Consider the following 115,343-nt stretch of genomic DNA (forward strand, 5'->3'; position numbering starts at 1 on the left):
TTAGACTTGATATTCGTAGGATAAAAACAATTACAGAAGGCGATAATTCTATTGGATCTCGAACACGTGTAAAAGTTGTAAAAAATAAGGTAGCGCCACCATTTAAAGTAGTAGAATTTGATATTATGTATGGATCTGGTATTTCAAAATCAGGTGTTATCCTAGATACAGCTGTAGAAATGGATATAGTAGAAAAAGCTGGATCATGGTTCTCATATGGTGGAGAAAAACTTGGCCAAGGACGTGAAAATGTAAAAACATACCTTGAAGAAAATAAAGATATTATGAATGAAATCGAAGGCAAAATCAGAGCATCGTTAAATAATAACGAAGAAGAAAATTTATTTGAAGATGAAGATACTCAAGAAAGCCTAGATGTTTAAATAAGAAAAAGTACTGATTAAATTCAGTACTTTTTTATTTTATAAGAATGTTAATTGGTTGCTATTGCGATTTGATAATTTTGAAAGAGAAATTCCGATTAATCTTACATATTCGTTTTCATAAACTTCATTTAATAATTCACTGGCAGAATTAAAAATATCTTCTTTTTTATAAATAGGTTCTTGGAGGGTTATGGCGCGGGTAATGGTTTTGAAATCACTATTTTTTATTTTGAGATTTATAGTTTTGCCCTGCAAGTCTTTTTTTTCTAAATCATCTTCAATTTTTTCGGATATTTCTTTTAGATACTGATTTAAAATATTTATGTCATTTGTATTTTCTCTAAAAGTTCGCTCTCGCCCCAAGGACTTCCTCTTGCGACTAGGATTTATTTCTCTTTTGTCCTCACCACGTATTACCCCATAAATATAAGATCCGTGCTTGCCAAAAAGTTCAATTAAAAAATCTTCATCAAGTCTTAATAAATCTTTTATGGTATAAATTCCAATATTTTTTAATTTTTCTACACCATGAATACCAAGGCCATGGACTTTTTTTATATCTAAATCCATTAAAATTTCTGGAACATCGCTTTTAGATATTTCATTTAATCCATGGGGTTTATTCCAGTCGCTGGCAAGTTTTGCCAAAAATTTATTATATGATATGCCTATTGAAACATTGATTTGAGTTTTTAAAAAAACTTCATCTTGGATCTTTCTAGCTAGGTCTAAGGGATTTTGACTTTCTATTTGTAAATATGCCTCATCTATGGAAACTTGTTCAAAATTACTGGCATATTTTTTGATAATAGTAAAAACCTCATCTGATTTTTTTCTATAATATGGGTGGTCAACCGGTATTAATATTAGATTGGGACAAAGTTCTTTTGCCATAAAAACAGGCATAGCAGAGTGAATGCCATATTTTCTCGCCTTGTAATTTGCAGTTGTAATTATTGATTTATTTGTAAGCCCACCAACAGCCAGTGGATAATTTTTAAGTCTTGGATTTCTAATTTCTTCACAAGATGCATAAAAAGCATCACAATCTGTATGCAAAATGTTATTCATATCATCACCATTTTCACTATACTTTTAATTTTGTGGGTATAAATTAATAAACTGCGAAAGGATGATTTTACATGGATAATATAAATTTGAATGACGAATATCTAGAAAAACTTAAAAATGGTGAGACTATTGTAATCCCCCTTCATGAAGAGAGGGTAAGGGTTAGAAAAGAGAAAAGGGTTGTTGAAGAGATAGTTATTAGACGTGAAAAATATATAGAAATGCAAAAAATCAGAGTCCCTATTAGAAAAGAAATTGTAACTGTAGATGATAGCAAACTAAATTATGAGGATATTGATTAATAAATATAAATTATTGTAAAGTTTAAAAAAAGTTTTATATTTATGTTTAATAAATTTTTGTGGGGGGTATATACCTACTAGAACGATATAGACGAGAGTCTAGGAAGTTAAAAATAAAAGGAGATATATAATGGCAAATTTTGAAACATTCAGAACAGAAGATGAATTACTAGCAAGAATCGACCAACTAAGAGCTCAAGGTTTTAGCGATAGTGAACTTGAAGTTATTTCTGCTAATGAATTTAATAATGAAAACCTTAGATATTACGGAATTTCAGATAGAGCAAACAGAGACACATTAGATCCAGAATATAACGGAATCTATGCATACTACACAGGTGAAGATTTAGATCCAGCTTACTTTGGTGATTTCGGATTCGATAGAGAAGTTTCTGATGAAGCACTAGGTGCAGTTGAAAGCGGAAACTACGTACTAGCAATCGAAAGAGATGATTACCTAGAAGATCCTGAATTTATCGACTCAACATACGAACAAAGAAAAGACTACATCGATGAAGATATTCTTGAAAGAGAAGACCTTTCAAAAAGAGATAAAATCAGACTTCACGAAGAAAGATTAAGAGTAAACAAAGAAAGAGTTCAAACTGGTGAAATTGGACTTAGAAAAGAAGTTGTAACTGAAACTCAAGAAATCGAAGTACCAGTAGAAAAAGAAAGAGTTACAGTTGAAAGACATGCTGTTGAAGGCGAAGCAGTTGATGGATACGCTTTTGATGAAGCATCTGATGAAATCAGAATTCCAATCCACGAAGAAAGAGTATCTGTAGATAAAGAAGCTTACGTAACAGAAGAAGTTGATGTAAATACAGAAACAGTTACAGAAAACGAAAGAGTTTCTGATACAGTAAGAAAAGAAAGATTAGACGTTGTTGAATCTGGAGATGTTAAAGAAGTAGATTAAGAAGACGATAACTTACTATAAGAATTAATTTTTAAGCCCAGGTCCGCCTGGGCTTTTATTTTTTTGCCTAGATATAAACACTTTCTTATAGTAAAATTAACCTATGAGAATAGATAAATTTTTAAAAAATTCAAGAATAATTAAACGTAGGCAAGTAGCAAAAGAAGCTTGTGAAAATGGTAGAGTTTTGATTAATGGTAGCACCGCAAAAGCTGGCTCAGTAGTAGAAGAAGGTGATATAATTGAAATTGCCTTTGGAAATAGCAAGTTGAAGGTAAAAGTTACAGGACTTATAGAAGGTGCCAAAAAATCTACTGCAGAAGAGATGTATGAGGTAATAGATGGCTAGGGCAAAATCTTATCAAAAAAAGAGAAAAGCTAAAAATAGAAGGTTTTTACTAAGTGTTTTATTTATTTTAATACTTAGTACAATTGCATATATATTTTTAAATAAAATGATGAATGCAGAAATAAATACTCTTAACTCAGAAATAAACTCTACAAAGAAAAAACTAGATTCTGTAAACGAAGAAATTACAAGTCTTGAAAGTGACTACGAAATCAGAAACACAGACCAATTTAAAGAAAAAATCGCCCAAGAAAGACTAGGTATGGTAAAGGGTGAAAATGAAACAGAAGAAGATGAAACTGATGATGTAGAGCAAGAAACAAATAATGACGATAACTAGCAGATTTTTATCAAATATAAAAAAATATAATTTAATAGATAAAAATGATACCATCATAGTGGGGGCTAGTGGCGGTCCAGATAGCCAATTTCTAATATATCTTCTAAATGAAATAAAAAATGAATATAATTTAACAATAATCCTAGCCCACCTTAACCACTTACATAGAAAAGAAGCTATCTTTGATGAAAACTTAGTGGTTGAAACAGGGAAAAAACTAAATCTTGAAGTTAAAGTCAAAAAATCCAGCATGGATGATTTTGCAAAAGAAAATAAATTATCCCCAGAAGATGCAGGTAGAAGGTTAAGATATGAGTTTTTCTATAGTTTAGCTAAAGAAAATAAAAGTGCAAAAATAGCTGTTGCCCATAATATGGATGATCAAGCAGAAACCATGCTTTTTAGGATGGCTCGCGGGACAGGCCTAGATGGTCTTTCTGGAATGGATTATAAGAATGGAAAAATAATTCGACCAATTTTATCATTTAAAAAATCAGAAATTTTAGCATATCTAAATGAAAAAAAAATTCCTTATGCCATTGATGCTACAAATTTAGAAAATGATTATAGTAGAAATTACATAAGAAATGAGATTTTTCCTAAAATAGCAGAATTAAATCCAAATGCAATTGAAAACTTCTATAATTTATCGGATTTAATAAAAAATGATTTGGAAATTATAGATGAACTTATAGACCAAAAATACGAGGTAGTTGCAGTTATTGAGGATAAAACCTTTGTAAAGTTTGATAAGCAAGAATTTGAAAATCTTTCATATTCCTTAAAAGCAAGGATTTTAAGAAAATCAATTTATAAGTTACAAGGAAATGTTAAAAACTTTTCAAAGGAAAATATTGATGATTTTTTAAATCTTTTGGACCTTGATACGGGCAAAAAAATTGTAAAAGGTAAATTAGAATTTATAAAAAATTACAATTCTTATGATTTAGTAATTTTAAATGAAGATAGTAATAAACAAGAGATTGTAAGATTAAATCTTGGTGAGGAAGTTAGATTTAAAGAAAAAAAAATAAAGGCTTCAAGGGTTTTAAAAACAGATAATAAATCAAAAAATATTGGATATTTTGATCTGGATAAAATTTCCTTTCCCCTTATAATTAGAAGTAGGGAAAATGGTGATAAATTTAAACCATTTGGTATGAATCATAGGAAAAAACTTAAAGATTTTTTTATTGATGAGAAAATAGATAAGAATATCAGAGACCAGATTCCAATAATTTTATCGGAAAATGATATAATTTGGGTTGGAGGCTATAGGATTTCTGATGATTATAAGCTTGATAGTGGTACAAATAATATTATAAAAATCGAGGTAGCAGATGATTAGCGATACAAATGAGATAATAGAAAAAGTTTTGATTGATGAAGACAGTTTGAATGTTAGAATTAAAAAACTTGCAGGTCAGATAAATGAACATTATAAAGACGAAGATACATTAATAATGGTGGCGATTTTAAAGGGATCTGTAATGTTTATGGCAGAACTTGCAAAACATATAAAACTAGACATAAATTTAGAATTTATGGCAGTTTCTTCATATGATAGCGGAACTATTTCTAGTGGAAATGTCAAGATCTTAAAAGACCTTGATACTGATATTAAGGATAAAAATGTATTGCTGGTTGAAGATATTATCGATACTGGACATACACTCTTAAAATTAAGAAATAATCTTGAGAAAAGGGATCCTAAGGATATTAGAATTGTAACCTTGCTTGATAAACCTGAAAGAAGAGAGGTAGACATAAAACCAGATTGGTATGGATTTAAGATACCTAACGAATTTGTTGTTGGTTTTGGTCTTGATTATGATCAAAAGTATAGAAACTTGCCTTATATCGGCATTTTAAAAAGATCAGTTTATGAAGGATAGGTCAGTAGGCCTATTTTTTATTAAGGAGTTATTATGTTTAATGGAAAAAATAATTTAGATAATTTTGTTTTGATAATGTATATTGCAATTATTGCATTTTTTATTTATAGAATTTATAAATCATTTACAAATAAAAAATTACTGGCAGGCGAAACTCACAAATTTGATAGACCCTCTACAACTTTTGAATGGGTCCTACTTCTATTTTTACTTGCAACAGCAATATTTAATCTTGTAGCTGGTATTAAACAAAATAATAGAAATGCAATCTATATGTCAGTAGTTATGGTTGTTTTAGCCTTTGTATTTGCCCTTGTTCAACAAAATAAACTTTATATTGCAGAAAATGGAGTACTTATTAATTCTAATTTTTATACTTATAAAGAACTTAAAAAATGGGGATTTGATAAGGAAAAAAATGACTTGGTAATGGTTGTAAAAAAAGACAGACAAGAAACAAACGAAGCAACAAAAGTAAAAAGCGAAGATATTAAGACTGTCAATAATTTAATAAGAAAATATAAACTAGGTAAATAGTTGAATATCACAAAAATTATCGTATCATATTAGAGTTAAATTTGATTATAAAACTCTAAGGGGAGATATGATGCTGCTAGTAGTAGATATTGGAAATACCAACACTGTGCTTGGTGTTTTTAATAATGAAAAATTAGAATTCAGATATAGAGTGGCTACAAATTTAAAACGCACCAGCGATGAATTAGTAGCTACCCTTTTTAATATGTTCACAATTCATGAGATAAAAAAAGATTGTATTGAAGATACCATAATTTCATCAGTTGTGCCAGATATTATGTATGCTTGGCAATCTTGCAATCGCAAAATGTTTGGCAAAGAACCAATAATTATTGACTATAAAACCGATACCGGAATTATAAATGATTATGAATCACCAAAAGATGTTGGAGCTGACAGGATTGTAAATGCAGTTGCAAGTTTTGATAAGTATGGTGGTCCGGCAATAATTGTTGATATGGGCACAGCAATAACTTTTGATGTAATCACAAAAGACGCTAGATACCTTGGTGGATCAATTGCACCGGGTATAAGAATTGCCCAAGATGGATTATTTGGTATGACTGCTCAATTACCAAAAATAGAGCTTAGAAATCCAACAACTGCAATTGCAAAAACAACTCCAGCAAGCATGAATGCAGGTATTGTTTATGGTTATATTTCGCTAATAGATGGTGTAATTGACCAAATCCAAAGAGAATTAAAAAATGATCTTGGAGTTAGCGAAAAAATAAATGTAATCGCAACTGGTGGATATTCAGAACTAATTGCTCATGAATCAAAATATATTGAATATATAGAACCTGATTTGATGCTTGATGGGCTAAAAATTATCTATGACAGAATTAAAAAATAAGGAAATAATGCTAGCTCCCCTAGCAGGAGTAACAGATGTAGCTTTCAGGATTGTTTGTGAAAAATATGGGGCAGACAAAACATTTACTGAAATGGCCAGTGTTAATGCCATGGTTTATGATAACAAGCAAACCGATGAAATTCTTTTTATATCAGAAAAAGAAGAACACGCAAATATCCAAATTTTTGGTAGTGATCCAGAAAAAATTGAAAGAGCTATAAAAGAAAAAATCAACCCACTTGAAAATATTACTGACCTAAGTTTTAATATGGGTTGTCCTGCTCCAAAAATCTTCAAAAATGGGGAAGGATCTGCTTTGATGAAAGATCCTGACCTTGTGGATAAGATAACAAAAACCTTGGTAAAATCTACTAACAAAAAAGTAAATGTAAAATTCCGATCAGGTGTTGATGATTCTTCAAAAAATTATATTGAAATTGGTAAGATTTGCGAGGATAATGGAGTAGATTATGTCATCCTCCACGGCAGAACCCGTGAGCAACATTATAGCGGAAATGCAAATTGGGATGATATTAAAAATTTAAAGGAAGCTCTTTCTATACCAGTAGTTGCAAATGGTGATGTCTTTACTGTTGATGATTTTAAAAATATTATTCAAAAGACAAATGCCGATGGTGTTATGCTAGCAAGAGGAGCCATGGGCAATCCATTTTTATTTAAGTATATCCAGGAATATTTAGAAACTGGTAGCTACACACCGGTTACCCCGAGTGAGATTATAGACCAAGTTAAAGAACAATACGATTTATCACTAGAATTTAAAGATGAAAGACTAGTTGTAAATCAGATGAGAAAACATGTGGGCTGGTATATCAAGGGATTACCAGACTCAAGCAAAGTTAGAGATGAAGTTAATAAATTAAAAACTAAAGAAGAAATTTTTGATTTATTAGATGAATATAAGAATGTTTTAGAGGGATGAAATGGCAGAAAATAAAGAAGTTATACTTTCTAAAGAATATTTAGAAAAATTAGAAGATGAATTAGAGTACCTAAAAACCAAAAGAAGACCAGAAATTGCAGAAAAAATAAAAATTGCAAGAAGTTTTGGTGACTTATCAGAAAATGCTGACTACGATGAGGCTAAAAATGAGCAAGGTGAAATCGAAAGTCGTATAGCAAAAGTCGAAGACATGATTAGAAATGCAAAAACTATCGAAGTAGATTTAAATTCTGATGAAGTTGGGGTAGGAAATACAGTGACAGTACACGATGAAGAATTTGATGAAACTTTGGATTACAAAATTGTTGGTACAGCAGAATCTGATCCTATAAAAGGTTTTATATCAAACGAATCACCAGTAGGTGCTGCACTTTTAGGAAAAAAAGTCGATGACAGAGTAGAAGTAGCTACTCCAAATGGCAAAATGTATTTTACTATTAAAGACATTAAATAAGGAGAAATGATGACTGATAACAATAAAGATTTAAATGAAATGCTTAAGATTAAAAGAGAAAAACTTGAAGAACTTAAGCAAGAAGGTAGAGATCCACACGAAATTGTAAACTTTAAAGACCGCACACCTGCAAGTGAAATTAAAGATAATTTTGAAGATTACGATGGTAAGTCTGTAAGAATTGCTGGTCGTATTAGAGCAAAACGTGGTCACGGAAACATGAGTTTTATGGATATCCAAGATGAATCTGGAACAATCCAAATTGTAAATCGTAAAAATGTTATCGGTGATGAATTCAAACAAGTAAAAAAATATGATATTGGTGATATAGTAGGTATTGAGGGAAATGTTTTTAAAACAAACCAAGGTGAAATCTCTATAGAAACACAAAATCCTCAACTACTAACAAAATCTTTACAAATATTGCCAGAAAAATGGCACGGACTAAAAGACCCAGACTTAAGATATAGACAAAGATACCTAGACCTTATTGTAAATCCAGAAGTAAAAGAAGTTTTCTATTTAAGAAGCAAAATTATTTCTGAAATTAGAAAATTCCTAGACGGCAGAGGATTTATCGAAGTTGAAACACCAATTTTAAATACAATCGCAGGTGGAGCCACAGCACGTCCATTTATAACCCACCACAACACATTAGATATAGATATGTATCTAAGAATTGCAAACGAACTTTACTTAAAAAGACTAATTGTCGGTGGATTCGATAAAGTTTATGAAATGGGCAGAATGTTTAGAAACGAAGGTATGGATGCTACCCACAATCCTGAGTACACCGCAATGGAACTATACCAAGCCTATGCTGATTATGAAGATATGATGGAAATTACAGAACATATGGTAGAAACAGTAGCTAAAAATGTTCTAGGAAAAACCACTATCGAATATGACGGCCAAGAAATAGAACTAAAAGCACCATGGGCTAGAATTCCAATGATTGATGCTATCAAAGATGAAACTGGTATTGACTTTAACCAAATCACATCTTATGAAGATGCAGTTGCAATTGCAAAAGAAAAAGGTGTTGAAGTAAAAGAAACACGTGGAGAAATCATTTCAGAATTCTTCGAAGAATTTGTAGAAGATAAGCTAATCCAACCTACATTTATAATCGATTACCCAGTAGAAATCTCACCTCTAGCTAAAAGAAAAAATGATGATAAGTCATTAACTTATAGATTTGAAGCCTTTATCAATGGAAAAGAAGTAGCAAATGCATTCTCAGAATTGAACGATGCTACAGATCAAAGAGAAAGATTTGAAGCGCAAGTTGCTAAACGTGAAAAAGGTGATGATGAAGCACAAATGATGGATCACGATTTTGTAAATGCTCTTGAAGTAGGACTTCCTCCAACAGGTGGTCTTGGTATAGGCATTGACAGAGTTATAATGTTACTTACTGGTCAACACTCAATTCGTGATGTCCTATTATTCCCAACAATGAAGCCAATAGGCTTAGAAAAGGCAGAAAATAGTAATTCGTCAAAAGAAACTTACGAAACTTACAACAAACTTACGACAGAAGAAATCGACTTTTCAAAGGTGAAAGTAGAGCCACTATTTGAAGATATGGTTGATTTTGATACATTCTCAAAATCTGATTTTAGAGTTGTAAAAGTTAAGAACTGCGAAGAAGTTCCAAAGTCAAAAAAACTTTTGAAATTTACATTAGATGATGGTTCTGAAAAAGAAAGAGTTATTTTATCTGGTATTAAGGAATATTACAGTGCAGAGAGCTTAATTGGAAAGACACTACTTGCGATTTGTAATCTTCCTCCACGTAAGATGATGGGAATCGACTCAGAAGGTATGATTATATCTGCAATTTGTGAGTACGACGGAGAAGAAAAACTTAACTTAATAATGTTGGATAATAATATTCCAGCAGGATCAAAATTATATTAAAAGAACACGCTAATTATTAAACTGGGGTTTGTTATAAATCCCAGTTTAATTTTTATATTAAGCAAGATACTACGGTATTAAACGTAATTTCTACTTTAGACCTATATAACACATCAGAAACAAGATCAAATCAAAAATCTTTTGGTCTAAATTATCAAAAAACTAGCAAGGAACTTATGAGCCAAGATGAAATAACTGTAATGGATGGTGGTAAGTGTATATACCAGCTAAGAGGAGTAAGACCTTTCTTGTCTGATAAATTCGATATTACAAAACATAAGAATTATAAGTTATTGGAAGACTATGATAAGAAGAATTTATTTGATGTGGAAGAGTTTTTGAAAAACAGAGATAAAATAAAAATAAACAGAAACAGTTTAATTACAAGATTATGAATTAAGCTTAGGATAAAGATATTTTTGGTATAATATCTATATATAAACCATGGAGGTAGGCATATGAGGTCTTATGAAAGTAAGGAAGAATTAAAGAATGAGATAAAGAAAACTTTTGAAAAATATATTTCAGAGTTTGACAATATACCAGAAGAACTAAAAGATAAAAGACTAGAAGAAGTTGATAGGACACCAGCAGAAAATATTGCCTATCAAGTAGGTTGGACAACTTTACTCTTAAAATGGGAAGAAGATGAGAAAAAAGGTATAGATGTTAAAACACCATCTGATAAATTTAAGTGGAATCAACTTGGAGAATTATATAAGTGGTTCACTGATACCTATGCTAATAAATCGTTAAAGGAACTAAAAGAACAACTCACAAAAAATATAGAAGATATTTATCTTTTGATAGATGAATTAACAGATGAAGAATTATTTAAACCACATATGAGAAAATGGGCAGATGAAGCAACCAAAACTGCTACTTGGGAAGTATATAAATTTATTCATGTAAATACAGTAGCGCCATTTGGAACATTTAGGACTAAGATTAGGAAATGGAAGAAATTAGTTCTATAGATAGAAAAGTATAAATAAGTTTACTTAGGAGGATTTTATGGCAGTTGCAAATATCAAAGTTACATTAAATTGCCCAATAGAAAAAGTATGGGATAAAGTTACTGACCTTCGTGATTTTGGTTGGAGAAGTGATACCAAAGATATCAAAATTATTGATGATAAGAATTTTGTAGAGATTACAAAAGATTGGATAGAAACAAATTTTAAAGTTATAGAATGTACGAAACATCAATGCTGGTCTTTTGAAATTGAAAACGCAAATATAAAAGGAACTTGGATAGGAAAATTTTATTCGAATGGAGATAAAACAACATTAGATTTTACAGAAAATATTATTTCTAAAAATTTATATTTAAACCTTTTGTAGGACTATATTTAAGAAACCAACAAAAACTGTATTTTAAAGATTTGAAGGAAGTACTTAATTGTGAAGAAGCAAGTCATGTTCAAGTGTTATGAAAATAATGAAATAGATAAATTGGAGTAGCCTATTCATATATTTAGATCTTTTCGAAAGGATAAAACAATGATAGAAAGTAGACTTAAGTTTGATAAAATCACATCGTTTGATGAGTTTAATAAATACTATTGGTATCGTGAAGAACTTTCACAGATATGCAAGTTATTAGGATTAGAATATAGAGGTACAAAACAAGAACTTACTTATATTATTGAGCAGTACTTTAAGGGGGATGTGATTAAAAAGTCATCAATAAAAAACATAAAGAAACAAGTTGATTATATTACTTTAGATATGCCTTTACTTGAGTGTGGATTTTCCTTTAATTCAAAATTCAGAGAATATTTTTCTGTTGTAACAGGTGTTTTGCCTTTTAAATTTACTGCAGATATGGCAACGGCTTGGAGAAAAGTAAAAAGACAAAATGATTTGAGTTTTACAATTCAAGATATGCTCAAAGTTTATTATGGAAAATCAGATTATGCTAAGTATGATAATTCTGTTTGTCAATGGAATCAATTTTTAAAGGATTTTTGTGCAGACGAAAATAGCTGTAACTACTCTAATAAAATACAAGTAGCTGCAATTCTTTGGAAAGAAGTCAGAGATTCAAAAAACAAAAAAGTTTATTCACGAAAACTTATAAAAAAATATGAGGATAAAATAGAAGACTATCACAAGTAAACAGAAACTATTTTTTTGAATGAAAAAAATTAATTCAGATAGATGTTAGGCGATAGAAATTAAAAACTCTATCGTCTTTTTTTATTACAAGAAAGGAGTTTTGCATGAAAAAATTAGAACAAATCAGAAAAGAATCAAAAGAAATAAAAAATAAAATTGACGATACAGAAGAAAGATTAAGGCAACTAAAAAATCAAGAAAAAAAGATATTAAAACAAGACATAGAAAAAAGAAGAAAAGAAAGAACACATAGGCTCATAACAAGAGGAGCAATCTTAGAAAGCCTTATAGAAAATGCAGAAGAACTAACAGATGAAGAAATAAAAATCCTACTAGAAGAAGCAATAAAGACAAAAGAATTTAAAGAAACACTAAAACTAATGAGAGAAAATTAAGAAAAATAAAATAACCAAATAGAACAGATGGGAGAATTTGAAAAAGCGATGAAATTTATATTTTAGAATTTACGACAGCTTACGACAAATTTACGACAATTTGCTAGAAATCTATAGGCACTTATAGAGAGTTAGCAAATTGTCGTAAATGGAGAAGTACCATAAAATAGACTTTTATAGAGGTTTAGACAATTATCTAAGGTAGAGGGGATTTTCCCAACAATGAAACCTACTGGTAAAAATGCTGTGGAAAATATTGAAATAGCACCTACAAAAACAGTTGAACAAACAAATGAAGTTGTAGACTTTACTGGTGTGGAAACTGAAGAATTTTATGATGATATAGACTTTGAAACATTTTCAAAATCAGACTTTAGAGTGGTAAAAGTAACAGACTGTGAAGAAGTACCAAAATCAAATAAATTACTTAAATTTACCTTAGATGACGGTACAGATACACCAAGAATAATCCTGTCTGGTATCAAAAAACATTACACAGCAGAAGAGTTAATCGGCAAAAATTTAGTAGCCATAGTTAACCTACCACCAAGAGCAATGATGGGTGAGGAATCACAAGGTATGATCTTATCAGCAGTTTATGAACAAAATGGTGAAGAAAAACTAAATGTCCTAATGGTAAGTAACAATATCCCAGCAGGGGCAAAATTATATTAATAGAAAATGTAGACTTCCTAAATCTCCTAGAGACTTAGGAAGTTTTTTGTTGAAATTACATAAATTGATTGATTTAATTGGATAGCTATATAGGTTGATTTTCTAACAAAATCTATTAATCCTTAATGTTGACTAGTTTACTAAGGTATGTTATACTTTTGCTAATGATAATCAGTATCATTAATAATATGTTTAAGGAGTATTTTATGAAAAATACAAAAATTATGTCAATAGCAATACTTGCATTGGCCCTCACAGCTTGTGCAAACAATATAGAAACAGAAAATAATATTGCAGATAGTCCTGCAAATAAAACTGAAGTAAGTCAAGATCTTGAAAAAGAAAATGCAAATCTTGATGAAACTTCTAAAGATACTGAATCAAGCAAGGAAAAAGCAGATACTCTTACAATCACAGATGCCCATGGTGAAGTCGAAGTTGCCCGCAATCCTAAAAAAGTAGTTGCCCTTGATAGCAGAAACTTTGAAGTTTTAGAAGCCATGGGAGTTGAACTGGTAGCTGCACCAAAAGATGTTATGCCAGAAACATCTTCCTATTTGAAAGATGAAAGTGTAGAAAACATTGGTAACCACAGAGAACCAAATCTAGAGTTACTAGCAGCAACTGATCCAGATCTTGTAATAATCGGCCAAAGATTTGCTGATTATTATGAGGATATTAAGGCTATTGTACCAAATGCTTCTGTAATTGATTTAGACACAGATGTCTCAGAAGATGCAAAATCTCCCGGAAACAATCTTATAGAAGGCTTTATAAATTCTACAATGATTTTAGGAGAAATCTTTGACAAAGAAGAAAAAGCAAATGAGCTAATAGCAAATCTTGAAGAATCAATTGAAAAAGCAAAAGCTGCTTATAAGGGTGGCAGTGTAATGGGAATTGTAGTTTCTGGTGGAGAAATCGGGTATTCAGCGCCAAAATATGGAAGAGTATGGGGGCCTGTATATGAAATACTAGAACTTGAACCAGCTCTAGAGGTGAAAAATGATTCGTCAGACCACAAGGGTGATGACATTTCTGTAGAAGCAATTGCAGAATCAAAACCAGACTACTTAATGGTCTTAGATCGTGATGCAGCAGTAAGAAGCGAAGAAAATTCTAAACCTGCTATGGAAGTAATAGAAGGATCAGAAGCCTTAAAAGATCTTGAGTCCATTAAAAACAATAAAATTTATTACGCTCCAAATGATACCTACACCAACGAATCAATTATTACTTATACAAAGATATTTGATGGTTTAGCAGAGTTGTTTAGCAAATAAGATGGAAAATACAAAAAGAATAATATTTTCAAAACCCTTTACAATTGCTCTAGGGATAGTAATAATTCTAGCTATAGCTTCTGTTTTTACAGGAGCTTATGACATTTTTAAAGAGGGGAATTCTTTTGAAATGGTATTTATAACAAGAATTCCAAGAACCTTAGCCCTAATGCTTTCAGCAGTAGCCATGAGCCTATCGGGTATTGTCATGCAGCTAATATCTCAAAATAAATTAGTAGAACCAACCACAACAGGAACTATTGAATGGGCGGGACTTGGCCTTGTTTTAGTTTATATTCTAATTCCAAAGCCTAGCCTGCTTCAAAGAATGACAGGGGCAATCATAGCTTCCTTTATTGGATCTATGGTTTTCTTTTATTTACTTAGAAATATAAAATTAAAATCATCCCTATTTGTGCCAATTGTTGGTATTATGCTAGGGGCAGTTGTTTCTGCAATTTCAACCTTTATTGGCTTAGAATTCAATATGACTCAGGTAATTGAAGTATGGTTTCAAGGATCATTTGCCCCGGTCCAACGAGGACGCTATGAATATTTATTTTTTATAATAATTATTACAATAGCTATTTATATGTATGCTGATAAGCTAACAATTGCAGGACTTGGAGAAGATATATCAACAAATCTTGGTCTTAATTATAATCAGATTATATTAAGGGCAAATATTTTAGTTGCCTTAGCTTGTGGGATAGTTTCTGCAGTAATTGGAAATATTCCATTTTTAGGGCTAATAGTACCAAATATTGTTTCCCTATATAGGGGAGACAACCTAAGGGAAAATATTCCTTGGGTTTGTTTAGTATCAATGATGGTGATGCTAGCAGCAGATATTATTTCAAGAACAATTATTGCACCATTTGAACTACCAGTATCACTTATTTTAGGAAGCGCAGGTTCAATTATATTTATAATTATTTTACTAAATATGAGGAGATTTAAGATATGAAAAGTAAATCTTCTTATATAAGTAGTTTTAGATCAGAAAAGGAAAAAAAATCATATATTATAAGTCTGGTAATTTTATCTTTGCTAGCTGTTTTAACAATATATGGACTCCTTGTTTATAAAAACCCAGTCCCTATTGATTCTCCATCTTTTTTGCCAATTGTAAGACGTAGGCAAATTGCAATAATTGCCATGGCAATAGCTGCTATCTGCCAATCAATTGGAAGCATACTTTTTCAAAGTGTAACAAATAACAGGATTATAACTCCATCAATTTTAGGTTTCGAGGCAATTTATTCGACAATAAATACAGCTATTATGTATTTTTTAGGAATAACTGGTTTTTTGGCCATAGGAGGCAAGGGATATTTTATATTTCAAATCATCCTTATGGTTGGCCTATGTCTACTGCTTTTTATGGGGATTTTTACAAAAAGAAATGGAAATATAGAGTTAATGCTTTTAATAGGAGTTATTTTAGGCCAAGGTCTGAGATCAATAGCAGCATTTATGCGTAGGCTCCTTTCCCCATCAGAATTTGATATTTTGCAGGCAAAACTTTTTGCTTCTGTTAATAATTCTGATGCAGAATATTTCCCCTTAGCCATTGGAATAATATTTTTTGTGATATTGGGAGTGTTTTTAAATGTGAGAAAGTTAAATGTCCTAAGTCTTGGCAAGGATGTAGCAACAAATTTAGGTCTAAATCACAAAAAAGCAACTTTTCTATCATTAATAGCAGTTGCAATTTTAATTAGTATTTCAACAGCCCTTGTTGGACCGATGACCTTTTATGGATTTTTGGTGGCTACACTGACTTATGAGTTAGCAAAAACTTATGACCACAAATATTTACTAATTATGGCAATAGTGCTAGCCTTTGATATTTTGGCCGGTTCATACTTTATTATGAATCACATATTTAACGCAAACGGAGTAGTTTCAGTCTTGATTGAATTAATAGGAGGGATTTCATTCCTTATTTTAATATTTAGGGAAGAAAAATTATGATAAGCTTAGATAATGTAGAAAAAAAATATAGCGATGATGTTAGTATAGGTCCTGTTAGTCTTGATATAAAAAATTGTGGTATAAACTCAATAATCGGACCAAATGGAGCTGGTAAGTCTACCTTGCTAATGATGATTGGTAGACTTTTGCCAAAAGATTCGGGGAAAATAAATGTGGGTGGACTAGATATTGATCATACAAATCCAAACCAAATGGCTAAGACGATTTCTATTTTAAAACAAGAAAATAATTTTATCAGCAAATTAACAGTGAAACAATTGGTAGGATTTGGGAGATTTCCTTATAGTCAAGGAAGATTTACTGATGAAGATGTCAGAATAATTGAAAAATATATAGATTTTTTTGAACTTAGAGAACTTGAAGATAGGTATTTGGATGAATTGTCTGGGGGACAAAGGCAAAGGGCCTATGTTGCTATGGTTCTAGCCCAAGAAACAGAATATGTTTTGCTAGATGAGCCTTTAAATAATTTGGATGTGGCAAGGTCAGTTTCAATGATGAAACACCTAAGACGTGCTTGTGATACTTTGAAAAAAACATTTGTATTGGTAATCCATGACATAAATGTAGCAGCCCAATATTCAGATAGGATATTTGCTATGAAAAATGGAAAATTAGTCCTAGAAGGGTCTGTAGACGAGGTTATGGATGGTAGTAAATTAACAAATATTTTTGATACAAATATAAATATTGTAAATGGCCCATATGGGAAAATTGCTGTTTATAATTAAGTTCTAAATTTCTTTTGGGTATAAATCCTTTAAGGAGATAAAAATGAACGATAATTTTCAATCAGAATATAAGGACACTGAATCAGTTAGAAAATACGTAAGTAAGCACAATATTTATTCGCTAATATTTGCCCTAGGTTTTTTCATTATTATTGTATCAATAATTCCATATTTGCTAATAATATCAGAAAAGATAGAAGATAGGATATTGCCATCTCTTATAGTTTTCTTAATAGGATTAATAATGGTGCTTACAGGTAATTTTTCAAAGAGAAAACTAAAAGAAAAACAAGCAAATAAGTACACTGTTGCAGCTAGTGAATTTATAGATTTAGAAAAAGAAAATATGAAAAGTGCATTTAGAAAAGATTTAATAATTGCAATTTTATTAATCGTTTTAGTTCCCATAATCTATTATATAATTTACAGCAATACTCATATGCTAGCGGAAAATTACAATAAGTATATAAAATCTGTATTAATTTTGATTTTGGCTCTTGCAGTCTTTATTCTTTTATATAGTAAGGGCAAAAAAGAAGCATATAGTAGTCTAATATAAAATTCACCTATCAAAGGGTGTTTTTTATTGCCTAATTTTAGGCTTTTGGGTTACAATAGACTTAGCAAATATTGGGAGGAACTATGATAAAAATAAAAAGAACATTTGCCTTATTTTTTTCACTTTTGCTTTTAACTGCTTGTAGCAAGGAAGAAGTGAAAGAAGAGAGCAAAGAGCCAGTAAGAACTGCTGATCTTATTGAAAACTTAGACACTAATGAGATTTCACCAGCAACCAATCAAAGTGAAGAAAGTGAAACAGAAGTTGTAGATGCAAATGGTACAGATGAACAAGAGGAAGTTGAAGAAAAAATTGAAACCATAACTCTAAAAACAGGTGGAGACCTTATGGCAAATATGGGACAAACCCAATACGCCTATAATAAGGGTGGGGGATTTTATGATTTTTCAGATTCATTTATGTATGTTTCAGATTTTATTAGTGATGCAGATATTGCAATAGCAAATTATGAAACAACTACTGATCCAAACGTCCCATACGCTGGTCACCCTAGATTCAATGCTCCACCAGAGTATCTGGAAGCAATAAAAGAAGCTGGATTTGATATTGTAACAACTGCTAACAATCACTCCCTAGACAATGACATTGAGGGAGTCAATACAACAATTGAAGCTATTAGGGATGCAGGACTTGATCATGTAGGTACCCGTGCTGAGGGTGATGACACTAGATTTATCATAAAAGAAGTTGGTAATATCAAACTTGCATTCTTATCCTATACCTATGGATGTAATGGGAAAGTAGATTTATTTCAAGTACGTGAAGAAGTACCAGAAGTAAACTACCTAAATGAAGATGAAATCAAAGATGACATCAAAAAAGCAAAGGCAAAGGGTGCTGATTTTGTAGTGGTATATCCTCATTGGGGGATAGAATTGCGCTCAAATGCAGATCCTAGCCAAATAGAATTAGGGCGTAAAATGATTGACTGGGGAGCAGACCTAGTAATAGGAAATCATCCACACGTAGTAGAGCCTTATGAAGAATACGAATCAGCTGATGGCAGAAAAGGATTTATAGCCTATGCCTGCGGAAATTTTATAAGTATTCAAAATTTAGAAACAGTAAATGACATCAGGACTGAGCAATCAGTAGCATATAGATTTGAATTATCCAAAAATCTAGCAGATGGCAAAACTTCAATCGATGAGATCGAAGCTTATCCTCTTTGGGTTGGTATGACTTATAACGATTATGGACGCAGTGTGAGAACTTACTTATGTGAAGATTTCCTAGATGGTGGGAAATATTATGATGAAGTTGACGAATACCAAAGAGATAGGATACAAAAAGCTTATGATGCAACCATGGCGACCATTACTAGTGAGGTAGATTATTAATGGGGTCGTGGACTAATTTTGAAATTGGAATCCTAGATGCAATTCAGAAATTATCGACACCTGGCCTTGATAAATTTATGGTAACAATTACAAGCCTTGGTAATTTGTCGATAATTTGGATTGCCTTTATAATAATTTTTTTATCTACAAAAGAATATAAGACCATGGGCAAGGTAATGGTCTTAGGATTTATTTTAAATCTGATAATAGTAAATTTATTATTAAAAAATATTTTTGCCAGAGTGAGACCCTTTAATATTGTAAACTACGCAAACTTATTAATTCCAGCCTTAAAAGATGGTTCATTTCCCTCAGGGCATACATCCTACGCTTTTACAATTTTTACTATAGTATTATTTATGGCTAAGAAAAAATCACTAAAAGTACTTACAGGTATATTGGCCGTTTTAATTGCCTTTAGCAGATTATATTTGTACGTTCATTTTCCCACAGATGTAATTGGAGGAGTCATAATAGGATTTATATTAGCAATTCTAGCTATGAAAATCTATTTTAGTAAGAATATAAGGGAGAAACTTGCCAATACCAATTTGCAAAGAAGGCAAAAAGTGTTATAATCATTAGGTAACCATTGAGCCGGTGTGTTGGAATTGGCAGACGAGACAGACTCAAACTCTGTTGTCCACCAGGGCGTGTGGGTTCGAGTCCCACCACCGGCACCAAAAAAGCTTATTCGCTTAAGAGAGACCAAGAGTCTATAAAAAATAATATAAAAACCTCGTAGTCGATTAGATTACGAGGTTTTTTTTATGATTTTTTAAAAGACTTTACTAACCTATAAATTCATATACTATTTTAATCAAATCTTTAAAATATCCACATTTTACGTTATACTATAACTAAGGAGTGACAAATGAGTAAAACACTTATGCTAATTGATGGTTCTAGTTTGATTTTTAGGGCTTTTTTTGCTCTTCCAAACCTTACAAACAACGATGGGGTAATGACCAACGGTGTGTATGGTTTTTTAACTATGTACCAAAATGCTTTTGATAAATATAATCCAGATTCTGTTCTTGTTGCCTTTGATAGGTCTGGTAAAACTTTCCGCCACGATGAGTTTAAAGATTATAAGGCAACCCGTGATAAGATGCCAAGTGAGCTTTCTTATCAATTTGGAATTTTAAAAGATATACTTGACTCTATGAAAGTAGCCTATACAGACCTTGATGGTTTTGAGGCTGATGATATAGTAGGAACTTATGCCGATATGGGCCAAGAAGCAGGTTATGAAGTTGTAATCATAACTGGAGACCGTGATTATTTACAGTTAGTTGATGAGCATATTACAGTTTATCTTACTAAAAAAGGCATTTCTGATATGGTTGAGTATAACTTATCAACTATAAAAGAAGAATATGGTTTGACACCCCAACAATTAATAGATGTTAAGGGTCTTGAGGGAGATAAATCTGATAATATCCCTGGTGTTGATGGTATAGGTCCTAAAAAAGCAATTGGATATATCCAAAAGTATGGTTCTATTGAGGGACTTTACGATCATATTGATGAAATCTCTGGTAAAAAAACCAAGCAAACTTTAATAGATAGCGAATCAATAGCCTATATGAGCAAAAAAATTGGGACAATAATTAAAAATGCCCCAGTAGAAATTGAATTGTCTGATCTAGAATTAACTGAGCCAGATTATCCAGCACTTAAAGAAAAGTTTTCAAAATATAACTTCAATAAGTTTTTAGAAAAAATCGAAGGTCAGGTTGATGTTGCTGATACGGATAGAGAATTTGAATATTTAGAAACTGATGATTACAAAGGACTAATAGATTCTATTAATAAAAATAAAGAATTTACTTTTAAATCTTTTTTTGATGGGCAAAATTACATTCATTCACAGATTTATAAGTTAGCTATAAAAACTATTGAAGGCACGACTTATATTATAAAGGCTGATGATGAATTTGTTTCAAAATTTAAAGATATTTTTGCAGATAAGAATATAATAAAAAATTCTTTTGATATAAAAGAAGATGTAGTTTTATTAAATAAATTAGGAATTGATGTGGCCTTGCCTTATGATGATGCTATGCTAATGCATTATCTAATAGATCCATCTAGGTCATCATATGATGTGAAAACTTTAAGTCAAATTTATTCGGATTTTGAACTTATAAGTGAGGTAGATTTAATTGGCAAAGGTGCAAAAACTAAAAAATACGAAGACATCGACCAAGACGAATTAAATTCATATATAGCATCAGTTCTTTACACTATTGAAAATTCCAAAGAAAAACTGGTAGATGAATTAAAATCCTACAAGATGTATGACCTCTACCAAGATATAGAAATTAAACTTTCCAAGGTTCTTGCAGATATGGAAATAGCTGGTTTTGTAACGGATATTAAAGTTTTGGAAAACCTTAAATCTGAAATAGATGAGGTTTTAGAAGGGTTGACTAGGGAGATTTATGAGCTAGCAGGTTCTGAATTTAACATCAATTCTACAAAACAATTAGGGGAGGTCTTATTTAAAGATTTAGACTTACCAGTTATAAAGAAAACTAAAACTGGATTTTCAACTGATGCATCAGTTCTAGAAAAATTACGCGATGAACATCAAATTATCCCTAAAATCGAACAATACAGGGAAATGTACAAATTGCGTTCAACTTATATCGAAGGCCTGGAAAGTGCAATCGATGAAGACGGAAGAATAAGATCGACCTTTAGGCAGAGCATTGCTTCCACAGGCAGACTTTCATCTACAGAACCAAATTTACAAAATTTGCCTATAAGAACTGAAGAAGGTCGCAAAATTAGAAAAGCCTTTAAGGCAAGTCCTGGCAAAATTTTAATAGATGCTGATTATTCTCAAATCGAGCTTAGAATATTAGCATCATTATCGGAAGATGAAAATATGATAGATGCCTTCATAAATGGGGTTGATATTCACACAAAAACAGCATCAGAAGTTTTTGACAGACCTTTAGAAGAAGTTACAAAAGTTGAAAGATACAATGCAAAGGCAGTAAATTTTGGTATAATTTATGGGATAAGTGATTATGGACTGTCCCAAAACTTAAATATACCAAGACCTCTAGCAAAAGATTATATAGAAGGATTTTTTGAAGGATATCCAAATGTAAAAAAATATATGGATAACATCATAAAAAAGGCCCGTGAAGACGGATTTACAGAGACCTTATTTAATCGCAGGAGATACATTCCAGAAATCACTTCAAAAAACTTTAATGTAAGAAGCTTTGGAGAAAGGGTTGCCCTAAATACTCCAATCCAAGGTACAGCAGCAGATATTATAAAAATTGCTATGATAAAAACAGATGAAAATCTTAAAAAAGCAGGTCTTGATGCACAGATTATCCTCCAAATCCACGATGAAATCATTCTGGAATCTTCTATAGAGGATAAGGAAAAGGCAATTGAGATTTTAAGACAATCCATGGAATCAGCTGCTAGCCTTAAGGTACCCTTACTAGTTGAAATTGATACAGGAGAAAGCATGTATGAGTCCAAGTAAGATTGTAATTACAGGGACAATAGCTTCTGGAAAATCAACCTTGTGCAAGCTATTAGAAGAAATGGGTTTTAAGCTTATATCTGCAGATGAAGTAAACAAAGAATTACTAATTCCTGGAGCAAAAAATTATGAGGCTATAAAAAAATCTGGGGATTTTAATCAAGCTTTTGAAAATGAATGCTTAAATAAAAAGAAACTTGCACAAATAATTTTTTCTGATAGAAAAAAACTAAAAAAACTAAATCAGCTTAGCCACAGAAATATCTTAGATGAGATTGAAAAACAAATCGAAATCTTAGATGAAAAAGTAGTTTTTATCGAAATCCCACTTTTCTTTCAAATGGAAGAGAAATTTAATGCAGATGAAGTATGGCTGGTGGTCGCTGACTATCAAATTCAAATCAAGAGATTGATGCAAAGAGATAAAATCAGTCTTGAATATGCTAAAGCAAAATTAGAAAGTCAAGAACAATTACTAAATATGAAAGAAAATAGTAATGTAGTTTTTGATAATAGCACAAGTGTAGAAAATCTTTCTACCCAACTTAAAAAAGTCTTAAAACAAAAGGATTTACTATGAAAGTTTTAAAATTTATAGGAAAATTTATAGGCTATATATTGCTTACAATATTGTTAGCAATAGCTATAAGCTACGGGATAATAGCCTACCAAACTTCACGCACACAAATCAATTATCAAGAGCAGATTACAGAAATATCTGAACAGGCAAATGTGGATCCACTATTTACTGCAGCTATTGTAAAAGTAGAGTCAGACTTTGATAACGATGCTCACAGCCACCAAGGCGCCCAAGGGCTAATGCAAATTCTAGATGAAACTGCAAAACATTCAGCAGAAGTAGTTGATATGGAATATTATCCAGAAAAATTAAATGACATTGACTACAACTTAAAACTTGGAGTAGGTTATTATGATTATTTGATGAGATATTATAACAATCGTCAATTAGCCCTAGCAGCCTACAATGGTGGAGTGGGAAATGTCGATAAATGGATCAAGGAAGGGATTTTAGATAAGGATAATCCAGATGTTTCAAAAATTCCATTTGAAGAAACCAGACAATATGTCACAAAGGTAGAATCCACCTACGATGTTTATAAAACATTTTATAAGGATGGTCTCCCATCCAATACAGAATTATCTGACCTAGGACAATTAAGTTACAATAATTTTATGACATTCATCAACGATCTTTTATATAATATCCTATAGTTGTTGATGAAAGTCACAAATTCATTTATAATATAAAAGAAGATAAATAATATTAAGGAGATGCATATGGCAGGAAATGCTTTGACATTTAGAAAAGGTGTTCACATAGATGAGTTCAAAGAACTTTCAGAAAATAGTGAACTGTACACCTTACCTACACCAAATGAGCTAGTGATTCCGCTTACTCAACATATTGGTGCACCAAGTAAATGTCTTGTAAATAAAAAAGACGAAGTACATATAGGAGATTTAATCGGCGAGGCTGTTGGTAACTTCTCAGCAAATATCCATTCATCAGTAAATGGAGTTGTAAAAGACATAATAGATATTCAAACAGCATCCGGTAAAAATTCTCAAGCAGTTGTTATTGATACAGAAGGCTACGATCAAGAAAAAGAGTACATATTAAACGAAAACGTTCAATTAAATAAAGAAGATATCGTAGAGAAAATTAAAGCGGCTGGAATAGTTGGTATGGGTGGGGCAGCCTTTCCAACTCACATAAAATATACACCAGCAAAAGAAGTTGACACAGTAATAGTAAACGGTGCAGAATGCGAACCATACGTTACTTGCGATGATTATATACTAAAAAATAGATCAGAAAATATTGTAAAGGGTCTAGAAATTTTAGTAGTAGGATCAGGGGCAAAACAAGGAATTATTGCGATTGAAGATAATAAACCAAAGGCCTCTGAAGCAGTATCAGCATATTTAGAAGAATATAAAAATCATGCTACAAATATGCCAGAGCTAAAAGTAGTTAAACTTGCTACAAAATATCCACAAGGGGATGAAAAAAGACTTATTGATGCTACTTTAAATAGAACTGTACCATCAGGTGGTCTACCAATGGATGCAGGAGTTATAGTATCAAATGTTTCTACTGTAAATGCAGTATATGAAGCAATCTATTATGATAAACCACTTTATGAAAGAGTTATGACAGTAACAGGTCATAATGTTAAAAATCCTCAAAATGTCCTAGTAAAAGTAGGTACATCTTTTGATTATGCAATTGATGCAGTTGGAGGATTAAATGGTGAAATTGGAAAACTAATTAGCGGTGGACCAATGATGGGTATTGCCCAACCAAATTCAGGAAATCCAGTAGAAAAAGCTACAAACTGTATTTTAGTACAAACAAAAGAAGAAGCAATCCCAGCAGAAATTGAACCATGCATTAGATGTTCTCGTTGTGTTGATGTTTGCCCAGTTAATTTACTGCCTCTTTATATCCACAAATTTGCCTTAAATGAAAAATTTGATAAGGCTGAAGATTATAGAATTATGGATTGTATAGAATGTGGATCTTGTTCTTATATTTGCCCATCTAAGAGACCGCTTGTGGAAGCAATTAGATTTGGTAAGCGTCAAATAAGACAAGCAGGAAAGGGTAAGTAGGAGTAGATATATGGAAAATAGAGAAAAATTATTAGTCACATCTTCTCCTCATGTGAGAAGTAAAAATACTGTACAAAGTGAGATGAGAGATGTAATAATCGCTTTAGTACCAGCGGGCATTGCTGCAGTATATTATTTTGGTTACAGAGCCTTAATTTTAATATTAGCATCAGTTTTAGCTTGCGTTTTATCAGAATTTTTATTTAACAAATTTACAAAAAGAAAACAAACTGTAAAAGATTTGTCAGCAGTAGTAACAGGTATATTATTAGCTTACAATGTGCCATTTACTCTACCTGTTTGGCAAATAGTTATAGGTGCGATTTTTGCAATTGTAGTTGTAAAAATGGCCTTTGGTGGTCTTGGACAAAATATAGTAAACCCAGCCTTGGCTGCAAGAGCATTTTTACTTGCTTCTTGGTCGGAAACAATGTCAACATTTGTACCACCTCAAAGAGTAGCAACTCTAAAATCAGTTAGCACAATTTCAGCACTTTCAGCTGCAACTCCACTTTCAGAGCCACAATCTTATTCTGTAATGGATTTATTTTTAGGAAATATTCCTGGATCTTTAGGTGAAGTTTCAGCCCTAGCCCTACTTTTAGGATGTGCTTACCTACTAATTAGAAGAGTTATTAATATCAAAATGCCACTTATTTACATAGCGACAGTTACAATTCTTTCAGGATTATTTACAGGTTTTGACAATATACTAAAAGATGTTTTATCAGGTGGTTTACTTCTTGGTGCAATATTTATGCTTACAGACTACACAACTAGCCCAGTAACTCCAAAGGGTCAAATTGTTTATGCAGTATTAGCAGGAATATTGACAGCAGTTATTAGAGCCTTTGGTGGTTATCCAGAAGGAGTAAGTTATTCTATCTTACTTGCAAACCTTGTAGTACCAATTATAGAAAAATATACAAGACCAAAAGTATTTGGGGTAGATTATAGCAAACAAAAAGGAGTAGCAAATGAATAATTTTAAATTAGGTTTAAGATTATTTGTTATAACAGCAGTAGTAGCATTAGCTCTTGCCTTTACAAATAGTCTGACAGCTCCAGTAGTTGCAGAAAATCAAGCACAAGAATTAAAAGAATCTCTATCTGTAGTTTATCCTGCAGATTCTTATGAAGAATTAGAAGTGGATAAACCAGAAACAATAAAAAATGTTTATAAGGCCGTTACAGCTGATGGGGAGGGATATGTATTCCAAATCAATTCTCCTGGTGGATATGGTGGAGATATTGAATACCTAATAGGTGTTGACAAAGACCATAACATAACAGGATTTGCTCCATTAAATCACTCAGAGTCACCAGGATTTGGTGCTGAAATGGAACAAGATTTCTTTAAAGAGGGAATGGTTGGAGTAAATATGGATAATGAAGTTGGCTATTCAGAAGCTGGTGGCGAAAATGAAATAGTCGGAATATCTGGAGCTACAATTTCTACTACAACTATTGTAAAAGGAATTAACGATGCTAGACAAGTACTAGCTAGTCTGGAATAGGAGTTACAATGGAACAACAATTAGATAGACCTTTTGTAGACGAAAATGCAAAAGTAGATAGTAAAAGAAAACAAAAAGTAAATCTTGGTAAGGTATTTTCTGATGGGATATTTAAAAATAACCCAGTCTTTGTACAATTAGTAGGAATGTGTTCAGTCCTAGGGGTTTCATCAACTATGCAAAATGCTATTGGTATGGGATTATCAGTTATATTTGTATTAGTGATGAGTAACCTAGTAGTATCTTTACTTAGAAATTTTATAAAAGATGAAATTAGAATCCCAGCTTTTATCGTAATTATTGCAGGATTTGTAACTATAGTTCAGTTAGTACTTAGGGCGTATGTACCTTCTTTATATAAATCTTTAGGTATATTTATCCCGCTAATTGTAGTAAACTGTGTAATTCTTGCTCGTGCAGAAGGATTTGCTTCAAAAAATGGTCCTATCGCATCTATTGTTGATGGATTTGGCCAAGGACTTGGTTATACTCTTGCTATCTCAGTTTTAGCTTTTGTAAGAGAATTATTAGGAGCAGGAACAGTATTTGGAAAAACTATTATTCCAGCAGAATACACAATTGGATTCTTACAACAACCAGCATCATCATTTATAGTTTTAGGTTTATTATTTGCAGCATATGCAGCTTATACTAACAAAAAAGAACGTAAAGCTGCTTTAGCTAAATAGGAGAGCATATGACAGATTTAATATCAATAATAATTGGTGCAATATTTGTATCAAACTATGTATTAGGACAATTCTTAGGAATTTGCCCTACTTTAGGGGTAACCAGTAAAGTTGAAACAGCTCGTGGTATGAGTTTCGCAGTTATATTTGTAATTACTTTATCGTCAATAGTAACCTGGTTTATTCAATACTACTTACTTGAGCCATTACATATAGAATATTTACAAACAGTTGTATTTATCTTAGTTATAGCATCTTTAGTACAATCAGTAGAGACTGTAATGAAGAAAAATATGCCTAGCTTATATGGAGCTTTGGGTGTGTTCTTACCGCTTATTACAACTAACTGTGTTGTACTAGGTGTAGCTATAAAAACAATTACAAACCAATATGATTTGCTTCAAACTATTGTTTATGCCCTAGCAGCATCATTAGGATTTATGCTAGCTATGATGATCCTATCATACATAAGAGAAAGAATTGCAGAAAATGATACTCCAGAAGCCTTTAAAGGTGCGCCAATGAGTCTTATTACCCTAGGACTTATGTCAATAGCATTTATGGGCTTTGCAGGATTATAGGAGTCATTTATGAATGAAATATTATTACCAGTTTTAGTTCTAGGGGCCTTAGGATTTTTATTTGCTATTGCTCTTGGACTAATAAGTTCAAAATTTAAAGTAGAAACATCAGTTACAGAAGAAGCAGTTAGAAATGCACTACCAGGTGCAAACTGTGGAGCTTGCGGTTATCCAGGATGTGATGGATGTGCTGCAGCAATTGCAAATGGAGAAGCTCCTGTAAGTGCCTGTGTAATTGGTGGACCAACTACAACAGAAGCAGTAGCAAAAGTTATGGGAGTTGAAGCAGTAGCAAGTGATAATAGACAAGTTGCAGTTGTAAAATGTAATGGAGATTGTGAAAGTGCAAAAGATTTATTTGAGTATTCAGGGCTTGAAGATTGTAGAGCACAAATAGCACTTTTCGGTGGTAAAAAAGAATGTAACTACGGATGCATAGGATGTGGAACTTGCGAAAAAGTTTGCCCTTTCGATGCTATCCACGTACATAATGGAGTAGCAAAAGTTGATCGTGATAAATGTGTAGCTTGTGGTAAATGTGTAGAAGCTTGTCCAAAAGATATTATCACACTTGTACCATACGCACAAAAAGCAGTTGTTTTATGTTCTAACCAAGAAAAAGGTAAAGATGCACGTAAAAAATGTGATAAGGCATGTATAGCATGTACACTATGTGCAAAAACTTATCCAGAAGGATTTGAGATGAAGAAAAACCTATCAGTAGAAAATATCAACCCAGACCTAGATGTTGAATTATTAAAACAAGCTGCTGATAAGTGTCCAAACAAATGTATAAAAGTATTTGAATAATAAGCAAAAGATAAGCCGGCCTAGCCGGTTTATTTTTTTTATAAACTCATATTTTGCCCTAAATTGACAAGAAAAACTATTAAACGTAAACTCATATAATGAGGTATTTTTTATGAAAATTAAAAAGGGTGATATAATTATTTCAATTAGCCTATTGCTTTTGAGTATGTTAATGGCCTTTGGAATTTCGAATATGAACACAAAATCGACCGGACAAATATTAAGGGTTGAAAAAGACTCTAAATTATATGGTGAATTTCCTTTAGATCAGGATAGGGAAATAGTTTTAGATGATAATGCACAATTTAATAAAATTGTGATAAAAGATGGTAAGGCATATATGGATGAGGCAAATTGTAGGGACCAGATTTGTACACATATGAAAGAAATAAGTATAAATGGCGAAACAATAATTTGCTTACCAAATAGAGTGTTTTTAGAAGTGGTTGATAATTCTGTCACAGACGATGGAATTGATAAGATAAATAGGTAGTTTATGAAAGATTTGAAAAAAGTAACAAATATTGCGCTTTTGACAGCCATGGCTCTTGCAATTTCTTTAATTGAACATATGATTCCAATACCAGTTCCAATTCCTGGGGCTAAACTTGGTTTTTCAAATATGATTATTTTGCTGACCCTATATTTTTATGGTATGAAGTCAGCACTTTTAGTAGGTGTTTTAAAATCATTTTTACTTATGCTAATTACAGGATCGGTAACAGCATTTTTCTATTCCTTTGCTGGTGCAATCTTAGCATCTCTTGCTATGGGTCTTTCACTAAAACTTTTAAATAGATTTTCATCATTTGTTGGTATTTCTGAAATAGGAGCATTTTTCCATAACCTAGGCCAAATACTAGTTGCAGCTATTTTTATGGGAAATATTAAAATGCTAATTTATTTTCCAGCCCTAGTTATGATGGGGGTATTTACAAGTTTTTTTGTAGGTCTTAGTGTAAACTATGTTGCAAGTCACATGGAAAAATTAAATATTGGAGACATCAAAAATGAGAAAATCAATTAAGGATTTTGACCTAGATGATAGGCCAAGGGAGAAATTAATTAGCAAGGGGGCAGATGGCTTAAGTGATGAGGAGCTTTTAGCAATTATAATCTCAACCGGAACTAAGGAAAAAAATGTAATTGAACTTTCTAGAGAAATTTTACAAACATTTTCTTATGAAAGTCTAGCTGATATTGAGGTAAGTGAACTTACAAAAATAAAGGGGATAAAGTCAGCTAAGGCAAGTTCTATTGTAGCTTCTTTGCGTTTTGGACAAAGAATTGCTCAAAAAACCATGGAAAAAAAGATTACAAAAATAAAAAATAGCGAAGATATTTACCAATATTTAAAAAATGAAGTCCAAGATAAGAAAAATGAATGCTTTTATGCTATCCTTTTAGATACGAAAAATGTTATAATATCTAAAGAAGTAATAAGTATAGGCACTTTGGATGCATCCATTGTCCATCCTAGAGAGGCCTTTAAACCTGCTATAAAAAAATCGGCAAAATCAATAGTTTTTGCCCACAATCATCCAAGTGGAGATTTTACTCCATCAAAAGATGATTTTAGAATAACCCAAAGACTAGTAGAAGCAGGTGAAATATTGGACATAGAAGTCCTAGACCACATAATTATCGGTAAAGACGGATATTATAGTTTTAAAAAAGAAAATTTTATTTAGGAGCAAATGTAGATGAATTTAAGAATGGTTGCCACAGATTTTGCCATAGATTTGGGCACGAGCAATATTTTAGTTTATAAAAAGAATGAGGGTGTCATAATCGATGAGCCTTCAATGATAGTTTTAGACCAAAATAATACTAAGGTTTTGGCCATTGGACAAGAAGCTAAGGATATGATTGGAAAAACTCCATCAAATATTCATGTTGTAAAACCAATTGAAAATGGAGTGATTACTGACTTTAACCTTACAGAGGCAATGTTAAAGCATTTTTTTAACCAAGTAAATCCCGGAACATCAATTTTTCAACCAAAGGTTGTAATTTGTGTACCAAGTGGAATAACCGACATTGAATCACGTGCCATAGAAGATGCAGCACTTCATGCTGGTAGCCGTGATATTATTTTAGTTGACGAATCGTTAGCCGCAGCCTTTGGTATGGGACTTACACCAGAAGATCCAAGGGGCATTTTGCTTTTAAACCTTGGTGCAGGTACTAGTGAAGTATCTGTAATTTCTTTAAATGGCATAGTTACAAGCAAAACCATAAATAAGGGTGGAGATTACATAGATGATGCCATCATTGATTTATTTAGAGAAAAAAAACGTCTTGATATTGGTAGACAAACAGCAGAGGATATAAAAATAAATCTATTAAGCCTAAGGGTAAAAGATGGTGAAAACTCCATGAGTGTTGATGGAAGAGATTTATTATCAGCAGCTCCAAAGACTGTAGATATCAAAAGCAAAGACCTTGTAGAATGTATAATGCCTTATGCAGATGAAATAGTAAGTATGATTTATGAAGTCCTTGAAAAAATCCCACCAGAACTAACAGCAGACATCAAGAAAGATGGCTTTGGTTTAACTGGTGGTATTAGTAAAGTGCGAGGTCTTCGTGAATATATAGAACATAAATTAAATCTATCTTCTTATATATCTGAAAATCCAGAAACAGATGCAATTTTAGGTACAGGTAAGATATTAGAAGATCCAGATAGATTTTTTAAATATCGTAAGTAGGTAAAAATGGCATATAGAAGAATTAAAAAATCCAACAAATCTTTTTTAATAACAGTTTTTGCACTTTTGATAGTAATGGGTGTTTCATCTCAAACTGATGCCCTTTCAGGTGCAGGATCAAATATTGCAAATACAATTTTTGAACCAATTGAGAGCATTACTTACTCAATCTCATCTGAAATAATGGGGCAAATTGAAAGAACAGTTGGATCAAAAGAAACCAGGGCAGAGGTAATGAGGCTAGAATCGGAAAATAGATCTTTAGTAATGGAAAATGCAAGACTCACTTCAGTAATAAATAAAGAAGATTTTCTAAAAAATGAAGCAAAAGCCATTGATGAGTCACAAAATGAATATATCAAAGCAAATGTAGTAAATTCTGATGTAAGTTCATTAACCAGCAATTTTACAATAGATAAGGGAAAAAAAGATGGTATCAAGCAAAACGATATTATCTTACAAGCTATTGGAGATAGTAATTACTACACAGGTCTAGTAGGTAAAGTTACTGAAGTATTTGAAACAACAGCACGTGTTGAAACAATAAACAATCAAGCAAACGATGTTTCATTTATAAATACCAGAAGTGGAGATTATGGGGTTATAGATAAATTTACATCAAGAACCATCCAAGGTTATATGCTTGATGTAGAAAGTGAAGCTAAAAATTCTGATGTTTTAATGACCAGTGGTCTAGGTGGAGTATATCCATATGGAATTTACATTGGACAGATTAGCAATGTTTCAATGAGTCAAGATACCCTTAGAAAAAATATTACAGTAGATTCACCAGTGGATTTTTCCCATATTTATAGGGTTTTAGTCCTAAAAGGAAACAATTCATATCAAATAGATGAAAAAAATAAAGAGTCAGAGGAGGAAAATATAAGTGAATAAATTTAAAACATTTTTAGTATTTTTAATATCATTTATCCTCCAAACCACAATTTTTTCTAAAATTGATATATTTGGTGCAAATATAAATATCATAATTCCTGCAATAGTAGCACTATCACAAGTATTGGGGGTTAAAATTGGGCCTTATGGGGCAATGATTACAGGAATTATTGAAGATTTTCTGTTTACAAATTTAATTGGGCCAAGGGCTCTATCATATTTTTTGATAGGGTCATTTGTTTCAAGTGATAGATTTAATTTTGCAAAAGATAGACCAACAGGTATTGTAATGACATTTTTTGCAAGTATCTTCAATTTCTTACTTTTAACATTAATTTATTTTATATTTACCAGACAAAACAATTTGATGAATTACTTGCTATTACCCTTACTTATTGAATCTATATTAAATACATTAATTTATTTTATTTACTATCATATAGTCAAAAAAATAATGTATATACCCACATATAGGATTTAGGAGTTTTTAAGTGAGAAAACAAAAGGAAAGACGATTAGTACTTATTCAGGCTCTTGTAATTCTCCTAATGGCCATAATAATCGGCAGACTTTTTACAGTTATGATAGGTCAAGGAGATTATTATAGAGATTTATCTGACAATAGAAAAGTAAAAGAAGTAGATGAAATTGCCAGTCGTGGTAATATTTACGATAGAAATGGGAAAATTCTTGCAACAAGTATCCCATCTTTTGCTGTGCAGATTTATAAGGACCAACTTCAAGAACTAGAAGCAGAAGATAGGATAAAAAATCTTGGTAAACTAGTTAATATCTTAGAAGAAGATGGAGTAAATTATACAGATGAATTTGCTCTAAAATTAAATTCCTTCGTGTATAAAAGAAAAGAAGATTATTTTATCCTAGGTCAGATGCCAACAGAGGTTGTAGTTTCAACAATCATTGACAACGACTTAGTTAGAGAATTTTTAACTACTGTTTATAAAGACGAAAATATTGAATATGAAACAATGAATACCGCCTTGCTTGCCCTCAAAAAAAGGGGGATTGATATACCAGCAAATGTTAGTCAAGATGGAGGTCAAGTAAAAGTATCCTACAGGGATAACTCAAAGAAAAAATTGGAAGCTGTTGGATATAGCGAAGATGAAGATCCAATTGATGTTGTAATTGATGCGGTTGGCAACGACAGATCAGTTTTACTTTCTATTTTGCAAAACTCAAATGCAAGGAAATTGGCCTATGAGCTTCTAAAAAATGCAAATTTACTTGGAAGCATTGAAATGGAACCTTATGTTGTAAAAGCAAATGAGGATATGATTGAAAAAAAGGCTAAATTATCAAAAGTTTACCCAGAAGTTAGCCTAAAAAGTGAACCAAGTAATGATTTTTACGAAATAGTAAAAACTTCAACTATAAATGAAGTCTTAAGCCAGGCTAGTGTGAAGGATGATGGTTCTTATGTAATTCCAGCAGATATTTTAATCCAACAACTTGAAAATCTTGGAATTTATGCAAACTTCGAAACAGAAGTTATAACTGAAACCAAGGATGAGAGAAATACTTATAAGGTTAATATCAACTTCAAAAACCCTCAAGCAGGATCTCCAGTAGATGAGCTTGCAAGGATAGCAGATGAAAATGATTTGCTAAAACCACTTATATTATCAGAAGATATTAAGTATATGGCTCAAAATGCAAACACTAGAAATAATATCTATCCATCCATAGATATATCTGAAGATGATCCAGAAGATTGGGATTACACATTTAATATCGAAAAAAGTAATTTTTACACTTATTATGCAGGCAAAGATAAGATAAATGACCGCGACAAGGTGGTTTCAATCCTTGAAAATGAACAAGATGCAAAAGAAATATTAAACTACCTAAAGAAAATAAATGATTTGGAACAATACTCAGACCTAGAGGCAGTAGGTATTCTTACAATTGATAATAAAATCAATCGTCAAGGCAGTTTCGGATATCGTCCTATAAACTTAGTATATAATATAGATGAATCTACAGTTTTAAAAATCGAAGAAAATATCGATGCAACAGCTGGCATTCAGGTAGATACTATACCTATTAGATCATATCCAAATAGATACTTGGCAAGTCATATACTGGGTTATATGGGTCCAATTGCAACAGCAGAAGAAGTAGATAAATATGTTAATGAACGCGATTATTTGCGTGATGAAATTATAGGGAAAACTGGTATTGAAGAATCTTACCAGGACAATTTAAAGGGAAAAAATGGTAAGTCATTAGTAACTGTAGACTCAGCAGGAAATAGAAAACAAACTATTTCACAAACTCCATCTGAACCAGGTGATGATTTGTATTTATCAATTGATGCTGATCTTCAAGAACAAGCTGAAAAATCATTAGAAGGTGTTCTTGATGCCATTAGCCAAGGCTACCAATACGAATCAGATTATGGAACATTTATGCCACTTAGACAGGCTCCTCACGCATCAAGTGGTGCAGTTGTAGTGTCAAATGTAAAAACTGGGGAAGTCTTAGCTATGGCTTCTTTCCCAGATTATGATCCAAATTTATTTTCTACTGGTATTTCTCAATCGGATTGGGAAAGCTTGCAGGTAGAAGAAGATAGTGGGCCACTTGTGCCTCGTCCAATGCTAAATATTGCAACACAAACTGCCGTTATGCCTGGATCAACATTTAAATTAGTAACATCATTAGCAGCATTAGAAAGTGGATTAGATCCACAAGCAGTAATTACAGACTATGGTTATGTAGAAGTAGGTAACCAGAGATTTAATAACTTAGCTTGGACAGAATATGGTATAACTCAAGGTGAAGAAAATTTATATGGGGCAATTAGAGACTCTAATAACTATTATTTCTATGTTTTAGCTCTTGGGGAAAATCCGCATGATGGTAAGTCCATAGGTACAAAACTAGACTTAAATGATATTAGGATTGCAGCAGAAAAACTAGGACTCGATCAACCGACAGGTATTGAGGTGAATATACCAAAAGAAACAACTGGAAATATACCATCAGTTGGTAAAAAAGTTGAAATTACTAAGATGATGCTACAAAGTTATCTAGAAGAAAAATTGCCAGTATATCTAAAGGATGGAGTAAAAAAATCTAGAAGCGAATTTGAAAGTGATGTCCTAGAAATTGTAAAAATGACTGCAAATCCAAGTGAATGGACAAGAAAAAATATTATTGACTTCCTTGATGAAAAGGGATATGAAGCAGAAATTACTAAAGGAAAAGACAGGGCTGGTCTCGCCGATACTATTAAATACACATATTTAAACCAAGCTGAATGGGATATTACAGATATGCTAAACATTGTAATCGGCCAAGGGCAAAATTCTTACACCCCGATTCAGATGAATAGGGCTATTGCTACTCTTACAAATGGCGGTTATTTAAATAAATTTACCCTAGTAGATAAGGTTACAAATCATGATTCTGGGGATATATTGTTTAACAATGTACCTGAAAGATCAAGGATAGATATAAAGGATAAAAAATATCTTGAAGATATTAAATACGGTACGCTTTTAGTATCTCAAAATAACAAAATATTAAATCAAATGCCGGTAGATATAGGTATCAAAACAGGTACAGCAGAAGTAGAAGGTAAAAACCTAGATGGAACAGACTATGATTCTTATGCATGGATGGTAGGTTTTGCACCATATGATGACCCGGAAATTTCAATAAGTATAGTCCTCACTCAAGGTGATACATCATACAATGCAACTCCAATTATGAGAGATGTAATTTCCAAATATTTTGACCTAGACGTTTATCTTACAAATTCCGGAGATACTCCAAATGATGCAGATATTGCAGAGCTTGGTGATTCTGTAGCAGATGATCAGCAGGGATTGCCTGAAGATAATCAAAATAAAGAAGATAAAGATATAAAAGAAGATAATGATAGTGCCGATGGTACTCCAAACTAAAGGAAGAAATAATGAAAGTTTATGTTATAAATGGCCCAAAAGCTATTGGGAAAACAGATTTTTCAGTAAATTTAGCTGAATACTTACAACAAAATAATAAAGTATTATTGATCCAAGGAAAACGCGCTACAACATCAAATATAGAGGACTATTTCCAAAAAGATGGAATGATAACCTATGACTTGGCAGATTATTTCACAGGACTAGCACCTCTTGAGAGAGTTCTAGTCCATGAAAATGATAATCTAGACTTTATCATAAGTCCTCTTTTAGAAGATAAATATGAAATCAAAGGGGAAGACATCAATAATCTTTTAAATAACATATCCTATGATTTTGTAGTTATAGATGGTGTAGACAAAAATCTAATATCGAATAAAACTTCAGTTGATATTATTGGAGAAAATGATTTGGCATTAGTAAATGAAAGTGATGCATTTTTTATAAATAAAACATCAGATGATTTTGATATAAGAAATCATAAGGATACCATCGATGCAAAGTCTTCTAAATATCTTGGAACAGTAAAAAATGGTGAATATTTTAAAAATGTAATCGAAAACCTAATAGCTGGAAAGGAAGTAGAAATACCAAAATTAGGATTTTTTGAGAAATTAAAGGCTAGTTTTAGAAAATAAAAATAAGGACTAAGTTAGATTAAAATTTCTAACTAAGTCCTCTTTTTTTGTTTTAGATAACTTTTTTATAGCTATTTCCCTTTTTAAGGCTTCTGACTTATCTGATATTTCTTCGTAATAAACTAATTTGCAGGGCCCTCTTGCTCTGGTGTATTTGGCACCCTTGCCAGAATTATGTAAGGCCAATCTTTTTTCTAAATCAACACACCAGCCAGTATATAAAGAATTATCCTTGCATCTTAAAATATAAACATAACCAAAAGTCATTTAAAAAGTTCACCAACTACCTTATTTATAATATCAAATTCAAAACCCTTGCCAGATAAATACCTGTAAACTTTCTGCTTGTTTACTATAGAAAAATCGTTCCTAGCCTTTTTTAAAGCAAAATTGTAGGCGTTTTGGTATTCTTCGTCATCATCTATTTCTTTTAAATAATTATCAATTAATTCATCAGATATCTTCTTAGCTTTTAAGGAGTAACGAATTTTATTTTTTGCCCATTTTGATATATTGTGCTTATCAGAAACATAAGATTTTACAAAAAGTTCATCATTCAAAATCCCATATTCATTTAGAAAATCAATGGTTTTTTGGATTGACTCATTGGAAAAATTATTATCCTTTAAAATTTTTTCAATCTCAAAACTAGTTTTTTGAGCATAGGAAATTTTACCAAGGGCAAAATTCTTTGCTCTATTAAACTCATCTTCACTTAGAATTTCCTTATATACATCAAAATCAAGCTCGTCATCAATATTTAATTGCAAATCATTATATAAGTCATAGGAAATATTAAAATCTTCACCTGAAATACTAAGTATCACTAAATTGTATTTATCAGAATAATCTATAGACTCAATAATCATAGACCAGCAAATGATGCATAAGCACTATAAATAATAGGAGTTACCATTGCAAGTGCAATAATTATTGCAAATAATTTTAATATAGTTTTATTGTTCTTCATCAAATTCACCTCTACTTTATTTTACTATATATCCCCAAAAATACACTAATTAATAAAAAAATCAAAAAACTTACAAAAAAAGCTTGACAAGTTATAGCAAAAAGTATTATAATATTTTTTGCAGTTAAGAATGCATGGATGGCCTTTAATTATGCTTTTGAATCTTATGTAAAGTAAATGTAAAAATTATATTAAAAAAACTTGACATAGATTTTATATAGTGTATAATAGTAAGGGTAATGACCTGGTGGGTATGGTCCAGTTGGTTAAGACACCTGGTTGTGGCCCAGGAGGCCGTGAGTTCGAATCTCACTACTCACCCCATGCGGGATTGGCGGAATTGGCAGACGCGCTAGACTTAGGATCTAGTGAGAATTTCTCGTGAAGGTTCAACTCCTTTATCCCGCACCAATAGATAAAAAACCGTTGTTAGTTCAACGGTTATTTTTTTGCCCAATTTTATGAAAAATATATTTTACAAATTAATTTAACAATCTATGTTAAAATTTTCCAAAATAGGTTATAATTTATATTAATAGGAGGCAGTTTTGCAAAAATTTAAAAGAGTTGTATTAAAATTAAGTGGCGAAGCCCTCGCAGGGACCAAGGGCTTTGGATTTGATGATGAAGTTATAGAAAACATTTGTGCATCTATCAAAAAAGTTCATATGCTTGATGTTGAAATAGCAATTGTAGTTGGTGGTGGTAATTTTTGGAGGGGTCGTTCTGGAGCTCAAATAGAAAGAGCTAGCTCAGATACTATTGGTATGCTCGGTACTGTTATGAATGGTTTAAGGATCCAAGGTAGTCTTGAAGAGATGGGTATGGACACTAGACTTATGACAGCCATAGATATGAAAGAAGTTGCTGAACCGTATATCAGACGCAGGGCTATTAGACACTTAGAGAAAAATCGTATAGTAATTTTTTCTGCAGGAACTGGATTACCATATTTTTCAACAGATACTACAGCTAGCCTTCGTGCTTTAGAAATTGATGCAGATGTAATCCTTCTAGGAAAAACGGGTACTGATGGAATATATGACAAGGATCCAAATATTTTTGATAATGCAGTAAAATATGACAAATTAACTTATAAAGAAATATTACAACAAGAAATCAAAATCATGGATACCACTGCAACTAGCCTTGCTATGGATAATAGCATGCCACTGATTGCTTTTGGAATCGATGATCCAAGCAATATGGTAAAAATTTTCACAGAAGAAGAAGCAATCGGTACAATTGTAAAGGAGAAATTTTAAATGAATTATGAAGAAATTAAATCATCAGCTGATAAGGACATGAAACAAGCTGTTGAGTCATTTGAAGGTAGAATTGCAAATATAAAAGCTGGCCGTGCATCAGAAGCAGTTTTGGATGGAATAACATTTTCATATTTTGGAAATGAAACACCAATCAACCAAGCTGCAACAATTTCTATCCCAGAAGCTAGACTTTTAGTTATCAAGCCTTGGGATAAATCAAATGTTGGACCAATCGAAAAAGCAATTATTAAAGCAGATACTGGCATCAATCCACAAAATGATGGTGAAGTAATCAGACTACCATTCCCAGCTCTAACAGAAGAAAGACGTAAAGAATATACAAAAGAAGTAGGAAAATACGCAGAAGATGCAAAAATTTCTATAAGAAATAAAAGACGTGATGGAATGGATGAAGTCAAAAAAAGTGAAAAATCTGGAGACATCACTGAAGATGATAGATTTGCGCTTGAAGAAGAACTTCAAAATATTACAGATAAATATATCGAAGAAGTAGAACAATTAGCAGATAAGAAAAATAAAGAATTATTAACAGTGTAGTGTGGCTAATTTAGATTTAAATAAAATAAAAGAATTTTTAAATAAGGATATATCCTCTAGTAAGATTGATAGTAGGATTATGTCCTTATTTTTAAAACAATTATCTTTGCTAATAGGATCAGGCATGCCTCTAGATACGAGTTTAAAGATAATTGAAGAACAGAAGTTGGATAAAAAATTAAGCAGAGCTCTTCAGCAAATAAATTTTGATTTATCTAAAGGCTTATCAATTAATGATGCTTTTAGCCGTAACAAAAAATATTTTAATCCCATGTTAGTTGCCTTTATAAAAAGTGGGGATCAAAGTGGCCATATGGCAGAAGTATTGGATGAACTATCCACTTATATCAATGAAGAAAGCAAAAATAAAAACATAATCAAACAAGCACTTACATATCCTATTATGCTTTTATTAGTAATGATTGTAATAATTATAATCGTAATGAATTTTGTTTTGCCAACTTTTGAAGGCATATTCGAGTCTTTTGGCAAAGATTTGCCAATATCTACAAAAATTTTGATGGGACTTTCAAGATTTTTTTCAAATTATGGAATATATATTTTCTTATTTCTTATTCTTATAATCATATGCATTATGATTTTAAGAAAAGATGATCAAATACGTTTAAAAATAGATAAGCTTAATTTCCTTAAACTACCATTTTTTAAATATAGAAGGTTGAGTTTGGAATATCAATTTACATCCTTACTTTATATCTTAAAAGCGGGGGATGTAGGCATAATACCAAGCCTTGAGATTATTAAAGAATCTTTTAAAAATCAATACTTAAAAGAAATTTTCAATCAAATTATTCTTGACCTAAAGAAGGGTCATAGCCTGAGTGATAGTTTATCTAGCAAAGAAATATTTTCTCCACTTCTGATTTCAATGTTAAAGATTGGGGAAGATAGTGGACAGATGAAATCAGCATTAGAAAAATCAAGTGAGTATTTTGCGACAGATTATATCTATAAACTCCGTCATATTTCATCACTTGCAGAACCAGTAATGATAATTTTAATGAGTATAGTAGTTGCTTTTGTAGTGTTTGCCATAGCCCTACCAATATTTGAATCGGTAAATGGGGTTGGATTTTAGGAGAAAAGATGAAAAATAAAAAGAAAAAGGGATTTACTTTAATAGAGTTAGTTATTGTAATAGCAATTATAGGAATTTTGGCTGCAGTAGCTCTTCCAAGATACAATAATTCAAGACTTGCTGCTGCGGAAGCTGCTCATAAGAGCAATGTACAAATGTTAAAGTCTGCTGCTATGTTAAGAAGAAATGAAATGAGCAATACAGATAAAAAAGAAGTTAATTGGCCGAAAGACGGTGACTATAAAAACTATGTAGAAAAATGGCCTGAAATTCCTTCTGGTTTAAAGGACTCTAGTGGGAATACTCCGGATGGATATACTGTCATAATCACTCCGCAAACTATTACAGTTAATCCAGAAGAGAATGCATTCGAAGAATCTCAAGAAAAGTGATATACCCTGTATTATTTTTCCTAGGAGCAATCTTTGGATCATTTGCAAATCTAGTTATAAATCGAAAAATCAAAGGTGAAAGCATTATAAGCCCTCCTAGCCATTGTGAATCTTGTGGACATAGGCTATATCCATGGGATTTAGTTCCGATATTTAGCTTTTTATTTTTAAAAGGCAAATGCAGGTATTGCAAGGATAAAATTTCATATGAAAATTTGATTTTAGAAATAATAGTCGGATTATTGGCTCTGATATTTATAAATACAGATGAATTAATCAAATCAACATTGCTTTTCTTTGCAATACTACTTGCCCTGATTGTGGCAGTCATAGATTTTAAAAGTTTTGACATCTATATGAACCAAATTTCCATATTAGCAATCATAGGCATAGTATACCGTTATAATTTTCTAGGATTTGATTTTAGTTTTATAAAAACTGTGCTTCTATTTTCAATTATATATGGGCTTATATATTTTGTATCACAAAATTCTTTGGGAGATGGTGACATATATTTTTTTCTAGCCCTATTTCTTTACTTGCCAAACAATAGAATAATTTATCTAGTACTATTTTCTATATGGCTAGGGGCTATTTCAGGTATATTTATTGCCTACAAAAATAAAACGCTAAAAATACCAATCCCATTTTGTATTTACATATTTTTATCCTTCCTCATTTTAAATCTACCTGGGGTCTATTTATGAAGAAACGTGGTTTTACTTTGATAGAATTAATAGTGGTTTTGGCAATAATGTCTATAGTACTTGGGATTGGATTATTTAGATTCAACTCTATAGACAAAATTAAGACTGAAATTGAAGTTCAAAATTTAATAAATGATCTGCAATATGCAAAAGCCAAGGCCCATACAACGGGCAATACTTCTATAATATTCCTTAATAGAAATAACTACAGGATTGTATCTGGAGATAATTATAGAAAAACTCAAAATCTACGTTATATAGAGTTACAAAGAGATTATACATCTGAAGTACGTTTTTATTCTACAGGAAGTGTGGGAGGTTCAGACTATTTTTATATAAAATATAAATTTGATCACTCAGATAAAAATATTTATAAACTTATAATTGCACCAGTAGGAGGAAGGTCTAGAATTGAAAAGCTTTAAAAAAGGTTTTACATTAATTGAAACGATAATCGCATTGGGGATATTAGCCTTAATTGCTGCCTTTTTACTCCCATCTTTGCAAAGCCTTATCAAGTCTTCAAATGAATTAAAAAACGAACCACAAATTATTTTTGCACTAGAAGAAGCCATGGAAAATGAAAAAAATAATCCTAGTCCAAACTATGACTCAAATAAAAAATTTGTAAATGGATTTGAAATAATAGTTACAAGGTCAAATTATAACCAAGACTTAGATAAAATAAAAGTAAAACATAAAAATTATGAACTTGAGCTTTTAGAGGTAAATAATGAGAAAAAAAGGATTTACTCTAATTGAATTACTTGCATCATTGGCTATTGCATCGTTATTAATAGTGACAGCCTACGTAATTTTTGTACTTAGTATTAAAGCTTCAAAAAACACTTACGCCAATGAATTGGACTATAAATCATCATCGTTGGGGTTTACATATGTAGAAAATGTTATTAGAAGAGCCTACAAAATCGAATTAACAAATGATATTGGAGAGACTAACTGCAAATTTTATCTTGTAAACGTATCAGAATCTGATAATAAAGAATATATATCTACCTATAGATTTTTAACTGATGATAGCCAAACCACTAAGGAAAAAACTTTATATGCTGAAATCATAAATGTATCAAATAAAGGTGATTCGGATGACAGCAAGCTATATGTAAATTATCGAGCAAGCAAAGTTCCAATTGCTAAATGTAATGACCTTTATTTATATTATGATGCAGGAAATGAAACCGTAAAGATTATTATAAATAAGGACAATCCTAGACTTAGATATGAAACTTTAATTAATGTAGGTAAAAGATTATGAAAAAGGGATTTGTATCTATATTGACCCTATTTGTACTTTTAGTTTTATCACTTACAATCACATTTGTTTATGGGCAAAATGAAAATACAAGTGAATATGTTAGAGACTTGTACAATAAAAAACAAGCTATTTATTTAGCTGAGTCTGTAATGAATAGTTATTTAGTTGAAAATTATGACAAATTAGGAGATATTATCCTAAAAAATGATTTAATAACTGATAAAAAGAAAACTGATAATTATGAATTGAATGAGTCAGCAAACTTTTTATACAATGGAAAAAGTTATTACATAAAGATTTATCATAAATATTATGATGAGGATATGAAATTGCAGGATGTATACAAAGTAAGCCTTGAAAATGTTAGTGTAGGAGATAGTAAATCTGATTCAGCACTATGGTTTAAAGTGATTGAGGAAGATGATGATTTGGAAAATGATAAGAAAAGTATTAAAATGATTATTAGAAGTACTTATTAATTTTAAATTTTAAAAGCTATAGGTATAATGTATGTATAAAGAATATAAGGAGATAAAATGAAAATATTAGTAATAAATTGTGGAAGTTCATCACTTAAATACCAACTTTTTAACATGGAAAATGAAGAGGTAATGGTAAAAGGTCTTGTAGAAAGAATTGGAATTGAAGGAAGCCGACTAGTTCAAAAAAATAATGGAGACGAATTCGTTATCGAAGAAGCTATGCAAAACCATACAGAAGCAGTTTCTCATGTATTTGATGCGTTAATTGATAGTGAAAATGGTGTAATCGAAAGCCTTGAAGAAATTGATGCTGTTGGACATAGATTCGTTCATGGTGGGGAAAAAATGACAAAATCTGCACTAATTACAGATGAAGTTAAAGATGCTATAAACGAAGCAGCTAAATTTGCTCCACTTCACAACCCAGCAAACTTAATGGGACTTAAAGCTTGTGAAGAATTACTACCAAATGTACCAAATGTTGCAGTATTTGATACAGCTTTCCACCAAACAATGCCTGCAAAAACATATCTTTATGGTATTGACTACAAATACTATGAAGAAGATTCAATTAGAAAATATGGATTCCACGGAACAAGCCACAATTATATTACAAATAGAGCAGCTGACTTATTAGGAAAATCAGTTGAAGAAACAAACATTATTTCAGCTCACTTAGGAAATGGTTCATCTATAACAGCTGTTAAAGAAGGAAAATCATTTGATACTACAATGGGACTTACTCCACTTGAAGGTCTTGTAATGGGAACTAGATCTGGTGACCTAGATCCAGCAGTTGTAACATATATCGAAGAAAAAGATGGTCTTTCAGCTAGAGAAATCAATAATATCCTAAACAAAGAATCAGGTGTACTTGGAGTATCAGGTGTAAGCTCTGACTTTAGAGACCTAGAAGATGCAGCAAAAGGAGGAAACGAAAGAGCTCAAGTTGCATTAGATATGTTCACAACAAGAACAAAAAGATATATAGCAGGATACATGGCAGAAATTGAAAAAGTTGATGCTATCGTATTTACAGGCGGTATTGGTGAAAACTCAATCGAAATGAGAGAAGACACCCTAAAAGGATTTGAACAATTTGGTATCAAAATTGACCAAGAAGCTAACAAAGTTCGTGGTGGTGAACATGTAATTTCTACAGAAGATTCTAAGGTAAAAGTTATGGTAATCGCTACAAACGAAGAGCTTATGATTGCAAGGGATACACAAGATTTAGTAAAATAAAAACCTTGACATATAGGATATCTCAATATATAATATAAAAGATTGCTAAAACTGATAAGAGGAGGTGTAACGATGGCAGTACCAAAAAGAAGAACATCAAAAACAAGAAAAAATAAAAGAAGAGCCTCAGCTTATACTTTGAACAGATCAAACTATGTTGAGTGTCCAAATTGCCACGAGCCAAAACTTCCACACAGAGTTTGCCCAAACTGTGGAGAATATAAAGGCGAAGCAATAATTGATGTAGAATAAGATAGTGTTTATGCACTATCTTTTTTTATACAAAAAATGAGGAAGATTATGAAAATATTAATTGATACTTACGGAGCAGATGCGGGTGCACAGCCAATCATAGATGGTACGGTAAAAGCCCTTGAAAAACGTGACTTTACACCTGTTTTTATAGGAAATGATAGGGAAATAAAACTTTTAATTCACGATAGAATAAAAAATTACGAAATAATTCCTACAAATGAATTTGTTTCAAATGATGAGGACCCAGTAAGAGCCATCAGAAAGAAAAAAGATGCTTCCATAGTTTTAGCCTATGAAAAATCCAAAGAAGAAGGATATGATGGAGTGATTTCTGCAGGTTCTACAGGAGCCTTGCTTGCAGGAGGATTATTTCTTTCTGGAAGAATTCCAGGTATAAAAAGAGCCTGTTTAGCAGCAAGCATCCCTTCAGTTAATGATGAGATTACTTTATTGATGGATACTGGTGCAAATATGGATTGCAAACCAGAATTTCTTTATGAATTTGCCTTAATGGGTAAGGTTTATCTTGAAAATGTAATGAATATTACAAATCCTAAAATTGGTCTGTTAAATGTTGGAGTTGAAGAACATAAGGGGAATACTCTAACAAAAGAAACATACAATCTATTAAAAGAATCAAATATGAACTTTACCGGTAATATTGAAGCCCGAAATATCCTAACCGGTAAAGTAAATGTAATTGTTGCAGATGGATTTGATGGAAATATTGCAATTAAAACAACTGAAGGAGTATTAAAAACTTTTGCATCAGAGCTTAAAAATATTATTTATTCATCTGCCAAAAATAAAATTGCTGGTGCAATTCTAAAAAATGATATTAAATCTTTAGCAAATAAATTTAGCCCAGATGAAGTTGGAGGAGCGCCACTTCTTGGGGTAAAATCTTATGTATACAAGGCCCATGGAAACACAAATGAAATAGCATTTTCAAATGCAATCCTAGGCCTGATTAACTATATAGAAATGAATGTTATAGAAAAAATCGAAGGAGAGTTAAATGGTAATTGATGAATTAATCAAACTAGCAAATGAAAATCTTGACATAGATTTTAATGATTTAGATATGAATACAAAATTATCTGATCTTGATATCGATTCTATTGATATGCTTGATTTTATAATGCTTATAGAAGAAAAATACGACATAGAATTTGAAGAAGATGAGCTAGATGAAATAGAAACTTTAGATGATATAGCAAGTCTTATAGAAAGTAAAATCTGATGATATCGAAATTAAGACTCGAACAAATTAAAGAATTTGAAGATAAGATTGGCTACACATTCAACGACAAATCGTTGATAGATGTAGCCTTTACTCATTCATCCTATACAAATGAGGCAAAAACAAAAGCTAAAAGCAATGAACGTTTAGAGTTTTTGGGAGATAGCGTTTTGGATTTGGTGGTTAGTGAGGTTTTATTTAAAAACTACAACAACAAACCTGAAGGCTGGCTTACAAAAACAAGATCCCGACTTGTTTGTACAGACTCCTTTGCAAAAGCTAGCGAAAAATATGACTTAACTAGCTATTTAAATTTTGGAAAAGGTGAAAAACAGCATGGTGGAGGTCTAAAAAAACACGTAAAAGCAGATACTTTTGAAGCAGTTTGTGCTGCAATTTATTTAGATGCAGGTTTTGAATACTTGTATAATTTTTTGGTGGAAAATTATACTGAAGCAGCCAAGGAAATAATTGAAGATGACTCAATGTTTAATGACTACAAAACAAGACTTCAAGAGTACCACAATGCCCATGATAAAAAAATTCTAAAATATACATTGATTAATCAAGAAGGTCCTGAGCATGATAAAATATTTACTATGCAAGTAAAGGCTGGTAACAAAATTTTGGCAACTGGTATTGGTAAAAACAAGAAGAAAGCTGAGCAAAATGCAGCAAAAAATGCCTATGAAAGAATAAAAAATGACTAAAAAAGAATATATTATTCCAATTTTTATACCATTTTTAGGTTGCCCACATGATTGTGCCTTTTGTAATCAGATTAAAATTACAAATTATAAGGACAAAATGGATCCTAGTAAAGTCATAGGCGAGATTGAAAAAAATTTAGAATACTTTCCTGACAATGATAATATCAAAGAAATTGCCTTTTTTGGAGGCTCTTTTACAGGACTTGACACAGATGTGATGGTTGGATACTTAGAAATTGCCAGAAAATATAAAGAGAAGGGAATTATTGATAGAATCAGACTTTCAACTAGACCTGATTATATAAATAATTCTATTCTTGATACTCTAAAAAAATACCAGGTTGATATTATTGAGCTAGGTATCCAATCACTTGATCAAAAAGTATTAGATGCCAACGAACGTGGTCATAGTGTAAAAGCAAGTTATAAAGCATCTAAAATGATAAAAGATTATGGATTTACCCTAGGCCATCAGATAATGCCTGGACTTTTTAATGATACTTTTGATAAAACTATAGATACAGTTATAAAATCCATAAAAATTGGGCCTGATATTGTAAGGATATATCCTACACTTGTAATTAAAGATACAAAACTAGAAATGCTTTATAATACTGGCATATATAAGCCACTTACAATTGATGAGGCTATAAGAGTTTCTGCTGATGCAGCAATGCTTTATAAATTTGCTGGTATAAATATCATAAGAATTGGACTTCAGCCAACAGAAAATATAAACGAAGGAGCAGATGTTGTGTCAGGACCATTTCATCCTGCTTTTAGGCAATTAGTGGAAGCTGAGATTTATAAAAAATATCTTGAAGACATTATAAATAATAATCATATTGAAGATGAATTTACAATTTATGCCAACAATCGCAATATCTCTTTAATAGCTGGAAATAATAAGGCCAACAAGAAGTATTTTTATGATAAACACAAGGTAAATTTGAAATTTCAATCAAGTGATACAGAATATATTATATATAAGGATAATAAGTTAGAATTTAATATAGAATATTTTATAGATAACTATGTAAGAAAAAACTACGGCGGTGATTTACTATTAGACTAGAAAGTATAGAACTTAAAGGATTTAAGTCCTTTGCGAACAAAACAACAATACCATTTGAAAAACAAATCACAGCCATAGTGGGTCCAAATGGATCTGGAAAATCAAATATTTCCGATGCCATAAGATGGGTTTTGGGTGAACAGTCTGTAAAATCTCTACGTGGATCAAAAATGCATGATGTCATTTTCCAAGGAGCAGAGGGAAAAAACTCCCTAAATCTTGCAGAAGTCAACCTTGTTTTTAACAATAGTGATAAATCTTTAGCCATTGATTACGAAAAAGTTGTTATCGGACGCCGTATATATCGTGATGGTGAAAACGAATATAAGATTAACGGCAAAAAAGTCAGATTAAAGGATGTCCGTGAATTATTTTTAGACACTGGAATTGGAAAAGAAGGTTATTCCTTAATCGGTCAAGGTAGAATAGATGAAATAATTAGCTCATCAAACTTTGAAAGAAGGGCTCTTTTTGAAGAAGCAAGTGGGATTTCAAAACACAAATACAGAAGAGACGAAGCAAACAAAAAACTTACAAAAGTTAGTGATGATTTAGAAGTCATCGAGCGTGAGTGGGAATATAAGGCCAAAGACTTAGAAAAATTATCTAATGAAGCAAAAAATTATGAAAAATGGCAAGAATTAAGTGCTGATTTGGATAAAAAAGCCTATGGATATGTAAAAGAAAAATCTGCTAGCCTTTTAGAAAAAAAACAAAATTTAAATGAAGAAATCAGAGAAATTGTTAATGATTTAGAAGATAAAAATCATAAATTAAAAGATTTAAACAAAGATTTAATCCCATTTAACGAACGCTTTGATCAAATAAGTAAAACTAAAGAAGATATAGAAAATAAACTTTCTAAATCGAGAAAAATTATAGAAAATAATGAAAACAAAATTGAATTAAATAATAAGGAATTGACTTACAACACAAAAGATTTGCATAGAATAAGTCAAAACCTTGCATCAAATGAAGAAAAATCAGCAAAGCTTAATGATGATATATCAAAGGATGAACACAATCTTAAGGCTAAAACTGATGAAATAAATATATCAAAAGATAATATTTTAAATTTAAATGTAAAAATTAGTAATTTAAATGAAGTAAATAATAAATTAAATACTGATATAGAAATTTTAAAATCTGAAGATGAAAAACTCACTAAGCAAATATACGATTTAGAGATAAATGCAAAAACAAATGAAATTCTTAAACAAAAACGTGCCGCTGAAATTACTGAAAATCAAGAAAAATTAAAAACATTAGATTTTGAAATAAATAATATCAATAAAAAACTAGACGATCTTTCTGCAAAAAAAATAGAAAATCTAGATAAAAGTAAAAAAATAAGTGAAAATATAGAAGATGCACAAAATAATTTAACAAATATTGATAATGATATAAATAACTATCAGAAACACTTAAATAGTATCAATATTGATTTAAAAACAGCAATAAATCAATATAAGTTTAACAAAAATCTTATTGACTCTAATGAAGGTTATTTTTACTCTGTCCAAAGCTTTTTAAATATGACTAAGGCAAATAATCTGGATTATTTATACGAAGATACCTTAGCAAATCTGATAAATGTAAAAAACGGCTATGAAGAAATAATCGATAATCTTATGGGACAAGCTGTTCAAAATATTGTAACTCGAACAAAAGATGATAGTAAAACCCTGATAAATTTTGTAAATAAAAACAATATTGGACGAATCACATTTTTGCCAATTGATTCTATAAATTCTTTTAAAAAATCAAAACCAAATGAGCCGGAAGTAATCGCAATGGCCAATGAATTGCTTGATTTTAATCCCAAATACGAAGCTATTATAAATCATTTTTTAGGATCTACTGTTGTTGTAAAAAATATAGATGATGCTACAAATCTATCCAAAAAAATTAAGGGATATAGAATTATAACTTTAAATCTAGATGTAATAAATAGCTGGGGTTCTATGGTTGCAGGATCAAATAAAAATAAAAAATCAAATACCGGAATCCTAAATCGAAACAAAAAATTAGAGCAGAATAAAGAAAAAATTACAGACCTTAAAAAATTATATACGGAGATTAAAAATAAACTAGATGAGCTTATAAATATAAAAAATAATTTAATTGTAGCCAGTAAAAAAGAGCAAGAAGTATTTGAAGATACAAAAATAGTTATTTACGATATTAATAATGAAATATCAAATCTTTCTTATAAGCTGCAAAATATCAACGAGCAAAAGGAAGAATTAAATAAAAATATAAATATCGTAGAAAATGAAAACTCTTCCCTAAATCTAGATGAATTGAAAAATAAAAAATCTAAGATTGAAAATCTTATTAAAGATAATAGCAATAAAATAAGCGAAAATGAAGGCCAGATAAAAGAATTACAAGCTGAATTAATAAAAAATCAAAACAGGGTGGAGATCTTAAGTCGTGATATAAATATGATAGAAAATGCTATTGCAGGCTTAAAGGCTGAACTATCAAATATATCAGAAAGCAAGAAGATAGAAAGTAAAATAAAAATTGAAACTGAGAATCTTATTGCAAAAGCTGAATCTGAAAATAAAAAACTTAAAGATCAGATTGAAAATTTATCAAAAGATACAATCGATTTAGAAAAAGAATTGGCAAATAAAAATGAAATGCTTACAAAGAGTAAGGAGGAAAATGCCAAACAAATTGAAATTGCAAAAAAATTAGAAGAAGACTTAAACAAAGCAAATATCAAAAAAGTAGAATTAACATATAAATATGAATCGGTTGTAAAAGACTATGACAATCTTATTGATGAAATTAAAGCTTTTTTAACAAAAGATATTGAAGAACTTGAAAAAATATATAGAGATACAAAATTTGAAAAAGTAAATAAAGGTGAATTGATAAATCTTCAAAAAAATATAAATAATATCGGATATTTTACTGCCGATTCACTTGCTGACTACAAAAATACAAAGGAAGAATTTGATTTTATCGATAGTCAGGTAAAGGATTTGAAGGAATCCAAAGCAAATATTGAAAAACTTATCAAGACTTTGGAAGATGAAATGAAGGATGAGTTTAAGAAAAATTTTGACATTATCAATAGCAGATTTACTGAAATATTTAAGATTTTATTTATGGGTGGAGATGCTAGGTTAAAACTGGATAGTGAGGATCAACTTTTAGCAGGAGTTGAAATCGAGGCTCGACCACCATCAAAATCTTTAAAATCCATATCACTTTTATCAGGTGGAGAAAAGGCACTGACTGCAGTTGCACTTTTATTTGCAATCTTTGAAACAAACCCAGCACCATTTGCCATTCTTGATGAAATTGATGCAGCCCTTGATGAGACAAATATTAAAAGATATATCGAATACCTAACATCATTATCCAAGAACTCTCAGTTTATAATGATAACTCATAGACAAACAACCATGCAGCTTGCAGAAAAAATCCATGGTGTTACTATTGGTGATGATGGGATTAGCAAGGTATATTCTATAGACTTTGATAAAAATTGATTATATCCTGGGCAAAAAGTAAAATATGAGTAAATAGGAGGAACATATGGCTATTAGAAATATAAGAATTGAAGGAGACCCTATTCTTAGAAAAGAATGCAAAAAAGTCCCTCAAATAACAGACAGAATTAAAATTTTATTAGAAGATATGGGCGAAACAATGTACCACGCTGATGGAGTAGGTCTAGCAGCTCCACAAGTAGGTATTTTAAAGCGTATTATAGTTGTAGATCCACGCGATGAAGAAACTGGACTTGTAAAACTAATTAATCCTGAAATTATCGAGGCTGATGGAGAACAAGTAGGAGTAGAAGGTTGTCTTTCTATACCTAATTTTAACGCGACTGTTAAAAGACCAGAACACGTTAAAGTTAAATATTTAGATGAAAATGGTAAAGAACAAATCTGGGATGCTCATGGTTTCCCAGCAGTAATTTTATCTCACGAAATTGACCATTTAAATGGGGTGCTTTTTAGAGATAAATATATAGATGAAATTAATTATGATGTCGAAAATGCTTAATATATGTTTTATGGGCAATCCAAAGTTTGCAGTGCAGACTTTGGATGTTCTTTATAAGGAAGAAAATATTGATGTAAAGCTAGTAGTTTCATCAAAAGATAAGAAAAGATCTAGAAACAAGGTCACTCCAACCCCAATTAAGCAATATGCTATGGACAATGATATTCCAGTTATAACCCCTGATTCTGTAAATACAGAAGAATTTGTAAATCAGTTAAAAGAGTTAGAAATTGACTTTATAGTGGTAGTAGCCTTTGGCCAGCTAATTGGGAAACTACTATTAGAAGAATTTAATGACCGTATAATAAATCTTCATCCATCTATACTTCCTAAATACAGGGGAGCAGCACCAATGCAATTTACCTTGCTAAATGGAGATACAAAAACTTCGCCAACTACCATGCTTATAGAAAAAGGTATGGATAGTGGTGATATTTTAATGAAAAATATTGTAGTTGTGGATATAAATGATGATTACTACAGCCTTGAGGAAAAAATGTCCGACTTGGGATCAAAAGCAATACGTGATACGATTTTAAATTTTGATGAAGTTTACCAAAATCGCATAAAACAAGATGATCAGCTTGCAACATATACTTCAAAAATCAGCAAAGAAATGGGAAAGATAGACTGGGAAAAATCTAGTTTTGAAATTTATAATCAAATTAGGGCTCTAATTGATTTTCCAACAGCATTTTTTACCTATGAAGGAAATAATGTAAAAGTTTTAGAAGCTGAAATTTTAGAAAACTATAAGGCAAAGCCAGGCTATATCTATGAAGCTGATGGCAAAAATAATATTGTAATTGGTACTGGGGATGGGGCAATTAAAATAAATAAATTGCAATTTCCTGGCAAAAAAGCTATGGATACCAAGTCATTTTTGATGGGCAATGACTTTAAAAAAGGAATTATCCTAGATGACTGATTTAGAATTAAGCTTTGATATACTTGATAGGGTTATAAATAAAGAAGCAAAATCAAATGATGAAATAAATAAGATTGCGGATACTGCAAATAATTTAGGATTTGTGACCAAAAATGTCTATGGAGTTTTGGAAAATAAAATTTATCTAGACTACATAATCAGAAAACTTTCTACTGTCCGACTTAAAAAAATCCATTCATCAGTTTTAATCATCTTAGAAATTGGTATATATAATATTCATTTTCTAAATACCAAAGATTATGCAATTGTAAATGAGCTAGTGGAATTAACTAAGAAAAAAAATAAAAGATCAGCTGCTTTTGTAAATGCAATTTTAAGAAACTTTATAAGAGATGAAAAAGAAATTGCAAAGATAAAAGAAAGCGATGATATAAAATCCCTATCTATCAGATATTCTCTACCAGAGGAATTAACCCGCTATATATTTAATAATTATGGGATAGAATATACCAAAAATTTCTTAAGGTATATTAATTGCGAACAGATAATATCTATAAGGGTAAATAATTTAAAAACTGATAAAGATAAATTAAAAAAGACTTTAGAAGATAAGGGTTTTAAAGTAGAAAATGGAAATCTATCAGCAAATGCTCTAAAAGTATTAAATCCATCTGGTCTTGTAAATACAGATGAGTTTAAAAATGGATTTTTTACTATTCAGCAAGAAGGATCAATGAAAACAATAGAAATCCTAGATCCAGGAGAAGATTCAAAAATCCTTGATTTATGTGCTGCCCCTGGTACAAAAACATCCTATATAGGTGAGTATATCAAAAATAAGGGACAAATTGTAGCAAACGATATATCAAAAGAAAAATTGCCTTTGATAAAAGAAAATATTGATAGATTGAGTCTAGAAAATATAAAATTAAACAGTTTTGATGCTAGCATCTTTAAGAAAGAATATGAGGGTCAATTTGATTATGTCCTTGTAGATGCGCCATGCTCAGGACTTGGCGTTATGGGAAGAAAACCTGAAATACGCTATAATAGAAGCATGGATGATATAAAAATATTGGCAGAATTACAAAAAGATATTTTAGACCAAGCTATAAAATATTTGAAAAAAGACGGAGTTCTGGTTTATTCAACTTGTACAATAGGAGATATTGAAAATAAGGATAATTTCTTATTTTTATCATCACAAGATGATTTAGAGCTAATACCTATTGAAGGCAAAGATTACATAGAATATGTAAATTATATAGACAAAACTGATGGATTTTTTATAAGTAAATTTAAGAAGATTTAATATGAAACAAACTATAAATGATAAGACAATTAAAGAAATAGAAGATATTTTTACCAATCTAGGTTTTCAAAAATTTAGAGCAAAGCAAGTCTTTAGACAAATTCATGTTAATAAAATAAATGATTTTGATCAAATGACAGATTTACCCTTGGATATGAGAGAAAAACTTGACCAGGATTTTGAAATTCAAAAGGTAAAACTACTCGAAACTTACGAATCTAAAATAGACTCTACAAAAAAATATCTTTTTGAACTAAATGATGGCAATATTATAGAAGCGGTTTTTATGGAATATGATGATCGCAAGACTATTTGTATATCTTCCCAAGTAGGATGCAGGATGGGATGTACTTTTTGTGCATCAACTAAAAATGGACTTGTAAGACACCTTAGCGCATCAGAAATAATTGATGAAGTCTATGAGCTTGAAAGATTAAATGGTGATATAAATAATATTGTAATCATGGGCATAGGTGAGCCTTTGGATAATTTTAACAACATAACAAAATTTATAGAAATTATCACAGACGAAAAGGGTAGAAATCTTTCACATAGGTCAATTAATCTATCAACTTCTGGATTAACACAAAAAATTTATGAACTAGCTGACACAGGCCTTGATGTAAATCTTGCTGTAAGTTTACATTATCCAACAGATGAGCAGAGAAAAGAATATATGCCTGTGGCTCGCAAATACAATATAAATGGTCTTTTAAAAGCAACCGATTATTATCTTGATAAAACCAAAAGGCGCGTTTCTTTTGAATATGTAGTTATAGATGGGGTAAATAATAGGGATGTTGATGTGGAAAATCTTACAAAACTCATGCGTGGGAAAAATGTACATATCAATTTAATTCCTTTAAATCCAATTGAAGAATTTAAACATGGCAAAACCAGCAAAAAAGTTATTAATGACTTTAAAGATAAACTTTCAAAAAATGGACTAAATGCTACAATTAGATACTCCATGGGTCAAGACATAGATGCTAGCTGTGGTCAGCTAAGAAATAATTATGCGAGGTAAAGATGAAATTTTCTTCCATATCTAACATTGGAAAACTTAGAGAAACAAACGAAGATTCTTACAGCAATGTTTCAATTGATAACTATGATTTTTTTATAGTTGCAGATGGCATGGGTGGTCACAGCGATGGAGAATTAGCTAGTTCACTTGCTAGTAGGTCTTTTACTGAATTTATAGAAAATAATAATCTAGGCGACTTTAGCTCAGTTACTGATTTTCAGGAAAAAGCAATAATATATGCAAATGAAAAAGTATATCATATTGCCAGCCAGAAAGAAGAGAAGATGGGCACAACAGTAGTTTGCCTATGTTTAGATTATAAAGATAATAAATATCACATCAGCCACATTGGTGACTCGAGATTATATTTGTATAGGGATGGCCAAATAAGTCAAATTACAAAAGACCATTCTCTAGTAAACGAGCTAATCGATAGCGGGGCCTTAAAAGAAGATGAAGCAGAAAACTTTATCAACAAGAGCGCAATAACACGTGCTGTGGGCATAGGACCTGATGTAAATATCGATAGCAAAACTATCGAAATGATAGATAGTGATGTGATTTTAATAGTAACAGACGGTTTAACAAATGAAGTAAGCACTGAGAAGATTAAAGAAATCATTAGCGAAAATTCAGATGTTTATGACATTTCAAATAAACTTGTCGAAGCTGCCAACCAATCAGGCGGCAGAGACAATATAACAGTAACAACCGTTAAAATTTAAGAGGGTATTATGGAAAAAATAATTTTGGACGATAGGTACGAGATTATAGAACAGATCGGTGTAGGAGGTATGGCAAAGGTTTATAAGGCCAAAGACAGACTCCTAGATAGGTTTGTAGCTATCAAAATACTCAAAGACCAATACGCTGAGGATAGCGAGTTTCTAAAAAAATTTAATAACGAAGCCCAATCAGCTGCAAAGCTTTCACATATAAATATTGTAAATGTATTTGATATAGGAGAGGACCTTTATAAGGGTGAACGTATATACTATATAGTTATGGAATTTGTGGATGGCCAGACGTTAAAAGATTTGATTGTAAATGAAAAAAGGCTTTCAAATCCTGATATAATCGACTATTCTATACAAATAGCCCAGGCTTTAAAAACTGCCCACCAAGCAGGAATTATCCATAGGGATATCAAACCACAAAATATCTTGATAGATAATTATGGACTCTTAAAAGTAACAGACTTTGGGATAGCCAGGGTATCATCAAATGCTACTATCACTTACACAAGCTCCATTTTAGGAACAGTCCACTACATTTCACCAGAACAAGCCAAAGGGAAAATAGTAGATGAAAAATCTGACTTATATTCTCTAGGAGCTGTTATGTATGAAATGGCTACTGGAAAAGTTCCATTTGATGCTGATAATTCCGTAAGTATTGCTGTAATGCACATACAAGATAAACCAGAGCCTGCTAAAAATCTAAATCCAAACCTATCAGATCATTTAAATTACATTATAATGAAGCTTTTAGATAAGGATCCAGCAAACAGATTTTTAAATGCAAAAGAATTAATAGATGCCTTAGAAGATCAAAATTTTATCATGGAAGAGGAATTAACTGATACTGCAAGAATACCAATTGTAGTACCCCAAGAGCGTTCATACCAAAAAGTTTACAATGATCAAGCTCAAGTAGAACTTGATAGGGAAGAAGAAAAAAAGGAAGCAGTTTATGTTTCAAATCCTGATGATAAGGAAAAAAAGAAAGGCAAAAAATCAGATAAAAAACTTTGGCCATTGCTTCTTTTAGCCTTAATATTGGTCTCAGCAGTATATTTTTTACGAGGCAGAACAAATACTGGAGAAAAAGTTGAAGTACCAATGGTATTAAACCTTGACCAAAGTCAGGCTGTAAATGAACTAGAAAGACGCGGTCTAAAAGCAAATATTGCTAGAACAGAAGAAAGCGATGAGTACGAAATCGGTAAGGTTATGAGCCAGGATCCTGAACAAAATTCAAAGGTGGACAGAGGAACGGTAATAAACCTTGTGATTAGTGGTGGCCGTGAGGTAGAAGTACCAGATTTAAGAAATATGACCCTTTCTCAAGCTGACGAAACGCTAAAAGCAATAGGACTTAGATTGGGCAGAACAAATCCTCAGACTAGTGATAGTGTAGATAAGGATTTAATAATCAGTCAAACTCCGAGGTCTACATCGAAATTACAAGCAGGAAGCGAAGTTGATGTAACAGTAAGTACAGGATCTGATCAAAGAGTAAACACAATTGAAGTTCCAAATTTAACAGGAAAAACTGAAGAAGATGCAAAAGCTATTATCAACCAATACGGACTTAGCCTGCGTGATGTGAAATATCAAAACAGTACAAGTGTAGAAAAAGGTCTGGTAATTAGCCAATCTATTGCAAATGGAACACAAGTAGCAAGTAATTCTAAAATTGACCTTACAATTAGCCTTGGTCCAGAAGAAGATAATCAACAAGAAGACCAAAATAATCAAAATGCTGATACAAACGGTCTAAGAAACGTTGTTTTAAGGGTTAATTTGCCAGAAGAAAAAGATCAATTTAGGGTAATGGTATTTGATATAGTAGATGGGCAAAGAAACCAAGCCATAATCAATCAAACAATGACAAGTGCAGATTTAAATAATGAAGGCTTATTAATCTTAAATGTAAAAGCTAGATATGGAGCAAGTCTTGAAGTAATCGTAGATGATCAAACCCTAGGAGTGTATAGGGTAGAGTAATGAATGGAAAAATAATCAAAGCTCAAAAAGAATTATATTATGTAGAAACTGGCAATAAAATTTACATGGCTAAAGCACGCGGCAATTTCCGAAAAAAAGGCATAAAGCCTTTGGTAGGTGATGATGTAAAAATTGACATCCAAGATGAAGATAATGCTTATATTACAGAAATTTTGGAAAGAAAAAACACAATAAAAAGACCAAATATATCAAATGTAGATCAAATGCTAGTTTTTATAACAATCAATGATCCACCCCTTAATCTCTACAACCTTGATAAATACCTATCCATGTGCGAATACGAGCATATCGATGTGGTTATAGTATTATCGAAAAAAGACTTAGCAACTAGCGAAAAAATTAATAATTTAACTGATATTTATCAAAAAATTGGTTATACTATCCTTACTTTAGATAATTATAATGATTTCCCAGTAGATATAATAAAAGAAATCCTACAAGGAAAAACTTCTGCAGTATCGGGAGCATCTGGAGTAGGCAAATCAACTTTTTTAAATAATCTAGTTGAAAATAACTTAGAAATTGGTGAAATATCTGAGAAACTAAAACGCGGAAAAAACACTACCCGCCATACGGAAATATTTACCATAGAAAATGACACATACATTTTTGACACCCCAGGATTTGATAGCTTTGATTTTGATTTTTTAGAAGATGAAAACAATCTAAAATATACTTTTAGAGAAATGGCTGATAGTAATTGTAGGTTTAACAATTGCAATCACATAAATGAGCCAAATTGTAAAGTAAAAGAAAAATTAGCCAATGGTCAAATAGCAAAATCAAGGTATGAAAATTATCTGATGATATTTAATGAACTTAAAGATAGGAGAGAAAACAAATGGTAGAACTATCCCCATCAATTTTAAGCTGTAACTTTTCAAATTTACAAAAGGATTTGGACAAAACTACTGGTACTGATTTAAAAATGATTCACATCGATGTAATGGATGGGATTTTTGTACCAAATATATCTTTTGGCTTTAAAGTTATTAAAGATATCAGAGACAAAAATGATTATTTTTTTGACACCCATGCTATGATTGTTGAACCAATTAAGTACATCGAAGAATTTAAAAATTCTGGAGTAGATAGGCTAACAATTCATTATGAAGCTTGCGAAAATCTAGACCAGACCATAGATAAAATTAAAGAAAATGATATGGAAGTAGGACTTACCTTTAAGCCTGCAACTGATATTGATTTAATAATCCCATATCTTAAAAAAATAGATTTAGTATTAGTTATGAGTGTTGAGCCAGGTTTTGGTGGACAAACATTTATGGAAGATTCTATTGAAAAAATCAAAATACTAAGAGCTTATATTGACGAAAACAACTTGGATGTTAAAATCCAAGTAGATGGTGGAATTAAAACAACAAATGTAGAAAAAGTCATTGATGCTGGTGCAGACGAGATAGTATCAGGATCTGATGTATTTGGTAAAGATATAAAAGAACAAATAAATAAATACTATGAAATATTTAAACAGAAGTCACTTTAAAAGTGGCTTTTTTTTATTTGAGGGTATGTATATACAGACGCAATGATAAAAAAACAAAGGAGATAATAATGGCAAAAAAACAAGACAGTAATAAAGAGCATGATTTTAAAAAAGCTCCCCTAACTCCTCCGGATATAGATAAAGTTGAGCAAGTAGCAGATAATGCTAAGCAAAAAGATTTAGAATATAATAAAGTTGATAATAAAAATAAGGCCTTTACAACAAATAAGGGTCTAAAAATGGCTGAAGATGAGTTTTCTTTAAAAGCTGGCAGACGCGGTCCAACTCTAATTGAAGACTTCCATTTAAGAGAAAAAATAATGCACTTTGACCATGAAAGAATTCCTGAAAGAATCGTTCATGCTCGTGGTGTAGGTGCTCACGGTGTATTTAAATGTACAAAAGATATGAGTGAATATACAAAAGCATCTATTTTTACTGAAGAAGGAAAAGAAACACCATTATTTACAAGAATTTCGACAGTAGCAGGATTTAGAGGATCTACAGACACACCTCGTGACGTACGTGGATTTGCCCTAAAATTCTACACTGAAGAAGGAAACTACGATATAGTAGGTAATAATATGCCTATTTTCATTATTCAAGATGCAATAAAATTCCCTGATTTCGTACACGCAGTAAAACCAGAGCCAGATACAGAAGTACCGCAAGCACAATCAGCTCATGATACTTTCTGGGATTTTGTAAGCCGTAACCAAGAATCGGCACACATGACAATGTGGCAAATGAGTGATAGAGCAATACCTAGATCACTTAGAATGATTGATGGATTTGGTATCCATACATTTAGATTTGTAAATGCTGAGGGAAAAGGAACATTTGTAAGATTCCAATGGAATCCACAACTAGGTGTACATTCTAGAGTGTGGGATGAAACATTAAAAGTTTCTGGTAATGATCCAGATAGTCAAAGAAAAGACTTATATGATGCTATCGATGAAGGAAATTATCCAGTTTGGGACTTCTGTGTACAATTATTACCAGAAGAAAAAGAATTTGATTTCCCATTTGATATACTTGACCCAACAAAAGTTTGGCCAGAAGAACACATTGAAAAAATTAAAATAGGTGAAATTACATTAAACAGAAATGTAGACAACTTCTTTGCAGAAACAGAACAAGTTGCCTTTAATCCAGGAAATGTAATCCCAGGTATTGATTTTACAAACGACCCACTATTACAAGGAAGACTCTTCTCTTACACAGATACACAACTTTTAAGACTTGGTGGACCAAACTTTGCCCAAATTCCTATCAATAGACCAATTTCTGAAGTTCACAATAACCAAAGAGACGGTTGGCACCAACATATGATTAACAAAGGGCCAGTTGCATATCATAAGTCAACTATTGATGACCAATCACCATATTATGAATCAGCAGAAAATGGCGGATATGAACACTATCAAGAAAAAATTGATGGAGTAGTTATAAAAGACCGTGATGATAGCTTTAGAGATCACTTTAGCCAAGCTACTGCATTTTATAAATCACTTAGTGAAGTAGAACAAAAACACATAAAAGATGCATTTTCATTCGAACTTTCTAAGGTAAGAAGATCAGAAATTAGACAAAATGTTGTAGATATGTTTGCAAATGTAGATGAAAAATTAGCAGAAGAAATTGCAAAAAATGTTGGTGCTCAAAAACCAAATGCGGAAAGAGGATTTGATCCAGCAGGAGTTAAGCCTAGCAAGGAAGCCCAAGCAGTAAAAATGCCAGAATTTTCACAAGAAGATACAATATTTAAGGCAGATACATTAAAAGTAGGAATCTACTCTGACAATGATGATGACTTTGACTTTAAAGGATTAGTGAAATCTATTAAAGATAATAAAGCAAAAGCAGAAATTATCCAAGGTGACCTACAAGATACAAAAGATGGGCAAATGGTAAAACATAGATACGAAACAGTACATCCAGTGCTAGAAGATGCCCTAATAGTAGTTGTTCCAGAGAAACCTAGCCATGACTTTAGCAAAAATGTTGGAGAATTTGTAGAAGAAACATTCAAACACTACAAACCAATTTGGTTAATTGGTGATGCAAGTGACATTCTTTCAAGCGAGCAAGAAAAAGCTGACGGGGTAATGGTCACAAAAGATAGTAAAGATATAGATAAATTTATAGAAAACTTAACAAAACAAAGATTCTGGGACAGAGACGGATCAAACTAGACAAAAAAAAGACCACTAGGAAATTTCCTAGTGGTTTTATTTTGAATTCAAAATAAAAAAAGCACTCGATTATGCTTTTTGTACTCTTCCAGATTTTAAACATTTAGTACATACGTTGATTGATTTTGGAGATCCATCTACTATAGCTCTTATTCTATGCACATTTGGTTTAAAAGTTCTGTTGTTGATTTTGTGTGAGAAAGTTACAGTTTTACCTGCTTTTGTACCTTTGCCACAAACTTCGCATGTTTTTGCCATATAAACACCTCCTAGCTTTTTACAATTAATCTTTATTATTTTACCAAAACTTTGGACAAATTACAAATTTTTTTATAATGAACAAAGAAAGCAAATTAAGGTATAATAAAATAATAGAAAACTTTGATTTAATTTATTAAATCTAGGAGGATATATGGATTACAAATCTATTTATGAGGGAAAGAGATTTGGAGAAATACTTTTTGACGAACCCTTAAAAGATTACACAACTTGGGGCATTGGCGGACCTGCTGATGTACTTATCAAACCAAGTAATGAAGAAGAATTAAAAAACTTATTAAAATTTAACTATGAAAATGAAATAAAAACAACGGTTATAGGTCTAGGATCTAATTTACTTGTAACTGATAAGGGCATCCGTGGATGTGTTTTAGTTTTAGCTGATAATTATGATGGCATAAGCTTTGATGGGACAACAATGACAGTTCTAGCTGGAACATCTTTAAATAAGGCTGCAACAACATCAATTGCAAACCACCTAACCGGCATGGAAGAAATTTCTGGAATTCCAGGGACTGTTGGTGGAGCAGTTGCTATGAACGCTGGTGCCTATGGCGGAGAAATAAAAGATGTATGTGTTAGTGTAAAGGCCTTTGATTTTGCTGGAAATGAATATAAATTTACCAATGAAGAAATGAATTTTTCATACAGACACTCAAAAATATTTGAACAAGACCTTATAGTATCATCAGCAGTTTTTGAACTTAGCTCAGACAGTCTAGATGAAGCACTTAGCAAATACGAAGATTATACAAATCGCCGTGAAACCAAGCAACCACTTGATAAAAAATCTGCTGGTTCTACATTCAAAAGACCAGAAGGTTCTTATGCATCAAAGTTAATTGATGAATGTGGACTAAGGGGATATAGAATTGGTGATTGCCAAGTGAGTGAAAAACACTGTGGATTTATAATTAATAGAGGAAATGCAACAAGTGCTGAAATGCTTGCATTTATTGAAGAAGTTGCGAAAATTGTTTATGACAAAACAGGATTTACTTTAGAACGTGAGGTTAAACTAATCGGAGAATTATAATGAAACTTAAAATAATTACTGGTTTAAGTGGTTCTGGAAAAACTACTGCCTTAAGGGCATATGAAGATATGGGTTATTATGCTATGGATAATTCTCCAGCATATTTGATAGAGAAATTTATTGAACTTAATGAAACTCAAGAAAAACCTATCGACAAGATGGCAGTTGTAATTGATTTTAGATCCCACAATCTTGATAGTAATATGTACGAGTCCTTCAAATCATTAAAAGAAAAAAATGCTGATACTGAAATTATTTACGTTTATTGCAGTGATAGCATGATTTTAAAAAGATATAACGAACTACGCCGTCCACATCCATTAGGAGAATTTGGAAATGTGTCTGATGGGATAGAGAAAGAAAAATTATTTCTAGAAGATATTAGAAAAATTTCTGATAGATTTATAGACACCAGTAATTATACAGCTAAGGAACTAAAGAAAGTTATAGAAGATTCTTTAGAAAAAAAAGATTCGATGATAGTAAATCTTCTATCATTTGGTTATAAAAATGGAATAAGTGAAGACTTTGATTATGTCTTTGATATGAGATTTTTACCAAATCCATTTTACATAGAAGAATTAAAACCCTTAAATGGAACTGATAAAAAACTAAAAAATTACTTAGATGAATTCAAAATCATAGATAATTTTGCTAATGATGTTTACAAGATGATTAGTTATCTAATACCTGAATTTAAAAATCAAGGCAAAAACACAGTAACAATTGCGTTTGGTTGCACTGGAGGTAAGCATCGTTCGGTTTATATGGCAGAAAGAATGTACAAAAAACTTAAAAATGAAGATTACATAGTTGTAAAAAAACATAGAGATAAGGAAAAATGGTGAAATGCAGTATTATAAAAGACTACCTTTGGAAAATATAAAAAATGCAAGAGAAATTGGAGGAGTGCCGACCATGGATGGTAGTGTCACTCAATGGAAGAATTTTTTGAGGGCTGCAAATCTTGATGATATTAGTGATGAAGAAGTAAAAATTCTTAAAGACTATGGGGTAGAAGCTATTATCGATTTAAGACGAGAAAGAGAAATCCCATTTGAAAGTGATAGTCACAAAAAATTATATGATAACTTTAATTTTCACAATATTTCTCTTGCGCCAAACGATGAGTTTCGCAAAGAAGAAATAGAACAGATTATAAATAGAGAAATATCTATCGGATCAACCTATAGAAATCTGATTGATAATTTTCCAAAGATTAAAGAAATAATGGAAGTTTTTGCAAATACTGATGGGGCAACTCTTTTTCACTGCCAAGAGGGCAAGGACCGCACAGGAATTATTTCAATGATACTGATGGGGCTAGCAAATGTAAGCCGTGCAGATATAATTGCAGATTATGAAATTTCTTCGGCATATCTAGGATATATCGAAAGATATGATGAGGATGAGCCATATTCTGTATTTAGAATTACAAATCCATATGCCATGAAAGAAGCATATGAATATATAGAACGCAAATACAAAAGCTTTGAAGAATATTTGCTATATGCAAAAGTTGACCAAGAAACAATTGACAAGGTGAAAAATAAATTAACTAGGTGATAATATGTCTTTTTCAAAAAGATGTAAAAAAGAAGTCCTGAAAAAAGAACCGATCAATCCACTAGCAGAACTTATGTGCGTGCTAGATTTTATAGGTTCAATTAGGATTTCAAATAGTGGCTACAAAATAGTTTTTAAAACTTATTCAAATACTGAAGCTAGATACATTTACAATATTATAAAAGATGCTTATAACTACTCATCAACCTTTGAAATAAAAGATTTGAACAATGATGATAGACTTTTTACGGTAATTATCGAGGAAAGTAAAATATCTGAAGACATAATGGATAAAAGCAGTAATTTTTTTATAAATAATCCTAGGGATTTGGAAGATGTATCCTTTGATGAGATAAAATCTTTTTTAAAAACATCCTTTGTTTTTAAGGGATCGGTAAACGATCCTCAGAGAGGATATAATTTAGAAATTAGTTCAAATGATGAAAATAGCGCAGATTTACTAAAAAAATCGATGGAAATATTTGAACTAAATCCAAAAGTAAATGTCAAAAAAGATTCATACGTAGTTTATCTGAAAGATAGCGATAAGATTTCAGATTTTTTGGCAATTATTGAGGCCAATAAATCTTTATTTGAATTAGAAAATGTCAGAGCTATGAGGTCTATAAGAAATGACATCAATAGGCAAACTAATTTTGATAAGGCAAATATTGATAGAACTGTTCATGCATCTTTAAAACAAGTAGATGCAATAAACTATTTGATTAAGCAAAATGAATTTCAAAAGTTATCAGATGATATGATTGAAATAGGAAACTTAAGGCTTGAAAATCCCTACGCATCCATAGAGGAACTGGGAGAAATGGTTAAGCCAGCTATGAGCAAATCAAAGGTAAATTATAGGTTACAAAAATTTATAAAAATGGCGGAAGATTTGTGATAAGCAAATCTTTTTATTTTGGGAGATATGATGGAAAACAAATTTACTCATTTACACTTGCACACTGAATATTCCTTGCTAGATGGTTTTTCAAGAATTGATGAATTAATTGAAAAAGCCAAGTCTTTCGGCATGGACTCTCTAGCAATTACTGACCATGGTCAAATGTATGGGGTAATTGAGTTTTATAAAAAAACCACTGCAGCTGGCATAAAACCAATTATTGGCTGCGAGGTCTATGTGACTGAAAAAGACCATTTAATTAAAGATCCTAGTAATAAACGATATTATCATTTGATTTTGCTTGCAAAAAATAATAATGGTTACCAAAATCTTTTGAAAATAGTTTCTGAGGGATATGTAAATGGTTATTACTATAAACCTAGAGTAGACCTTGATTTTATAAAAAAATATTCTGATGATATTATTGCTCTTAGCGCTTGCCTAAGTGGAGAGGTCAATCAAAGAATTTTAGAAAATGATATTGAAGCTGCATATGAAACAGCAAAAAAATATGCAGAAGTTTTTGGTAAGGATAATTATTACCTAGAACTACAAAACCATGGCCTTCCTGAACAAAAAAGAGTTAATGAAATTCTAGTAAAAATACATAAGGATTTGGATATAGAACTTGTTGCTACAAATGATGTCCACTACATAAACAGGGAAGATAGTTTTTACCAAGATGTTCTTTTATGTATACAAACAGGGGCGCTATTAAAAGATGAAGACAGGATGAAGATGCCGTGCGATGAGTTTTATCTGAAATCTCCCGATGAAATGTATGCTATCTTTAAAGACTATGATCGTGCCTTGGAAAATACAAATAAGATTGCACAAATGTGCAATGTCGAAATAGAATTCCACCACCCACACTTGCCATATTTTACTAAATTACCAGAAAATATGACTAATTTGGAATATTTAACCCAATTAGTCGATGAGGGGCTAGCAAAAAAATATGAAAATGTGGATGAAGATATAAGAGCTCGTGCCCTTAAGGAAATAAATGTAATTCATAATATGGGATACATTGATTATTTTCTTATCGTTTGGGATTTTGTAAGGTTTGCCAAGGAAAATGACATAGCAGTTGGTCCAGGTCGTGGATCTGCTGCTGGATCCTTGGTTTCTTACGCACTGGATATAACACAAATTGACCCCCTAAAATACGATTTGATTTTTGAAAGGTTTTTAAATCCGGAAAGAGTTTCCATGCCTGATATAGATATAGATTTTGACTATGTCAGACGTGATGAAGTTGTAGAGTATGTGAACGAGCTTTATGGACGTGATCACGTATCCCAAATTGTAACCTTTGGTAGGATGCAGGCTAGAAATGCTATCCGTGATGTAGGTCGTGTTTTAGATATTTCTTATGGGAAAGTAGATAAAATCGCAAAATTAGTTCCTGCAGTTATAAATATGACCCTAGATCGCGCCCTAGAAGAGTCAGATAAATTTAAAGAGTCTTATGAAAGTGATGCTGAAAGTAAAAGGCTAATTGATACTGCAAGAAAAGTAGAATCATTACCACGTCATACATCAATCCATGCGGCAGGTGTGGTAATGAGTAAGGAAATTTTGACAGATATTGTTCCATTAGCCTTATCCAATGACCAAGTTGTAACACAATTTAATATGACAGAAATTGAGGAGCTGGGACTTTTAAAAATGGACTTTTTAGGTCTTCGAAATCTTACAGTCATCAAAGATACCATAAAGGATGTTAAAGCAAATCGTGGTATAGATGTTGACATTGAAAACATAGATGAAAATGATCCTAATATCATAGACCAGTTTAATAAGGCAAAAACAATTGGACTTTTCCAATTTGAATCTACAGGGATGAGAAATTTCCTAAAAAATTTAAAACCTACAGTTTTTGATGACTTGGTTGCAGCAAACTCATTATTTAGGCCGGGGCCAATGGATGAAATTCCAACATACATCCATAACAAAAATAATCCAAAAGATGTATCTTTTTTAGATGAAAAACTAAAACCAATTTTAGGAGTTACTTATGGAATTATAGTTTATCAAGAACAGGTAATGCAAATTGTCCAGCAGCTGGGAGGATTTTCTCTTGGAGAAGCTGACAATTTAAGACGTGCCATGAGTAAGAAAAAAATGGACATCATGGAAGCAAATAGGGAAATTTTTGTAAATGGTAAAGTAGATGAAAATGGAGAAGTAATTATCCCAGGATGTATCCGCAATGGGGTAAGTGAGAGGGCAGCAAATAAAATCTATGATGAGATGATTTCCTTTGCAAAATATGCCTTTAATAAATCCCACTCAGCCGCTTACTCTTTAGTTGCAGTCCAAACTGCATATTTAAAACACTATTTTCCAGAAGAATATATGGCAAATCTAATATCCTCTGTTATGGATAGTGCATCAAAACTTTATTTATATGTTAGTGAAGCAAAATCCATGGGCATAGAGGTAATAGCTCCAGATGTTAATTTGTCATTTCAAAAGTTTTTTGCAAAAGATGGTAAGATTATTTTTGGATTATCAGGTATAAAAAATTTGGGGATAAATTTTATAAATGCAATTATATCTTCAAGGCAAAAAGATGGTGAGTTTTTAAATTTTAAAGACTTTTTAGAAAGGGTGGAAGCTTACGATAGTAGGGCCTTAAATAAAAAAGGACTGGAGTCATTGATAAAGGCAGGAGCTTTTGATTCTATGGGCTATGCTAGGTCAAAACTAATGGCCGTTTATGAAAAAGCAATGGCAACTGTCCATGAGGGCCAAAAAGTAAATGTTAAAGGGCAAATGAATTTGCTAGACATGGCTAGTCAAACAAATGAAAATCCAACTGAAGATATAACATTTCCAGATATAAGCGAATATCCAAAAAAAGTTAAATTATCATTAGAAAAAGATGTGCTAGGATTTTATATTTCTGACCACCCGCTCAGCGAAGCCAATGATAAGCTAAAAAACACAATTACTTTTAGAACAAATTATAAGGATGAACTAACTGATCCAGAAATTACAAGACTTGATAATAAATTTGTAACTATGGCTGGTATTATAACCGGTAAGTCAGAAATAATGACCAAAAAAAGAAGCCTAATGGCTTTTGCAAACATCGAAGACTTACATGGGTCAATAGAAATGGTAATCTTCCCAGAAACCTACAAAACATACAGAAATTTAATAGAAGATGATAATGTTGTGCTAGTTAAGGGTAAATTACAAGTGGATGATGAAGATATAAAACTTCTGTGCCAGGAGTTTATAGACATTGATAGCTTAGATTTAAGAACTTTATACTTAAAAACTAAATATAACGAGTATAATAATCTACGAGGAGTATTAAAGGAGTACAGTGGTAAAACACCAGTTGTAGTATATTTTGAAGACCGCAACAAATCCTTTAAGCTTGATGAAAGGTTGTGGGTAGACACCAGCGACCAAAATATAGAGAAATTAGAACAATTTTTAGGAAAAGAAAATGTTAAGTTAACTTAAGGAGTTTATATGAATACAATAGGTATTTTAACAAGCGGTGGCGATGCACCTGGTATGAACTCAGCCATAAGAGCAGCAGTTAGAACAGCTTTAAATAATGGAATGAGGATTAAGGGCATCAGAAATGGATATGATGGATTGATGAAAGGTGACATTTATGAAATGAATGTTTCATCAGTTGCAGATATTATCCACAAGGGTGGTACTATCCTTGGTACTGCAAGAAGTACTGAATTTACGAATGAAGAAGGTCAAAAAAAAGCAGCTCAAATCTTATCTGATTATGGCATAGAGGGGCTAATTGTAATTGGTGGAGATGGATCATTTAAGGGAGCTAAAGCTCTTTCTGATCTTGGCATTAAAACAATTGGTATTCCTGGAACTATAGATAACGATATGGGCTATACTGATTTTACAATTGGATTTTTTACAGCTATGGAGACTGTAAGTGATGCTATCGGTAAGCTACGCGATACATCTAGTTCCCACGGTCGAGCTGTTGTCATTGAAGTAATGGGTAGAAATTGCGGAGATTTAGGTCTTTATTCAGGTCTAGCTGGTGGAGCAGAATCAATAATTGTTCCTGAACATGAATTTTCTATGGATGATATAGTTGAAAAAATGGAGCATGGTAGAAAAAGAGGAAAACTTCACCATCTAATAACACTTGCAGAAGGTGTAGGCGATCCATACTCCATAGCTAAAGAATTAGAAGAAAAAACAGGAATAGAGACAAAGGTTACAATCCTAGGCCACGTGCAAAGAGGCGGGTCTCCATCTGTTGCAGATAGGCTTTTAGGATCTACAATGGGAGCCCGTGCTGTAGAATTGCTTGCTGAGGAAAAAACTAATTTAGCAATTGGGTATGTTGATGGAAGCCTCATAGAAGTTAGCATAGAGGATGCAGTCAGCACAAAATCTCAATTTGATGAACACCTATACGAATTAGCAAACAACTTATCAAGATAGTAAGTAAGGAGTTAAAAATGAATCAAGTACCAGATATACTTAAAAAAACCAAAATAGTTTGTACAATTGGACCTTCATCTGAAACTGCAGAAATATTGGAAGAATTAATTCTAAATGGAATGAATGTTGCTAGATTAAACTTTTCTCACGGAACTCACGAAGAGCACCTAGCAAAAATAAAAACAATCAAAAAAGTTAGAAGAAAATTAAATGAACCAGTTGCAATAATGCTTGATACAAAGGGACCAGAAATTAGAACTGGAAACTTTAATGTAGATGAAGTTTTCCTAAAACCTGATGACATCTTTACCCTAACAACTAGAGATGTGGAAGGTACTCAAGATATAGTTTCAGTATCATACGAGGGACTTCCAAATGATGTTGAAGTAGGATCTAATATTTTTATTGACGATGGTCTAGTACAATTAGAAGTTATTGACATAAAAGATGGTACAGATGTCATATGTAAGGCAATGAATAATGGTGTGCTTTCAAATCACAAGGGTGTAAACTTGCCAGGTAGACAAACCAATCTGCCATCACTAACACCAAAGGACATAGATGATATTAAGTTTGGTATTGAAAATGATATAGACTTCATAGCTGCATCATTCGTACGTAAAAAAGAAGACGTTTATGATATTAGACGTGTTCTAGAAGATCACGGTGGAGAACATATAAAAATATTCTCAAAAGTAGAAAGCCAAGAAGGTGTAGATAACCTTGAGGAAATAATCGAAGCAAGCGATGGTATCATGATTGCCCGTGGTGATTTAGGTATAGAAATTAGAACTGAACTTATACCAATAGTTCAAAAAGAAATGATTAGAAAGACGAATCTAGCTGCAAAACCGGTTATAACCGCTACCCAAATGTTAGATTCTATGATCAGAAACCCTAGACCAACCAGAGCAGAAACTACAGACGTTGCAAATGCAATTATAGATGGAACTGACTGTGTAATGCTTTCAGGAGAAACAGCTGGGGGAAAATATCCAGTAGAAGCTGTTCGAACAATGAGAAATATTTGTATCACAACAGAATTATCTGATGACTTTAGAAAAAATATTTATGAAACAGATATTTCATCATCAAATACTACGACAAACGCAATAGCGAAAAATACCTGTCAGATAGCAAAACAACTTGATGCAAAAGCAATTATTTCTTGTACTTCAAGCGGTAATACTTCAAGAATTATATCAAAATTCAAACCACAAACCAATTCAGTTGCTGCAACCACAACAGACAGAGTTGCTCGTCAACTTTCTGTAGTATGGGGAGTATATCCAATAGTTATCCAAGAAGCGGGAGAAACAGATGAGCTAATCGATCGCGCAATATTTGGAGCAATTGACAATGGATTTGTATCAGAAGGAGATCTTACAGTTGTAACAGCAGGAATTCCGCTAGGTATTTCAGGAAATTCAAACCTAATCAAAGTTCATATAATAGGCGATATCATTACAAGTGGTACAGGAATAGGTACAAAGTCTGTTTCAGGAAAAGTTTGTCTCGCTTCAACCAAAAAAGAACTAGAAGACAAATTTGAAGAAGGTGACATCATTGTTGCTAAATTTACAGATGCTGATATTACAGAATACATCCAAAAATCAAGTGCAATTGTTACAGAAGAAGGTGGACTAACAAGCCATACAGCAATAGCAGCAGTACACTTTGGATTGCCAGCAGTAGTAGGAGCATTTAATATCAGAAATCTAGTAAAAGATGGTGATAAAATAACAGTCGACCCAATCGGTGGCGTAATTTATAAAGGGGAAGCAAAAGTTATCTAATGATTATAGAAGACATTAAGATAATTGATATCCTACAAGATGGCAGGGGTGTAGCCCGCACAGAAGGCAAAACAGTGTTTGTAGAAAATGCTGTTTATGGCGAAACTCTAGATGCCGAAATCCTTGCAGAAAAGAAAAATTTTCTAGAAGCTAGAAAAATAAATACAAAAATAAAAAGTGATTATCAAAGAAAACCTCCATGTCCATATTTTTATGAATGTGGAGGTTGTTCTATAATGGATATCAATTATGACACACAAATAGAATTAAAAAAGAACTTAATAAAAAATGCCCTAAAAAAATCTACAGGACTAGAAATAGATGGTATAGAAATTGTAAAAAGCCCAGAATTTAGATATAGAAATAAAATCCGCCTCCAGGTAGACAAGGATGGTGGATTAAATTACTTAGAAACCTACTCTAAAAAATTAGTTAAAATAGACGATTGTCTTATAGCTAATGAAAAAATATCTGAAAATCTGGATAGGATTGAAAAAATTACTAAAGATATAAATCAAAAATTCACAGCAAGTATTGAAGAAATAACAATTAGAGCAAGTGAAAATAATATATTATTAAATCTTCAAGGAAACTTTGATAATAATGCTATTGCTTACATAAAAGAAAAATACTCAACTAGTAATTATATTATTAATCTATTAATTGCTAGAGATTTAATTACCATAAATGGAGAAGGATATCTAGACTATAAAATTGTCCAAAAAGAATTTAAAATAAGTGCCAATGATTTTTATCAAGTAAATGACTATCAGATAGAAAATTTATATGGTGTGGCCAGAGAATTTTTAGGAGAAAAGCAAAAGCTCCTAGACCTCTACTGCGGATCTGCAGCAAGCTCCATGTCAATAAATGATGACCATATAGTAGGAGTAGAGATTAATAAAAATGCAATTGAGGATGCCAAAGAAAATGCAAAAAGAAATGGACTTCGTGACTATAAATTTATAGCCAAAAATGCCAAATTTATAGATAGTAGTTTTATAATAAAAGAAAAAATCGACGCAGTAACAGTAGACCCACCAAGGGCAGGCCTTGATAAAGATGTAGTAAAAACTATTGCCAATGCTGGAATTGATAAGATAGTCTACATATCCTGCAACCCTCAAACATTAGCTCGTGATATAAAAAGATTTATGGATAGGGGATATAAATTAGAAAAAATAAAGGCAGTAGATATGTTCCCTCAAACTATGCATGTGGAGTCGGTGGTATTGATGTCAAGAAAATAGAATAACAAGCTATAAAACTGTTGAAATCAATGGATTTTAGAATTTAAGAAGAAATCTTAGAATCCATTATTTTTTAATAACAAAGATTTAATGAAACTAACTCTTGAAAAATATACATGGAGGTCATCCAGTTCTAAGGCGGATGATTGACAATATATTTATTCGAACAGATCCTGCTGGAAACATAAAGTTAGATGAGGAAAGATCAACAGAAAAAATAGATGGAGTTATTGCTACAATTATGGCTCTTGATAGGGCTATAAGGTGTGGTAATGATACAAGTGAATCTTTCTACGATGATAGAGGACTTCTAGTATTTTAATTTGGGTATAAATTATATATCACAATAAGGAGATTTTTTATGGAAGAAGTAGTATGCAAAAAATGTGGTAAAAGATTTGAGTATGGATTAACTGGTCCGACTTATCCTGGTGGAAAGGATAGAGAATATGCAGATTGTCCATATTGTGGAGAAACTGCTTATTCAACTATGACTAGTCAAATAATGGTTGTTCATGGATTAGAAGATGAAGTAAAAAAAGATAAATAGTATTTTAGCATCTACAAAAGTAGGTGCTTTTTTCATACCTATTTTTAGGAGGTGGTAATATAAACATTTTAAATTTAATATTTAAGTCGAGAGACAAACCTAAAGACGGTGAGAGGATATCTTTGTAGTCTTTTTTATTTGGGAGAATAACAGCAGCTAGGAATGTAAACGAAATTACTGCTATGCAAATGACAGCAGTTTATTCATGTGTGAGAGTTCTTGCTGAAACCTTAGTAACCTCCACTTCATTTATATAAAAAGGAAGTCCAAACTCAAATGAAAAGCAAAAAGTCCACTAGAAAGATTAATGATTACACCCTTATTTCTTTTAAGAGCAGTGAAAATTGGACTTTTTATTTCTGTTTGTGCCTACTAACGATTTAACTTGTTAATGATATGTTCAAAGAGAAAAATAATGATGACAACAAATACAAAAAATAGCTACTCAGGGATACTCTTATGAATCCAAAAAGTATAATGTTTTCAAAAATTATATTTACTAGGTAGAATCATGGGATTATTACGAAAAAAGAAGATGACATTTGTATAATACAATAGGAAGAATCATAGCAAAGGTTGTGAGTAATCAATAAAGAGTTCTTATGACTGCCTATTTTTCTGCTTAAAATACAGAATTATTGTAAAGTTGTGATAAAAATAATATATATATGGTATGATAAGACAAATTATAAACAGTATTAATGGCTGTGACTTAATAATTTCTATATAAATATAACAAATCTAAAGGCTGATCAAGATATAAAAAAGGAGAAAATTATATGGATATCCTTAGGGGAAAAAATAAGGATGCAGTTTTATTATTAGACCTTGACATAAGTGATGAGGGATATAAATTTAATTCTGACATCCAAATGGCAATCAAGTTCGCAGAATTTGAGATGGATGAGATTAATACAAAACTTGCTGAAGATGAAAATATACTTAAAAAGCTTACTCCAGAATGTGATAAAACAGACTATATACTTGCTGCTGCTAGTGGGGCAATATGTGGACTTATGGATGTTTTCCTTGTGGGAAAGCCTGGTGAGCCAGCAATTGGACGTATAACAGACGAGTGGTTTGGAAATCGCACTATGGATTTTGCTAAGATATGTGGCTGGGATGGAAATAGTAATGAATCTCTTTCATCAGCAATAAAATATTTAGAGAAGAAATTTAAGATTCCCTATGACCAAACTGGTGCGGGTGATGCTGCAAGCCTTATATTTGATCTTAATCCAAGGAACCATCATTTTAAATCTTTAGGCCATAATCCAAGCCTGATAGGATTATTCTTTTCAATTCTAGATCAGTTTTCAAATACATCTCATTTCATTTCTGAAGGAGAATTGATTTCTTTACAGGAAGCCAATAATAAGTTTGTACTACAGGGAGGCAATATATCAGCTAAATTATTTTGTGGATTTGTAAATTGGCTGGGTCATTTAATTTCAGATATGTCGGGATCTTCAGCTAGTAAGGGACGAGGTATGGGGATACCTTCACCTTTGTGGACTTGGACAAATGATATTATTGCTATCAAAAGAAAGTTACACATTGCAAACTTAGAGTTTGATAAGGCTATTAATAAATTTGCTCTTGAAATATATGAGCAAGGATACGATCTAAGATTTGAAACAGCCAAAGCTATACCAGTATTTGTTAATGAATTAGTGGTTAGGATGGTCTATTCTATTAGACGATTGGTTCGATTTTATTTGAATAATCAAAATAGAGATAGGTCTTTTGAATTAATTTGGGAATTATGTGAGCCTTTTTCCAATGCTAGTGTAAAAAGAATGCTTACAGTGGCTCATGGAACATTTTGTTTACTTGACTTAGGGGACGCGCTTTGTCAGGGATTTATTCATGGTAATGGACGTTTTAGTATAGATCAATTCGTAATGCGATTAAATATTGTAGGCTTAGGTAGATTTACAATTTCCTTATATGGTGAAGGCAATAGAGGAATAAAACTATATCAAGCAAAAAAGGAGAATTTATCATTAAGACAGGAAAAAATAATTATTGCTGATTATATTGATGGATTGAAAATTTTGTCAAATGCATACGACGAAAAAAACCTTCTTTTGTTTACTAAGGAGTTAAAGGAAAGTGACATGTATATAAAAGCCTTTGAAAAATCTGTTCTTTTAGCAGAGAAAAGAAATGTTCCAGAGAGTCAAATATTACGAAATAAAGCGGACATTGACTCTTACTTCAAGGAGGGAAATAATTGTGAAAACAAGCAAAAAAAGAAGTAAACTCAAACAAGCCCAGGATAATGTACAAGCAGCAATAAATATTACAAATATTACTATTGAAGATCTAGGTAATCACACAAAGAAACTTTATGAGTCATTAACAAAGATCCAAGACTCATTTGATAATATCCGTAATGTTCCTAGTGATATACTTAAATATAAGAACTTTGAAAAAGCAAAATCTGATTGGATAAAACAAGCTGAAAATATAGAAAAAGAATATAATAATACACTTGTTAAAAATACCCGTGCTGCTGCAGCCGGTGCTGGTCTTGGAATTTCTGTTGTAACATTGGGACCAACAGCGGCTATGGGAGTTGCAACTACATTTGGCCTTGCATCAACAGGGACAGCTATCTCTGCTTTAAGTGGAGCTGCAGCAACAAATGCGGCTTTAGCTTGGCTAGGAGGTGGGGCTCTAGTTGCTGGTGGAGGAGGAATGGCTGCAGGTAATGCTTTTCTTGCTATGGCTGGTCCTGCAGGATGGGCTATTGCAGCAATTTCTCTTGCGGCAAGCGGTTTACTTTTCTGGAAAAATAATAAAGATAAAAATCATTTGGAGAATCTATTTGCAGCCATAAGTCATAGAGATGTAAAATCATATGAACTTGCAATTGTAGAAATTTTAGAGCGTATAAAACGAATCGACGATGAGTGTGAAAAGTTAGATGAGGCGATTAAAAACATTAAGACCTTTGGCCTTGACTATGATTTGATGACAGAAAAACAGCAGTATACACTAGGTTCCTACATCAATTTATTGCATTCATCAACACAGCTTTTAATAAATCCAATCAATGGATTAAAAGAAAAATTTTCGAAAGAAGATTTTGACTCTTTTGTGGATATGAAAAGTAAAAATACAAATATAAGCGTATACGAAGATAGTAAGGGCATAGTTATATCACTTGTTAACATGCTTTATAAGATTGATATAGATGAGGAGACTAAAATTCTATTGTGTAAATCACTTAGGGAAAATGAAGATTTCCTTAAGTCAAAAGGAATTTCAAAGAAGGAGTTTGATATTGCTATTATGGATATAGTCTTTGAGGCCTTAGAATTTAAGTATAAAAATTAATGATAATATTTAACTATTTAAATATAATCAAAAATTACTGAAGGAATTAGGTGGAGTTGCTTTAGATCGTGATAGTTATTTTACTCCTTTGACGGAAATAGATGGAATTACATTAGATAATATCAAAAGTTTTAGTTGGGATTTTTCGTATAGATATTTTATGAAAGAGACTTTTCTTTACAAATTAAATCATTTTTTTTAGAAACTTTCGGTTATAAGTTCTATGGACGTTAATTCTTTTAAGTAATTCTACTATTTGAATTGAAAGAAATTCCTATGATTTTTAAAGAATAATTGGTATAAGGTAAATAAATATAAGAAATGTATATGCACCCAACATTCTGATTTTTCCTAAATCCACACTTATTGATGTAGTAAGAGCATAGTTTGCGTGGATATCTATCAGCATAGTTGACAAAATACTACTATTTTAGTAAACTTTAGTTAATATTAAAAGGAAAGGTGGGAAAATTGTGAAATTATTTCTTCAAATGTCTCCTTTGGCAACCGCCAAGGCACAATGTGTTTGCAGTCAATTTTTGATTGTCTAAAAAATTAAACATTTTGAAAGGAGAAATAATGGAAACAATATTATCCGCTTTATTAGTTTTTGTCTCTACATCAATTGACTACTTAGTTGTTTTGACTATTTTATTCGCCAGTCAAGGCAAGAAAGGTTTGAAATCAATTTATGCAGGACAGTATTTAGGTACAGGGCTGCTTGTACTGGTTAGTCTTATTGCCGCTTACTTTTTAAATTTTATTCCACAAGATTGGATTATCGGACTCCTTGGTCTAATTCCACTAGGTCTTGGTATAAGAGCAATTTTTGTGGATGAAGATATTGATGAAGAAGACATCGAGGGAAAAATTACCGGAGATGGATCAAAAATCTTAGCATTTACAAGTTTAACAGTGGCAATGGGTGGAGATAATTTAGGAATTTATATTCCCTATTTTACAGGAAAGAGTTTGATTGAGATTGGTATAAGTCTAGTAATATTTGCGTTAGGGATTTTAGTTCTATGCAAATTATCTCAAAATCTCGCCTCAATTTCTGCTATCGGAGAGATTGTAGAAAAGTACGAAAAAATAATTGTACCAGTCGTGTTTATTGGGCTCGGTCTCTATATATTGATTGAAAATGGAACGATTAATTATCTCATTTCCCTAATCACAAGTTAATAGTTATTTTTATATTTCAGACCTACTAAAGATTTTCTTTAGTAGGTCTTTTTGTTTTACTTAAGTGAGAATGCCGAAGAATATTAGGAAACAAAAAACGACACAAGTCCAGCCTACCCACAAATTACTAAACTTTCTAAATGATATAATATAGATATAAACTTTATGATTATTTTTAAAAAATACTAACTTTTATAAGTATATATGAATATTTTATAGATATTAAAGAAAGGATTATGAGATGGTAAGTATTTTAATCATCGAAGATAGTGAAGATATAGCAATACAAATGAAAAAATATTTATGTAATAATGGATATGATGTAGAGATTGCATCATCTTTTTACGAAGCAAGCTATAAGATGAATGTAGACATGGATGTGGCATTATTGGACATAAATTTGCCAGATAAAGACGGTCAACATTTGATAGAAAAATTAAAAGATAAGGACATAAGAGTCATTATAACAACGGTTAAAAACGATGAAGATTTTATAATTGCTGCCCTAGATCAAGGAGCAGACGACTATTTAACTAAACCATTTTCCCTTGCAATATTAAGGGCTAGAATTGATGCCGTTTTAAGGACAATACCTCTAAGTCAAGACAAAAAAATTACTTACAAGGATATCAAAATAGATTTAAATTATTCGAAAGTTTATTTTAATGGTAAGCAAATAGAGTTAACTCCACTTGAATATGAAATCCTAGTTTTATTCATCAAAAACCCCCACAGGGTTTACACACGAAGCCAACTTCTTGAAATGTTCTGGGAAGATAGGGATAAGTTTGTAAATGACAATACTCTCACATCTACTATTAAGAGAATCAGAGAAAAGCTTGATAGGGAAGTCATCACTACTGTTAGAGGAATTGGTTATAGGATGGATTGAGATGCTATATGTATTTTGGATAATAAGTCTGGGACTTCTTTATTATTTTTTAGAATCAAGAAAGAAAAGTAGAATAAATGAGCTTATAGATTTGATAGAAAAAATGAAGAATCAAGACTATAAAATCCCTATGAAGCAAGACGATTTTTCAATACTTGAAGATAAGATTTACAAGCTATTTATAGAAATAGTAGAAGCCAAAGAGACAAGCACTAAAAATAGCGAAAAGCAAATAGAATACCTAGAAGACATCGCCCATCAAATAAAAACTCCTATTACATCTATGCTTTTTTCCATAGAAAATTTGGAGATAGACTTTCCAGATAATGATGATATAGAGATATTAAAAAGACAACTCTTAAGACTAAACTCTCTATCAGATATTTTGCTCAAACTATCAAGTCTAGATGCGAACAAAGATTTAATGAAAAAAGAAGAAATTCGTTTAGATGAATTAGTAGATTATGCATTAGACAGCTTAGACTTAAAGAAATCTACTAGTGTAGAAAGAAGGAAGAGTTTAAAGAAAAATAGTATTTGTGGAGATTTTTATTGGCTAGCAGAAGCTCTTATTAATATTATAAAGAATGCTGACAATAGACCGTCTTGTGACAAAATCGTGATTTCATCATACAAAAATCCCCTCTATACAAGCTTAATCATTGAAGACAATGGCGGAGGAATAGAAAAAGAAAATATTAAAAAAATCTTTAAGCGCTTTTATAAAACTCCAGACTCAAATGGTTTTGGAATTGGCCTTGCTATGGCGAAGACAATTGTCGAAAAAAACAACGGAGAAATTTCTGTTTTAAATATTGAAGCTGGAGCAAGATTTGAAATAAAATTTTACAATGTCACCTAAAAATCACTTTACTTTTATATGCTTACCTTGACATAAAAAAAAGGAGGCAGTTATGGAAATATTAAAAGTAGAAAATTTAAGAAAAGAATATGGAGAGGGAAACTCCAAGGTAGTGGCCCTAGATGGAGTTGACCTTACAATAGAAAGAGGCGAATTTGTTGCCATTGTAGGCCCTAGTGGGTCTGGTAAATCAACTCTTTTACATATTATAGGAGGAGTAGATAGTCCAAGTGATGGAAAAGTTTACATAGATGGCAACGACATCTCAAAGTATTCATCAAAGGAGTTGGCGCTTTTTCGCAGGAGAAAAGTAGGCCTTATCTACCAATTTTATAATTTAATCCAAAATTTAACTGTAAGGCACAATATAGAGCTTCCTCTAAAGCTTGATAAAAGGAAAATAAATGAAGAAGCCTTATTAGACACAGTTAGAAAACTTGGTATAGAAAGTAAACTTGATGCCTTTCCAAGTGAACTATCTGGAGGTCAACAACAAAGAGTTGCCATAGCGAGAAGTATTATCTACAAACCATCAATAATCCTAGCGGACGAACCAACAGGCAACCTAGACAGGAAAAACTCCAAGGAAATAATTGAAATCTTTAAATATTTCAATAAAACCCTAAAACAAACAATAATCCTAATCACGCACGACGAAAAAATCGCTCTAGAAGCAAGTCGTATTGTGACCATAGTGGATGGGAAAATTGTGGGAGATGAGAAAAATGAATAAGAAAAATTTCCCTATTTTTATATCAGTTTTTATAGTTTCCTTATTTTTTACCGTGATATTTTATTACTCATTTTCTAGCATATCTTTTACAAATAGAGAATTTAGGAGCGAATATTACGAAGACGCCTATATAAAAGATGATATAAAAGAAAATGACTTAGCTAATATAAAGACTAATGAATATGTTAAAGAGGCAGGTTTCGAGTCGAGTGATTCTATATCGGGAAAAATTGAAGACGAAATTTTATCAATCTCTCTATTTGACCAAGCTATTGCCAATATGAAGGGTGATTATAATTTAAAAGAAGGAAGGTATCCTAACAATTTCGATGAAATTGCTCTTAGCGAGAATGTTATAAAAAATAAAAATTTATCTATATCTGATAAAGTAAGCGTTGAATTTGGAAAAAGAACATTAGATGGTAAAATTGTAGATCCAACATACAGGCCTACAAGTGATGAAGAATTTATAAAAACAACAAGTAAGGAAATGAAAATAGTTGGAATTATTAAGGATAATCCTAATGGTATAAGTGGTGCAAATATATTTATTAATCCAAATTATGAAAATAAACTGACAGCCATAAGATTTAAATCACTTTATAAAGCTTATGACAATCAAGATTTAATCGAAGAAGATTTGTCAAATAAACTGGGTAGAAAAATCAAAGTTGAATTTGAACCTGCTATTGTTGAGCGTTATTCCTTATATGAGAATAATATAGGAAGAATAGGAAAACAACTACCAACAATTTTTCTTGTGATTTTAGCCATAAGTATATTTGTATTTTTTAATAAAAATATATTTTTAGTATGGTCTTTAGAGAAAATCAAAGTCCTATCCATGTATAAATCAATAGGAAGCACAGATTCACAAATACTTTCTTTGCTTTTTAAAGAAGCGGTCATGATATCGATTTTACCCTTATTGCTAGGACATTTTTTAGGCTATGTAGTAATCAAAAAATATTTTAGCCTAATTAATAATAATATGGGTATTGATACTCCATCTTCGGTAGATTTTAATATTATATTAAGCTTGGTTATAATATTGATTTCACTGCTAATAATATTTATATCGCTTGCAATTACCTTGAGGAAAATAAAGAAAATAGAGATTATAGATGGTCTAAAAGGTCTAATAAACTTTAAAAAAACAAAAAAGAAAAGATCCAGTACTATTTTAAAAGAACTTAGGATAAATAACCTTGCAAGTATTAAGTCTCAATCATATATTTCTACAATAGGAGTCTTAATAATATCAGTTTTATTTATCTTGATATCTTTTTCAAGTTATTCGGTAGATTTAGGGTTTTATCAAGATGATTATAACTTGACAGTTGATTATTATAGTAATGATCCTAGTCTTCCTAATAATCTAATAGAAGTTGATAAAAAAATTGATTCTAAAAAATCATTCATATACCAACAAAGATACTTATCTATAGATAATAATTTAGAGTTTTCTGAAGAATTTTTTGCAAATAATTTAGAAGAATTTTTATTAGAAAATACTGGCGAGGGGGAAGGAAATAGAATTTCAGGAAAAATTGTAGGACTAAGGGAAGAAGATCTTAATACCTTAGGAGGCAATAAAGGAGAATTTATTTTATATAATATGATTCAATCTAACCCTAATGAGCCATTAAGAGATGCTAAGATGGTTAAGTTTTTTAAAAATCCTAAAAAATTAGATTTAATAACAGCAAGTGGAAAGAAAACTTCAATTGATATTAGTAAAAGCATAGATGATTTAAAAGATATAACATTAAAAATTAATCGTGGTGCAGGATATATTTTTACAGATTTTGATACCTACTTCAAACTATTGGAGTCTACAGGTAATGGAAATCTAGTAAATTATCCTTTCACTCTAAAAATGGATATAAATCCTGATGAAGTTTATGATAGAAAAGAATCTATTAAGAATTTTTTGGATAAAAATCCTAGAACTGATGAGAGTTATGAAGTTTATAGTGATGGTGATAGGAGTGAAGAAGATGATAAATTTTTGGGTGGGCTTCTAAGCATAAACTTTATCCTAGCATCTATAATTCTTGCACTAAATTTCACAAACGGATATGCATCTATAAATCAAAGTTTGATGTCAAGGAAAAGAGAGATAGGTAATCTTTATTCTATAGGCATGGAGAAAACTGATTTAGAAAAATTATTAAAACAAGAATTTGTATTTGAACAAATAAAATCATTTGCTTTAGCAATATTAGTGACCTTTGTTGTTATTACAATCATGTCAATAATTTCATCTGGATATAGTTTTTATGTATTTTTAAAATATTACAATCACCTAGCGTTCCTAGTATTTTCGATAGTTGTATACGCTGCAAACTTGTTAATCTATCACTTCTCTTTAAAGAGAATATTAGATAGACCGACCATAGATTTAATACGAACAATATAATTTCAAAGAAAGAGGAATATGTGAAGAAAAAATCAGCAAATAATTATTTGTAGCTGGAATCGCAATTTTGGTAATTTCTTAACTACTTCCAGTCTATATATTAGAAAACTATACAAACCTAAAACCAACTGGACTCACATCAATGTTTGTACAAATATTGAACTAATAGCTTTTTTATTTGGAGTAAAGTAGAAAGACAGATTATTTATAGTGTTGAATAATCTGTTAATCATATTACTTTCTATAGCAATGTTTGCAGGTCATCTAATTTAAGAATACGAATAGAACAAGAAAAAAGTAATCTAAACAGCTCTTTTATGGGCTGTTTTTTCTTTGCTCCAGAATAATATAATATAAGATGATCATTGATTAACACATTTCCATAAACGAGGTTTCACTAAAACCTCAAAATTTATTTATACTGACCACTCAAGCCACTGTGAAAGCGTCGATTTTATGTAGAAATAAAATTAATTTAAATTAGATTAACAGGCTTTTGAGATTATAAGAAATCTTAGAAGTCATTATTTTCTTAAATATATAGTTAAGATATATTAATAAGATCTTTCACAACAAAGATTTACTGAAACTGATGCTTTAAAATAGCCAATGAAAGACTTTATAGACACACAAAAATTATGCCAAGAAATTACTATATCTTCTTTCAAAGAGCTATCGATATTTTATAGGCTATCAGGAAAAATGCTTAGAATTTTTGCACCTTTAATGTAAAAATAATAATCATATTTGCATATAATTTAATTCATCCTCCCCTAAGTTAGGACTAACTGACTTAGAGGAGGATTTTTTTGTAAAAAAAGGATTCATATATATTTCATATTCATAAGTTATATTAGTAAATACATTCATAAGTTATATTAGTAAATACATGGGAGGTATGATGAATATTATAAAAAGATCATACAGGCATGTAAGTAGAAATAGTTACAAAACACTTATATTGTTTGTAACCATGACTTTAATACTTTCAAGTTTTTATGCCTGTATAAGCATATTTAAATCAAATGAAAATATAAAGGAAGAAATTTACAAGTCTTCAAATTCTTATTTTGTAATTAGTAAAAAAGATAGAAGTCAATTTAAGAAAAATCAATTAGATAAGATAAAAGAAATTGAAAATATCAAAGATTTTAATTTTTATAATCATATGAATGGCCAATTAAAAAATCTAAAAGTTATTGAAAAAGAACAGGCTATCCAAAGGGATGAAATACCTGAAGAATTCAAAAACTTAATTGCAGTAAACTCTGTAAGCGATTCAAGCAAAGATTCTTTATTTGAAAGTGAAAATTTTAAATTAATAGATGGTAGGCACTTAGACGAAAAAGATGAAAATAAGATTATAATTCATAAGGAATTAGCTGACCTTAACAAGTTGAAAGTTAATGACCAAATTGATGTAGATTATTTAAGTAATAATGTATCGTCAAATCAAAAAACAAGTAAAAAGTATACTATTGTTGGAATTTTCGAAGGTATAAAACAAGAAGAAAACACTGGTTTATCTTCTGATTTTAGTGAAAATACAGTATATACTGATTACAAATCTAGTCAGGAAAGTCTAAATGAAAAAGACTATAGGCTAAGTAAGGTCTATTATTTTGTAAAAAATCCAGAAAAAATAAAAGATACTATGGCAGAAGTTGAAAAATTAATAGGAAAAGATGAATTCATCATAGAGAAAGATGATAAAAATTTTGCAAGTCTATCTGATTCTATTAAGTCTACAAGTCAGATAATTAAATTTATGATGATAATTTTAGTGCTTGCAAGCTTAGCAGTTTTACTATTATTATATATGTTTTATGTAAGAGAACGAATAAATGAAATAGGAATATATCTTTCACTTGGTATAAGTAAAAAAGAAATACTAAGTCAATTGACCTTAGAAGGTTTTATGATTTCTCTACCAAGTTTACTAGTTTCATGGATATTGGGAAATTTGATGGTAAGTTCTTTTGTAAAAGGTATAAGTCATATAAATGAAGATATAGGAGATATATCAAACTTACTTACAAAATCAAGTGTATTTTATAATCTTGAAAATCTAATATATGCTTATCTAATATTAATATTAGTAATAGATTTAGCAGTATTTTTAGCCTTATTTAAATTAATGAGAAGAAAACCCAGAGAAATATTAACACAAATAGATTAGGAGATAAAATGGAAATATTAAAAATGAGCAATCTATCATATAGTTATGCTGATAGCAAAGAAAAAGTATTAAATAGTGTAAATTATGCTTTTGAAGAAGGTAAATTTTATGCTATAACTGGTAAGTCGGGAGCTGGAAAAACAACCTTGTTATCTTTATTAGCTGGATTAGATAGTCCGACAAATGGAGAGATATTATTTAAAAATCAAAATATAAAAAATACTGGTTATAGTAATCATAGAAAACACAATATATCTCTAGTTTTTCAAAATTATAATTTAATTGATTACCTAACGCCAATGGAAAATGTAAGATTAGTAGATAAAAATGCTAGTGAAGATATTTTAATGAGAGTTGGTTTAGCCAAAGAACAAATAAATAGAAATGTAATGAAATTATCTGGTGGGCAACAGCAAAGGGTGGCTATTGCTAGAGCCTTAGCTTCTGATGCACCTATTATTTTAGCTGATGAACCAACAGGCAACCTGGATGAAAATACAGGTTTAGATATAATTCATATTCTTAAAGAAGCAGCTAGAGAAAAGAATAAATGTGTAATAGTTGTTACCCATAGTAAAACTCTAGCAGACCAGGCTGATCAAATAATAGAAATTAAAAATAAAAATATAGTAAATAAATAGAAAGGTATATTATGATAAAAAATTCTTTAGCTTATGTGGTAAGAAAACCCTTGAAGACTTTGATTTTATTCACAATAATACTTGCAATGTCAACTTTAAGTATTGTAAGTTTAGCTATCAAGTCTTCAACTGACAAGGCTAAAAATGAAACATTTAAAAATATTTCAAATAGCTTTAGTATGGAAATTAATAGAAGAACAAATCCTGGTACTCCAAGAGGGGCTGGTAATGTGAAGGGAGAGGATCTTAAGAAAATATCGGAAACTGGTTTAATAGATGGTTATGTAAAAAGAATAAGTAGTGTTGCAGACTTGCAAGGATATGATCTTGTAGATTCTGCAGAGACAGCACAAAATCAAAATCCTGAAAGAATGAAAAATTTTGGAAGAGCTGTTATGGTAACAGGTATAAATGATTCTAGTAAGGAAAATACCTTTGTTTCAGAATCCTATAAATTAGTAGAAGGTGAGCATATAAAAGATTCTGATACAAACAAAATATTAATGCATAAAGATTTAGCACAAAAAAACGGTTTGAAAATTGGAGATAAGATTAAATTAAAATCTAATATCTATGATGCTGACAATGTTAAACAAGCCAATGAAACTGTTGAAGTAGAAATAAAGGGACTATTTGACGGTCAAAATGCTGGACCTGTAACTGTTAGTCAAGAATTATATCAAAATAATATTATTTCAGATATTAAAACTTCAGCCAACTTATATGGAAATACAGAAGATACTGCTACATATCTTGATTCTACATTTTATATAAAAGGAGATAAGGATATAGATGAAGTAATGAAGCAAATACAAAAATTAGATATTGATTGGAATTCATATATGCTAGTGAAATCTTCATCAAATTATCCTGTACTACAAAAAACAATTTCTGGAGTATATGGTTTAACTAATAAGATGTTTATAGCAACAATGGTATTTTCAGGATTGATTATAGGCCTAATACTATTATTATGGATAAATGCTAGAAAGAAGGAAATTGCTATATACTTATCACTTGGTAAAACCAAGATGGAAGTCTTTAGTCAATTTGTTTATGAGCTATTGTTTATATCTATTCCAGCCTTTATAGCGTCATATTTTGTAGCAGGATATTTATCAAAAAATATCGGAGCAAAACTATTGTCACAAGTTACAAATAGTGTAAGTAAAGAAATAGCTAGACAAAGTGGTGGAACTAATTTAGCTAGTGGTGCTGAAGCAGATGGTTTCAATAGAACATTAACTAGCTTGGATGTTGAAGTTTTAAGCAAGCATTTACTTTATGTAGTTGTAATAGGATTAGTAATCCTATCAATATCTTTGATACTCGCATCAATAAAAACAATGAAAAAGAGTCCAAAAGAATTACTTACTGAAATAAAATAGTTTCAATCTTTTATCTAAAGCTATATAATTATTTTATAAAGATAATGGAGAGATAAATGAGAATACTAATAGCAGAAGATGAAAAAAATATAAGAGAAGGACTAGCAGAGTTTCTAACTGACTGTGGTTATCAAATTTACCAGGCGGAAGATGGACAGCAAGGCCTTGAAGTATTTAAAAAAGAAAAAATAGACTTAGCCTTACTGGATATTAAAATGCCTTATATGACAGGTATTGAATTATTAAAAGAAATTAGAAAAACTAGTGATATGCCTGTCCTATTTCTAACAGCCTATAATGATGAAGATTATAAGCTTCAAGCATTTTCTGCCTTAGTAGATGGCTATATAGAAAAACCTTTTTCATTAAGACTAGTGAAGTTTAGAATAGAAGCCCTTATAAAGAAACATTATAAAAACAAAGACTTATTCCAATATAAAAATGTTGAAGTAGACTTTGTAAGTTACAAGGCCTTTTTAGATGGAAAAGAAGTAGACATGAATGCGAAAGAATTTGAAATCCTACATTTTTTACTTGAAAACAAGGATAGGGTTTTAACTAGAGAGCAAATTTTAGATAATGTCTGGAAAGATTCGGAAGATATTCCATATGATAGGGTGATTGATGTCTATATAAAAGAGTTGAGAAAAAAGCTTAAATTGGATTGTATTGTTACTATAAGGAATGTAGGATACAAATTGGAGCTGAAATGAAAAAAATAAAATTATTTCCTAAGATATTTATACTTACATTTTCCATATTAAGTATACTAACTTTGTTTATACATTTGATAGTTTATACTGTCTTTCCAAAAATATATATCAAGGATATAAAGGATAATGTGACCATTAAAGCTGATGATTTATCTAAGAGCCTAAATAATAAAGATATTGAATTAATCAAGGATACTTTAGAGATATATTCTCAAAATAGCCAGGTCAAGGCTTATATACAAGATGTTGAAACCTTTGATTTTTCTGTTCCTGGAGATGTTATTCTAGATCCTGAAAGCAATAGCCACTCTGTAGTTATAGAAAAAAGATCAATTGTTGCTAAAGATGGGAAAGAATATGATATACAATTTATTTCTGCAACTGATGTTAAAAAGGACGCAAAAGATTTAAGTTTACAATTTCTACCATATTCTATATTTTTCTCATTTTTCTTTTCTACAGTTACTGCCTATATTTATAGTAAAATGATTGTATCACCAATACTGGATATAAAAGATGTTACCAATAGGATGATGAATATAGATAGGCAAGCTGAATTAAAAGTAAATTCCAATGATGAAATTGGAGATTTAAAAAATCAAATAAATATTCTCTACCAAAGACTACTAGCTGTCATAGATGACTTAGATGAGAAAAACAAGGCCATGTTAGAATTAGAAAAGAAAAAAGTTGAATTTTTAAGGGCTACATCTCATGAATTGAAAACGCCTCTGGCTAGTTTGAATGTAATCCTAGAAAATATGCGCTACAATATTGGTAAATATAAGGATAGGGATAAATATCTAGATGAATCCTTACAAATTGTGGATAAGCTATCAAAGATGATTATTGAAATTATTTCCTTATCAAGCCTACATGAACTTGAGGAAATAGACAGTCATAGTCCTATCAAAACAAGTGTAGAAGAAGTAGTTTCTGAATATGAAATTTTACAAAAAGAAAAAGCTATAAATTTACAAGTAAATATAAATGATAAAATGAGCACCATGTCTCCTTTTGCCCTGAAAAAAGTATTAACTAATCTATATGGCAATGCTATAAAATATACTTTTGAAAAAGGATCAATTAAAATCTATAGTGAAAATATTGAGGACAGAGCCTATTTGGTGGTTGAAAATACTGGTTCAACAATGACTAGGAAAGAAATAGAAGACTCCTTTAATTTATTCTATTCTAATGATAATGATAAGGGTAATGGACTAGGATTATTTATAGTGAAAAATATTCTTGAAAAGTACAATAAAAATTATGAGTTTACAAGTACAGATGATGGAATGAAATTCCAATTTGAAATATAATATAAGGTTAAAGCCAGATAAGGCAAATGAGCTGAACTCCTCTATTCGTATTCCGGATTTTGGGGTTCAGCTCATTTTATGGGCTGTTTTTTCTTTTCTCTAGAATAATATAATATAAGATGCTCATTGATTAACATATTTCCACATACAAGGATAACTTAAAATCTCAAAATTTATCTATACAGACCTCTCAAGCCACTGTGAAAGCGTCGATTTTATGTAGAAACAAAATTAAGTTAAATTAGATTAACAGTCCTTTGGGATTATAAGAAATCTTAGAAGTCATTATTTTTTTAATCTATTATGAAGATATATTAATAAGATTTTATAACAAAGATTTACTGAAACTGACGCTTTAAAATAGCCAATGAAGGTAATCCAGTTCAATGATGGATGATGGCCAATATCTTAAACGAACAAATCCTGATGGAAACACAAAAGCAGATAAGGAAAAATCTACAAAAAAACAGATGGAGTTATTGCTACAATCATTGCACTTGATAGATCTATATGGAGCACAGGCTGGAGTTTTAGAGCATCCAGGCATAATTAAAGATCTAGAAAGAGTTATAGAGTTTTGGTATAAGACTTTCAAGAGCCTAAAAACGCCAAAAAGCTGGCTTTACTTAAAGAAGTGATAAGTACCATCTAATAGTTATTGCACTGAGTAAGGCACATGTTGAGAAGGGAGTCATACAAACAGTATTATAATGGTATATGTAAATCATAGAATATTTACCATGAACTTAAAGATACTTAATATATACAACAAGTAAATTATTATATTAGGAGGAAGCCATGCAGATGTGTAAAGCATGCCAAGCCCGCGGCAATTGCTTATCAAAGATTAATCTTTTTAAAGAACTAGGAGTTGATCAATCAAAAAGTATCTATCTTACTGCCGATCATAAGGATTATCATAAGGGTGAAAGTGTATTTTCTTTTGGAGATCCTATAGATAAGTTAATAATTCTTAGGTATGGAAAGATTAAAACTTCCACCTATGATGAAAATGGAAGGGAAAGTATTAGAAAAATCTATGTCCAAGGGGATATAATTGGAGAGGATTCAATTTTTTTAGACAAATCTTATCAGGTCAATGGAGAAGCAATTGAAAAAGCCGGTATTTGTCAAATTGATAAGATTACTCTTAGAAATATATTAGTTAAAGACCATGATTTTTCCTTAAAAATGATAAAGTCATTGAGCCAAAGAGTCTATGAAACTGAAATGATGTTAGAAATCCTTTCAATAAAAGATTCTTACTTACGACTTGCAGCTTTTTTGGCTTATAGGGCCAGAATAACTAAAAACGATGTAATTGAGCTCAACCAAGAAAATATAGCATCATCAATAAATATAACTAGGGAAACTGTTTCTAGAAAGCTGTCTGAACTTGAAAAAGAAGGATTTATTGAAAATCAATCTTATAAAAAAATAAAAATAAAGAATCTTTCTAATCTAAATAAGCTGATAAACTTATAAATTGTGATATAGAACACGGAAATATATCCTTCTATGACTTAAAATAAGATTAGGAAAAGCATAGGAGGCTAATATGATAAATACAAAAACCAAGATAGAAGACATAGTAAAGATAGATAGCAGTATGATGGAGTTTTTCAATCAGGAAAAAATTGATTTTTGTTGTAATGGATATAAGACCATTGAAGAAGTGGCTCATGAAAAAAAACTGGATTCAAAGAATCTCCTAAAAAGTATCGAAAATAATATAGAATTCGATAATTCTAAAAAAGAAGGAATGGATTTAGAAGATTTTAAAAATATAAGCATTAAAGAGATGGTGGACTCTTTAATTATAGATCACCACGAAAAGGAAAGAGATTTATTATTTGAAATAGACCCCCTATTAAATAAAATTCTTTCTGTTCACTATAGTAACCATGGCCAAGAATTGATGAAGCTCCACTCATTGTTTGCTGATCTAAAAAAAGACTTGGAAGAACATTTCATCACAGAAGAGAAAATTACCTTTCCACTAATACTCGAAAATAAAAATCCAAATTCAATAATTATAAAAAAAGTTGAAGAGTTAGAATCTGACCACGAAAAAGCAGGGAATATTATCAAAGAAATGATAGATTCGACAGATTGGTTCACTGCTCCAGAAGATGCTTGCAATACCTATAAATACACTTATAAATTATTAGAAAAACTAGTAAAAGATGTATTTGTTCATATATTTAAGGAAAACTCTATAATGTTCGAAAAATACAAAGAAAGTGGGGATAAATAATGAAAAAGAAAATTAAAAACAATGTCTATTGGGTTGGAAAAATTGACTGGGAACTGCAAGAATTCCATGGAACAGAATATTCTGTGCATCATGGTTCAAGCCAAAATGCATACTTAATTAGAGAAGAAAAGACAGTATTAATTGATACAGTATGGACGCCTCACAAAGAGGAATTTGTAAAAAATTTAAAAAGTGAAATTGATTTAAATGAAATTGACTGTATAGTTATAAACCACGGAGAGCCTGATCACTCTGGATCATTATTAGAAATTATGGAGGAAATTCCAGATACTCCAATTTACTGTACTGCTAATGGTAAAAAGTCTCTTATTGGTCAATACCACCATCCGGAATGGGATTATAGAGTTGTAAAAACTGGTGACTCTGTGGATATAGGAAATGGTAAACAATTGGTTTTTGTCGAAATGACCATGCTTCACTGGCCTGATTCCATGGCAACCTATATGACAGAGGACAACATACTATTCTCCAATGATGCCTTTGGCCAACACTATGCAATAAGTGAACTTTTTAATGACAAAGCAGATCCTACTATACTTTGGAATGAAGCCATGAAGTATTATGCTAATATTTTAACTCCTTTTTCTTCTTTTGCCAAAAAGAAGATTGAAGAAATCGTGGCAATGAATTTACCTATAGATATTATAGCCACAAGTCATGGAAGCATTTGGAGAGAAAATGCCTTAGAGATAGTGAATAAATATGCTGAATGGTCTGATGCCTACAAGGAAGATCAAGTCACAATAATCTATGATTCAATGTGGGGAGCAACAAAGAAGATTGCTCATAAAATAGCTGAGGATATTAGAGAACTTTCACCATCTACAAGAACAAAGGTTTTATCTGTGGCAGAAATGGACAGAAACGACATAATGACAGAAGTTTTTAAGTCAAAGGCAATAGCTGTTGGATCTCCTACAGTTGGTAGATCCGCAATTACTACTGTATCTGGCTGGCTACATTTTCTTCAAGAACTTAAGTTTCAAGATAAAGTAACTGGAGTCTTTGGATCATACGGCTGGTCTGGAGAAGGAAACAAGGTTTTAAAGGAAGAGCTTGAAAAGGCTGGATTTAAACTTATTGACGAAGAATTAAAGGCATCATGGGTACCAGATGATGAGTTTTTAGAGGATACTGTTAAGTTTTCTAAGGCCCTTCTTGATGCATCAACTTTATAAACAAGATTATTGCGTTTTCGTTTATCTAAATGATAAATATTATTAGATATAATGAATAGAGGTAAGAAAGACTGTTTAAAGTCAATCTTGCCTTTTTTTAATTTTCAATCACTATTCAATTTATGGGAATTAGTTAATATATATATTGAATTGTAATATTGGAATAATGCGATCACTTTGAATTACCACTCGCTAGATTTTGAAAACCTAATATATATCAAGAAAATAATATTTACAGTTTTCTTACGACTCTTAAAAATCAAATTGTTATTTCATTTTTTCATTTAGGTAAGGTTAGATAACACTTGTGAGTACTAAAAACATTTATAAATTCAAGATAATCCAACAAAATATAAAAATAAGTCATTGTTACATAAATATGGGTAATATTTATGTAAAGATTGGAGGATTAAATTTTGAAAAAGATAAAGGAAATTTTAAAGAGAAGCTTTTTTATAGCAGTGACTTTATTCGCTATTGTTTTCTTAACTAGAAGTTATAATGACTACAAATATAAAGATTCTGATAATGATGAAACCTCTAAATTCTATAACGATGTAACCAATATTAACCTCTATCCAACAGACATCGAAGGTGCAGATATTAAATTTGTTGATGAAGGGAGTTTTCAAGGATTTCATTTTATTCCTGAGAAAAAATTATACAAGGGTGTTTTGCTGTGCTATGGTGGTTCTGAAGGAAGTCCTAATTTTGAAACTGCAGAGCAACTAGCTAAAAAGGGTTTTGAAACTTTTGCAATATTTATGTTTGGTATGAAAAATCAACAAGAAACATTGGTTAGAGTACCACTTGAGCAATTTGAAGATGTTTTGTCATAACTAGATAAAAATAAAAATAACCAAGGACCTATAAGTGTCATTGCAGCTTCTAAAGGTGCTGAGTATGCTCTAAATTTATCTAGCAAATATTCTGAAATTTCAAATCTTGTTTTAATCGCTCCATCAAGTTATAATTTTGCAGGTCTAGACTTTAATGATTATGGATCTTCTTGGGCATTTGAAGGTAAAGAGCTTCCTTATATTGATATACAAAAAGGTTCTTTTCGTGCTTTTTTGAATAATATAGTATTATCTTCGATAGTAAAAGCGCCTATATCTTATAAAGAAACCTATTCAAGTGCTGTAAAGGCAGATGAAAATAATAGTAGCAAGTTGATTCCAATTAAAGATATTAAGGTAAATATTTTGATGATTGCAGGTAAAGATGATCAGTTGTGGGATAGCCTAAGTATGGCAAATGATATCCAACGTCAACTACCTGAAGCTAAACTTTTATCATATGAGGATGCTGGACATATATTTGGTGCTAGTGATGTATTAAACTTAGAAAGTATGAGAATAAAAACTGGTGGAAGTCTTCAGGGAAATAAAAAAGCTCAAGTAGAATCGCAAGAAGCTATTGAAAATTTTTTGAAAGAAAAGCATGGACAATAAAAAAAGGGGAGTAGCTTTCGCCTTCTTCCCTTCTTTAAGTTATGATTTATTCCCCATATATGTCTATAAAATCGCTCACAAGCGAATAAGCAGTTTCTCTACCACCAGCTCCAGCTGCTTTTATTACAATCTCTCCTGCACTTTTACTATCAAATTTTATGGCATTTTCTCCGCCCTTTAGTAAGCTAAGTATTGAGTTTTGCTCTACTTCCTCTGCTCTTACATATATTTTGCCATTATCATCTCCATAGCCAATGATCTTTATGGTTTTATTATGGGCAAGAGCATTTTTTTTATCTGACTCTTTGATATCTCTAATGCCCTTAGTCTTTATTTTATTTTCATCAAAGTATCTATCAAATAGGAGGGAAGATGTGATGTTTATTTTTCTCATTGTATCTATGCCATCTATATCAGCTGATGGATCAGCTTTGGCATATCCTTTTTCTTGAGCTAATTTGAGTGCTTTTTCAAAGCTAAGGCCTTCTTTAATCTGGATTAAAATATAATTCCATGTAATATTAAAAACACCAGTAATTTTTTTGTATTTTCAGCTACTTTTAGTTTTTCTATATGTGAATGGGAGAGAAAAAATCACGTGCTTTCATAGATAATTTAAAAATATTCTACAATCTAGCAAATGTTGCAGATGTAAAATCTCTTGTAATCCATCCAGCAACTACAACTCACTCCCAATTAAATGACGAGGAGTTAGAAAGCCAAGGAATAGGCAAGGCAACAGTACGTTTATCAATAGGAACTGAACACATTGACGATATAATAGATGATATTAAACAAGCTTTTGATGCTATTTAATAATGCAAATTAAATAATATGAGTGCAGATAATAACACCCGACAGGCTTTTCTTAAGCGATTATCGGGTATTTTATTTTAAATTTTCCGTTGACATATATCGAATATCGATATATAATTTAAGTATCGATAGTCGATATTGAAAGGAGTTAGGCTGATGCTAAAATTTAGATACTTAACATATTCAAACTTTGGATTAGTAGAAAAATGGTATGAAGACATGGCAAAAAAGGGCTGGCAAATAGAAAAAATTCCTCTACCTTTTGTTCATAAATTTAAGAAAGCTAAGCAAGAAAATGTAAATTATAAGATATCCTTAGTCCAAAATGAGGGATACTTTTCATCTTTTACTAAAGATGAGCTTGATGATTTTGATCAGATGTCTAAAGATTATGGATGGACTTTAATTGATAGGTGTTTTAATATGAACCTATATAGATTAGAAAAAGATGCGGCAGAGTCTCTCTATAATGATGACTTGGAAGAATTAAAAGTTCTAAATAAGGGAATAAAAGGTGAACTAATCTCAATTCTTTTGTCAGGATTTGCTCTATTACTTAATTTATTTTTTATGAGTGCAAGTTTCCATTCGCCTGAAATATTTTATTCTAACTTGATAATATTCTTATATCCAGGCAGTATTTTATTATTGATATTTGCTCTCCTTTCTATATTAGATAATATTTCTTTTAGAAATAAGAATAAATATGCGGAAAGTATAGGAGATATTAAGTTTTCCAAAATTGCTTATTCAAAAATATATGCAATTACCTCAATCATATCCTTTGTTTTACTAATTGTTGGTATTGTTAGTAATATATTATCAAGCTCGATGGCTAACAAGAATGGACTTATACTTGTAAGTTTAATGCCATTACTACTTCCTATAATTATTTTTGTATCAATTAAAAAAATAAAGAAGACAGATTTTAAGACTAAAAGTAAAAAGCAATTGATGGTTTTATCTGTAGTCATAATTACAATAATTTTTACCTTTATTAGCATTAATAGCTTATCTATCACAGGTCAAGATTTTGAAGATAATACATCTGATATAGTTCATCTTAAAAAAAGTCTGCTAACAAAAAGCCATACTATTTATAAAGATGAACAATTAGATTTACAAGTGGAAAAAATTGTTACTAAAAATAGAGATTTAGCAAGAACTTTATTTAAAAGAGAATTAAAAAATGCCAAAAACCATCCATACAATTCAGACCTTGTTAAAGATATAAGTGGTGATTATTCTTACGATATGACCTATAGTTTGGCCAATGAGAATTCATATATAATATTGGATAATCAAACAGTTTTAAAAGTGATAGGCGATATAAAGAATCCAGAAATACAAATTGCCTTAGAGAAAGAATTGGGAGACTGAATATGGCAAGGAACCAATATCAGACACTTACAGAGCCAATGTTTTTCATTCTTTTGTCCCTAGACGAAGTTAGAAATGGGGCTGAGATAACTTCTTGGGTAAATCAAATTACAAAGGGAAGGATAAAATTAGCACCAGGAACACTGTATGCATTATTAGGCCAATTTTTAGAAGATGATTTGATAATTAGAGTAGATGTTAATAAAAAAGGTAAGCATTACACTATTACTGAAGAGGGCAAAGACCTACTAGATAATGAAGTTCAAAGGCTGAGACTTTTAGTAGATAATTATGATAAATTTTTTAATCAATAATATTAAAAGCTATTTTGTTGTAATAATATATAAAATATAAATTTTACATATTATTATTTGTCCACTTAAGCGACTTGAGCGAACGAAAGAGAGCGAAACAAAAAACCACCTGCTATGCAGGTGGAGGGATTTAGCTTTAGCACGGTCGAGTCAGTAAATAAAAACAAATAAAAAACTGCTTAAGTAGTAGTTGGGATAGTGGTGCATGTGATGGAATACTCGATAGCCCCAGTAGGGGCGTGCCGGTATTCGCGCCTTATAGGCGCTGTGGAAACTACCAGCTAAGCTGGTAGTTCTGATTTATAATTCAGGTAAACATAACTGATTATAAGAAGATTATTTCAAAGCTAGATTATAATTTTGTCTATATTAGAGTTACTTAATCTATTTAGTTAGATAAAAGTTTAGCAGATATAGTTAGATTTATTTTACTCCATCTCCCAAATCTCTAAGTTTTTTAACTTGGTCTTCTTTGCCTAGCACTATTAATACATCACCAGTTTTAAAGGTGTAATCAATTGGTGGGTTAAAAATCATTTGCTTATCTTCATGTTTTTTGATCGCTAGTACTATGAGTCCAGTTTTGTTTGGAATTTGAGCATCTAGTAGACTTATATTTTCTAAGTATGATCCACTTTTTATGATTACTTCTTCAAGATCAAGTTCGACATCACCTATTCTTGTGACTACATCCAAAAATGAAATTATATTTGGCTTTATCATAAGAGAAGCCATTCTATTCCCACTTATTTCAATAGCAGATAAAGTCTTGTTGGCCCCGACTTTCATGAGTTTCTTACTACCTGACTTACTAAGCGCATTTGCAATAATGTAGATTTCACTATTGAGGTTTCTAGCAGTAAGCACTGTTACTATATTATCTACCTCAGCATCTAATGTAGCAATCAGCCCCTTGGCCTTATCTATTCCCGCATGTTCAAGAACACTTTCTTCAGTAGATTGACCCTCTATTACTAATATATTATCATGACTGTATTCATCTAGATCCTTGTGTTTGTTAGTAATTACAACAAAATCCAAAGATTCTTCTACAAATTTATCTATTATCACTTCTGCCATTTCACCAGAACCACATATTATATAATGATTATTTAAAGAGGAGATTTTTCTTTCCATTTTGCTACCTTTCCATATATCTACAAGCTTTCCTTCAACAAACATAGCTACTATAGTAGTAAAAGCATAACCAACTACGCCAACTCCTAGAAATATCATCAGTACAGAAAAAAGTTCAGACTGGTCATTAGATATTCCAACTTCACGAAAACCTACGGTAGATACAGTTATCACAGTCATATAAAGCGCATCTACAAAATCAAGGTCTAATAAATACATATAGCCTAGGATTCCAAAACTGATTAAAAGGACAAATACAATAAAAATAAATTTTAGTTTTTTCTTCTCTTCCATAAACTTCTCCTTATTATATAGATTATAATATAAATATCGGGATTAAACCATAAGGATTTGAATTATTATTTTGCTTTTATTGTGCTTTATATCATTTGATTTTAATAATATTTTACAAATCATAAAATCTCCCTTATAATATTAATTGTAAATTATCAACCTATGGGAGCTTTGTGCTGAGAGGAAGCTTTGACTTCGACCATTAAACCAATCAGGATAATGCCTGCACGGGAATGGAGCATATTTATACTCCTATAAGTAATTTTAGGAGGTTTTTTTTAATTTATGAAATATAAAACACAGATGGAAGCGGCTAAACATGGTTTTGTAACTGAAGAAATGAAAATAGTTGCAAAAAAAGAAAATGTTAGTGAAGAGTACTTAGTTGAAAAAATTGCCAAAGGTGAGATTGTCATTCCAAGAAATATCAATCACAACTCAATCTCTCCAGAAGGAATCGGTACAGGTCTTAAAACTAAGATAAACGTTAACCTTGGTATTTCAAAAGATATTAACGACCTTGACCTTGAAATGGAAAAGGTTGATATGGCCCTAAAAATGGGTGCAGAATCAATCATGGACCTATCAAACTACGGTAAAACTCAAGAATTTAGAGAAAGACTAATCGAAAAATCTACTGCTATGATAGGAACTGTTCCTATGTATGATGCAATCGGATTTTTAGATAAGGGTTTAAGCCACATTAAGGCTGAAGAATTCTTAGATGTCGTAAGAAACCATGCTGAAAATGGTGTAGACTTTGTAACCATTCATTGTGGTATCAACAGAGCTAATGCTGAAATCTTTATGAGAAATAGAAGAATAAATGAAATCGTATCTCGTGGTGGATCTTTATTATTTGGATGGATGATGATGAATGATAGAGAAAATCCATTCTACGAATACTACGATGAATTACTAGACATACTTAGAGAATACGATGTGACTTTATCACTTGGAGACTCACTAAGACCAGGTGGTATCCACGATGCAACTGATCCATCGCAAATTGCTGAACTTATTACCCTAGGTGAGCTTACAAAAAGAGCTTGGGAAAAAGATGTTCAAGTTATAATTGAAGGACCAGGACACGTTCCAATCAATGACATCGAAACAAATGTAAAATTACAAAAAAAATTGTGCCATAATGCACCATTTTATGTTTTAGGACCATTAGTAACAGATATTGCACCAGGTTATGACCACATTACCAGTGCCATCGGTGGAGCCATTGCAGCAAGCCACGGAGCAGATTTCTTATGCTATGTAACACCTGCAGAACACTTAAGACTTCCAGATGTAAATGATGTAAAAGATGGAATTGTTGCAGCAAAAATTGCAGCACACGCAGGAGATATTGCAAAGTTAAAAGACGCAGATAAATGGGATCTTGAAATGAGTAAAAGAAGACAAAAAATTGATTGGGAAGGTATGTTTGAATTAGCAATCGACCCTGAAAAATGTAGAGCCTATAGAGCGGAGTCTTCACCTGAAGAGGAAGATACTTGCACAATGTGTGGGGCAATGTGTTCTATGAGAAATATGAACTTAATCCTAGAAGGAAAAGATATAACAATTTAATTTTAAAAGCTACTCAAGTTTGCTATTTTTTGCAGACTTGAGTTTTTTATTACAAAATTATAATTATATAACATACTTGTAATTAATTATTTTTAGTGATAATTTATATATATAAAAATATTTAAGAGGGTGAAAGGAAGAAAAATGAAGACAGATATTGAAATAGCAAGAGAGGTTGAGCTAAAAGAAATCGATAAGATTTGTAAAAATTTAGCAGTTGATAAGTATGATAAATTTGGAAAGTATAAAGCTAAGCTTGATTTATCTTATGCTGATAAGAAAAAAGAGGGTTCAAAATTAATTTTAGTTACAGCTACAAATCCGACACCAAGTGGTGAAGGAAAAACCACCATGAATATAGGTTTATCAATGGCCTTAAATAAAATAGGTAAAAACGCTATTTCAGTTTTAAGAGAGCCTTCATTAGGGCCATCCTTTGGTAGAAAGGGTGGAGCAGCAGGTGGTGGATACAGCCAAGTACTACCAATGGATGAGATAAATCTTCATTTTACAGGAGATTTTCACGCTATAACTTCAGCCGTAAATCTTGTTGCAGCAATATTAGACAACCACATCTACCAAGGCAATGAAAAAAATATAGATCCAAATCAAATTGTATGGAGAAGATGTGTAGACTTAAATGACAGATCTCTTCGTAATATTGTAATCGGTCTTGGAAATAGAACAGATGGTGTAACTCGTGAAGATAAATTTGATATAACAGTTGCAACAGAAATGATGGCAGTTCTTTGCCTTGCAACAAGCATGGAAGACTTTAGAGAAAAGGTCAGCAAAATGATTGTAGCTTATGATTATGCAAATAATCCTGTAACCGTTGATGATATAAAAGCGACGGGATCTGTTGCAGTTATTATGAAAGATGCTCTAAGAGCAAATCTTGTCCAAACTACAGAAAATACCCCTGCAATCATCCACGGTGGGCCCTTTGCGAATATCGCCCACGGATGTAACTCGCTAATCGCCACAAAAACTGCTCTCGGAATAGCTGATTATGTAGTAACAGAAGCTGGTTTTGGTGCAGACCTTGGTGCTGAGAAATTTAATGACATAAAATGTAGATTAGGTGACTTAAAACCAGATGCCACAGTGATTGTAACATCAATTAGATCTTTAAAATACCATGCAGGTATGCCATTAGATGAACTAGCAGCTGAAAATCTAGACTATCTAGAAAAAGGATTTAAAAATCTGCAAATTCATATAGAAAATATGAAAAAATTTGGAAATAATATATTGGTTGCAATAAATAAATTTGCTACTGATACTGATGAAGAAATAAAATTGGTGCAAGAGTTAACTGAAAGATTAACTGTAAAAGCCATAGAAACAACAGTTTTCACAGATGGTTCAGAAGGTGGGGTGGAGCTTGCCCAAAATTTAGTGGAACTTTGCGAAAATGATAATGAATTTAAATACCTTTATGATGAAAAGCTACCTGCAAAAGAAAAACTTGATATAATTGCCAAAGAAATTTATAGGGCAAGAGAAGTAGTTTATACACAAAAGGCTGAAAAAGAAATAATTAGAATTGAAAGTCTAGGTTATGGAGATTTGCCAATATGTGTAGCTAAAACTCCTTATTCTCTATCAGATGATCCAAATAAAAATATAAGTGCAAAAGATTATGAAATTACTATAAGAGATGTAAGAGTAAATGCTGGAGCAGGATTTTTGGTAGCCTATACAGATAATGTTTTAACTATGCCAGGCCTTCCAAAAGAGCCAAATGCTTATCAGATAGATATAGATGAAAATGGCGAAATTGTAGGATTGTTTTAAATTTGTAAAATTTTTTTAACATTAGCACTTGAAATATTTCTAAAATTATTTATAATATATTCATATAATATAAAAATTTAAGGGATAGATGGAGGGGACTATGAACAATAAATGTATTATCAACATGACATTCGCAGATGAACTAGTATTTTCATGCCTTTGCTACTCTATCTTTGCCTACATCAAAAAACTAAAATTTCCAGCAGGATTATTTTTACATGCATAAAAGAGAACTCACAATAGAGTTCTCTTTTTCTTTATGATTTTTTAAAGAACTAAGGAGGTAGATAGGATTATTTTATGAGCGGAGTAATTGCAATAAAAACAAATGAGGATATAAATAAAAAACTTTTTTATTCACTTAGCTCTATCCAGCATAGGGGACAGGATTCAGCAGGAGTTACTCTTTCTGATGGAAAGACTCTACGTAGGACAAAGGGAATGGGACTTGTAAGTGAGGTTTTTAAGGAAATTGACCTAGAAGATTCTAATTACAAATTTGGAATTGGCCATGTGAGATGTTCACCTCAAGGATGTAATAATGACTATAATATTGAGCCCTTAGTAAGTTTTTCAAAAAATCATGAGTTTTCTCTTGCCCATGATGGCAATTTGACTAATTATGACTTGTTAAAGGCAAAATTAGAAGAAGAGGGAATCTCCTTCCATACCCACACAGATAGTGAGCTAATACTGCTTTTAATAGCCAGATATTTTGATGGTGACATAGTGATTGCTATTAGAAAAACCATGGAAGTAATTGAGGGAGCTTATTCTTGTGTAGTAGCTATGCCAGATAAAATTATTGCTTTTAGAGATTATCATGGTATTAGACCACTAATGCTAGGAGAAGATAAAGATAACATTGTTCTTGCAAGTGAAAATTCAGCTATAGAAATACTAGATATAGAAAATTATAGGGATATTAGACCGGGGGAAATAATAATAATTGATAAAGACGGTATAAATTCTAATATATCTGATAAGGAAATTTCTAATAAACATTGCATTTTTGAAAATATATACATATCCAGGCCAGATGCAAATATAGAAAATGTAAATTCATATATGTTTAGGAGAAGATGTGGGGAGCTTTTATATAGGCAGGCGCCAGTTGAAGCTGACCTGATTTGCCCAGTACCAGACTCTGGTACACCTTCAGCAATTGGATTTGCCCAAGAATCAGGTATACCATTTGCGGAAGGACTTGTAAAAAATAGGTATATGGGTAGGTCATTTATAAAACCTAGCCAAAAAGAGAGAGATTTAGCTGTAAGATTAAAGCTTAGTCCTCAAAAATCTGTTGTAAACGGAAAGAGGATTGTTTTGGTAGATGATTCTATAGTCCGTGGTACCACAAGTGCCAAACTAATAAAGAGAATGAGAAAAGCCGGGGCAAAGGAAGTCCATTTTAGAGTAACATCTCCACCATTTATGTATCCATGCTATTACGGAGTGGACACACCAGATAGGAAAAAACTTATAGCTGCAAACTTAGATATTGAAGAAATAAGAAAACAAATTGGGGCGGATAGCTTAGAATTTATTGATTTGGATAGCATGCTAAAACTTGTTGAAAATCCAGATAATTATTGTAAGGCTTGCTTTACAGGAGATTATCCAGTAAAAAAGGATGAAATATGAATCTTGCAGTATTTATATCAGGAGGCGGCAGCAACTTTAAGGCACTTATAGATGCTCAAGATGAGGGATATTTTAAAAGTCAAATTAAATATGTGGTTTCTAATAAAGATGCGGCTGGACTAAAATATGCCAGAGAAAATAATATAGCTTATCTAATCAGCAAGGATGAAGATGAAATAATAGAAAAACTAAAAGATCATAATATTGATTTAATAGTGCTAGCAGGATATCTAGTTAAAATTAGTAAAAAAATTTTAGATGATTTTACAGTTATAAATATCCACCCATCTTTATTGCCAAAGTATGGAGGCAAGGGATTTTATGGGATGAATGTCCATAATGCAGTCTTTGAAAATAAAGAAAAAATAAGCGGAGTTACAGTCCATTTTGTAAATGAAAACTTAGATGAGGGAGACATAATTTTGCAAAAAGAAGTAGACATAAGTAAATGCAAAGATGCTGAAGAAATCAGCAAAGAAGTTTTAAAAGTAGAGCATCAAACACTAAAAGAAGTAATAAAAAAATTGGAGGAAGAGCAGTGAGAGCATTAATTTCAGTAACAGATAAGACAGGCATAGAAGACCTTGCAAAGGGCTTAAGTGATTTAGGAGTAGAGATTGTATCTACAGGCGGTACATACAAAAAAATAAAAGAAAGTGGAGTAGATGCTATCGAGATAGACGAAATTACAAATTTCCCAGAAATCTTAGAAGGCAGAGTAAAAACACTTTCTCCATACGTGCATGGTGGTATTCTTTTTAAAAGAGATGAAGATAGCCATGTATCAACAATAAAAGAACATAATATCAAGCCAATAGATATAGTTGTAGTAAATCTTTATGATTTTCAAAAAGCCTTAGAAAAAGGAAATCCAGAAGATATTATAGAAAATATTGACATTGGTGGTCCATCAATGGTTAGATCAGCTGCAAAAAACCACAAAGATGTTTTAATAGTAACAGACCCAGCTGACTATGATGAGCTTTTAGAAAGAATCAAAAATGATGATTTAGATTTATCATATAGACAAAAACTAGCTATGAAAGCTTATAACCTTACTGCTTTTTATGACTCGGTAATAGCAAGATATTTCTCAGAATTAACTGGTGAAGAAGCAAAATACAAAACCTACGGTTTTGAAAAAGAAAGTGAATTAAGATACGGAGAAAACCCTGGCCAAGAAGCAGCTCTTTACAATGATCCATTTGTAAAAGGTCTAATGGAAAATATGGAAGTAATCCATGGTAAAGAAATGAGCTACAACAACTACAACGACTTAAACCCAGCTTTGGAGCTTGCTGAGGAGTTAGGAGAAAATGCAGTAGTAGCACTAAAACATCAATCACCATGTGGAGTTGCTAAAAAAGACAGTGTTTACGAATCACACATAAAAGCCTACGAATGTGATAGCCAATCAATCTTTGGGGGAATTGTTGCAGTAAATGGAATAGTTGATGAAAAAACTGCAGAAGAAATGAATAAAATCTTCCTTGAAATCATTGCTGCAAGAGACTTTACAGATGAAGCATTAGAAATATTAACTCAAAAGAAAAATGTAAGACTAGTAAAGGTAGACTTTGATAATGAAACAGTAAAAGAAGAAATCAGATACCTAAACGGAAAAGTCCTTATCCAAGGCAAAGACTTTGGAAAAGATGAGATAGAAATAGTAACAGATAAAAAACCAACAGAAGCTCAAATCAAAGACCTATTATTTGCTCAAAAAGTTGTTAAATATGTAAAATCAAATGCAATTGTAGTTGCAAAAGATATGCAAACCCTAGGATGTGGGGCGGGCCAACAATCTAGAATTTGGGCCCTAGAATCTATAAAAGACCACTTTAAAGATAGAGATTTCACTGGAGCTGTTATGGGATCAGATGCATTTTTCCCATTCCCAGATACAGTAGAACTTGCTCACGAAATGGGTATTAGCTCAATTATCCAACCAGGTGGATCTATTAAAGACCAAGATTCTATTGATAAATGTAATGAATACGAGATGTCCATGGTATTTAGCAAGTCACGTCACTTTAAACATTAAGGAGAAAATTTAGTGAATATATTAATTATTGGTTCAGGTGGTAGAGAGCACGCTCTGGGCAAAAAAATAGCAAAAGAGCAAAGAAAACTATTTTTTGCTCCAGGTAATGGGGGCACATCTCAGCTAGGACAAAAACTAGATATAAAAGTAGATGAGATTGATAAATTAGTAGAATTTGCAAAAGAAAATGATATTAACTACACAGTAGTAGGACCAGAATTACCTTTATGCCAAGGAATAGTAGATGAATTTGAAAAAAATAATTTGAAAATATTTGGTGTAAATAAAGCTGCTTCAAAATTTGAATCAAGTAAGGCTTATACCAAAGAATTTCTAAATAAATATGGTATAAAAACAGCAGCCTACCTTAGAACAGGAAGTAAAGATGAAGCTAATATATATGCTAATAAGCTAATAGATGAAAAAGGCATAGTTGTTTTAAAAAGAGATGGACTAGCAGCAGGTAAGGGCGTCTATATTATAGAAGATAAAAAAGAGTTGGAAGAAACTATAGCAGATATTTTCTCAAAAGATAAAGAAATAGTTATAGAAGAATATATAGCTGGTTTTGAAATGAGCCTGCTTTGCCTAACTGATTCTAAAAATATTATTCCACTTCCAACAAGCAAGGACCATAAGAGAATATTTGATAAAGACTTAGGCCCAAATACTGGAGGTATGGGAACTTACGCTCCAAACCTAGAAGCAGAAGCCTATAAAAAACAAATTGCAGAAGAAATTTTACCAAAAATATTAGAAGGATTTAACAAGGAAAATATCGACTACAGAGGAGTTTTGTTCATAGGATTTATGATAAATGAATCTGGAATCTATGTTTTGGAATTTAATGTAAGATTTGGAGATCCAGAAACTCAAGTAGTCCTGGAATTAATAGATAATGATATCCTAGACTTATTAATGGCGACATCTGAAGCAAAATTAGATCAAGTAAGTTTAGATATAAATGATAAAAAAGCTACATGCTTAATTCTAGCATCAGATGGCTACCCTGGAGCTTATGAAAAAGGTAAAGAAATAAGCTTTGACGATGATATAAAATCAACCATTTACCATGCAGGCACTAATGAAGAAAATGGAAAAATTTTAACTGCTGGTGGCAGGGTTTTAAATATTGTTGCAACAGCTGATAATTTTGATGCTGCTATCAAAGAAGTTTATGAAGATGCAAAAAAAATAAACTTTGACGGCAAATATTATAGAAAAGATATAGGACCAACTGTAAAAAGAGTTTATGTTAGGAGAAAAGACTCTTTTGATTTTGAATCCCAAAATCTAAAAACAAAAATAAATAATACCTTAAATATAGATTTAGAAGATTTAAAAATCTATAAAAGATATGATATAGAAACAAGTAATGAGAACTTAGAAAAAATATTGTACCAAGTTTTAGCAGAAGCTCCAGTAGATGAAGTATATGCTTTTGATGATGCAATAAATTTACAAGCTTCGTTTAAAAATGCAGTAGCAAGTCAATATCTACCAGGCCAATTTAACCCTAGAGAAAAAGGTGTTATAGATACTGCATCTCTAATCATAGATGATAAAACCTTAGAGGTAAAAGCATCTACAGTTTATGAATTATCAGAGGTAAGAGAGACTGATCTAGCAAAAATTGAAGAGTTTTTAATAAATCCAGTTGACTCCCAACAAGTAAGTCTCATTGGAATTCCTACAACTTTAAAAACAAGTCACGATAAAAATCTAGAAAATAAAATTTATCATGGATTTAGAAACTATGATGATAAAGACCTAAGCTTATTTTTAGAAGAAAACTCTATGGCTATGAGTCTTGATGACATAAGAATGGTAAGGGATTATTTTAAGGAAGAAAATCGTGACCCAAACGAAACTGAGATAAAAATATTAGATACTTATTGGTCAGACCACTGTAGACATACAACCTTTAATACTTATTTGGATATAGAATTTGATACTGCAACTCTTTTAGATGAGGCTATTAGAGATTCTTTTGAAAAATACCTACAAATGAGAAAAGTACTAGACATCAAAAAACCAATTAACCTAATGAGTTTTGGTACAATTCTTGCCAAGTATATGAGGGCCAATGATAATTTTGATGACTTAGAGGTATCTAGTGAAATAAATGCTTGCTCTATTTATACAAAGGTTAGAGTTTTAAATGGTGGTAAAGAAAGCCTAGAAGATTATCTTTTAATGTTTAAAAACGAAACCCACAACCATCCAACAGAGATAGAGCCATTTGGTGGAGCATCAACTTGCCTTGGTGGAGCCATACGTGACCCACTTTCTGGTAGGTCCTATGTTTACCAAGCTATGAGATTATCTGGAGCTGCAAATATAAAAGAAGATTATATTGAAACTTTAGCAGGTAAGCTTCCTCAAGCAAAAATAACTTACGAGGCAGCCCAAGGTTATTCTTCTTATGGTAATCAGATAGGACTTGCTACTGGACTTGTAGATGAATTTTACCACGAAGGATACAAAGCAAAACGCATGGAGTGTGGGGCAGTAATTGCTGCCGCTCCAGCAGAAAATGTAAAAAGAATTGACCCTACACCAGGAGATATTGTAATCCTTCTTGGTGGGAAAACTGGTCGTGATGGAGTAGGTGGAGCAACAGGCTCATCAAAATCTCACAATATAAGCTCTATTGAAACAGAATCAGCTCAAGTTCAAAAGGGAAATGCCCCTGAAGAACGTAAGATTCAAAGACTATTTAGAAACCCTAAGGCTGCTAAGCTTATTAAAAAATGTAATGACTTTGGAGCAGGAGGAGTAGCAGTTGCTATTGGTGAACTTGCTGATGGAATTGATATTTATCTAGATAGAGTTCCACTAAAATATAAGGGGCTAAAACCATTTGAAATAGCCTTATCAGAATCTCAAGAAAGAATGGCAGTTGTAATTTCGAAAGATGATAAAGAAATCTTTATGAACTTAGCAGCCGAAGAAAACTTGGAAGCTACAGAAGTTGCTACTATCACTGATGACAATACTATGACTATGTATTATGAAGATCAAGTTATAGCAAATATTTCTTATGACTTTATAAATACAGACGGTGCTGAAAGATATGCAGATGTAGAAGTAGTAAGCGAAGATGTACCAGCTATCTTAACAGAAAAAGATAATGATCCAAACAAATTCTATGAAAAAGTAAAATCACTAGATGTAGCATCTAAGAAAAACTTAATAGAAATGTTTGACCCATCAGTAGGAAAAAATACAGTTCTTAATCCATTAGGTGGGAAAAAATTATTAAATCCATCTCAAGTTATGGCAGCAAGACTTCCAGTTGAAGAAGGTGTTTCAAAAACTGCGTCAATTATGACCTATGGATTTGATCCATCCTTATCAAGTAAAAGTCAATACTTAGGTGGTTACTATGCGGTAGTTGAATCTATTTCAAAACTAGTAGCCATAGGGTCAGATTTAAATCAGATTAGACTAACTTTTCAAGAATTTTATGAAAAAATGGATAGCAAAAAAGCTTGGTCTAAGCCATTAAAATCCTTATTAGGTGCCTTTGAAGTAACAAATCATTTCTCCATGCCACCAATAGGGGGCAAGGATAGTATGAGTGGAACTTTTGAAGATATAAAAGTACCGCCAACTCTAATATCCTTTGCAGTTACTACTGAAGATGTAGAAAAGATTATTTCAAATGATTTGAAAGGTAAAGGCAAACTTGGACTTATTAAAACTTCTTACAAAAAAGATGGAACTCTTGATTTAGAAGTATTAGAAAATAATTATCAAAATCTTATAAAAGATATAAGAGATGGAAATATCATCTCAGCTATAGCCCTAGATAGAAAGGGACTTTTAGCAAATGTCTATGAACAAGCAATTGGAAATACTGGTTTTACTTTAGACTATGATAATCTTTATAATCCTATGTATGGTTCATTTGTTGTAGAATATAAAAATGACCGAGACTTTATAGAAAATATTGGAAGATTTTCTGATGATATTATTGTAAATGGGGAGAAATTAGATAAGAAAAAATTATCTGAGTCATTTATTCACAGCTTAGATGAAGTATTCCCAGGCTATGAAGAAGTTAAATATCAAGAATTAAAAACTAAAAAATTAGAAAGAAAATTAAAATCTGACAAAGCAGTAGATAAGCCAAGATCAATAATACTTGCGGCCCCAGGCACAAACTGTGAATGGGATACCCAAGATGCCTTTAGAAAAGCTGGAGCTGATACTGAAATTTTGATATTTAGAAATCAAAATGAAAAAGATATAGAAGAATCTATAGATAGACTAGATAAAGAAATCAGAAAATCACAAATATTTGTAATTCCAGGTGGATTCTCCCTAGGAGATGAACCAGATGGATCAGCTAAATTTTTGGCAAATATTTTAAGAAATGAAAAAATTGCTCAAGCTATTGATTATCTATTAAATGAAAATGATGGTTTGATTTTAGGAATTTGTAATGGATTCCAAGCCTTAGTAAAAACAGGATTACTTCCTTATGGACAGGTCCTTGTACCAAAAGAAAATGATCCAACACTTACGAATAATACAAGTTCTCGACATATAGCAACATTTGTAAATACAAAAACTCTTACAAATAACAGTCCATGGACTAGGGGAGTTGACCTAGATAAAACTTATAGAATTCCTATATCCCATGGTGAGGGAAGATTTATAGTAAATGAAGAAAAATTACAAGAATTATTAGACAATGACCAAGTATTTTCAGTATATGATACATCTCCAAATGGCTCAAATTATAATATCGAAGGGATTATCTCCAAAGATGGCAAGATTTTAGGTAGAATGGGCCATGCTGAAAGGATAGATGAAGATCTGTTTAAAAATGTTTATGATGTAGAAAGAGAAAATATATTTGAAAATGCAGTTGAATATTTTAGAAAGGATAAATAATGCAATTTTTAGGAGACGCACTAACATTTGATGATGTACTATTGGTACCAGGACCTTCAGAAGTTTTACCAAATGAAGTTGACACAACAACATATCTAACAAATAAAATAAAATTAAATATACCAATGATGTCTGCAGGTATGGATACAGTTACTGAATCCCAAATGGCTATAGCTATGGCCAGACAAGGTGGTATAGGAATAATCCACAAAAATATGTCTATTGAAGAACAAGCTAGACAAGTAGATGTGGTAAAAAGATCAGAACATGGAGTTATAACTGATCCTTTCTACCTACATCAAGAAAACATCTTACAAGATGCCCTTGATATTATGAACAATTATAAAATATCTGGTGTGCCAATTGTTGATAAGGATATGTATTTAAAAGGCATTCTTACAAATAGAGATGTAAGGTTTCAAGATGATCCAAGTGTAGTAATTGATGATATTATGACTAAAGAAAATCTTATCTTAGGATATGAAGGGATAAAAATGCAAGAAGCAATCAAGCTTATGGAGTCTGCAAAGGTAGAAAAACTCCCAATAGTAGATGGGGATAATAAATTAAAGGGTCTTATTACCATAAAAGATATTGAAAAATCAAAACAATATCCAAATTCAGCTAGAGATGAAAACAATAGATTACTAGTTGGGGCAGCTGTAGGTATTACGAATGATATGTTTGATAGGGTAGATGCACTTGTAAAGGCAAATGTAGATGTAATAACTGTAGATACTGCTCATGGTCACTCTAAAAATGTAATATCATCTATTAAGAATATAAAAGAAAAATATCCAGATATTCAAATAATTGCGGGAAATATTGCTACTGCTGAAGCGGCACACGATTTAATAGAAGCAGGTGCAGATGCTATAAAAGTAGGAATAGGTCCAGGTTCAATTTGTACAACCCGTGTAGTAACAGGTATTGGCGTTCCACAAATTACAGCAATTATTAATTGTGTTGAAGAAGCTAAAAAACACAATATTCCTGTAATAGCAGATGGTGGTATCAAATATTCTGGTGATATTACAAAAGCTCTCGCTTGTGGAGCATCTGTTGTAATGGCAGGTTCATTATTTGCAGGTACTGAAGAGTCTCCTGGAGAAACTATCCTTTTTGAAGGTAGACAATACAAAGAATACCGTGGCATGGGCTCTCTTGCAGCTATGAAAGATGGGTCTGGAGATAGATATTTCCAAACTAATACAAAAAAATATGTACCAGAAGGTGTTGAAGGCAGGGTAGACTACAAGGGTCCGGTTGGAGAAGTAGTTTACCAATTACTAGGAGGATTAAAATCTGGTATGGGCTATGTAGGTAGCAAGGATCTAAACGAACTTTACGAAAAAGCTAAATTTGTTAAAATTTCACCAGCTTCATTAATCGAAAACCATCCACACGATATTACAATCACTAGAGAATCACCAAACTATACAAAAAGATAGGAGAAATAATGACTGATATTAGAGTTATAATGGGCTCAGCCTCAGACATAGAAATTGCCAAAAAAGTTACTAAAATTTTAAAACAATTTGAAATTGACTATGAAGTATCTATAATATCTGCCCACAGAGCATTAAGTGTCCTAGAAGATACTATGGAAAAAGATGATGCAAAAGTTTATATAGGTATTGCTGGCATGGCAGCTCATCTTGCAGGGGTTATGGCAGGTATGACCATAAAACCTGTCATAGGCCTGCCAGTTGGTGGTACAAATACAGCAGGACTAGATGCATTACTATCAATGGTACAAATGCCAAAGGGTGTTCCAGTTGCAACAGTTGCCATGAATGGTGGGGACAATGCTGCCCTTTTAGCCATTCAAATTTTAGCCTTATCAGATGAAAACCTTGCTCAAAAACTAAAAGATTATAAAAATGAGTTAAGAGAAAAAGTCATTGAAGATGATAAAAAACTAGAGGATATATAATGGCAAAATTGACATATAAGGATGCAGGAGTAGATAAGGAAAAAGGTTACGAAGAAGTAGAATTAATCAAAAAAATAGTAAAGAAAACTCATGGCAATGAAGTTTTAGCTGATATAGGTGGTTTCGCAGGTGCCTTTGCTCCAAATCTAGATGGAATTAAAAATCCAGTGCTAATTAGTGGAACAGATGGAGTTGGTACAAAAATCAAACTTGCCATGGACATGGATAAGCATGACACAGTAGGTATAGACTGTGTATCCATGTGTGTCAATGACATTATTTGCCAAGGAGCAAAACCATTATTTTTCCTAGATTACATTGCAACAGGAAAACTTAATCCTAAAAAAATGGCTGATCTTGTTAGCGGTATAGCAGATGGATGCTTAGAGGCAGAAGCAGCCCTAATAGGTGGAGAAACTGCAGAAATGCCAGGTATCTATCAAGAAGATGATTATGATTTAGCTGGATTTGCAGTAGGAATTGTAGATAAAGAAAAAATAATAACTGGAGAAAATCTAAAAGAGGGAGATATTGCTATAGGCTTAACTTCTTCTGGAGTGCACAGCAATGGATTTTCTCTTGTAAGAGCTGCAATGGAGCAAGCTGGTATTTGCCTAGATGATAGATTTGATGAAGACCAAACTATTGGCGAAAAACTCTTAACACCTACAAAAATATATGTAAAAGATATTGAAAAGTTAAAAGAGAAAGTAAAAATAAATGCTATTTCTCATATTACAGGTGGTGGCCTATATGAAAATATCCCTAGGATATTAGCTGATGATTTGTCAGTAAATTTTGACCTAAGCAATTTAGAAATAGATCCAATATTTAAAAAAATCCAAGAATGGGGAAATATTGATACTGAAGAAATGTATCATACCTTTAATATGGGTATAGGTATGGTAGTTTTTGTAGACCCAGCAGATGAAGAAAAATCTTTAGAAATTCTAGGAGAAAATGCTCAAATTATCGGAAAAGTTGTAAAAGGTAATAAGCATATAAGTATAAATTTATAGGAGGCTAAGTTATGGAAAAAGTATATACAGGAAAAACCAAAGACGTTTATAAATTAAATGATGAAGAATATTTATTAAAATTTAAAGATGATGTAACAGGTGCAGATGGTGTATTTGACCCAGGTGCAAATTCTGTAGGCCTTACTATAGAAGGAGCTGGTCACCAAGCGGTTGCTATGACCAAATACTTTTATGAAATCTTAAATGATAGGGGACTCACAACTCACTTTGTATCAGCTGACTTAGATAAAAACGAAGCAGTAGTTAAAAAAGCGGATGTTTTTGGTGAGGGAGTTGAGGTAATAGTTAGATACTATGCAGTAGGTTCATTTATCAGAAGATACGGCAAATATATTGAAAGTGGGACAAAAATAGATCCATATGTAGAAATCACCCTAAAAGACGATGACAGAGATGACCCACTAATTACAAAAGATGCCTTAGTATTATTAAATATTATGACAGAGGATGAATATGAAGAGCTAAAAGATTTAGCTTTAAATATCGGAGAAATTGTTAGAGAAGAATTAGTAGCAAAAGGCTTAGACTTATATGATATTAAATTTGAATTTGGTAGAATAGAGGATGGCAAAGTTGCCCTCATTGATGAAATTTCTGGTGGAAACATGAGAGCCTACCAGGGAGATAAGTACATTGAACCACTTGAGCTTGAAAAAATAATGCTTGGATAGTAAAAAAAATAATTTGTAAAAGAAAAGGCCATTAAAATTCAGTAATTAAATCTGAATGATCAATGGCCTTTTATTTTTATTATTTGTACTCATCAAGAAAATCAGAAACTATTTTCTTATATTTTTCACTATTAATTCTCGGAAATTCTGCGTGTTTGTAACCCTTAGCGGTAAATATTTCTTTGTTATTGTGATTTATAGACTTATAAAGACTTTCACCCATATATGGTGGTGTAAGAGTATCATGATCTGCATTAGTTATGAGAACTGGCTTACTAACATTTTTTATATATTGATTGGCATCAATGTCTTTAAATGTGTAATTAAGTTTTAGTTTTGTGAATATGCCACCAGCAAATTTCATATAATCAACTGGAATGCCTTGTTCATCTTCTATTGTTTTTAACTCTTTATCGAACATATCGTTAAAATCAGCTACTGGTGATTCTAAGATAAGATAATCTATATTTTGCTCATCTCTACCGGCAGCCATGGCAGCACTTCCCGCACCGTAGGATTCTCCCCAAAGGACTAATTTGCCATCATCCCCGATTTCTTCATTTGCAATATTAACTGCATCCAAAATATCATATGATTCTAGAAATCCAAACGTATTATAAGGTGCTTGATTATTTCCTGAATTACATTGGTCTATTGCTAAGACATCATAACCAAGATCTAAAAATATATCCATTATGTGGGGTAGTGATTTACCTGTTCCACCCAAACCATGGACTAAGACAGCAATATTTTTGTTTCCATCTTTTTTTATATGGATGGCAGGAATATTGTGCTCACCTTTACTTGAAGGAAAATCTATGTAATGAACTTGCTTATCTTTGGCAAAGTCTTGGAATTTATCCTCGTATGTATTTGCTTCTTCTAATGTTTCTTCTCTAGGCACGATATTGGTAAATCCATCAAATACTTGCTTGCCAAGAAAAATTGTAAATCCAATAAAAATTACCAGTAATATGGTCAATATTATTAAAATGACCTTTTTTTTATTTTTTAACATCCCAGTCTCCTATTGTTGTGTAAATGTTTTCTTACTAAGAATTTATCTTTATATTACATGAATGTCAAGCACTTTTGAGCTTATTTTTTATTTATTTGGTTATAATAAGATTAGTAATATATTTAGTGTAATTTGAAGGGAGATCTTATGCAATTAAAAATTTCTATAGGGTTCTTTATTGCTTGTATTTTGATGATAACTGTATTTAAATCCCAGTTTAAGGGAGATATTGGAGAGATTGCCGTAGCTTCAATGTTAAAAGAATTAGATAAGAAAAAATATATAAAGCTTC

General features: G+C 31.4%; 113 protein-coding genes, 3 tRNA genes and 4 pseudogenes (2 of these 120 cut by a window edge). 113 read left to right on the forward strand and 7 right to left on the reverse strand.

The features are described from left to right. A protein-coding gene (gene recA, locus OC526_RS04645; protein ID WP_262122426.1) for a recombinase RecA crosses the window boundary here: on the forward strand, window positions 1-383 show its end. It extends 658 nt beyond the left edge of the window; 383 of the gene's 1,041 nt are visible here — the last part of the coding sequence; its start codon lies beyond the left edge, outside the window; it ends in the stop codon at window positions 381-383. A 39-nt stretch (window positions 384-422) separates the two neighbouring features. On the opposite strand, the gene OC526_RS04650 is transcribed toward recA, so the two are convergent. After that, complete coding sequence (locus OC526_RS04650) at window positions 423-1,457, reverse strand: DNA polymerase IV (RefSeq protein ID WP_262122427.1); 1,035 nt, start codon at window positions 1,455-1,457, stop codon at window positions 423-425. A gap of 71 nt (window positions 1,458-1,528) precedes the next feature. Between OC526_RS04650 and OC526_RS04655 the strand changes: the two genes are divergently transcribed. The 42 genes and pseudogenes from OC526_RS04655 to OC526_RS04860 all read left to right on the forward strand — a co-directional run bounded on the left by OC526_RS04655 (window position 1,529) and on the right by OC526_RS04860 (window position 37,057). Next, a complete protein-coding gene (locus tag OC526_RS04655) occupies window positions 1,529-1,759 on the forward strand; it encodes a YsnF/AvaK domain-containing protein (protein ID WP_262122428.1) in 231 nt (76 codons plus the stop codon). A gap of 130 nt (window positions 1,760-1,889) precedes the next feature. After that, complete coding sequence (locus tag OC526_RS04660) at window positions 1,890-2,681, forward strand: YsnF/AvaK domain-containing protein (RefSeq protein WP_262122429.1); 792 nt, start codon at window positions 1,890-1,892, stop codon at window positions 2,679-2,681. 103 nt (window positions 2,682-2,784) lie between these two features. Then, the gene (locus tag OC526_RS04665) at window positions 2,785-3,030 is read left to right on the forward strand and encodes an RNA-binding S4 domain-containing protein (protein WP_262122430.1); all 246 of its coding nucleotides are present in this window, start codon (window positions 2,785-2,787) and stop codon (window positions 3,028-3,030) included. Continuing rightward, window positions 3,023-3,370: an FtsB family cell division protein gene (locus tag OC526_RS04670; protein WP_262122431.1), complete on the forward strand. Its 348-nt coding sequence runs from the start codon at window positions 3,023-3,025 to the stop codon at window positions 3,368-3,370. Before OC526_RS04665 ends, OC526_RS04670 begins: the two co-directional genes overlap by 8 nt. Beyond that, a complete protein-coding gene (gene tilS, locus OC526_RS04675; protein ID WP_262122432.1) occupies window positions 3,357-4,718 on the forward strand; it encodes a tRNA lysidine(34) synthetase TilS in 1,362 nt (453 codons plus the stop codon). The genes OC526_RS04670 and tilS overlap by 14 nt, the downstream gene beginning before the upstream one ends. Further along, a complete protein-coding gene (gene hpt, locus OC526_RS04680) occupies window positions 4,711-5,265 on the forward strand; it encodes a hypoxanthine phosphoribosyltransferase (protein WP_262122433.1) in 555 nt (184 codons plus the stop codon). The genes tilS and hpt overlap by 8 nt, the downstream gene beginning before the upstream one ends. A gap of 33 nt (window positions 5,266-5,298) precedes the next feature. Next, a complete protein-coding gene (locus OC526_RS04685; RefSeq protein WP_262122434.1) occupies window positions 5,299-5,802 on the forward strand; it encodes a DUF986 family protein in 504 nt (167 codons plus the stop codon). Window positions 5,803-5,872: 70 nt separating this feature from the next. After that, window positions 5,873-6,658 carry a type III pantothenate kinase gene (locus OC526_RS04690; RefSeq protein WP_262122435.1) on the forward strand — a complete coding sequence of 262 codons (786 nt, stop codon included), beginning with the start codon at window positions 5,873-5,875 and terminating at the stop codon, window positions 6,656-6,658. Continuing rightward, on the forward strand, window positions 6,639-7,601 hold the full coding sequence (gene dusB, locus OC526_RS04695) for a tRNA dihydrouridine synthase DusB (protein WP_262122436.1): 963 nt from the start codon (window positions 6,639-6,641) through the stop codon (window positions 7,599-7,601). Before OC526_RS04690 ends, dusB begins: the two co-directional genes overlap by 20 nt. 1 nt (window position 7,602) lies before the next feature. Next, on the forward strand, window positions 7,603-8,076 hold the full coding sequence (gene greA / locus OC526_RS04700; protein WP_262122437.1) for a transcription elongation factor GreA: 474 nt from the start codon (window positions 7,603-7,605) through the stop codon (window positions 8,074-8,076). Between the two features lie 9 nt (window positions 8,077-8,085). Continuing rightward, window positions 8,086-9,999, forward strand: coding sequence for a lysine--tRNA ligase (gene lysS, locus OC526_RS04705; protein ID WP_262122438.1), 1,914 nt, complete (start codon window positions 8,086-8,088; stop codon window positions 9,997-9,999). A 92-nt stretch (window positions 10,000-10,091) separates the two neighbouring features. Then, a pseudogene (locus OC526_RS04710) lies at window positions 10,092-10,394 on the forward strand (type IV secretory system conjugative DNA transfer family protein); the annotation flags it as partial. 63 nt (window positions 10,395-10,457) lie between these two features. Next, window positions 10,458-10,976 (forward strand): ClbS/DfsB family four-helix bundle protein, encoded by a 519-nt coding sequence (locus OC526_RS04715; protein ID WP_006308940.1) that lies wholly within the window; start codon window positions 10,458-10,460, stop codon window positions 10,974-10,976. A gap of 37 nt (window positions 10,977-11,013) precedes the next feature. Beyond that, window positions 11,014-11,343, forward strand: coding sequence for a polyketide cyclase (locus tag OC526_RS04720; protein ID WP_262122440.1), 330 nt, complete (start codon window positions 11,014-11,016; stop codon window positions 11,341-11,343). Between the two features lie 159 nt (window positions 11,344-11,502). Then, window positions 11,503-12,120: an SAP domain-containing protein gene (locus tag OC526_RS04725; RefSeq protein WP_011284915.1), complete on the forward strand. Its 618-nt coding sequence runs from the start codon at window positions 11,503-11,505 to the stop codon at window positions 12,118-12,120. 104 nt (window positions 12,121-12,224) lie between these two features. Further along, window positions 12,225-12,515: a DUF3847 domain-containing protein gene (locus OC526_RS04730; RefSeq protein WP_005398222.1), complete on the forward strand. Its 291-nt coding sequence runs from the start codon at window positions 12,225-12,227 to the stop codon at window positions 12,513-12,515. A gap of 210 nt (window positions 12,516-12,725) precedes the next feature. Further along, window positions 12,726-13,190, forward strand: a pseudogene (gene metG / locus OC526_RS04735) (methionine--tRNA ligase subunit beta); the annotation flags it as partial. 206 nt (window positions 13,191-13,396) lie between these two features. Further along, complete coding sequence (locus OC526_RS04740) at window positions 13,397-14,473, forward strand: siderophore ABC transporter substrate-binding protein (protein WP_262122441.1); 1,077 nt, start codon at window positions 13,397-13,399, stop codon at window positions 14,471-14,473. A gap of 1 nt (window position 14,474) precedes the next feature. Continuing rightward, window positions 14,475-15,440 carry an ABC transporter permease gene (locus tag OC526_RS04745; protein ID WP_262122442.1) on the forward strand — a complete coding sequence of 322 codons (966 nt, stop codon included), beginning with the start codon at window positions 14,475-14,477 and terminating at the stop codon, window positions 15,438-15,440. Next, a complete protein-coding gene (locus tag OC526_RS04750) occupies window positions 15,437-16,450 on the forward strand; it encodes an iron chelate uptake ABC transporter family permease subunit (RefSeq protein WP_262122444.1) in 1,014 nt (337 codons plus the stop codon). The genes OC526_RS04745 and OC526_RS04750 overlap by 4 nt, the downstream gene beginning before the upstream one ends. After that, entirely contained in the window at window positions 16,447-17,202 is a 756-nt protein-coding gene (locus OC526_RS04755) for an ABC transporter ATP-binding protein (RefSeq protein ID WP_262122445.1), read from the forward strand. The genes OC526_RS04750 and OC526_RS04755 overlap by 4 nt, the downstream gene beginning before the upstream one ends. Before the next feature lie 43 nt (window positions 17,203-17,245). After that, entirely contained in the window at window positions 17,246-17,761 is a 516-nt protein-coding gene (locus OC526_RS04760) for a hypothetical protein (RefSeq protein WP_262122447.1), read from the forward strand. Between the two features lie 83 nt (window positions 17,762-17,844). Beyond that, window positions 17,845-19,122 (forward strand): CapA family protein, encoded by a 1,278-nt coding sequence (locus OC526_RS04765; protein WP_262122448.1) that lies wholly within the window; start codon window positions 17,845-17,847, stop codon window positions 19,120-19,122. Beyond that, on the forward strand, window positions 19,122-19,700 hold the full coding sequence (locus tag OC526_RS04770) for a phosphatase PAP2 family protein (RefSeq protein ID WP_262122450.1): 579 nt from the start codon (window positions 19,122-19,124) through the stop codon (window positions 19,698-19,700). The genes OC526_RS04765 and OC526_RS04770 overlap by 1 nt, the downstream gene beginning before the upstream one ends. An 18-nt stretch (window positions 19,701-19,718) precedes the next feature. Beyond that, window positions 19,719-19,805 (forward strand) — tRNA-Leu (locus OC526_RS04775). A gap of 191 nt (window positions 19,806-19,996) precedes the next feature. Then, the gene (gene polA, locus OC526_RS04780; RefSeq protein ID WP_262122452.1) at window positions 19,997-22,639 is read left to right on the forward strand and encodes a DNA polymerase I; all 2,643 of its coding nucleotides are present in this window, start codon (window positions 19,997-19,999) and stop codon (window positions 22,637-22,639) included. Continuing rightward, window positions 22,626-23,219: a dephospho-CoA kinase gene (gene coaE, locus OC526_RS04785; RefSeq protein ID WP_262122454.1), complete on the forward strand. Its 594-nt coding sequence runs from the start codon at window positions 22,626-22,628 to the stop codon at window positions 23,217-23,219. The genes polA and coaE overlap by 14 nt, the downstream gene beginning before the upstream one ends. Continuing rightward, window positions 23,216-23,872 carry a lytic transglycosylase domain-containing protein gene (locus tag OC526_RS04790; protein ID WP_262122456.1) on the forward strand — a complete coding sequence of 219 codons (657 nt, stop codon included), beginning with the start codon at window positions 23,216-23,218 and terminating at the stop codon, window positions 23,870-23,872. The genes coaE and OC526_RS04790 overlap by 4 nt, the downstream gene beginning before the upstream one ends. Before the next feature lie 66 nt (window positions 23,873-23,938). Then, window positions 23,939-25,276 carry an electron transport complex subunit RsxC gene (gene rsxC, locus OC526_RS04795; protein WP_262122458.1) on the forward strand — a complete coding sequence of 446 codons (1,338 nt, stop codon included), beginning with the start codon at window positions 23,939-23,941 and terminating at the stop codon, window positions 25,274-25,276. A 10-nt stretch (window positions 25,277-25,286) separates the two neighbouring features. Then, a complete protein-coding gene (locus OC526_RS04800) occupies window positions 25,287-26,261 on the forward strand; it encodes an RnfABCDGE type electron transport complex subunit D (RefSeq protein ID WP_262122459.1) in 975 nt (324 codons plus the stop codon). Beyond that, window positions 26,254-26,793 carry an FMN-binding protein gene (locus tag OC526_RS04805; protein WP_262122460.1) on the forward strand — a complete coding sequence of 180 codons (540 nt, stop codon included), beginning with the start codon at window positions 26,254-26,256 and terminating at the stop codon, window positions 26,791-26,793. Before OC526_RS04800 ends, OC526_RS04805 begins: the two co-directional genes overlap by 8 nt. 8 nt (window positions 26,794-26,801) lie before the next feature. After that, on the forward strand, window positions 26,802-27,482 hold the full coding sequence (gene rsxE, locus OC526_RS04810) for an electron transport complex subunit RsxE (RefSeq protein WP_262122461.1): 681 nt from the start codon (window positions 26,802-26,804) through the stop codon (window positions 27,480-27,482). Window positions 27,483-27,490: 8 nt separating this feature from the next. Beyond that, on the forward strand, window positions 27,491-28,063 hold the full coding sequence (locus OC526_RS04815) for an electron transport complex protein RnfA (RefSeq protein WP_262122462.1): 573 nt from the start codon (window positions 27,491-27,493) through the stop codon (window positions 28,061-28,063). A 9-nt stretch (window positions 28,064-28,072) separates the two neighbouring features. Next, the gene (locus OC526_RS04820; protein WP_262122463.1) at window positions 28,073-28,873 is read left to right on the forward strand and encodes an RnfABCDGE type electron transport complex subunit B; all 801 of its coding nucleotides are present in this window, start codon (window positions 28,073-28,075) and stop codon (window positions 28,871-28,873) included. Window positions 28,874-28,985: 112 nt separating this feature from the next. Further along, window positions 28,986-29,366: a NusG domain II-containing protein gene (locus OC526_RS04825; RefSeq protein ID WP_262122464.1), complete on the forward strand. Its 381-nt coding sequence runs from the start codon at window positions 28,986-28,988 to the stop codon at window positions 29,364-29,366. Window positions 29,367-29,369: 3 nt separating this feature from the next. Then, a complete protein-coding gene (locus tag OC526_RS04830) occupies window positions 29,370-29,900 on the forward strand; it encodes a Gx transporter family protein (protein WP_262122466.1) in 531 nt (176 codons plus the stop codon). After that, window positions 29,884-30,564 carry a RadC family protein gene (radC, locus tag OC526_RS04835; RefSeq protein ID WP_262122467.1) on the forward strand — a complete coding sequence of 227 codons (681 nt, stop codon included), beginning with the start codon at window positions 29,884-29,886 and terminating at the stop codon, window positions 30,562-30,564. Before OC526_RS04830 ends, radC begins: the two co-directional genes overlap by 17 nt. Window positions 30,565-30,576: 12 nt before the next feature. Beyond that, complete coding sequence (locus OC526_RS04840) at window positions 30,577-31,587, forward strand: rod shape-determining protein (RefSeq protein WP_262122469.1); 1,011 nt, start codon at window positions 30,577-30,579, stop codon at window positions 31,585-31,587. A 6-nt stretch (window positions 31,588-31,593) separates the two neighbouring features. Continuing rightward, a complete protein-coding gene (gene mreC / locus OC526_RS04845; RefSeq protein WP_262122471.1) occupies window positions 31,594-32,484 on the forward strand; it encodes a rod shape-determining protein MreC in 891 nt (296 codons plus the stop codon). Next, window positions 32,477-32,965 carry a rod shape-determining protein MreD gene (mreD, locus tag OC526_RS04850; RefSeq protein WP_262122472.1) on the forward strand — a complete coding sequence of 163 codons (489 nt, stop codon included), beginning with the start codon at window positions 32,477-32,479 and terminating at the stop codon, window positions 32,963-32,965. The genes mreC and mreD overlap by 8 nt, the downstream gene beginning before the upstream one ends. A gap of 10 nt (window positions 32,966-32,975) precedes the next feature. Next, a complete protein-coding gene (locus OC526_RS04855) occupies window positions 32,976-36,419 on the forward strand; it encodes a penicillin-binding transpeptidase domain-containing protein (RefSeq protein ID WP_262122474.1) in 3,444 nt (1,147 codons plus the stop codon). An 11-nt stretch (window positions 36,420-36,430) separates the two neighbouring features. After that, window positions 36,431-37,057: a hypothetical protein gene (locus OC526_RS04860; RefSeq protein ID WP_262122475.1), complete on the forward strand. Its 627-nt coding sequence runs from the start codon at window positions 36,431-36,433 to the stop codon at window positions 37,055-37,057. A 9-nt stretch (window positions 37,058-37,066) separates the two neighbouring features. Here the strand turns inward: OC526_RS04860 and OC526_RS04865 are convergent, their stop codons facing one another. Together OC526_RS04865 and OC526_RS04870 are read right to left on the reverse strand one after the other, a co-directional pair. After that, window positions 37,067-37,324, reverse strand: a complete 258-nt coding sequence (locus tag OC526_RS04865) for a GIY-YIG nuclease family protein (protein ID WP_262122476.1) — start codon at window positions 37,322-37,324, stop codon at window positions 37,067-37,069. Continuing rightward, window positions 37,321-37,926, reverse strand: coding sequence for a regulatory protein RecX (locus tag OC526_RS04870; RefSeq protein ID WP_262122477.1), 606 nt, complete (start codon window positions 37,924-37,926; stop codon window positions 37,321-37,323). Before OC526_RS04870 ends, OC526_RS04865 begins: the two co-directional genes overlap by 4 nt. A gap of 348 nt (window positions 37,927-38,274) precedes the next feature. Between OC526_RS04870 and OC526_RS04875 the strand changes: the two genes are divergently transcribed. The 27 genes from OC526_RS04875 to OC526_RS05005 all read left to right on the forward strand — a co-directional run bounded on the left by OC526_RS04875 (window position 38,275) and on the right by OC526_RS05005 (window position 62,049). Further along, window positions 38,275-38,351 (forward strand) — tRNA-His (locus tag OC526_RS04875). Between the two features lies 1 nt (window position 38,352). Further along, a tRNA-Leu gene (locus OC526_RS04880) sits at window positions 38,353-38,438 on the forward strand. A 137-nt stretch (window positions 38,439-38,575) separates the two neighbouring features. After that, on the forward strand, window positions 38,576-39,292 hold the full coding sequence (gene pyrH, locus OC526_RS04885) for a UMP kinase (RefSeq protein ID WP_262122478.1): 717 nt from the start codon (window positions 38,576-38,578) through the stop codon (window positions 39,290-39,292). Next, the gene (gene frr / locus OC526_RS04890; RefSeq protein ID WP_262122480.1) at window positions 39,293-39,853 is read left to right on the forward strand and encodes a ribosome recycling factor; all 561 of its coding nucleotides are present in this window, start codon (window positions 39,293-39,295) and stop codon (window positions 39,851-39,853) included. A 1-nt stretch (window position 39,854) separates the two neighbouring features. Further along, on the forward strand, window positions 39,855-40,952 hold the full coding sequence (locus OC526_RS04895; RefSeq protein WP_262122481.1) for a type II secretion system F family protein: 1,098 nt from the start codon (window positions 39,855-39,857) through the stop codon (window positions 40,950-40,952). Window positions 40,953-40,960: 8 nt separating this feature from the next. Next, window positions 40,961-41,344, forward strand: a complete 384-nt coding sequence (locus OC526_RS08325) for a type II secretion system protein (protein ID WP_316043774.1) — start codon at window positions 40,961-40,963, stop codon at window positions 41,342-41,344. Beyond that, window positions 41,341-42,051 (forward strand): prepilin peptidase, encoded by a 711-nt coding sequence (locus OC526_RS04905; protein ID WP_262122483.1) that lies wholly within the window; start codon window positions 41,341-41,343, stop codon window positions 42,049-42,051. Before OC526_RS08325 ends, OC526_RS04905 begins: the two co-directional genes overlap by 4 nt. Continuing rightward, complete coding sequence (locus OC526_RS04910; protein ID WP_262122484.1) at window positions 42,048-42,476, forward strand: Tfp pilus assembly protein FimT/FimU; 429 nt, start codon at window positions 42,048-42,050, stop codon at window positions 42,474-42,476. Before OC526_RS04905 ends, OC526_RS04910 begins: the two co-directional genes overlap by 4 nt. Beyond that, a complete protein-coding gene (gene comGE, locus OC526_RS04915; protein WP_262122485.1) occupies window positions 42,463-42,813 on the forward strand; it encodes a competence type IV pilus minor pilin ComGE in 351 nt (116 codons plus the stop codon). Before OC526_RS04910 ends, comGE begins: the two co-directional genes overlap by 14 nt. Beyond that, window positions 42,785-43,327, forward strand: a complete 543-nt coding sequence (locus OC526_RS04920) for a PilW family protein (RefSeq protein ID WP_262122487.1) — start codon at window positions 42,785-42,787, stop codon at window positions 43,325-43,327. The genes comGE and OC526_RS04920 overlap by 29 nt, the downstream gene beginning before the upstream one ends. Further along, window positions 43,324-43,806, forward strand: coding sequence for a hypothetical protein (locus tag OC526_RS04925; RefSeq protein WP_262122488.1), 483 nt, complete (start codon window positions 43,324-43,326; stop codon window positions 43,804-43,806). The genes OC526_RS04920 and OC526_RS04925 overlap by 4 nt, the downstream gene beginning before the upstream one ends. Before the next feature lie 57 nt (window positions 43,807-43,863). Continuing rightward, the gene (locus tag OC526_RS04930; RefSeq protein ID WP_262122490.1) at window positions 43,864-45,054 is read left to right on the forward strand and encodes an acetate/propionate family kinase; all 1,191 of its coding nucleotides are present in this window, start codon (window positions 43,864-43,866) and stop codon (window positions 45,052-45,054) included. Window positions 45,055-45,126: 72 nt separating this feature from the next. Further along, a complete protein-coding gene (gene rpmF, locus OC526_RS04935; RefSeq protein ID WP_262122492.1) occupies window positions 45,127-45,306 on the forward strand; it encodes a 50S ribosomal protein L32 in 180 nt (59 codons plus the stop codon). A gap of 48 nt (window positions 45,307-45,354) precedes the next feature. Continuing rightward, window positions 45,355-46,338 carry a phosphate acyltransferase PlsX gene (gene plsX / locus OC526_RS04940; protein WP_262122493.1) on the forward strand — a complete coding sequence of 328 codons (984 nt, stop codon included), beginning with the start codon at window positions 45,355-45,357 and terminating at the stop codon, window positions 46,336-46,338. Continuing rightward, complete coding sequence (locus tag OC526_RS04945; protein ID WP_262122495.1) at window positions 46,328-46,552, forward strand: acyl carrier protein; 225 nt, start codon at window positions 46,328-46,330, stop codon at window positions 46,550-46,552. The genes plsX and OC526_RS04945 overlap by 11 nt, the downstream gene beginning before the upstream one ends. Next, window positions 46,549-47,262 (forward strand): ribonuclease III, encoded by a 714-nt coding sequence (gene rnc / locus OC526_RS04950; RefSeq protein WP_262122704.1) that lies wholly within the window; start codon window positions 46,549-46,551, stop codon window positions 47,260-47,262. Before OC526_RS04945 ends, rnc begins: the two co-directional genes overlap by 4 nt. After that, complete coding sequence (locus OC526_RS04955) at window positions 47,255-48,337, forward strand: elongator complex protein 3 (protein ID WP_262122496.1); 1,083 nt, start codon at window positions 47,255-47,257, stop codon at window positions 48,335-48,337. The genes rnc and OC526_RS04955 overlap by 8 nt, the downstream gene beginning before the upstream one ends. 47 nt (window positions 48,338-48,384) lie before the next feature. Continuing rightward, window positions 48,385-51,846, forward strand: coding sequence for a chromosome segregation protein SMC (gene smc / locus OC526_RS04960; RefSeq protein ID WP_262122705.1), 3,462 nt, complete (start codon window positions 48,385-48,387; stop codon window positions 51,844-51,846). 46 nt (window positions 51,847-51,892) lie between these two features. Continuing rightward, complete coding sequence (gene def, locus OC526_RS04965; RefSeq protein WP_262122497.1) at window positions 51,893-52,369, forward strand: peptide deformylase; 477 nt, start codon at window positions 51,893-51,895, stop codon at window positions 52,367-52,369. Then, window positions 52,362-53,297 (forward strand): methionyl-tRNA formyltransferase, encoded by a 936-nt coding sequence (gene fmt / locus OC526_RS04970; RefSeq protein ID WP_262122498.1) that lies wholly within the window; start codon window positions 52,362-52,364, stop codon window positions 53,295-53,297. Before def ends, fmt begins: the two co-directional genes overlap by 8 nt. Continuing rightward, the gene (gene rsmB, locus OC526_RS04975; protein WP_262122499.1) at window positions 53,290-54,570 is read left to right on the forward strand and encodes a 16S rRNA (cytosine(967)-C(5))-methyltransferase RsmB; all 1,281 of its coding nucleotides are present in this window, start codon (window positions 53,290-53,292) and stop codon (window positions 54,568-54,570) included. The genes fmt and rsmB overlap by 8 nt, the downstream gene beginning before the upstream one ends. Before the next feature lies 1 nt (window position 54,571). Further along, window positions 54,572-55,597: a 23S rRNA (adenine(2503)-C(2))-methyltransferase RlmN gene (gene rlmN / locus OC526_RS04980; RefSeq protein ID WP_262122500.1), complete on the forward strand. Its 1,026-nt coding sequence runs from the start codon at window positions 54,572-54,574 to the stop codon at window positions 55,595-55,597. 2 nt (window positions 55,598-55,599) lie between these two features. Further along, window positions 55,600-56,322 (forward strand): Stp1/IreP family PP2C-type Ser/Thr phosphatase, encoded by a 723-nt coding sequence (locus OC526_RS04985; RefSeq protein ID WP_262122501.1) that lies wholly within the window; start codon window positions 55,600-55,602, stop codon window positions 56,320-56,322. A gap of 9 nt (window positions 56,323-56,331) precedes the next feature. After that, the gene (gene pknB, locus OC526_RS04990; RefSeq protein WP_262122503.1) at window positions 56,332-58,326 is read left to right on the forward strand and encodes a Stk1 family PASTA domain-containing Ser/Thr kinase; all 1,995 of its coding nucleotides are present in this window, start codon (window positions 56,332-56,334) and stop codon (window positions 58,324-58,326) included. After that, a complete protein-coding gene (rsgA, locus tag OC526_RS04995) occupies window positions 58,326-59,195 on the forward strand; it encodes a ribosome small subunit-dependent GTPase A (RefSeq protein ID WP_262122504.1) in 870 nt (289 codons plus the stop codon). The genes pknB and rsgA overlap by 1 nt, the downstream gene beginning before the upstream one ends. Then, window positions 59,189-59,851 carry a ribulose-phosphate 3-epimerase gene (rpe, locus tag OC526_RS05000; protein WP_262122505.1) on the forward strand — a complete coding sequence of 221 codons (663 nt, stop codon included), beginning with the start codon at window positions 59,189-59,191 and terminating at the stop codon, window positions 59,849-59,851. Before rsgA ends, rpe begins: the two co-directional genes overlap by 7 nt. A 68-nt stretch (window positions 59,852-59,919) precedes the next feature. Beyond that, window positions 59,920-62,049, forward strand: coding sequence for a catalase (locus OC526_RS05005; RefSeq protein WP_262122506.1), 2,130 nt, complete (start codon window positions 59,920-59,922; stop codon window positions 62,047-62,049). Between the two features lie 69 nt (window positions 62,050-62,118). Here OC526_RS05005 and rpmB read toward each other — a convergent pair whose 3' ends face one another. Continuing rightward, entirely contained in the window at window positions 62,119-62,307 is a 189-nt protein-coding gene (gene rpmB / locus OC526_RS05010) for a 50S ribosomal protein L28 (protein WP_262122507.1), read from the reverse strand. A 154-nt stretch (window positions 62,308-62,461) separates the two neighbouring features. Here rpmB and murB point away from each other — a divergent pair, with 154 nt between their 5' ends. The 28 genes and pseudogenes from murB to OC526_RS05155 form a co-directional block, all read left to right on the forward strand. Next, window positions 62,462-63,364 (forward strand): UDP-N-acetylmuramate dehydrogenase, encoded by a 903-nt coding sequence (murB, locus tag OC526_RS05015; protein ID WP_262122509.1) that lies wholly within the window; start codon window positions 62,462-62,464, stop codon window positions 63,362-63,364. Further along, complete coding sequence (rapZ, locus tag OC526_RS05020) at window positions 63,364-64,212, forward strand: RNase adapter RapZ (RefSeq protein ID WP_262122511.1); 849 nt, start codon at window positions 63,364-63,366, stop codon at window positions 64,210-64,212. The genes murB and rapZ overlap by 1 nt, the downstream gene beginning before the upstream one ends. A gap of 1 nt (window position 64,213) precedes the next feature. Continuing rightward, complete coding sequence (locus OC526_RS05025; RefSeq protein WP_262122512.1) at window positions 64,214-64,930, forward strand: tyrosine-protein phosphatase; 717 nt, start codon at window positions 64,214-64,216, stop codon at window positions 64,928-64,930. A gap of 4 nt (window positions 64,931-64,934) precedes the next feature. After that, complete coding sequence (whiA, locus tag OC526_RS05030; protein ID WP_262122513.1) at window positions 64,935-65,831, forward strand: DNA-binding protein WhiA; 897 nt, start codon at window positions 64,935-64,937, stop codon at window positions 65,829-65,831. 30 nt (window positions 65,832-65,861) lie between these two features. After that, complete coding sequence (locus tag OC526_RS05035) at window positions 65,862-69,317, forward strand: DNA polymerase III subunit alpha (protein ID WP_262122514.1); 3,456 nt, start codon at window positions 65,862-65,864, stop codon at window positions 69,315-69,317. Window positions 69,318-69,326: 9 nt separating this feature from the next. Next, a complete protein-coding gene (gene pfkA / locus OC526_RS05040; protein WP_262122515.1) occupies window positions 69,327-70,286 on the forward strand; it encodes a 6-phosphofructokinase in 960 nt (319 codons plus the stop codon). A gap of 17 nt (window positions 70,287-70,303) precedes the next feature. Continuing rightward, a complete protein-coding gene (pyk, locus tag OC526_RS05045) occupies window positions 70,304-72,082 on the forward strand; it encodes a pyruvate kinase (protein ID WP_262122516.1) in 1,779 nt (592 codons plus the stop codon). Next, window positions 72,082-73,332: a 23S rRNA (uracil(1939)-C(5))-methyltransferase RlmD gene (gene rlmD / locus OC526_RS05050; RefSeq protein WP_262122517.1), complete on the forward strand. Its 1,251-nt coding sequence runs from the start codon at window positions 72,082-72,084 to the stop codon at window positions 73,330-73,332. The genes pyk and rlmD overlap by 1 nt, the downstream gene beginning before the upstream one ends. Window positions 73,333-73,413: 81 nt before the next feature. Further along, window positions 73,414-73,654, forward strand: a pseudogene (locus OC526_RS05055) (terminase TerL endonuclease subunit); the annotation flags it as partial. 39 nt (window positions 73,655-73,693) lie between these two features. Continuing rightward, on the forward strand, window positions 73,694-73,882 hold the full coding sequence (locus OC526_RS05060; protein WP_262122520.1) for a hypothetical protein: 189 nt from the start codon (window positions 73,694-73,696) through the stop codon (window positions 73,880-73,882). Between the two features lie 779 nt (window positions 73,883-74,661). Next, the gene (locus OC526_RS05065; protein WP_262122521.1) at window positions 74,662-76,146 is read left to right on the forward strand and encodes a hypothetical protein; all 1,485 of its coding nucleotides are present in this window, start codon (window positions 74,662-74,664) and stop codon (window positions 76,144-76,146) included. After that, a complete protein-coding gene (locus tag OC526_RS05070) occupies window positions 76,121-77,227 on the forward strand; it encodes a hypothetical protein (protein ID WP_262122522.1) in 1,107 nt (368 codons plus the stop codon). The genes OC526_RS05065 and OC526_RS05070 overlap by 26 nt, the downstream gene beginning before the upstream one ends. 579 nt (window positions 77,228-77,806) lie before the next feature. Continuing rightward, window positions 77,807-78,412, forward strand: a complete 606-nt coding sequence (locus tag OC526_RS05075; protein WP_262122524.1) for a CadD family cadmium resistance transporter — start codon at window positions 77,807-77,809, stop codon at window positions 78,410-78,412. Window positions 78,413-78,653: 241 nt separating this feature from the next. Further along, complete coding sequence (locus OC526_RS05080; protein ID WP_262122525.1) at window positions 78,654-79,304, forward strand: response regulator transcription factor; 651 nt, start codon at window positions 78,654-78,656, stop codon at window positions 79,302-79,304. 1 nt (window position 79,305) lies between these two features. Beyond that, the gene (locus OC526_RS05085) at window positions 79,306-80,166 is read left to right on the forward strand and encodes a sensor histidine kinase (RefSeq protein WP_262122526.1); all 861 of its coding nucleotides are present in this window, start codon (window positions 79,306-79,308) and stop codon (window positions 80,164-80,166) included. Between the two features lie 52 nt (window positions 80,167-80,218). Beyond that, window positions 80,219-80,899: an ABC transporter ATP-binding protein gene (locus tag OC526_RS05090; RefSeq protein ID WP_262122527.1), complete on the forward strand. Its 681-nt coding sequence runs from the start codon at window positions 80,219-80,221 to the stop codon at window positions 80,897-80,899. After that, complete coding sequence (locus OC526_RS05095) at window positions 80,892-83,321, forward strand: ABC transporter permease (protein WP_262122528.1); 2,430 nt, start codon at window positions 80,892-80,894, stop codon at window positions 83,319-83,321. The genes OC526_RS05090 and OC526_RS05095 overlap by 8 nt, the downstream gene beginning before the upstream one ends. Before the next feature lie 901 nt (window positions 83,322-84,222). Further along, on the forward strand, window positions 84,223-85,500 hold the full coding sequence (locus OC526_RS05105) for an ABC transporter permease (RefSeq protein WP_262122530.1): 1,278 nt from the start codon (window positions 84,223-84,225) through the stop codon (window positions 85,498-85,500). Between the two features lie 8 nt (window positions 85,501-85,508). Beyond that, complete coding sequence (locus tag OC526_RS05110) at window positions 85,509-86,141, forward strand: ABC transporter ATP-binding protein (RefSeq protein WP_262122532.1); 633 nt, start codon at window positions 85,509-85,511, stop codon at window positions 86,139-86,141. 11 nt (window positions 86,142-86,152) lie between these two features. Next, window positions 86,153-87,529 carry an ABC transporter permease gene (locus OC526_RS05115; RefSeq protein ID WP_262122533.1) on the forward strand — a complete coding sequence of 459 codons (1,377 nt, stop codon included), beginning with the start codon at window positions 86,153-86,155 and terminating at the stop codon, window positions 87,527-87,529. 56 nt (window positions 87,530-87,585) lie between these two features. After that, entirely contained in the window at window positions 87,586-88,242 is a 657-nt protein-coding gene (locus OC526_RS05120) for a response regulator transcription factor (RefSeq protein WP_262122535.1), read from the forward strand. Beyond that, window positions 88,239-89,561: a sensor histidine kinase gene (locus OC526_RS05125; RefSeq protein WP_262122537.1), complete on the forward strand. Its 1,323-nt coding sequence runs from the start codon at window positions 88,239-88,241 to the stop codon at window positions 89,559-89,561. The genes OC526_RS05120 and OC526_RS05125 overlap by 4 nt, the downstream gene beginning before the upstream one ends. 386 nt (window positions 89,562-89,947) lie before the next feature. Continuing rightward, on the forward strand, window positions 89,948-90,199 hold the full coding sequence (locus OC526_RS05130; protein WP_262122538.1) for a hypothetical protein: 252 nt from the start codon (window positions 89,948-89,950) through the stop codon (window positions 90,197-90,199). A gap of 160 nt (window positions 90,200-90,359) precedes the next feature. Beyond that, on the forward strand, window positions 90,360-91,046 hold the full coding sequence (locus OC526_RS05135; RefSeq protein WP_262122540.1) for a Crp/Fnr family transcriptional regulator: 687 nt from the start codon (window positions 90,360-90,362) through the stop codon (window positions 91,044-91,046). Window positions 91,047-91,119: 73 nt separating this feature from the next. After that, the gene (locus OC526_RS05140) at window positions 91,120-91,818 is read left to right on the forward strand and encodes a DUF542 domain-containing protein (RefSeq protein WP_262122542.1); all 699 of its coding nucleotides are present in this window, start codon (window positions 91,120-91,122) and stop codon (window positions 91,816-91,818) included. Further along, window positions 91,818-93,017: an MBL fold metallo-hydrolase gene (locus OC526_RS05145; RefSeq protein ID WP_262122543.1), complete on the forward strand. Its 1,200-nt coding sequence runs from the start codon at window positions 91,818-91,820 to the stop codon at window positions 93,015-93,017. The genes OC526_RS05140 and OC526_RS05145 overlap by 1 nt, the downstream gene beginning before the upstream one ends. A gap of 416 nt (window positions 93,018-93,433) precedes the next feature. Further along, window positions 93,434-93,856, forward strand: coding sequence for a hypothetical protein (locus tag OC526_RS05150; RefSeq protein WP_262122544.1), 423 nt, complete (start codon window positions 93,434-93,436; stop codon window positions 93,854-93,856). Window positions 93,857-93,880: 24 nt separating this feature from the next. Beyond that, a pseudogene (locus OC526_RS05155) lies at window positions 93,881-94,471 on the forward strand (acyl-CoA thioester hydrolase/BAAT C-terminal domain-containing protein); the annotation flags it as partial. A gap of 46 nt (window positions 94,472-94,517) precedes the next feature. Here OC526_RS05155 and OC526_RS05160 read toward each other — a convergent pair. Continuing rightward, entirely contained in the window at window positions 94,518-95,009 is a 492-nt protein-coding gene (locus OC526_RS05160; protein ID WP_262122706.1) for a hypothetical protein, read from the reverse strand. 41 nt (window positions 95,010-95,050) lie between these two features. On the opposite strand from OC526_RS05160, the gene OC526_RS05165 reads away from it, so the two are divergent. From OC526_RS05165 to OC526_RS05175, 3 genes are all read left to right on the forward strand, one after another. After that, window positions 95,051-95,287, forward strand: a complete 237-nt coding sequence (locus OC526_RS05165) for a PLP-dependent transferase (RefSeq protein WP_262122546.1) — start codon at window positions 95,051-95,053, stop codon at window positions 95,285-95,287. 156 nt (window positions 95,288-95,443) lie between these two features. Next, window positions 95,444-96,667: a DUF2812 domain-containing protein gene (locus OC526_RS05170; RefSeq protein WP_262122548.1), complete on the forward strand. Its 1,224-nt coding sequence runs from the start codon at window positions 95,444-95,446 to the stop codon at window positions 96,665-96,667. A gap of 2 nt (window positions 96,668-96,669) precedes the next feature. Next, window positions 96,670-96,981: a PadR family transcriptional regulator gene (locus OC526_RS05175; RefSeq protein ID WP_262122550.1), complete on the forward strand. Its 312-nt coding sequence runs from the start codon at window positions 96,670-96,672 to the stop codon at window positions 96,979-96,981. 423 nt (window positions 96,982-97,404) lie between these two features. Here OC526_RS05175 and OC526_RS05180 read toward each other — a convergent pair whose 3' ends face one another. Further along, window positions 97,405-98,412, reverse strand: coding sequence for a potassium channel family protein (locus OC526_RS05180; protein WP_262122551.1), 1,008 nt, complete (start codon window positions 98,410-98,412; stop codon window positions 97,405-97,407). A gap of 285 nt (window positions 98,413-98,697) precedes the next feature. On the opposite strand from OC526_RS05180, the gene thiC reads away from it, so the two are divergent. The 11 genes from thiC to OC526_RS05235 all read left to right on the forward strand — a co-directional run bounded on the left by thiC (window position 98,698) and on the right by OC526_RS05235 (window position 114,033). Continuing rightward, entirely contained in the window at window positions 98,698-99,993 is a 1,296-nt protein-coding gene (gene thiC, locus OC526_RS05185) for a phosphomethylpyrimidine synthase ThiC (protein ID WP_262122552.1), read from the forward strand. Window positions 99,994-100,137: 144 nt separating this feature from the next. After that, a complete protein-coding gene (locus OC526_RS05190) occupies window positions 100,138-101,793 on the forward strand; it encodes a formate--tetrahydrofolate ligase (RefSeq protein WP_262122553.1) in 1,656 nt (551 codons plus the stop codon). A 100-nt stretch (window positions 101,794-101,893) separates the two neighbouring features. Beyond that, entirely contained in the window at window positions 101,894-102,019 is a 126-nt protein-coding gene (locus tag OC526_RS05195) for a hypothetical protein (protein WP_262122554.1), read from the forward strand. A gap of 74 nt (window positions 102,020-102,093) precedes the next feature. Continuing rightward, window positions 102,094-103,437, forward strand: a complete 1,344-nt coding sequence (gene purF / locus OC526_RS05200) for an amidophosphoribosyltransferase (RefSeq protein WP_262122556.1) — start codon at window positions 102,094-102,096, stop codon at window positions 103,435-103,437. Further along, window positions 103,434-103,979 (forward strand): phosphoribosylglycinamide formyltransferase, encoded by a 546-nt coding sequence (locus tag OC526_RS05205; protein ID WP_262122557.1) that lies wholly within the window; start codon window positions 103,434-103,436, stop codon window positions 103,977-103,979. Before purF ends, OC526_RS05205 begins: the two co-directional genes overlap by 4 nt. Continuing rightward, the gene (gene purH / locus OC526_RS05210) at window positions 103,976-105,481 is read left to right on the forward strand and encodes a bifunctional phosphoribosylaminoimidazolecarboxamide formyltransferase/IMP cyclohydrolase (protein WP_262122558.1); all 1,506 of its coding nucleotides are present in this window, start codon (window positions 103,976-103,978) and stop codon (window positions 105,479-105,481) included. The genes OC526_RS05205 and purH overlap by 4 nt, the downstream gene beginning before the upstream one ends. Window positions 105,482-105,493: 12 nt before the next feature. Continuing rightward, on the forward strand, window positions 105,494-110,386 hold the full coding sequence (locus OC526_RS05215) for a phosphoribosylformylglycinamidine synthase (RefSeq protein ID WP_262122559.1): 4,893 nt from the start codon (window positions 105,494-105,496) through the stop codon (window positions 110,384-110,386). Continuing rightward, the gene (gene guaB / locus OC526_RS05220) at window positions 110,386-111,837 is read left to right on the forward strand and encodes an IMP dehydrogenase (RefSeq protein ID WP_262122561.1); all 1,452 of its coding nucleotides are present in this window, start codon (window positions 110,386-110,388) and stop codon (window positions 111,835-111,837) included. Before OC526_RS05215 ends, guaB begins: the two co-directional genes overlap by 1 nt. A gap of 8 nt (window positions 111,838-111,845) precedes the next feature. Beyond that, the gene (gene purE, locus OC526_RS05225; RefSeq protein ID WP_262122562.1) at window positions 111,846-112,322 is read left to right on the forward strand and encodes a 5-(carboxyamino)imidazole ribonucleotide mutase; all 477 of its coding nucleotides are present in this window, start codon (window positions 111,846-111,848) and stop codon (window positions 112,320-112,322) included. Continuing rightward, the gene (gene purM / locus OC526_RS05230; RefSeq protein ID WP_262122563.1) at window positions 112,322-113,341 is read left to right on the forward strand and encodes a phosphoribosylformylglycinamidine cyclo-ligase; all 1,020 of its coding nucleotides are present in this window, start codon (window positions 112,322-112,324) and stop codon (window positions 113,339-113,341) included. The genes purE and purM overlap by 1 nt, the downstream gene beginning before the upstream one ends. Window positions 113,342-113,352: 11 nt before the next feature. Further along, window positions 113,353-114,033 carry a phosphoribosylaminoimidazolesuccinocarboxamide synthase gene (locus OC526_RS05235; RefSeq protein WP_262122564.1) on the forward strand — a complete coding sequence of 227 codons (681 nt, stop codon included), beginning with the start codon at window positions 113,353-113,355 and terminating at the stop codon, window positions 114,031-114,033. 79 nt (window positions 114,034-114,112) lie between these two features. On the opposite strand, the gene OC526_RS05240 is transcribed toward OC526_RS05235, so the two are convergent. Further along, entirely contained in the window at window positions 114,113-115,051 is a 939-nt protein-coding gene (locus OC526_RS05240; RefSeq protein WP_262122565.1) for an alpha/beta hydrolase, read from the reverse strand. 147 nt (window positions 115,052-115,198) lie between these two features. On the opposite strand from OC526_RS05240, the gene OC526_RS05245 reads away from it, so the two are divergent. Beyond that, a protein-coding gene (locus OC526_RS05245; protein ID WP_262122566.1) for an NERD domain-containing protein crosses the window boundary here: on the forward strand, window positions 115,199-115,343 show its 5' portion. It continues 614 nt past the right edge of the window; only the first 145 of its 759 coding nucleotides appear in the window; its start codon is at window positions 115,199-115,201; its stop codon lies off the right edge, out of view.

Source organism: Anaerococcus sp. Marseille-Q5996, assembly GCF_946893725.1.
GTDB classification, from domain to species: domain Bacteria; phylum Bacillota; class Clostridia; order Tissierellales; family Peptoniphilaceae; genus Anaerococcus; species Anaerococcus martiniensis.

Excerpts from the sequence above, each read along its gene's own strand:
- OC526_RS04655 (WP_262122428.1), top strand. The coding sequence starts at position 1,529 with ATGGATAATATAAATTTGAATGACGAATATCTAGAAAAACTTAAAAAT.
- OC526_RS04805 (WP_262122460.1), top strand. The coding sequence starts at position 26,254 with ATGAATAATTTTAAATTAGGTTTAAGATTATTTGTTATAACAGCAGTA.
- radC (WP_262122467.1), top strand. The coding sequence starts at position 29,884 with ATGAGAAAATCAATTAAGGATTTTGACCTAGATGATAGGCCAAGGGAG.
- OC526_RS05140 (WP_262122542.1), top strand. The coding sequence starts at position 91,120 with ATGATAAATACAAAAACCAAGATAGAAGACATAGTAAAGATAGATAGC.
- polA (WP_262122452.1), top strand. The coding sequence starts at position 19,997 with ATGAGTAAAACACTTATGCTAATTGATGGTTCTAGTTTGATTTTTAGG.
- purF (WP_262122556.1), top strand. The coding sequence starts at position 102,094 with ATGAGCGGAGTAATTGCAATAAAAACAAATGAGGATATAAATAAAAAA.
- OC526_RS05130 (WP_262122538.1), top strand. The coding sequence starts at position 89,948 with ATGATGGATGATGGCCAATATCTTAAACGAACAAATCCTGATGGAAAC.
- OC526_RS05095 (WP_262122528.1), top strand. The coding sequence starts at position 80,892 with ATGAATAAGAAAAATTTCCCTATTTTTATATCAGTTTTTATAGTTTCC.
- OC526_RS04745 (WP_262122442.1), top strand. The coding sequence starts at position 14,475 with ATGGAAAATACAAAAAGAATAATATTTTCAAAACCCTTTACAATTGCT.
- OC526_RS05105 (WP_262122530.1), top strand. The coding sequence starts at position 84,223 with ATGAATATTATAAAAAGATCATACAGGCATGTAAGTAGAAATAGTTAC.
- purE (WP_262122562.1), top strand. The coding sequence starts at position 111,846 with ATGACTGATATTAGAGTTATAATGGGCTCAGCCTCAGACATAGAAATT.
- OC526_RS04860 (WP_262122475.1), top strand. The coding sequence starts at position 36,431 with ATGAAAGTTTATGTTATAAATGGCCCAAAAGCTATTGGGAAAACAGAT.
- OC526_RS04715 (WP_006308940.1), top strand. The coding sequence starts at position 10,458 with ATGAGGTCTTATGAAAGTAAGGAAGAATTAAAGAATGAGATAAAGAAA.
- murB (WP_262122509.1), top strand. The coding sequence starts at position 62,462 with ATGGATTACAAATCTATTTATGAGGGAAAGAGATTTGGAGAAATACTT.
- OC526_RS05135 (WP_262122540.1), top strand. The coding sequence starts at position 90,360 with ATGCAGATGTGTAAAGCATGCCAAGCCCGCGGCAATTGCTTATCAAAG.
- OC526_RS04725 (WP_011284915.1), top strand. The coding sequence starts at position 11,503 with ATGATAGAAAGTAGACTTAAGTTTGATAAAATCACATCGTTTGATGAG.
- coaE (WP_262122454.1), top strand. The coding sequence starts at position 22,626 with ATGAGTCCAAGTAAGATTGTAATTACAGGGACAATAGCTTCTGGAAAA.
- pknB (WP_262122503.1), top strand. The coding sequence starts at position 56,332 with ATGGAAAAAATAATTTTGGACGATAGGTACGAGATTATAGAACAGATC.
- OC526_RS04665 (WP_262122430.1), top strand. The coding sequence starts at position 2,785 with ATGAGAATAGATAAATTTTTAAAAAATTCAAGAATAATTAAACGTAGG.
- rpmB (WP_262122507.1), bottom strand. The coding sequence starts at position 62,307 with ATGGCAAAAACATGCGAAGTTTGTGGCAAAGGTACAAAAGCAGGTAAA.
- rpmF (WP_262122492.1), top strand. The coding sequence starts at position 45,127 with ATGGCAGTACCAAAAAGAAGAACATCAAAAACAAGAAAAAATAAAAGA.
- OC526_RS05090 (WP_262122527.1), top strand. The coding sequence starts at position 80,219 with ATGGAAATATTAAAAGTAGAAAATTTAAGAAAAGAATATGGAGAGGGA.
- OC526_RS05165 (WP_262122546.1), top strand. The coding sequence starts at position 95,051 with ATGGGAGAGAAAAAATCACGTGCTTTCATAGATAATTTAAAAATATTC.
- OC526_RS04865 (WP_262122476.1), bottom strand. The coding sequence starts at position 37,324 with ATGACTTTTGGTTATGTTTATATTTTAAGATGCAAGGATAATTCTTTA.
- OC526_RS08325 (WP_316043774.1), top strand. The coding sequence starts at position 40,961 with ATGAAAAATAAAAAGAAAAAGGGATTTACTTTAATAGAGTTAGTTATT.
- OC526_RS04730 (WP_005398222.1), top strand. The coding sequence starts at position 12,225 with ATGAAAAAATTAGAACAAATCAGAAAAGAATCAAAAGAAATAAAAAAT.
- thiC (WP_262122552.1), top strand. The coding sequence starts at position 98,698 with ATGAAATATAAAACACAGATGGAAGCGGCTAAACATGGTTTTGTAACT.
- plsX (WP_262122493.1), top strand. The coding sequence starts at position 45,355 with ATGAAAATATTAATTGATACTTACGGAGCAGATGCGGGTGCACAGCCA.
- OC526_RS05005 (WP_262122506.1), top strand. The coding sequence starts at position 59,920 with ATGGCAAAAAAACAAGACAGTAATAAAGAGCATGATTTTAAAAAAGCT.
- rsgA (WP_262122504.1), top strand. The coding sequence starts at position 58,326 with ATGAATGGAAAAATAATCAAAGCTCAAAAAGAATTATATTATGTAGAA.
- frr (WP_262122480.1), top strand. The coding sequence starts at position 39,293 with ATGAATTATGAAGAAATTAAATCATCAGCTGATAAGGACATGAAACAA.
- OC526_RS05235 (WP_262122564.1), top strand. The coding sequence starts at position 113,353 with ATGGAAAAAGTATATACAGGAAAAACCAAAGACGTTTATAAATTAAAT.
- OC526_RS05170 (WP_262122548.1), top strand. The coding sequence starts at position 95,444 with ATGCTAAAATTTAGATACTTAACATATTCAAACTTTGGATTAGTAGAA.
- OC526_RS04870 (WP_262122477.1), bottom strand. The coding sequence starts at position 37,926 with ATGATTATTGAGTCTATAGATTATTCTGATAAATACAATTTAGTGATA.
- whiA (WP_262122513.1), top strand. The coding sequence starts at position 64,935 with ATGTCTTTTTCAAAAAGATGTAAAAAAGAAGTCCTGAAAAAAGAACCG.
- OC526_RS05115 (WP_262122533.1), top strand. The coding sequence starts at position 86,153 with ATGATAAAAAATTCTTTAGCTTATGTGGTAAGAAAACCCTTGAAGACT.
- rpe (WP_262122505.1), top strand. The coding sequence starts at position 59,189 with ATGGTAGAACTATCCCCATCAATTTTAAGCTGTAACTTTTCAAATTTA.
- rsxC (WP_262122458.1), top strand. The coding sequence starts at position 23,939 with ATGGCAGGAAATGCTTTGACATTTAGAAAAGGTGTTCACATAGATGAG.
- OC526_RS05060 (WP_262122520.1), top strand. The coding sequence starts at position 73,694 with ATGGAAGAAGTAGTATGCAAAAAATGTGGTAAAAGATTTGAGTATGGA.
- rlmD (WP_262122517.1), top strand. The coding sequence starts at position 72,082 with ATGATTATAGAAGACATTAAGATAATTGATATCCTACAAGATGGCAGG.
- OC526_RS05145 (WP_262122543.1), top strand. The coding sequence starts at position 91,818 with ATGAAAAAGAAAATTAAAAACAATGTCTATTGGGTTGGAAAAATTGAC.
- OC526_RS04930 (WP_262122490.1), top strand. The coding sequence starts at position 43,864 with ATGAAAATATTAGTAATAAATTGTGGAAGTTCATCACTTAAATACCAA.
- OC526_RS05180 (WP_262122551.1), bottom strand. The coding sequence starts at position 98,412 with ATGGAAGAGAAGAAAAAACTAAAATTTATTTTTATTGTATTTGTCCTT.
- OC526_RS04685 (WP_262122434.1), top strand. The coding sequence starts at position 5,299 with ATGTTTAATGGAAAAAATAATTTAGATAATTTTGTTTTGATAATGTAT.
- def (WP_262122497.1), top strand. The coding sequence starts at position 51,893 with ATGGCTATTAGAAATATAAGAATTGAAGGAGACCCTATTCTTAGAAAA.
- pfkA (WP_262122515.1), top strand. The coding sequence starts at position 69,327 with ATGAATACAATAGGTATTTTAACAAGCGGTGGCGATGCACCTGGTATG.
- OC526_RS04800 (WP_262122459.1), top strand. The coding sequence starts at position 25,287 with ATGGAAAATAGAGAAAAATTATTAGTCACATCTTCTCCTCATGTGAGA.
- OC526_RS05025 (WP_262122512.1), top strand. The coding sequence starts at position 64,214 with ATGCAGTATTATAAAAGACTACCTTTGGAAAATATAAAAAATGCAAGA.
- OC526_RS04825 (WP_262122464.1), top strand. The coding sequence starts at position 28,986 with ATGAAAATTAAAAAGGGTGATATAATTATTTCAATTAGCCTATTGCTT.
- OC526_RS05110 (WP_262122532.1), top strand. The coding sequence starts at position 85,509 with ATGGAAATATTAAAAATGAGCAATCTATCATATAGTTATGCTGATAGC.
- OC526_RS05240 (WP_262122565.1), bottom strand. The coding sequence starts at position 115,051 with ATGTTAAAAAATAAAAAAAAGGTCATTTTAATAATATTGACCATATTA.
- lysS (WP_262122438.1), top strand. The coding sequence starts at position 8,086 with ATGACTGATAACAATAAAGATTTAAATGAAATGCTTAAGATTAAAAGA.
- OC526_RS04985 (WP_262122501.1), top strand. The coding sequence starts at position 55,600 with ATGAAATTTTCTTCCATATCTAACATTGGAAAACTTAGAGAAACAAAC.
- OC526_RS04720 (WP_262122440.1), top strand. The coding sequence starts at position 11,014 with ATGGCAGTTGCAAATATCAAAGTTACATTAAATTGCCCAATAGAAAAA.
- dusB (WP_262122436.1), top strand. The coding sequence starts at position 6,639 with ATGACAGAATTAAAAAATAAGGAAATAATGCTAGCTCCCCTAGCAGGA.
- OC526_RS05065 (WP_262122521.1), top strand. The coding sequence starts at position 74,662 with ATGGATATCCTTAGGGGAAAAAATAAGGATGCAGTTTTATTATTAGAC.
- OC526_RS05205 (WP_262122557.1), top strand. The coding sequence starts at position 103,434 with ATGAATCTTGCAGTATTTATATCAGGAGGCGGCAGCAACTTTAAGGCA.
- OC526_RS04770 (WP_262122450.1), top strand. The coding sequence starts at position 19,122 with ATGGGGTCGTGGACTAATTTTGAAATTGGAATCCTAGATGCAATTCAG.
- OC526_RS04830 (WP_262122466.1), top strand. The coding sequence starts at position 29,370 with ATGAAAGATTTGAAAAAAGTAACAAATATTGCGCTTTTGACAGCCATG.
- OC526_RS05175 (WP_262122550.1), top strand. The coding sequence starts at position 96,670 with ATGGCAAGGAACCAATATCAGACACTTACAGAGCCAATGTTTTTCATT.
- OC526_RS04840 (WP_262122469.1), top strand. The coding sequence starts at position 30,577 with ATGAATTTAAGAATGGTTGCCACAGATTTTGCCATAGATTTGGGCACG.
- OC526_RS04910 (WP_262122484.1), top strand. The coding sequence starts at position 42,048 with ATGAAGAAACGTGGTTTTACTTTGATAGAATTAATAGTGGTTTTGGCA.
- OC526_RS04650 (WP_262122427.1), bottom strand. The coding sequence starts at position 1,457 with ATGAATAACATTTTGCATACAGATTGTGATGCTTTTTATGCATCTTGT.
- OC526_RS05190 (WP_262122553.1), top strand. The coding sequence starts at position 100,138 with ATGAAGACAGATATTGAAATAGCAAGAGAGGTTGAGCTAAAAGAAATC.
- tilS (WP_262122432.1), top strand. The coding sequence starts at position 3,357 with ATGACGATAACTAGCAGATTTTTATCAAATATAAAAAAATATAATTTA.
- OC526_RS05125 (WP_262122537.1), top strand. The coding sequence starts at position 88,239 with ATGAAAAAAATAAAATTATTTCCTAAGATATTTATACTTACATTTTCC.
- OC526_RS04660 (WP_262122429.1), top strand. The coding sequence starts at position 1,890 with ATGGCAAATTTTGAAACATTCAGAACAGAAGATGAATTACTAGCAAGA.
- OC526_RS05035 (WP_262122514.1), top strand. The coding sequence starts at position 65,862 with ATGGAAAACAAATTTACTCATTTACACTTGCACACTGAATATTCCTTG.
- OC526_RS04815 (WP_262122462.1), top strand. The coding sequence starts at position 27,491 with ATGACAGATTTAATATCAATAATAATTGGTGCAATATTTGTATCAAAC.
- OC526_RS05085 (WP_262122526.1), top strand. The coding sequence starts at position 79,306 with ATGCTATATGTATTTTGGATAATAAGTCTGGGACTTCTTTATTATTTT.
- OC526_RS04750 (WP_262122444.1), top strand. The coding sequence starts at position 15,437 with ATGAAAAGTAAATCTTCTTATATAAGTAGTTTTAGATCAGAAAAGGAA.
- OC526_RS04920 (WP_262122487.1), top strand. The coding sequence starts at position 42,785 with ATGAGAAAAAAAGGATTTACTCTAATTGAATTACTTGCATCATTGGCT.
- pyk (WP_262122516.1), top strand. The coding sequence starts at position 70,304 with ATGAATCAAGTACCAGATATACTTAAAAAAACCAAAATAGTTTGTACA.
- OC526_RS04760 (WP_262122447.1), top strand. The coding sequence starts at position 17,246 with ATGAACGATAATTTTCAATCAGAATATAAGGACACTGAATCAGTTAGA.
- rlmN (WP_262122500.1), top strand. The coding sequence starts at position 54,572 with ATGAAACAAACTATAAATGATAAGACAATTAAAGAAATAGAAGATATT.
- OC526_RS05075 (WP_262122524.1), top strand. The coding sequence starts at position 77,807 with ATGGAAACAATATTATCCGCTTTATTAGTTTTTGTCTCTACATCAATT.
- OC526_RS04740 (WP_262122441.1), top strand. The coding sequence starts at position 13,397 with ATGAAAAATACAAAAATTATGTCAATAGCAATACTTGCATTGGCCCTC.
- OC526_RS04945 (WP_262122495.1), top strand. The coding sequence starts at position 46,328 with ATGGTAATTGATGAATTAATCAAACTAGCAAATGAAAATCTTGACATA.
- OC526_RS04820 (WP_262122463.1), top strand. The coding sequence starts at position 28,073 with ATGAATGAAATATTATTACCAGTTTTAGTTCTAGGGGCCTTAGGATTT.
- greA (WP_262122437.1), top strand. The coding sequence starts at position 7,603 with ATGGCAGAAAATAAAGAAGTTATACTTTCTAAAGAATATTTAGAAAAA.
- OC526_RS04955 (WP_262122496.1), top strand. The coding sequence starts at position 47,255 with ATGACTAAAAAAGAATATATTATTCCAATTTTTATACCATTTTTAGGT.
- mreC (WP_262122471.1), top strand. The coding sequence starts at position 31,594 with ATGGCATATAGAAGAATTAAAAAATCCAACAAATCTTTTTTAATAACA.
- OC526_RS04690 (WP_262122435.1), top strand. The coding sequence starts at position 5,873 with ATGCTGCTAGTAGTAGATATTGGAAATACCAACACTGTGCTTGGTGTT.
- fmt (WP_262122498.1), top strand. The coding sequence starts at position 52,362 with ATGCTTAATATATGTTTTATGGGCAATCCAAAGTTTGCAGTGCAGACT.
- rapZ (WP_262122511.1), top strand. The coding sequence starts at position 63,364 with ATGAAACTTAAAATAATTACTGGTTTAAGTGGTTCTGGAAAAACTACT.
- OC526_RS04670 (WP_262122431.1), top strand. The coding sequence starts at position 3,023 with ATGGCTAGGGCAAAATCTTATCAAAAAAAGAGAAAAGCTAAAAATAGA.
- guaB (WP_262122561.1), top strand. The coding sequence starts at position 110,386 with ATGCAATTTTTAGGAGACGCACTAACATTTGATGATGTACTATTGGTA.
- OC526_RS04790 (WP_262122456.1), top strand. The coding sequence starts at position 23,216 with ATGAAAGTTTTAAAATTTATAGGAAAATTTATAGGCTATATATTGCTT.
- OC526_RS04925 (WP_262122488.1), top strand. The coding sequence starts at position 43,324 with ATGAAAAAGGGATTTGTATCTATATTGACCCTATTTGTACTTTTAGTT.
- rsmB (WP_262122499.1), top strand. The coding sequence starts at position 53,290 with ATGACTGATTTAGAATTAAGCTTTGATATACTTGATAGGGTTATAAAT.
- rsxE (WP_262122461.1), top strand. The coding sequence starts at position 26,802 with ATGGAACAACAATTAGATAGACCTTTTGTAGACGAAAATGCAAAAGTA.
- OC526_RS04755 (WP_262122445.1), top strand. The coding sequence starts at position 16,447 with ATGATAAGCTTAGATAATGTAGAAAAAAAATATAGCGATGATGTTAGT.
- hpt (WP_262122433.1), top strand. The coding sequence starts at position 4,711 with ATGATTAGCGATACAAATGAGATAATAGAAAAAGTTTTGATTGATGAA.
- OC526_RS05195 (WP_262122554.1), top strand. The coding sequence starts at position 101,894 with ATGAACAATAAATGTATTATCAACATGACATTCGCAGATGAACTAGTA.
- purM (WP_262122563.1), top strand. The coding sequence starts at position 112,322 with ATGGCAAAATTGACATATAAGGATGCAGGAGTAGATAAGGAAAAAGGT.
- OC526_RS05080 (WP_262122525.1), top strand. The coding sequence starts at position 78,654 with ATGGTAAGTATTTTAATCATCGAAGATAGTGAAGATATAGCAATACAA.
- OC526_RS05120 (WP_262122535.1), top strand. The coding sequence starts at position 87,586 with ATGAGAATACTAATAGCAGAAGATGAAAAAAATATAAGAGAAGGACTA.
- OC526_RS04765 (WP_262122448.1), top strand. The coding sequence starts at position 17,845 with ATGATAAAAATAAAAAGAACATTTGCCTTATTTTTTTCACTTTTGCTT.